Source organism: Bradyrhizobium canariense (genome assembly GCF_018130465.1).
Classification (GTDB): Bacteria; Pseudomonadota; Alphaproteobacteria; order Rhizobiales; family Xanthobacteraceae; genus Bradyrhizobium; species Bradyrhizobium canariense_C.
In genome coordinates this window covers 113874-229216 of the sequence record NZ_JAFCKJ010000005.1, presented here as the reverse complement: position 1 = coordinate 229216, position 115343 = coordinate 113874, and the positions used below count along the sequence as shown (strand labels likewise).

Genomic DNA, 115343 nt, shown 5'->3' with positions numbered 1-115343 from the left:
AGCCTTTCGCGCCGCAATTGACGATGACGGCCGTAGGCGCCGCTCATCTCGTCAGTGACACGCGGGCATGTGCGCTTCAGCCGTTCTATTGTCCGACACCGGTCGAGATCGCGGTGCTCGATTGGCTGCGCAATCCCTCGACCCGGCCGAACGTCGTCGCGCAGCTCGCGGGTCGTTTCGATGCCGCATCGATCGAGGCCGCCATGGATGCGCTCCTGACGCGGCGGTTCGCGATCGAGATCGACGGCAGGATGTTGTCGCTCGTCACCGAGGCCGGTCGAGAGGTCTTTGATGCCGAGGCCCGAGCCGAGTTTCCGCTCGGCTTCGTGCTGCCGCGCGGACGTGTGGCGGCTCAGCATGAAGAACATGCAAGCTTGACGGAGGTCCGCGAGGAACCGGTTGGCCTCGAACGGGTGCAGCCATGACCGTCGAAGTCCGGCCGCTCGGCGACAAGTGCAACATCAAGTGCCGCTACTGTTATCAGGAGGGCATCCGCACCGCCGGCAACGTGCCGACGCGTTACGATCTCGATGCGATCGTCGCGACGCTGGACAAATTGGCGGAACCATTCAGCCTGTTCGGCGGCGAGATCATGCTGACGCGCCGACCCGATCTCGAACGCTTGATGCGGCTTGGATTCGACCGCCACGGCGGCGTCGGCATGCAGACCAACGGCACGCTGATTGAGGAGCGCGACATCGAGCTGTTCAGGAAGTACCACGTACGCGTCGGCATCTCGATCGACGGGCCAGGCCCGCTCAACGACGCCCGCTGGGCCGGCAGCCTGCCGGCGACGCGGCGTGCGACCGCGCGCATCGAGGCGGCGATCGAGACGCTGTGCCGCGAGGGCATGCCGCCGAACGTGATCGTGACGTTGAACCGGATGAATGCCGCGCCGGATCGATTGAACGTGTTGTGCGCGTGGATCGGGTTTCTCGGCGGCCTCGGTGTCCGCAAGCTGCGCTTGCACTTGCTGGAGCAGGACGAAACCGAAGCCGGCGAGGGTCTCGCGCTCACCGCGCAGGAGAACCTTGCGGCTCTGCGTCGGTTGCGCCGGCTCGAACAAGAACTGCCGTCAGTCCAGTTCGACATCTTCGCCGAGATGGCCGCGATGCTCGGGGGAGATGATGCCCAGACCTCGTGCGTGTTCCATGCCTGCGATCCCTACGCGACACGCGCCGTGGTGGGCGTCGAGAGCGACGGCCGGCTCGGCAATTGCGGCCGTACCAACAAGGACGGCGTGACCCATCTGCGTGCCGGCCGCGAGGCGTTCGATCGCCAGCTCTCGCTTTATCGCACGCCGCAAGCCGATGGTGGATGTCAGGACTGCCGGTTCTTCCTCGCCTGCAAGGGCAATTGTCCGGGCACCGCGATCGGCGGCGACTGGCGAATGCGCTCGATCGATTGTCCGGTGTGGTTCGGCCTGTTCGAAGACATCGAGACCGAACGTCTTGCAAACGGGCAAACCGCGATCAGCCGGTCGGAGCACCGGTCCGAGCTCGAAGCGAAGATGATCGCAGCGTGGTCGATCGGCGACAATCCGACCCTGCATTCACTGCTGCAACAGGCGGAAGCAACATGAATTCCGCGGGGCCGACATGCTGGTTGACCTGGCCCCGTCCTCCGCTCGCGGCCACACCGCGCGAGCCCGATGCCGCCAAGGCGACCGCGCAGCGCATCAGCTTCAGCGGCCCGCAGGCGCGCGCGCTCTGGCAGCCGCGTCTGGAACCTCTCAGGCATGCGGCGCTTGCGATCGAGCTGGAGATGGTGCGTCGGAAGCGGATTCCGGCGACGGTGCTGTGGACCAGCTATGATGACATCGGCGCGCTGACCGAGCGGGCGCGCTCGATCGGCCTCGACGCCAAGCCAATCAAGGCGTCACTCGGTTATGCCGCCGACTGGTCGCTTGAGGCGTCGATCGACGACCCGAAACGATTGCTCGATTATGCCTTCCTGATCGGCGCTGCGCCGCTCGATACGTCGATCGCCGAGCCGGCGGCGGATGGCTTCGAACAGACAGCGATACGGTTCGGCTATCCGGCGTGCTGTGCAAAGTCCTGGGCAGACCACCTTCGGCGCGGCGGAAGCGATCCGTTGGCCGGCTTGCTTACGTGTGGTGACAAAACGCCCGTGCATGCCCACGTCGCGCTGGCGGTACTGGGATTGGGGCCGGTGAGACACGCGCCGTGTTCATCGAGTTGCCCAGCGACGCGCGAGCGTTCACACGAGTTCATCGATCTCGGCCGCGAGCTTGGGTTCGCCGAAGAAATGAATTGGCTCGACGAGATCGCGGATTGGGCGGTCGATGCATCGCTGGTCAACGGCATCGCCGAGGTCACGACGGCTGCGTATCGCTGCACATGGCTGTCCGACGAGGGCATGCCGCCTCGTCATGGCGCAGCGGCGACACGCCCGGCAAAACGAGAGCGCGCGGCGGCCGCGATTGCGAAGCCCGCGGATAGCGCCGACATCCTTACCGAAATCGGCATTGGATTTGAAGCGGCCGGCTTCGACAATCCCTTCGCCATGCGCTCGCGCTTCAGCACCGTGGTCTGGGAGCAGACCGCTGCGCTGCGCCGCGCTGCATCGGTCGTGCACGTCGGTTGCGGCGAGGGATTGTTGCTGGAGCTGGTCTCACAGACAAAGCCAAGGCTAAAATTGTACGGCATCGAGCAAGATGCCGCGGCAGCGGAGGCCGCGCGCCGGCGCGTCGGTGCGTCACGGCCAATTCTCGGCGGATCCAGCATTGAGGCGCTTGCGGCGTTGTCGCGTCTTGCGCCCGAAGGCATCGATCTCGCCTTCGTCGATCCGGAGCGCCTTGGCGACCGCGAAGCTCTTGCTGCCGTCTGCGCGATCGCAAAATCGGTGATCGTGATCGGCACCGACCGCTCGCTGTACCGGCACAACGACATCGATACGCTTGCGGCAACGATGGGGCTTGCCTTGCTGCCGGGACGCGCAGGGCGCGTGTCCGCAGCGCTCTCGGCGACCAGTGGTCGCCCGCATTGACCGGTTCGAAGGAGATCTCGCCATGGATGCGACGTCGATTGACTGGGAACGCACGGCACGACCGCAAGCCGACGGCTACGACACCGCCGTCGCGCTCGGCCTGATCGAAACCGAACCGACACCGTGGCGGCCGCTGCCGCCGCGGCGGCCTCCGGTGAATGGTGCGCCGGCGATTGCGGAGGGGAGGGTTGCCCTGCACACCGAGGATCCGCTGCTGCCCGCGCCGCGGTTTGTCCCGGATGCGCAAGCTGTCGCGGCAATGGAACAGGCGCTTCGCTACGTCCGCCGCTGGCCGCTCGCTGCGAAGCAATGGCCTGATATCGTGCACACCATCCAGTGCTATCTCGACACCGAGCAGCCGGCCGATGGCCCCGGCCGCCTGGGCTCGGCCAGCCATTCGGTCGACGCGCGTTTCGGCGTCATCGGCCTCACGGTCAATTGCCCGCTCGCGACCGCGCAGGCGATCGTCCATGAGATGGCCCATCACAAGCTGAGGGCTTTTGGCGTCGCCAACGAGAATGCGATCCGGATCATCAGCAATCCGCAGGACGAGCTCTATCCCAGCCCGATCGTGGTCGACCGGCCGCGTCCGATGACGGCCGTCCTGCACGCGCAATATTCGTTCATCCACGTCACCCAGCTCGACGTGCACATGCTCGAGCAGGAAGACGACCCGCAAGTCCGCAGCGACATCCGCGTACTGCTGGCACGCAATGCCTCGCGGATGGAGTCGGGGTTCGAGACGTTGCGGCAGCACGCCCGCACTGATGCGCCCGGCCGCGAGTTTCTCGGCGCGTTCTTCGCCTGGTGCAGCGACGTGCTGGCAAGCAGCCGGAAGATGCTGGCGACCGAGCGCTGCTGATTGATTCGCCTGCACCGCGTGCCGGGTTCCCGGCTGGCCGCGGCGCGCAGGCGTCTCTGAACGCCAATTCGCGGCTTGGGACGACGTCCGGCGGTGAATGGCGGGTTCCCGGCTCGATTACCGCTGCGCCGCAGCGACAGTTTGTCCTTTTTGCCGGGATGCAAGTCGATGACGCTTTGCTACAGTGGGACCAAGCCAAAAGGGGTTCCATGAACGCACCGCAGCCTTGCAACGTCCTGATGCTCTATCCGCTATTCTCGGCAGAGTCCTTCTGGAGCTTTGGCGAATCCTGCAAAGTGTTGGGCGTGAAGCGCCCCGCCGCCCCCTTGGGCCTGATCACCGTTGCCGCGATGTTGCCCGAGAGCTGGACGGTCCGGCTGATCGATTGCAACACGGAGTCCTTCGGGGACGAGGATCTTTCCTGGGCCGACGTCGTCTTCACCGGCGGAATGATGCCGCAGCAGGCCGACACGCTGCGCCTGATCGAAACGTGCCGTGCCGCGGGCAAGCCGGTGGTCGTCGGCGGTCCCGATCCCACCTCGAGCCCTCACATCTATGAGAGGGCCGACTTCCAGGTGCTCGGCGAGGCCGAAAGCGTTCTCCACGAATTCGTCGCGGCCTGGGACAGTGGCGCACGGTCCGGCGTCTTCATCGCGCCGAAATTCCAGGCCGACGTCACCAAGACGCCGGTGCCACGCTTCGACCTGCTGAAGTTCGAGGATTACCTTTATCTCGGTGTGCAGTATTCCCGCGGCTGTCCGTTTACCTGCGAGTTCTGCGACATCATCGAGCTCTACGGACGCGTGCCGCGAACCAAGACGAGCGCGCAGATCCTGATCGAGCTCGATACGCTCTACGCCATGGGTTACCGCGGCCATCTCGACTTCGTCGACGACAACTTCATCGGCAACAAAAAGTCGCTGCGGCTGTTCCTGCCCCAGCTCGCCGAATGGCAGCGGGCTCACGGCTATCCGTTCGAACTGTCGACTGAAGCCTCGGTCAATCTGGCCGACGATCCCGAGCTATTGGACCTGATGGGGCAGGCGAATTTCTTCGCCATCTTCGTCGGTATCGAAAGTCCGGATCCGGCGACGCTGGTCGCGATGCGGAAGAAGCAGAACACGCGGCGCAACATCGCCGAGAGCATCCACAAGATCTACGCCGCGGGCATGCTCGTGACCGCCGGCTTCATCGTCGGCTTCGACAACGAGAAGCTCTCGATGGCGGATGCCATGATCGACTTCATCGAGGAGGCCGCCATCCCGGTCGCGATGGTCGGCCTGCTCTATGCGTTGCCGAACACGCAACTCACGCGCCGCCTGGAGCGCGAAGGCCGGCTGCACCCGGGCCACGACCTGGCGCCGACCATCGGCGCCGATCAGTGTACCGCCGGCATCAACTTCGATCCGGTGCGCCCGTTGCGCGACATCCTGACGGACTACAAACGCGTGCTGGAGCACATCTACAGCCCGGCTGCCTATGCAAGACGCGTCGATCGCCTGATGACGCTGCTCGACCGTTCCAGGCAGCGGCAGGAACTCGCCGAAGGCGATATTCGCGCGGGGCTCGGGGCGATGGAAACGGTGCACAAGGTCGTCACAGCCCTTCCCGAGGCGCGTGGGCCGCTCTGGCAGACCTTCATGAACTGCGCCAAGCGCGACACGTCATCGGCGCGAATTGCGGTGCAGATGATCGCGGCCTATGCGCATCTCGGGCCGTTCTCGCGCAAGGTCATCGATGCGATCGACGTGCGCCTCGCTGCGCTTGACGAGGAGACGGTCATTCCGGTCGCAACGGTCGACGTGACGGCGGCCCGACATCTGGCTTGACGGTCTACCTCACCGCCAGCCGCAAGAAGCTCATCACGCTGCCGAGCGCGGCAAAGCCGGCGCCGAGTGCCAGCGCTACGGTCGCGCCGTCGTGATCGGCGAGCGAGAAGCAGGCTGCGGCGAGCGCGGCCCCCGTCGTTTGTCCGGTCAGGCGCGCGGTGGCGACGATGCCCGAGGCGCTGCCGCTGCGATGCGGCGGCGCGCTCGACATCACCGCCTTCATGTTCGGCGCCTGGAAAAAGCCGAACCCCATGCCGCAGATCACCATCCGCCAGATAATGTCGGGGATCGCAGGATTGGCCGGCAGCATCGCGAGCAGCGCCATGCCGAGGCCGAGCAGCACGAGCCCGATGCCGCCCAGCAATCCGACCGCGTGCCGGTCGGAGAGGCGCCCGGCGATCGGCGCCATGATGCCGACCACCAGCGGCCACGGCGTCATGAAGAAGCCGGTCTCGACCTGCGAACGGCCCAGCACATCCTCGAAATAGAACGGCAGCGAGACGAAGGCGAGACCCTGCACGGCAAAGGAGCACACCGCCGTCGCCGCCGACAGTGCGAACATCGGCCGGCTGAACAGGTCGATCGGCAGCATCGGCGCCGGATGGTCGGCATGGCGGCGCGTCAAGACAACGCCTAGCACCAGAGCCGTGACCAGCTCGATGCCCACGACCACCGGTGACAGATTATGCGCGGCGCTGCCGATGCCCGTGATGAACAACCCGAGACAGGCCGACGCCAGGATCGCGCCGAGAAAGTCAAAGCCGTGATCGGCACGCGGCGTCTTCGGCAGCATCGCAAATCCGATGCCGATCGCGACGAGGCCGAACGGGATGTTGACTGCGAACAGCCATGGCCAGGGGCCGATCGCGAGGATGGCGGAGGCGATCGAGGGGCCGAAGGTGAAGGCAGTCGCGACCACCAGCGCGTTGTGGCCGAAGCCGCGGCCGAGCATCCTTCCGGGATAGACGAAGCGCACCAGCGCCGTGTTGACGCTCATGATGCCGCTCGCACCTAACCCTTGCAGCGTGCGCGCAACGAGCAGGCTCTCCAGCGACCAGGCCACCGCGCAGAACAGCGAGGCGATGGTGAACAGGATCAGGCCGCCGAGATAGATGCGCTGGTGCCCGACGATCTCGCCGAGCGCCCCCAACGGCAGCAGCGTCGCCACCAGCGCGATCTGGTAGACGTTGACCACCCAGACCGATTGCTCCGGGCTGACATGCAGGTCGCCGGCAATGGCGGGCAGCGCGATGTTGGCGATCGCGGTGTCGAGCGAGGCCATCGCCAGCGCCGTGAAGATCGCGGCGATGGCCCAACGCCGCTGTGCGGCCGGAAGGCCGTCGGCAATGGAGTGGTCGGGCTCGCGCGCGGCGGCAGGTAACGTGATTGTCATTGCGTTAGCGCGTTGCTCCGGCGGCGTGGCTGAGGGGACTTTTGGCATGTACTACGGCGCGGCGGCCTTCCACAGGCATATGCTTGCATGCTGTGTATGCGCGAAGGCTGGGCGATGATTCCGGGCGTTGGCGTATCATCGCGCGAACTGCTGCAATTTCAGGGGATCGCCATGCACATCGTCGTTCTGCCCGGTGACGGCATCGGGCCCGAGATCACGACCGCGACATCGGGCGTGCTGCGCGCGGCCTCCGAGCGTTTCCAGCTCAATCTGCGCCTGGAGGAGCACGCAGTCGGCCATGCGAGTCTCAAGCAGTTCGGTACGACCGTGCGCCCCGAGCTGCTCGACATCGTCCGCGCCGCCGACGGCCTGATCCTCGGGCCGACCGCGACCTTCGATTTCAAGGACGAGGCGCATGGCGAGATCAATCCATCGCGGCATTTTCGCAAGAACCTCGACCTCTACGCCAATGTCAGGCCCGCACGCACCTATGCGGGGCGGTCCGGCCGGGTCGGCGATTTCGACCTCCTCGTGGTGCGCGAGAACACGGAAGGGTTTTACGCCGACCGCAACATGGAGCAGGGCAATGGCGAGATGCTGGTCACGCCCGATGTCGTGATCTCGCTGCGCCGGATCACGCGCCTGTGCTGCGAGCGCATCGCGCACGCCGCCTGCCGTCTCGCGATGAAGCGGCGTCAGCATCTCACCATCGTGCACAAGGCCAATGTGCTCAAGCTCGGCGACGGGATGTTTCTCGACATCTGTCGCGAGGCGGCGAACGCCTATCCCGGCCTCGGGGTCGACGACATCCTCGTCGACGCCATGATGGCGCATGTGGTGCGCAACCCCGCCCGCTTCGACGTCATCGTCGCCACCAACATGTTCGGCGATATCCTGTCCGATCTCACGGCCGAGCTTTCAGGCAGCCTCGGCCTTGGCGGCTCGCTCAATGTCGGTAACAACCACGCCATGGCGCAGGCCGCGCATGGCTCGGCGCCCGACATCGCCGGGCAGGACGTCGCCAATCCGGTCTCGCTGATCCTCTCGACCGCGCTGCTGCTCGGCTGGCATGGCGAGGACAGCGGCGCGGTGCGATACGAGGAAGCCGCACGTGCGATCGAGGCGGCGGTGGCGAAAGCGATCGGCGAGGGCAGGGCGACGCGCGACGTCGGCGGCAAGCTCGGCACGATCGCAGCGGGGGCCGCGATCGCGGAGATCTTGCAGGAGGGGTGAGGTGGTCCTGCGGGCCTTGCGTGTTTTTCTGGGGCCCGAAACAAAAAAACGCGAAAACAACCCCATGCACAGTAGAAGGCCCCTTGATTAATAAGGGATTTCCGAATCGCGCAACGACGACATTCGCCGCTGCCATGACGTTGACCCGTCGGGCAAAACACTGGCAGGATGCTAGAGTGGTGGGGATCGGGAGCTGGGCCACACGCCAGCCGCAAGCCGCTCCCGGCTTTTCAGGATGATGCTCTAAGCCTGCAGCCGGGGAACGAGACGTATCGCATTCTCATGGCCAATCGCATCGAGATCCCCTGTCGAGAGGCCGAGCTTCTGCAGCTGCGCGAACTGGCCAAGGCCGAAATAGGGATAGTCGGTGCCGTAGGTGATCTGGGAGGCGGGGACCAGCTTGAGCAGCGCTGCCATGGACGGCGCGAAGGTCGCGTTCGCGGTGTCGTAGTGAAGCCGGCGCAGCTCTCCCTCAATCCCCTCCGGCGCAAATTCCTTGAGGTCGGGCCGCGCCCCGTAGAACGAATTGATCCGCCCCGCCATCATCGGGATCGTGCCGCCGGCGTGCGAGAACAGCCATTTGATGTCGCGGTGGCGGGCAAATGAGCCGCTGAGCAGAAGGCTCGTCACCGTGCGCGTGGTGTCATGCGGGACTTCGATCACCGCCGGAAACGTGCCGACGCTGAGCGCACTACAGCAACTCGCGACCAGCGGATGCACATAAACCACCGCGTTGCGACGATTCAGCTCGTCGAACACCGGCCTGTAGGCTGCGTTGCCGAGCCATTTGTCGCCGTAGCTGCTTTGCAGCCCGATTCCGTCCGCCTTCAGCGTGTCGAACGCATATTCGATCTCCTTGAGCGTGGCGTCGATGTCCAGCATCGACAAGGTCGCGAACAAGCCGAAGCGGCCCGGATGATCGCGCATCATCTCCGCCGCGTACTCGTTGCAGGCGCGCGCTAGCCGGCCAGCTTCAGCCGGCCCAAGGTCGAACCACACGCCAGGCGTGGAGGCGACCGACAGGATGCCTGTGCGAATGCCATTGCGGTCCATGTCCTCGACGAGCTTCTCGCGGGTCCATGCGACCTGGCCGGGAAAGTGCGGCAGCTTGCGTGCGTCTTCGTAGCCAAGCCAGAGCTTCTGATATTCGGGCGGATAGAAATGGAGGTGGGTATCGATCAGCGCCGGCCTGGTCTGTCCGTGCACCGCGACGGCGGGGATGGCCGAGGCAAGGCCAAGTGCGCCTACTCCAGCGAGAAAGCCGCGGCGCGACGACGACGGGCCGCAACAGTTCGGGCAGGGCTGATGCCCTCGCGATGTCCGATCCCACATGTTCATGTTGCACGTCTCCCGTGACGAATGGGCAATGGCATGGCCCGTGGTGCTTTCACAGGCAGCAGTCTTGTCTGCAATCCGCTGGGCATGGACCGTGATTGTAGGGGATTGGAATGTGCCGATTTTTCGTCGCCGCGCTCGTCACGCCTTCGCATCGCGGCAGCAACTTTATGTGAACGCGCCCCCGATTGTACTGCGAGAGCCTCCGTGACGTCGCAACATTGACCCGTAGGGCAAAACATTGGCAAAATGCGATCGTGGCGGAGATCGCGGCGTGTATGCATTGGTGGTGGCGGCGGATGAGCTGACCTATGAAGTCTGAGAGGGATGGCATCAATCTCGCGGCCAAGCCAAGCGGAACGGGGTGCGTGGAATGCTCGGCTGCGGGCGGGTGGTGGTTTCACCTTCGCAGATGTGTCGAATGCGGTCACATCGGCTGCTGTGATGCGTCACCAAATCAGCACGCAACGAAACACAGCGCGGCGACAGGTCATCCGATCATCACGAGCTTCGAGCCGGGCGAACGATGGTTTTACGACTATCGCACGGGAGAGGCTTTCGCCGGCCCGAAGCTTCAAGGTCCTCACGCGCATCCGTTGGATCAGCCGGTGCCCGGACCGGACGGCGCGGTGCCTCCAGACTGGCAAACGCTGCTGCATGAGTAAGGCGGTAGACCGTAGGATGGGTAGAGCACTTGCGAAACCCATCAGGTTTCACGTCGTATGCTGTCGATGGGTTTCGCTGCGCTCTACCCATCCTACGAAGTCCAATCGGTTCTAGAACTGATACCTCCGCAGTCCCCCATCCACCGGGATCACCGTCCCCGTGATGTACCGTGCCACGGGTGACGCCAGAAACACCGCGAGCGCGGCGAGGTCTTCCGGCTCGCCCCAATAGCCGACGGGAATTTCCTCCTCGGCAAAGCGCTCGCGATAATCCGGCGCGTAGTTGCGGCGGATCTGTTCGCTCATGATGCGGCCGGGCGGGATGCAGTTGATAGTGATGCCATGCTCGCCGATCTCGCGCGACAGGCCCTTGGCCCAGGCGTGCACGGCGGCTTTGGCGGCGAACGCGGCGTTGAGGCCTTCCGGTTCGGACTTGCCGGTGATGTTGACGATGCGGCCCCATTTGCGTTCGATCATCTGCGGCAGCAGCGCATGCGCGATGCGGCGATAGCTGGTGAAGTTCAGCGCGATCGCCTCGTCCCATTTGCTGTCGGGCGCATCGACGGGGAGGGGGCGGCTGCCGCCGGCGTTGTTGATGAGGATGTCGACATGGCCGAGCTCTTTGAGCGCGAAGGCCGAAATGTTCTCCGCCGCGTCCTTGGCCATCACGTCCTGCTCGAACGGCGTGATCAGGCCGGCGCCGACTTCTTTCACGAGCTCGGCGAGCAGGTCGGTGCGCCGTGCCACGCCGACGACACGCACGCCTTCGGCAGCCAAGCCCTTGGCGATGGCGCGGCCGATGCCGACGCTCGCTCCGGTGACGACAGCGGTTTTCGATTTGAGCCCCAGATCCATGGTGAGACGCCCTCTTGTCTGCTTTTTTGCTTGTTGCTGTTGGTTTTGCCGTTCGGTTTGTTTGTTCGTTTCCTGCCTGTCCCGTCAGCCTGATTTGCCCGACCGGGACGAGCAGTGGTAACCAAGAGCCGCGTTGAAGGAAACACGAAAAAGAAAAGGCGCTGAGCGATGGTCTGGGACCCGCAGCAATATCTGAAATTCTCCGGCCACCGGCTCCGGCCCGCCGTCGATCTCCTGATGCGGATTCCGGATTCTGGTCCGCGTGCGGTCGCCGATCTCGGCGCCGGCGCCGGCAACGTCACCAAGCTGATCAAGGAGCGTTGGCCGGACGCAACGGTGACCGGTGTCGAGGGCTCAGCCGAGATGGTTGCCGCCGGCCGCAAGGCGGCGCCGGATGTCGAATGGTCACACGAGGACCTCGGCCACTGGCGTCCGACGAAGCAATATGACGTGGTCTATTCCAATGCCGCACTGCACTGGCTGCCCAATCATGCGGCACTGTTTCCGTCGATCATGGAGAAGGTGACGCCCGGCGGGATGCTCGCTGTGCAGATGCCGCGCAACTTTCTGGCTCCCTCACATGTGCTGATCGGCGAGACCGCGCTGAACGGTCCCTGGCGGTCCAAGGTCGAGCATCTCGTCACGCCGCCGCCGGTCGAAGGGCCGGCCTACTATCACGGTCTTCTTGCTCCGATGTCGGCCAATATCGACATCTGGGAGACCGAATATCTGCAAGTGCTGGAAGGCGAGAACCCCGTGAAGGAGTGGACCAAGGGGACCTGGCTGACGCGCTATCTCGACATCCTGCAAGGCGACGAGAAGACCGCGTTCGAAGTCGCCTATGGCGAGCGGGTGGCAAAGGCCTATCCGAAGAACGCCGCGGGACAGACGCTGTTTCCGTTCCGGCGTCTGTTCATGGTCGCCCAGCGCAAGGGCTGATCGCACTGCCGCAATGCGACATAAGCGCTCGCTTCCGGGAACGGCAGCGGGTGCCGGGTTGCGCATTCAGCAGCCGTCAAGATAGCTTGGCTGCGGCAAATTGGGCTTAGGTCTAGTTGTTCGGGTGGCGGATTGCTGTCACTACTGAAATCGGAAAATAAAAAAGACCCGGTTTTAGAGGTTGTTGGGAGGTTTCTTCATGCGCAAGCTGCTTCTTGCGGTCGCCGCCGCAGCTATTCTCGTGGCGCCTGCCGTTGTCCAGGCCCAGAGCCCGATCGTCATCAAATTCAGCCACGTCGTCGCCAACGACACCCCCAAGGGCAAGGGCGCCCTGAAGTTCAAGGAACTCGCGGAGAAGTACACCGACGGCAAGGTCAAGGTCGAAATCTATCCGAACTCCACCCTCTACAAGGACAAGGAGGAGATCGAAGCGCTTCAGCTCGGCTCGGTGCACATGCTCGCGCCCTCGACCGCGAAATTCGCACCGCTCGGTATCAAGGAGTTCGAGGCGCTCGACCTGCCCTGGCTGTTCAAGGACGACCAAACCTATTCCAACGCGATGAAGGGCACGGTCGGCAAGTGGCTGTTCCAGAAGCTCGAGACCAAAGGCATCACCGGGCTCGCTTATTGGGACAACGGCTTCCACATGCTCTCCGCCAATCGTCCCTTGGCGAAGCCGACCGATTTCCAGGGTCTCAAATTCCGCATCTCCGGATCGAAGGTCGCCGACCAATATCTCCGCATCATGGGCTCGATCCCCCAGATCATGGCGTTCTCCGAAGTCTACCAGGCCTTGCAGACGGGCGTGGTCGACGGCTGCGAGAACACCGCGTCCAACTACCTGACGCAGAAGTTCTACGAGGTGCAGAAGGACATCACCGTGTCCTATCACGCGCACCTGCAATATGCCGTCATCGTCAACTCGAAATTCTGGTCGGGCCTGCCGCCTGATATCCGGACCCAACTCGAAAAGGCGATGGCGGAGGCGTCCGACTACACCAACTCGATCGCGCGTCAGGAGAACGAGGATGCGCTGGCCGAGATCAAGAAGACGGGCAAGACCACGCTGCATTATCTGACTGACGCCGACCGCAAGGCATGGCAAGAGGCGATGCAGCCGACCTACAAATGGGCGAAGGGGCGGGTCGGGCAGGAGGTGCTCGATCTCGTCGCCAAGGAACTCGACGTCAAGATGAACTGACGTCGCACCGACATAAGAACAACCATGAACGGTCGGGGGTGATCGCACTCCCGGCCGTTGCTCTTGAATGATGAGCCAAGCTGAGGGGACCAAGTTGCTGCGTGCATTGAATCGTGTGCTCAATCATCTCGAGGAATGGCTGATCGCGACGATGATCGCGGCTGCGACATCGCTCATCTTCGTTGCCGTGCTGCACCGTTATGGCGCCGGGCTGTCGATCGACATCGCCAAATGGGCGGAGGCGCGCAACCTGGCCTTCCTGGCCGTCCCCGCGCGAGCCGCGTTCGTCTGGCTTGCCGCTCTCGACCTGTCCTGGGCGCAGGAACTCTGCATCTACATGTTCATCTGGATGGCGAAGTTCGGTGCGGCCTACGGGGTGCGGACCGGCATCCATGTCGGCGTCGACGTCCTGGTCAATGTCCTTCCCGGCGGATCGCGCCGCCGCGTCATCACTTTCGGCCTGATGTGCGGCGCCCTTTTCACTGCCATCGTGTGCTATTTCGGAGCCGCGTTCGTCGGCCAGATGTGGCAGACCGGCCAGCAATCCAACGATCTCGAAGCGCCGATGTGGCTGGTGTATCTCACCATCCCGCTCGGCTCCGGGCTGATGTGCTTCCGCTTCCTGCAAGTCGCCTGGACGTTCTATCACACCGGCGAGTTGCCGCATCACGACATGGCCGGCGTCGAGGGCGTCGAGGTGGACCCGGTTCATCCGGCCCCGGTCACGCGCAGTCAGGTCGTCCGCGACGAACGCAGCCCGCTCGGCTGGGTCCTGATGTTGTTGCCGGTCCTGATCGTCGCCGTGTGCTTCGCCCATTCGGCGCACGTGATCACGCTGCCGCAGGGCCTGCGTGTCGCCGTGGTTTTCGGCCTTCTGCTGTCGTTGATGCTCACGGGCATGCCGATCTCGATCGCACTCGGTCTGACCGTGCTCAGCTTCATGTTCACGCTGACCGACGTGCGGACGGAATCGGTGGCGCTGAAGCTGTTCACCGGCATCGAGAGCTTCGAGATCATGGCGATCCCGTTCTTCATCCTTGCCGGCAACTTCCTGACCCATGGCGGCGTGGCGCGCCGGATGATCACGTTCGCGACTTCGCTGGTCGGTCATTGGTACGGCGGCCTTGCGCTCTCGGGCGTGGTCGCCTGCGCGCTGTTCGCCGCGATTTCCGGCTCGTCGCCGGCCACCGTGGTGGCAATCGGATCGGTGATCCTGCCCGCGATGGTCGCGCAGGGATTTCCGAAGAGGTTCGGGGCGGGCGTGATCACGACCTCCGGCTCGCTGGGAATTCTCATTCCACCCTCGATTCCGATGGTTCTTTTTGCCGTCTCCACCAACACCTCCGTCGGCAAGCTGTTCATCGCCGGCATCGTGCCTGGGCTCGTGCTCGCCATGCTGCTCGGCGCCACGACGTTCTATCGGGCCTGGCGTAACGACTATCCGAGGATGCCGAAAGCAACCCTCTACGAGCGCTTCGATGCGTTCCGCAAGTCGATCTGGGGTATCCTGCTGATCGTGATCGTGATCGGCGGCATCTACAGCGGCCTGTTCACCCCGACCGAAGCTGCCGCCGTCAGCGCGGTGTACGCCTTCATCGTCGCAGTCTTCATCTACAAGGATTTGAAGCTGCGAGACGTACCGCGCGTGCTGCTGTCATCGGCAAATCTTTCGGCGATGCTGCTCTACATCATCACCAACGCCGTCTTGTTCTCGTTCCTGATGACTTACGAGAACGTGCCGCAAGCGCTCGCGCAATGGATGATCGACCAGGGCCTCGGTTGGATCGGCTTCCTCCTCGTCGTCAATCTCCTGCTGCTGCTGGCGGGCAACGTGATGGAGCCGTCCTCGATCATCCTGATCATGGCGCCGATCCTGTTTCCGGTTGCGATCAAGCTCGGCATCGATCCGATCCATTTCGGGATCCTGATGACGGTCAACATGGAGGTGGGGCTGTGCCATCCGCCGGTCGGCCTCAATCTCTACGTCGCCTCAGGCATCGCCAAGATGGGTATCACCGAGCTCACGGTCGCGGTGTGGCCATGGCTCCTGACCATGCTGGCGTTCCTCGTGGTCGTGACCTATTGGCCGGGCCTGTCGCTGTGGCTGCCGCGGCTGCTGGGCATGTAGCCGTGCGAAGGACCAGGCATGGCTAACGCACGGTTAACCCGCGCGCTCAAATGCCAGCGTGGTGCGACGCACGCATTTTTACGGATGTGAGGTAGGACCATGCCAGCGGATGGGGGCTGGCATGTTTTTCGACAGAATGGAATCCGGGCGGGCGTCGATTTCGGACGCCGTCTATGTGGAAGTCATCACGGGCCTTCACGGCACGACGATGCCGACCATTCTTGCGGCCGCCTGCCAGGCGATGGTCGGCGCCATCACGACCTACGAGACCGGCGACATGGCGACGGCAGCCCTGGCGGTTGCCGGTGTCGTGGTGGCCATTGTCCGCCTGTTCGAAATCGTCGCATTCCGTCGCCGTCTCGCGTGTCCGCCGCAACTCGCCCCGGCCGAGGCCGCGCGCTGGGAGCGGCGTTACATTGCCGGCACCGTCGTGACGGCCCTGGTGCTTGGCGTGTTTGCCGCGCGCAGCATCGTGCTGGGCGACGCGCTCTGCTCCGTGATGGCGATCGGCATCGGATTCGGCTTCGGCGCCGGCGTGGTGGCGCGGCTGGCGCTACGTCCCGTCGCGGCGCTGCTCGATCTCGTTGCGATCGCCTCGCCGGCAGCAATCGTGATCTTCATGCAGCCGGATCTCCGCCATATCGGGCTCGGGCTCCTCATCCTGATGTATGTGGTCGCGAGCTTTGAGATGGTGCGGCTGAGCTTCAACGCCTCGATCAGCCAGATGACGCTGAAGCGGCAGTTCGAGCAGCTGTCGCGCATCGACCCGATGACCGGCGTCTCCAATCGCTCGGTGCTGGCGACGGACCTGCCGCCGATGCTGGCGACCGGGATGGTTGCCGTCCATACGCTCGATCTCGACCGCTTCAAGGAAGCCAACGACCGGTTCGGTCATCCCGTCGGCGACGCGCTGCTCAAGCAGGTCGCCGGCCGGCTCAAGGTGCTCACCGCGGCCGACGACCTCGTGGTCCGGATGGGTGGCGACGAGTTCGTGCTGGTGCAGCGGATGGCCGCTGATGCGGAAGCGATGGCCCAGCGCATCGTGCAGTCAATCAGCGCGCCCTATGAGGTCGACGGGCAGGTGATCGAGCTCGGCGTCAGCGTCGGCGTTGCCGTCGCGCCGGACGACGGGCGCACCGCCGAAGCGCTGCTGTCGCGCTCGGACAAGGCGCTCTACCGCGCCAAGCAGGAACGCGGCGGCTATGTGCTGGCGCGGGACTTGCGGACGCCGGACATTCGCGCCTCCGGCAAGCCGCTGGTCGGAGGCTTGGCCGCGTAAGGACCAGTTGGAACCGCAATCAAGATGCGGTTACATGCCTCCCCAATCAAGACGAGCCGGGGAGGCCTTATGAGCAGCATTGGAGCAGCCGACACGCCGAAGGACGCAACGCCGTCCGTCATCGCGCAGCAAACGGCGATGCTGAATGCGCTGCCGTTTTCCGACACGCGGGATTTCGACGACGCCGCGCGCGGCTTCCTCGGCACGATCGAGGACGCGCAGATCACCAATCCGCAAGGGCGGACGGTCTGGAGCCTCGAGCCGTACGGCTTTCTCTCCGCCGAGCAGGCGCCGACCACGGTCAATCCGAGCCTGTGGCGGCAGTCGCGGCTCAACATGCAGCACGGCCTGTTCGAGGTGGTGCCCGGCGTCTACCAGGTGCGTGGGCTCGACATCGCCAACATGACGCTGATCGAGGGCGACAGCGGTGTCATTGTCGTCGACACCCTGACTTCGATCGAGGGGGCGCGCGCGGCGCTCGATCTTTACTACAAGCATCGCGGCCAGCGGCCGGTCGCCGCCGTGATCTTCACCCATACCCACACCGACCATTGGGGCGGCGCGCGCGGCGTGCTGGAGGAGGATGTGCTCGCCACCGGCCGCGTGCCGATCATCGCGCCCAATTTGTTCATGGAGCATGCCGTCTCCGAGAATATCATCGCGGGACCAGCGATGCTGCGCCGGGCGCAGTACCAGTTCGGGCCTCTCCTCGCCAAGGGCGCGCGCGGGCAGGTCGATTGCGGTCTCGGCAAGTCGATGGCGGCAGGTTCAGTGGCGCTGCTGCGGCCGACCGACCTGATCATGGCGACCGGCGACAGGCGCGTGATCGACGGCGTCGAATTCGAATTCCAGATGGCGCCGAACAGCGAAGCGCCGGCGGAGATGCATTTCTTCATCCCGCGCTACAAGCTGTTGAACCTCGCCGAGAACTGCACCCACAATTTCCACAATCTGTTGCCGTTCCGCGGCGCCGACGTGCGCGACGCGCTGGCCTGGTCGAAATATTTGGGCGAGGCCTTGCAGCTCTGGGACGGCAAGGCGGAGGCGATGTGCGGTCAGCATCACTGGCCGGTATGGGGACGCGAACGCATCGGCACGATGATCAGGCAGCAGCGCGACCTCTATAAATTCGCGCATGACCAGACCATCCGCCTGATGAACCACGGCCTCACCGCGGCCGAGATCGCCGAAACGATCCAGCTGCCCACGAGCCTGGAGGGCGCCTGGCACGGCCGCGGCTATTACGGCCACATCCGGCATAACGTGAAAGCGATCTATCAAAAGTACCTGGGCTGGTACGACGCCAATCCGGTCAATCTCGATCCGCTGCCGCCGGTGGCGTCGGGCAAGAAATATGTCGAGTACATGGGCGGCGCCGATGCCATCCTCGCGCGGGCGCGTGTCGATTTCGACAAGGGTGAATTCCGCTTCGTGGCACAGGCGCTCGGCCATCTCGTCTTTGCCGAGCCGGACAATGCGGCGGCGCGTGCATTGCTGGCGGATACGCTGGAGCAGCTCGGCTACGCCGCTGAAAGCGCGACCTGGCGCAATGCCTATCTGTTCGGCGCGCAGGAATTGCGCCAGGGCATGCCCAAGGTGCCGGCACGCCCGCCGATGCCGCGCGAGACGCTGGCGGCGCTGCGCACCTCACAGCTCTGGGACGTGCTCGGTATCCGCCTCAACGGACCGAAGGCGGAAGGAAAGCACATCGTGCTGAACTGGAGCTTTTCCGACACCGGCGAGACCTTCGTGCTCAATCTGGAGAACTGCGCGCTCACTTACACAGAGGGCATGCAGGCTGAAAGCGCCGATGCCAGCTTCACGCTGGCGCGGTCGACGCTCGATGGGGTGATTGCAAAACTGACCAGCTTCCCGGAGGCCGTGGCCGCCGGCAAGGTCAAATTCGCCGGCAACCCGATGCGCCTCGCCGAACTGATGGGCCTGATGGACGAATTCCCGCGCATGTTCGAGATCGTGGAGCCGAAGCGGGCGGCGGTGAGGTAATATTCTCCTGCCCCGGACGCAGCGCAGCGCTTCTTTAGCGGTGCGCTGCAGAGCCGGGGCCCATGTTTTCGAGAGCATACCCTGCCGCGTGGGTCCCGGCTCTGCGCCGCAACGCTAAGGGCGTTGTAGCGCGTCCGGGACACGAGAGCGGGCGGGTGCCCGCTATTCCGCGCTGCTCACCAGCTTGATCCGCGGCGCCTTCTCCTCGGCCAGGCTGCGATAGGCCGCGAGATAGTCCAGCGCCATGCGCCGCGCGGTGAAGCGCGTCTCGAACTGCTTGCGGATCGCGGCGCGGTCCAGTTGCGGCAGGCGCTTGACGACGCCGGCTGCACTGATGATGTCCTCGACGACGAAGCCGGTGAGGCCCTCGTCGATGATCTCCGGCACCGAGCCGCGATTGAAGGCGACGACCGGCGTTCCGCAGGCCATGGCTTCGATCATCACCAGGCCAAACGGCTCCGGCCAGTCGATCGGCAGCAAAAGGCCGAGCGCGCCGCTCAAGAAGTCCGACTTCTCGTGATCGCTGATCTCGCCGATGAATTCCACCAGCGGATTGTTCTCGATCATCGGCCGGATCAGCTCGTCATAGTAATCCTGGTCGGCGCGATCGACCTTGGCCGCGATCTTCAGCGGAATGCCGCAATGCGTCGCGATCTTGATGGCGCGGTCGACGCCTTTCTCCGGCGCGATGCGGCCGAGCACGGCGAGATATTCCTGTTTCGCCGGCTTCGGCGTCAGCAGGTTCTCGGGCAGGCCGTGGTGGATCGTCTTCACCCAATTCGCCTGCGGCACCGGCCGGCGCTGCGCGTTCGAGATCGAGACGACGGGGACCTTCGAGAAGGTGTTGAAGACCGGTTGATGCTCCGGCAGGTCGAGCCGGCCGTGCAGCGTGGTCAGGAACGGCGTCGGCTGCCGGTAGAACAGCGACCACGGATAATAATCGAGATGGAAGTGGAGGAAGTCGAACTCCTCGTCGTCACATTTCTGCCGCACCCGCTCCAGCATCACCATGTGCAGCGCATTGGGATCGCGCACGGAACCGTCGAGGCGGAGCGCCCGCGGCCATAACGCATCCAGCTTTGCCGAGGTTTGCGAGTCGCCGCTGGCGAACAGCGTCACGTCGTGCCCAAGGGCCACCAGCTCTTCCGTCAACCAATGCACCACCCGCTCGGTGCCGCCATACAGCTTGGGTGGAACAGCCTCCGTCAACGGAGCAACCTGCGCAATGCGCATCTCACCATCTCCTTTGTGCGATCATGGTCGTAAAAGCCCCCGTCCGTACAGCACCGGCATGCCAATCAGGGAACGTTTCCGCACCTGCGAAGTTCCCCCCTCCAGACGTTACTTATTCGACATGCCAGGTGCTCGTCGCGATGATGCCATCACATCTTCGCAGAACGTCCGCATCCGCATGTCGTGATGACGTTGCCCGGGAACCGAGGCGAACTGGTCGATGTTCAATCGACCAGTAAGAAAACTGGAATCATCACGACGGGGTCGGTAGTCACATGGATCATCTTTCTGGATATGCGCACCGGCCATTTGCCTTTGTTTTGCGCTATCTCCGGCGTCGCCTCATGTCGCATCTCGTGATCCTGACCGCTGTGGCTGCGGCCGTTGCCTGCTCCGTAGGCACGCAATACGGCGTCAAATCCCTCGTCGACAGCTTGTCGGCCGGCGCTTCGCATGGTGGGAGCGTATGGCTGGCATTCATTTTCCTCATGACGCTGATCGCCGCCGACAATTTCCTTTGGCGGATCGCGAGCTGGACGGCGAGCTTCACCTTCGTTCGCGTCACGGGTGATTTGCGCCGTGACATATTTCGTCATCTGACCGGCCACGCGCCGAGCTACTTCTCCGATCGCATGCCCGGCATGCTGACGAGCCGCATCACGGCGACGTCGAACGCGGTGTTTACCGTCGAGAACATGTTCGTCTGGAATGTGTTGCCGCCGTGCATCGCGACAGTTGCGGCAATCGCGCTGATTGGAACCGTCAGTCCCTATATGGCACTCGGCCTGATGGTGGTTGCCGGGGGCATGGTGCTTGCGATGTTCCGCCTCGCTGCCGCGGGAAAGCCGCTGCATGACGATTTCGCCGACAAGGCCGCCGTCGTCGACGGCGAGATGATCGACGTCATCAGCAACATGCCACTGGTGCGCGCTTTCTGCGGCATCGGGCACGAGCACGAGCGGTTCGACGCGACCGTGAACCGGGAACTCACTGCACGCGGCCGCAGCCTGCGGTATCTGGAGAAGCTGCGGCTTATCCATGCCGGCATCACTGTCGTGCTCACGATCGCCCTGATGGCCTGGGCGATCATGCTTTGGCAGGATGGCGAGGCGACCACCGGCGACGTCGTGCTGGTTTGCACCCTCGGTCTGTCCATCTTGAACGCGACGCGCGATCTCGCGGTGGCGCTGGTCGACGTCACCCAGCACGTTGCGCGGCTGACCGAAGCGATCGCAACGCTGCTGGTGCCGCATGAATTGCGCGACCACCCCGAGGCCGAGCCGCTGGTCAAGAGCGGCGCCGCGATCGCGTACAACAATGTCAGCTTCGGCTATCCCGGCGGCGAGACGCTCTTCGAGCGCTTCAGCCTGCGCCTGCAACCCGGCCAGCGTGTCGGCCTGGTCGGCCAGTCCGGCGGCGGCAAGTCGACCCTGTTCACGCTGCTCCAGCGCTTCTATGATACCGACGAGGGCAGCATCACCATCGACGGCCAGGACATTTCCAAGGTGACGCAGCAGAGCCTGCGCGAGGCGATCTCCGTGGTGCCGCAGGACATCTCCCTGTTCCACCGCTCGATTCGCGAGAACATCCGCTATGGTCGCCCGAACGCGACCGACGACGAGGTGCTGCGTGCGGCCATTGCGGCGCGCTGCGATTTCGTGGAGAGTCTGCCGGGCGGTCTCGACACCATGGTCGGCGACCGCGGCGTCAAGATGTCCGGCGGCCAGCGCCAGCGCATCGCGATTGCGCGCGCCTTCCTCAAGGACGCGCCGATCCTGTTGCTGGACGAGGCGACCGCCGCGCTCGACAGCGAATCCGAGGAGGCGATCCGCGAGGCGCTGTCGCGGCTGATGCGCGGCCGCACGGTCATCGCGATCGCGCATCGCCTCGCTACCCTGCGTAATTTCGACCGCGTGGTCGTGTTGAGGGGTGGTAAGATCATCGAGGACGGGTCACCCGAGCGTCTGATGCAAGGCCACGGGCCCTATCGTGAGCTGGTCACGCAGGAAATGAGCCGGCTCGCCCAAGCCGCCGCGTAAGCCAACAGTCGCGTTCGAGTCGGTTGCGTGTCGAAACAAGCGCAGGGGAGCTGCTGATGTCGGCTGAAGCCGTTACCCAATTCGTCTCCGTGACGCGGACCCTGGACCAGGTCGCGGAGCAGCCTTTCTATATTCCAATGACCGGACCGTCGGCGCGGCCGCGGCGTTCGCTCAAGCACGACGACACCTTCATCGTGCTCGACAGCCATGGCGACATCGGCGCTTCGGCCGGCGGGCCCGATGGCCTGTTTCATCACGATACGCGTTACCTTGCGAGGCTCGAGCTCGTGCTCGACGATCTCCAGCCGTTGCTGCTGGGCTCGAACCTGCGCGACGACAATTCAGCCCTGACGGTCGATCTCACCAATCCGGACATCTACCGGCAGGGCAGCCTCGTGCTGCAAAAGGACCTGCTGCACATCGTGCGCACGATCTTCCTGTGGCGCGGCACCGCCTATCAGCGGATCGGCGTGCAGAATCACGGCGACCGCCCGGCCGGCTTCGCGCTGACGTTGCTGTTCGACAACGATTTCGCCGATCTGTTCGAGGTCCGCGGCGAGCGGCGCCCGCGCCGCGGCATCGGCTCGAGCCGGCTGTTGGGACCGACCGACGTGCTGTTCGACTACCGCGGTCTTGACGACGCCAAGCGCACCACGGGACTGCATTTCGACCCGCGCCCGACGAAGTTGTCGGTGAATGCCGCGACATGGCAACTCGAACTCGACCCTCATGAGTCGAAATCCCTGTTCGTGGCCGTGTCCTGCAATCGGCCGATCGCGGAGAAGCCGGCGCGCTTTTTCAGGAGCCTGCTCGCCCACCGCCGCGAGATGCGGCAATCGACGATGGGGGCGGCCAGCATCGAGACCTCCAACAACATCTTCAACGAGGTGCTGTGCCAGGCCATGGCCGACCTCAACATGCTGATGACGGAGACGCCGCAGGGCCGCTATCCCTATGCGGGGATTCCCTGGTACTCGACGACGTTCGGCCGCGACGGGCTGATTACCGCGCTGCAGATGCTGTGGATCGACCCGCGGATCGCCAAGGGCGTGCTGCGGCGGCTCGCCCATTTCCAGGCCAAGGCGATCGACCCGCTCGCCGATGCTGCGCCGGGCAAGATCCTGCATGAGATGCGCGGCGGCGAGATGGCGGCGCTGCGTGAGGTGCCGTTCGCGCAATATTACGGCAGCGTCGATTCCACGGCCTTGTTCGTCCTTCTCGCAGGAAGCTATTTCGAGCGCACCGGCGACGAGAAGACGTTGACCGAGCTGTGGCCGGCAATCGAGGCGGGGCTGGCCTGGATCGACGGCCCCGGCGACCCCGACAGCGACGGCTTCGTCGAATACCAGCGCGCCACCGAAAAGGGCCTCGCCAACCAGGGCTGGAAGGATTCCTACGACGCGATCTTCCATGCCGATGGCCAGCTCGCGGAAGGCAATCTCGCGCTGGCCGAGGTGCAAGGTTACGTCTTTGCCGCCAAGCGGCTCGCCGCGCGCTGCGCGCTGCGGCTGGGCAAGCCCGATCTCGCCAAGAAGCTCGAGGCCGAGGCCAAGGCGCTGGCCGAGCGTTTCGAGACCGCGTTCTGGTGCGAGGAGCTCGGCACTTATGCGCTTGCGCTCGACGGCAAGAAGCGGCCCTGCAAGGTGCGGACCTCGAACGCCGGACAGATCCTGTTCAGCGGCATGATCCGCGAGGACCGCGCGCGCCTCGTCGCCGCCGATTTGATGCGGCCGCATTTCTTCTCGGGCTGGGGCATCCGCACCGTCGCTGTCGGCGAGGTACGCTACAACCCGATGTCCTATCATGACGGGTCGATCTGGCCGCACGACAATGCGCTGATCGCGCTCGGGCTCGCGCGCTACGGGCTCAAGCATTCGGTCGCGCATGTCTTCAAGGGACTGTTCGACGCCGCGACCTACATGGACCTGCGCCGGTTGCCCGAGTTGTTCTGCGGTTTCCGGCGCGAAAAGCGGCGCGGCCCGACGCTCTATCCGGTCGCCTGCGCGCCGCAGGCCTGGGCCAGCGCAACGGCGTTCACGCTGCTGGAGGCGGCGCTGGGCATCGAGTTCGACGTGGCGCGCGGCGAGATCCGGCTGCGCAATCCGCATCTGCCGGCATTCCTGCATGAGGTGATTTTGCGCGATCTGCGTCTGGGTGAGTCCAGCGTCGACCTGCGCGTCAGCCGCCATGGCGACGACGTGGCGCTGGAGGTGTTGCGCACGCGTGGCCAGATCCAGGTCTCGATCGTGCTGGCGCGCTAGCGGCGCGCCGGGAGGAGGGTGCATGCGTACCGCCGGATGGTTGGCCCTAGGCGTCGTGGTCGTCGGGGCAATGACGCTTGCCGTATCACGCGCCGCGGAGGAGTTGCCCGCACCCTCGACTGAGGCGAATGCGCCGCCGACAGTGCAGCCGCCGGCGTCGTCGGTCCCCGTCACGCCAAAGGGTGCCGCGCCACCGCCGTCGGTCACGATCATTGGCGCGAGCGATGCGCACGGCGTGCTTGGCCGTGACGTGCTCAGCGCGGCGAACGAGGACATGGGCCGCATCGTCGACGTCATCGTCGATCGGAGCGGGCACGTGCGCGCTGCCGTGATCGATTTCGGCGGCTTCCTCGGCGTCGGCAGTCGCAAGATCGTGGTGGACTGGAATGCGATGCGGTTCGGCAAGATCGTCAACAAGAAGGACAGCATCACGCTGGAATTGACCAAGGCGCAGGTCGCGGCCGCGCCGGAATACAAGGAGGACACGCCGATGGTGGTGCTTGGCGCGTCCGGCAGCCTGCAGCCGCTGCAAGCTGTTCAGTGAGGCGCGGGGAGGGATGGCGGTCGGTGCTGTTGTCGAGGAAGCCGAATTATGCGGATCGCGAGGGCCGCGTTGAGCAGGACAACGTTTCGGCGCCGTCGCCTGCGGGCATCCCGGCGCCGTCGCGCCAGAGCCTGCGCGGCCTCGACTGGTTCATCTTCTTCCTCGCCGACGTGCAGACCGGATTCGGGCCGTTCATCGCGGTCTATCTTACGACCCAGAAATGGACCCAGGTCGAGATCGGCCTCGTGCTGTCGATCGGCGGCATCGTTGCCCTGATCGGCCAGATGCCGGGCGGCGCCATCATCGATGCCGCGAAATCCGAGCGGCTGGTCGCAGGCCTCGCCATCGTCACCATCGGCTGCTGCGCGCTCGCCTATGCGGCGATGCCGATCTTCCCCGTGGTGGTGGCTGCGGCCACCTTGCACGCGGCAGCGAGCTGCGTGCTCGGACCGGCGATCGCGGCGATCAGCCTCGGTCTGGTCGGTCCGCTCGCGATCGGCGAGCGTCTCGGCCGCAACGCGCGCTTTGCTTCGCTTGGTAACGGCGTTGCGGCCGCGGTGATGGGTACGGCCGGCTATCTCCTGTCGAGCCGCTCGGTGTTCCTGGTCACCTTCCTGCTCGCAATCCCGACTTTGATCGCACTCTCTCGCATCCGCGAGCATGAGGTCGACATCGCGCGCTGTCACGGCGCGATGCCGCGCGAGGCGGAGGATCGCGGCGACACCAATATCTGGCATTTGATCCGGCAGCGGCCGCTGATTGTCTTTGCGTTCAGCGTGCTCTTGTTGCAGCTCGCGAACGCCTCGATGATGCCGCTGATGGCAAGCGCGGTGACGGCGCGATCGAGCCAGTGGGCGACGGTGCTCGTCGCCTTTTGCATCGTCGTGCCGCAGGCGATCGTGGCGCTGCTGTCGCCGACCGTCGGGCGCAAGGCGCAGGCATGGGGCCGCAGGCCGCTGCTGCTGATTGGATTCGCGGCACTGACGATTCGCGGCCTGCTGTTCGCAACCGTGCGCGATCCGTATCTGCTGGTGCTCGTGCAGGTGTTCGACGGCCTCACCGCGGCGGTGTTCGCGGTGATGATCCCGCTGATCGTGGCCGACGTCGCCTTTGGCAGCGGCCATTTCAACCTCGCGCAGGGCGTCGTCGGCACGGCAACGGGGATCGGCGCGTCGCTGAGCACGGCGCTTGGCGGCTATGTCAGCGACAAGTTCGGCAATGCCACGGCGTTCATCGGGCTGTCTGGCGTCGCCGCGACGGGACTTCTGCTTATTCTGTTCGTGATGCCGGAGACGCGGCGCAAGGGCATGATCGCGGCAAAAGAAATGGCCGGCTGAACGAATTCAGCCGGCCATGAGTGGGGGGAGAGAGGAGATCAGGCGTCGAGATTGTGCAGGCGTGCGCGGTTGCGCAGCACGATCTGGCGAGCGCCGGAGAAGCCGAGAATGCCCTGGGCGTGAAGCTGCGACAGCGCGCGCGACACGGTCTCGAGGGTGAGACCGAGATAGTCGCCGATGTCGCGGCGGCACATCGGCAGCGCCATCATGCCGGCGACGGCGAGGCGGCGGTCCATTTCGAGCAGGAAGGTCGCAACGCGCTCCATCGCGGTCTTGCGGCCCAGCAGCAGCATGTGGTCTTCGGCGTGACGAAGCTCGCCAGCGGTCATCGTCCAGAGCTTACGGGCGACCTGGACGTCGGTGCCTGCGGCCTTCTCGAGGCTCACGCGCTTCACGAGGCGCACAGTGGTGTCGATGATGGCTTCGGCGGCAAGGCGGTGAGTGGGGCCGGATTCGAGGCCGAAGACGTCGCCGGAAAGATGGAAGGCGCCGATCTGGCGGCGGCCGTCAGAAAGCAGCTTGTAGCTGCGCACGGCGCCGGTGACGACCTGATAGACATATTCGGCCGGCTCGTCCTCACCATAGATCTCCTCTTCCTTGCGGTAGGAGAACTCGGTGGCGACGAGGCCGACATGGCCCGTGATCGCACCGAACTGGTCGGAGACGGGATGAGCCGGAGCGATCTTGCTGCCGTTGATCTGGGTCTTGATCGCCTGGGTATTGATCGTCTGGGTCAGCATCTGCGCCATCTCCGTTGTGATGACGCATTGGTACGCGCTATCTGGTGCCTGGAAAATTTCGCGAGATATCTTAAGGAGGTTGCCTTACGTAGAATCCCGTAGGTCATAAAGGGCTACGAGGGCTGAATTTCCAGCATCATTTCCCCGATGACCGGTTGCCTTGGATGGCGTGACGGATGCGCTTGACCAGGTTTTCGTCGAGAAGCGGCTTCAGAATCACGTCTTTAACGCCTGCGGCCGCCGCCCGGGTCGAGATATTTGCGTCGGGATAGCCGGTGATCAGGATGACCGGGGTATCGCCGTCGGACTGGCGCAGTCGCCCGGCCAGCTCGAGGCCGTTGATGTCGGGCATCTTGTAGTCGATCACGTAGCAGTCGGCGCCGGGCTGGCTGGTCGCATTGAGCAGCGCCGTGGCGTTCCTGAAGGTTCGCACGGCAAAACCATCGGTTTCCAGCAGGAACCGCAGCGAGCCGAGCACAGCGGCATCGTCGTCGACCACATAGACGGTTGGCTTTGCAGGTGACGACATCGCGAGCCGCTCAGGATGGGAGCTGATCTCAATCATCCTGATCTGCTAGCACAGGGCGGACAGAGCGTCTTGACTTGCCTCAACTCCTGTTTACGTCAATCGTTGAGCATTCCGGCCCGCATGGCCAGCCGCACCAGCTCCGACAGGCTGTTGGCCTGCATCTTGGTCATCACGTTAGCCCGGTAGACCTCGATGGTGCGCGGGCTGATGTCGTACTCGCGGGCGATCAGCTTGTTGGAGAGACCCGCGACCAGCCCTTCCATGACCTGGCGTTCCCTAGGGCTCAGGGAAGCGACGCGAGCGGCGACGTCCTGGACTATGGCCTCGTTCCTGGCCGCCGGCTCGCCCTCGCGGATCGCGGATTCGATCATGGTGATGAGGCGTTCATCCTCGAACGGCTTTTCCAGGAAATCCATCGCACCGAGCTTCATCGCCTCGACCGCGAGCGGCACGTCGCCATGGCCGGTCATGATCAGGATTGGAAACCGGCTGCGCTGCGCCTTCAGGCGCTTCAGAAGCTCGATCCCGTCAAGCCCCGGCATGCGCACGTCGGAGACGACGCAGCCGAAGGCGAGGCCGGGCAGGGCGTCGAGAAAACTCTGCGCGTTGTCGAACAGTGTGACGCCGAAGCCGGATGAATCCAGCAGGAAGTTCAGCGAATCTCGCATCGCCTCGTCGTCGTCAATGACGTAGATGATTCCCTTGGTCGTCATGGATCAGTTCTCGTCGGCTGCCGGCAAGGTGAAGCGGAATGTCGCGCCACCCGATGCGTTGCTCTCGGCCCACATCCGGCCGCCGTGAGCCTCGATGATCGAGCGGCTGATGGACAGTCCCACGCCCATGCCGGTGTCTTTGGTGGTGAAAAAGGTCTGAAACAGGTTTGGCATGATGTCGTCCTGGAAGCCGGAGCCGGTGTCGGAGACCTCGATCTCGATCATGTCGTCGGCGACGCGGGTGTTGGTGATGAGGAGCTCGCGCCGCGGCGACTGCGCCATCGCTTCCAGCGCGTTGCGGAAGAGGTTGACCAGCACCTGCTGGATTTGCACGCGGTCGGCGAGCACGAGATCGGCGTTGGGATTGAGGCTGAACCGAAGGTGCACGCCCTGCTCGCGCGCGCCTGCCAGCCCGAGGGCGCCGGCCTCTTCGATCAGTCTGGAGAGGCTCTCGACCCGCTTCTCCGATTCGCCGCGGGAGACGAAGTCGCGCAAACGCCGGATGATCTGGCCGGCGCGCAGCGCCTGCTCGGCGGCGCGGTCCAGCGCGCTTTCGATCTTCGGCGCATTCGGATCGTGGCTTCCGGCGAGCAACCGCCGCGACCCTTTCATGTAGTTGCTGATCGCTGCCAGCGGCTGGTTGAGCTCGTGGGCGAGCGCGGACGCCATTTCGCCCATCGCGCTCAACCGCGAGACGTGGACGAGTTCGGACTGCAATTCCCGGAGCCGTGTCTGGGTTTGCTGATGCTCGGTAAGATCGCGGACGAAGCCGGTGAAATAGGGCTCGCCGCCCGACTGCATCTCGCCGATCGACAGGTGCATCGGAAAGGTCGTGCCGTCGCGGCGCTTGCCGGTCACGATGCGGCCGATGCCGATGATGTGCGGGTCGCTGGTGGTGCGGTAGCGCGCGATGTAGCCGTCGTGACGTGAGCTGTCGGGCTCCGGCATCAGGATGCGGACGTTCTGGCCGATCGCCTCCGACTCGGCCCAGCCGAACAGGCGTTCGGCCGCCGTGCTGAAGAGCTGGATGATGGCGCGGCCGTCGATGACGATCATGGCGTCGGGAATCGTCTGGAGGATCGAGCGGAGGTGACTCTCGCGGGTGCGCAGGGCTTCCTCGACCTGCTTCTCCTCATCGACGTCAAGAAAGATGCCGCTGAGATGTCGGGCGGCTCCGGCTTCGTCCCGAATCAGCCCCGCGCGGGCGCGGATCCACTGCCCTCTGCCCGACGCCCCCGTGACCTTGAACGACACGTCGAAGCTGCCGCCCCGTTCGGAGACGCGCCGGATCGCGATCTCGATCCGCTCGCGGTCGGTCGGCTCCAGCCGAGACAGGAACAGCGCGTAACTCACCGATTGGTCAGTTTCGATTCCGAACAGAATCCTGGCCGTTTCCGACCACTCCAATTCGAGTGTCTTGAGGTCGAGATCCCAGGTCCCGACGCCAAATCCTTCGATCCGGACGCGGAAATGCTCGCCCAGACCGTCATCTTGCGGATGAATCACTCGGGTCGGCGCCAAGCGATCACTCCCATGCTCATGCGGGGGGGCCGCATACCGTTACCGTTGAGGCAATGTCGCCCAAGGACGGGCCGGAGGCAAGTTCCGATATCTCACACCATCGGCAGATTTCCACTGGCGTGGCGCTCCGTGGCTTTGATCTATCTCATCCTGCCAGGCGGCGACGGGCTTACGATCGAATAAAAGCTCATTGCCCCGGAGAATCCGATGACATACGCAACCGTGATGGTCAGCCTGGCGCTCGATCAGCCCAACGAGGCGCGTCTTCAGGTCGCGGGCGAGCTTGCCGAGCGATTTGAAGCGTCCATCATCGGCGTTGCTGCGGCGCAGTTCGCCCCGCCGCTCTATTTCAGCGATGGCGCCGCAGCGCAGGGACTGATCGATGAGGGGGAAGCCTCGGTCAAGCGACGCCTGGGCGAACTCGAGGCGCAATTTCGCGCCGCGATCAGGAATCGCGGCGGACATGTGGAATGGCGCAGCGCGATGGATTTCCCGGCGCGCTTTACGTTCACCCAGGCGCGCTGCGCCGACATCGTCGTCGCCGGCGGGCAGAGCCCGGCCTTCTCCGACGCCTTCGCGCTCGCGAGCCCCAAGGATCTGGTGATGCAAGCCGGCCGGCCGATCCTGGTCGTGCCTGACGGCGTCAACTGGCTCGATCTGCGCAGCGTCCTCGTGGCGTGGAAGGATACCCCGGAAGCCCGGCGGGCGCTGGCCGATGCACTGCCGATACTGCGCAAGGCCAGGGACGTCGTCGTTGTCGCGATTCCCGAGGGCGACGACGACCGCCCTGCCGCGGTCGCTGGCGTGACCGACGTGACGGCGTGGCTTGCCCGCCACGGCGTTACCGCGATCGCGCGCGTTTCCGAAGCGGCCCGCAACGAAACCGTCGCAGGGCAATTGGAGAAAGTTGCCGGCGATGTCGGCGCCAGCCTGGTCGTCGCCGGTGCCTACGGTCATTCGCGCTTCCGCGAGCTGATCCTCGGCGGCGTCACCCAGTATCTGGTCACTCAATCTGTCCGCTGCGTGCTGCTGTCGCACTGACGCCGGAGCGATGCAAGTCGAATCAAAAAGGACGCGCCGTGTACAGATTTCTTGAACAGACCGTCGATGGCTACATGACGCACAACGTCAGGACGGTGAGGCGTGACCTCGACCTGCTCGCGCTCAGCGAGATGTTCGAACGCGACGATTTCAATTCCTATCCCGTCGAGGACGACGGACAGGTCGTCGGCATCGTCACCAAGTTCGACATCCTGAAGTGCTTCGCCTTCACGCCGAGCCAGATGCTGCCGCGCTATCACGACCTGATGAGCCGCAAGATCGGCGACGTCATGACGCCCGACTTCATCTATGTCAGCCCCGACACGCGGCTGACGCGCGTGCTCCAGATCATGGTCGAGCACCGCATCAGGAGCATCATCGTGCTCGACGGCGCGCAGAAGCTGGTCGGAATCGTCGCCCGCGAGGACGTCATCAAGGCGCTCAAGGCGACGTCGCGCGATTGACGGGCTGCTCTGGTCGGAATTCCCGTGATTTCACGGTGAGTTTCTTTTTCTCCCCTTCTCCACAAGGGGAGAGGGCACTGCGACTGGCGCCCCACATTAACAGAAATCCACCTAGCTTGATTTCAATCAATTCCTCGCGAGGGTGAATGTGGTTTCTGGCCCTGTGTTCTTTCAGAGAGAATCCGCATGAGCCAGCCCTCCATCTCCAAGTCCATGACGTCAGGTGAAAGCGGCCTGGCTGTCGTGTTCGCGGTCACCGCCTTCCTCTGCGTGATTGCCTCGGCCAAGGCGCTCGATGCGCCCTTCGCCTTCCACGCCGCGCTGAGCGCGGCGGCGAGCCTGGCCGCGGTCTTCTGCATCATCAACCGCTACCTCGACCGGCCGGCGGCGCTGCCGCCTGCGGAGATCAACGGCCGCCCGAATTACAACATGGGCCCCATCAAGTTCTCCTCCGTCATGGCGATGTTCTGGGGCATTGCCGGCTTTCTCGTCGGCCTCATCATCGCCTCGCAACTGGCGTGGCCGGCGCTGAACCTCGATCTGCCCTGGACCAGCTTCGGCCGCCTGCGTCCGCTGCACACTTCCGCGGTGATCTTCGCCTTCGGTGGCAACGTACTGATTGCGACGTCCTTCTACGTCGTCCAGAAGAGCTGCCGCGTGCGCCTTGCAGGCGATCTCGCGCCCTGGTTCGTCGTCGTAGGCTACAACTTCTTCATCCTGATCGCCGGCACCGGCTATCTGCTCGGCGTCACCCAGTCGAAGGAATATGCCGAGCCGGAATGGTACGCCGACCTGTGGCTGACCATCGTCTGGGTCACCTATCTGCTGGTCTTCCTTGCCACGATCATCAAGCGCAAGGAGCCGCACATCTTCGTCGCGAACTGGTTCTATCTCGCCTTCATCGTGACGATTGCGGTCCTGCATCTCGGCAACAACCCCGCGCTGCCGGTCTCGGTGTTCGGCTCGAAATCCTACGTCGCCTGGGGCGGCATCCAGGACGCCATGTTCCAGTGGTGGTACGGCCACAACGCGGTCGGCTTCTTCCTGACCGCCGGCTTCCTCGCCATCATGTACTATTTCATCCCCAAGCGCGCCGAGCGGCCGATCTACTCCTACCGTCTCTCGATCATCCACTTCTGGGCGCTGATCTTCCTCTACATCTGGGCCGGCCCGCACCATCTGCACTACACGGCGCTGCCGGACTGGACCCAGACGCTCGGCATGACCTTCTCGATCATGCTATGGATGCCATCCTGGGGCGGCATGATCAACGGCCTGATGACGCTGTCGGGCGCCTGGGACAAGCTGCGCACCGATCCCGTGCTGCGCATGCTCGTCGTCTCCGTCGCCTTCTACGGCATGTCGACCTTCGAAGGCCCGATGATGTCGATCAAGGTGGTCAACTCGCTCAGCCACTACACCGACTGGACCATCGGCCACGTGCACTCCGGTGCGCTCGGCTGGGTCGGCTTCGTCTCCTTCGGCGCGCTCTACTGCATGGTGCCGTGGATCTGGAATCGGAAGGGCCTCTACAGCCTCAAGCTCGTCAACTGGCACTTCTGGATCGCGACGCTGGGCATCGTCCTCTACATCTCGGCGATGTGGGTGTCCGGCATCCTCCAGGGCCTGATGTGGCGCGCCTACACCTCGCTCGGCTTCCTCGAATATTCCTTCATCGAGACCGTCGAGGCGATGCATCCCTTCTACATCATCCGCGCTGCCGGTGGCGGGCTGTTCCTGATCGGCGCGCTGATCATGGCCTATAATCTCTGGATGACCGTTCGCGTTGGCGAACAGGAAGTCCAGATGCCCGTCGCTCTTCAGCCGGCGGAATGAGGAGTTTTCCATGTCGTTCTGGACACGCCACCAAATCTTCGAAAAGAACTCGATCATCCTGGTCGTCGGCATTCTGCTGGTGATCGCGATCGGCGGTCTCGTCGAGATCACCCCGCTGTTCTACCTCAAGAGCACGATCGAGGCGGTCGACGGGATCAGGCCGTATACGCCGCTGGAGCTCGCCGGGCGCAACGTCTACATCCGCGAAGGCTGCTATCTCTGCCATTCGCAGATGATCCGGCCCTTGCGCGACGAGGTCGAGCGCTACGGCCATTTCTCGCTGGCCGCCGAGAGCATGTACGATCACCCGTTCCAGTGGGGCTCGAAGCGCACCGGTCCCGATCTTGCCCGCGTCGGCGCCAAATATTCCGACGACTGGCACGTCACCCATCTGACCAACCCGCGCGCAATCGTGCCGCAGTCGGTGATGCCCGGCTATCCGTTCCTCCGCGAAAGCGAGGTCGATACGGACACGATCGCCGACCACATGCGCACGCTGAGGACGGTTGGCGTACCCTATACCGACGACCAGATCGCCAACGCCGGCGCCGACATGAAGGCCCAGGCCGATCCTGACAATGCCGGCTCCGACGCTTTCACCAAGCGCTACGCCAAGGCCGTGGTGCGCAATTTCGACGGCAAGGCCGGCACGCCGACCGAGATGGACGCGCTGATCGCCTATCTCCAGATGCTCGGCACGCTGGTCGACTTCAAGATCTACAACGAGAAAGCCAATCTTCGCTGAGAAGGCACCAACGATGAAAGCCATCCTGACCCTCGACAATCTCGCGTCCGGTCTCGTGACCACGATCTGGACGCCGGTGTTCGTCGCGATCTTTCTCGCGATCGTCGCCTACGCATTGTGGCCCCGTAACAAGGCAGCTTTCGACGAAGCGGCACACCTGCCGTTGCGGGAGGAGTAAGAGATCATGACCGATCATCATAGCGACATCGATCCCGTCTCCGGCAGGTCCACGACTGGACATGAGTGGGACGGCATCAAGGAACTCAACACGCCGCTGCCGCGCTGGTGGGTAATCACCTTCTACCTCACCATCGTCTGGGCGATTGGCTACTGGATCGTGTATCCGGCCTGGCCGCTGATCTCCAGCAACACCACGGGCCTGTTCGGCTACTCGACGCGCGCCGACGTCGCGGTCGAGCTCGCCAACCTCGAGAAGATCCGCGGAGCCAAGATGGTTGCGCTGGGCGCGGCCTCGCTCGCCGACATCGAGAAGGATCCGGCGTTGCTCGCGCTCGCGCGCGCCAAGGGCAAGACCGTGTTCGGCGACAATTGCGCGCCATGTCACGGCTCAGGCGGCGCCGGTGCCAAGGGCTATCCGAACCTGAACGACGACGACTGGCTGTGGGGCGGATCGCTCGACCAGATCATGCAGACCATCCAGTTCGGCGCACGTTCCGGCCACGCCAAGACGCATGAAGGCCAGATGCTCGCATTCGGCAAGGACGGCGTGCTGAAGCAGGACGAGATCGTCACGGTCGCCAACCATGTCCGAGCACTGTCGGGCCTTCCGACCCGCAAGGGCTATGACGCGGCCAAGGGCGAGAAGATCTTCGCGGAGAATTGCGTCGCCTGCCATGGCGACGGCGGCAAGGGCAACCCGGAGATGGGCGCCCCCAATCTGACCGACAAGATCTGGCTCTATGGTTCGGACGAGGCGACGCTGATCGAGACCATCAGCCAGGGCCGCGCAGGCGTGATGCCGGCCTGGGAAGGGCGGCTCGATCCCGCCACCATCAAGGCGATGGCCGTTTACGTCCACTCGCTGGGCGGCGGAAAATAGCCAATCCGGGACAGGCGGGGGCGAATAAAAACGCCCCCGCTTGCGCTGGATCAACTGACGCGGCGGTGTCCGGTCTAGGTTTTATCGCACCTCTCGAAAGCGCCAGGCGATGAACAGGACCGTGAACCCGAAAGAGCTCCCATTAGACGATGACAACGGGCCGCTCTATGTGGCCCAGAAGAAAGTCTATCCCCAGAGCATCTCCGGCACCTTCCGTCGGATCAAATGGGGCCTGATGGCGTTCTGCCTCGGCGTCTATTACTTCCTGCCGTTCGTGCGCTGGAACCGCGGCCTCGGTGCTCCCAGCCAGGCGGTGCTGATCGATCTTCCCAACAGCCGGTTCTATTTCTTCTTCATCGAGCTGTGGCCGCAGGAGGTCTACTACTTCACCGGCCTGCTGATCGTGGCAGCGGTGGCGCTATTCCTGATGAACTCGGTCGGCGGCCGCATCTGGTGCGGCTATCTCTGTCCGCAGACGGTGTGGACCGACCTGTTCTATGCGGTCGAACGGCTGATCGAGGGCGATCGGCGCGAGCGGATGAAGAAGGACAAATCGTCCGATCCGATGAAGCTGGAGCGCATCTCCGAGATCGTGCTCAAGCATTCGATCTGGCTCTTGATCGGGTGGTGGACCGGCGGCGCCTGGGTGCTCTATTTCAACGACGCACCGACGCTGGTCAAGGAACTCGTCACCTTCCAGGCGCCGATGATCGCCTATATCTGGATCGGCATCCTGACTGCTACGACCTACGTGCTCGCCGGCTTCATGCGCGAGCAGGTCTGCACCTATATGTGTCCGTGGCCGCGGATCCAGGCCGCGCTCACCGACGAATGGGCGCTCAACGTTACCTATCGTTACGATCGCGGCGAGAAGCGTACTTCGGTCAAGAAGGCGATCGAGCTGCGCGCGCTCGGCGAGCAAGTCGGCGACTGCGTCGACTGCTATCAATGCGTCGCCGTTTGTCCGACCGGCATCGACATCCGCAATGGACCGCAGCTCGAATGCATCCAGTGCGGGCTCTGCATCGACGCTTGCGACAACGTGATGACGAAGATCGGCCGGCCGAAGCGGCTGATCGGCTATGACAACGACGTCAACATCCAGCGCCGCCAGGAAGGCAAGGCGCCGATCTACCGCATCGTCCGGGCCCGCACCGTCGCCTACAGCGCGATCATCGCGGCGGTCGGCGGCATCATGATCTATACGCTGGCGACCCGCAGCCTGCTCGACGTCAACGTGTTGCACGACCGCAACCCGGTCGCGGTCAGGCTCAGCGACGGCTCGATCCGCAACGCCTACACCGTGCGGCTGCTCAACAAGAGCGGTTACGACCGCGTCATTGCGATCGACGCGAACGGTCCGGTCAATGCGACGATCCATGTCATCGGTATCGATTCCGTGACGCCGGACCGGCCGATGATCGTGGTTCCGCGCGACTCCACCAGCGAGCTCCGGCTGCTCGTGACCGCGCCGGCGGAGGGCAATCCGGAAAAGTCGATCCCGGTTCGCTTTCACGTCACCGATATCGGCCTCGGCGAAGTCGCCAGCGCCACCGACAATTTCGTCGCGCCCTAGGATCAGGAGCCTGCCATGGCAACCAAGCCGCTGACCGGAACCAAGGTGTTTCTGATGCTGGTCGCCTTCTTCGGCGTCGTGATCGGCGTCAACGTGACCATGATGAAGCTCGCGATCGCGACGCTGCCAGGCACGGACGTCGACAGTCCCTATGCCGCAGGGCTCGCCTATGACCGCGAGATCTCGGCGGCGCTGGACCAGACCGCGCGCAAATGGAAGGTCAACGCCCATATCGAGCGCCGCGCCGATGGCGGCGCCGTGCTTCAGGTCGAGGCGCGCGACGCGAGCGGCCAGCCGATCGCCGGACTGAAGTTCGCCGGCCGCCTGGAGCGGCCGACCGACAAGCGCGCCGATCTCGCCGTCGAGCTCTCGGAGGCCGGCATCGGCCTCTATCGCGGCGATGCCGCATCGGTCGCGCCGGGCCAGTGGGATCTGGTGATCGAGGGCGAGGCGCGGGGAACGCGCGTGTTCATGTCGCGCAACCGAGTGATCCTGAACTGAAGGATTTTGTCATGCACGTCACGCGGGACTTTTCGCATTACGTCCGGACTGCGGGCGAGGGCGTCCAGCACATCGATCTCGCGGTCGAGGGCGTTCACTGCGCCGGCTGCATGGCCAAGATCGAGCGCGGGCTGTCCGCGCTTCCCGACGTCACGCTGGCGCGCGTGAACCTCACCGATCGGCGCGTTGCGCTGGAATGGAAGGCGGGCACGCTCGATCCGGCCCGCTTCATCGATCGCCTCGAAGAGCTCGGCTACAAGGCCTATCCTTACGAGACCGAGAGCGCGGAGGCGACCGAGGTCGCGGAATCGCGCTTCCTGTTGCGCTGCCTCGGCGTCGCCGCGTTCGCCACCATGAACGTGATGATGCTGTCGATCCCGGTGTGGTCCGGCAACGTCTCGGACATGCTGCCGGAGCAGCGCGATTTCTTCCACTGGCTGTCGGCGCTGATCGCGCTGCCGGCGGCGGCCTATGCCGGCCAGCCGTTCTTCCGCTCGGCCTGGCGCGCGCTGTCGGCCAGGACCACCAACATGGACGTCCCGATCTCGATCGGGGTGTGCCTTGCGCTGGGCATGTCCGTGGTCGAGACCATCAACCACGCCGAGCACGCCTATTTCGACGCGGCGATCATGCTGCTCACTTTCCTCCTGGTCGGGCGCGTCCTCGACCAGAACATGCGGCGGAGGACCCGTGCGGTCGCGGGCAATCTCGCCGCGCTCAAAGCAGAGACCGCGGCCAAGTTCGTCGGGCCTGACGAGATATCCCAGGTGCCGGTGGCCGCGATCCATCCCGGCGACATCGTGCTGCTCAGGCCCGGCGAGCGCTGCGCCGTCGACGGCACCGTGATCGAGGGCCGATCCGAGATCGACCAGAGCCTGATCACCGGCGAGACGCTCTACGTCACGGCCGGGCAGGGCACGCCGGTCTATGCGGGATCGATGAACATCTCGGGCACCTTGCGGGTGCGGGTCTCGGCGGCGTCCGAGGCGACGCTGCTCGCCGAGATCACGCGGCTGCTCGACAATGCGCTGCAGGCGCGCTCGCGCTACATGCGGCTCGCCGACCGCGCCTCGCGACTCTACGCGCCGGTGGTGCATGCCACCGCGCTCGTCACCATCCTCGGCTGGGTCATCGCGGGCGCGGGCTGGCATGATGCGATCGTGACCGGCGTCGCGGTGCTGATCATCACCTGTCCCTGCGCGCTCGGGCTCGCCATTCCGACGGTGCAGACAGTGGCCTCGGGCGCGATGTTCAAGGCGGGCGTCCTGCTTAATTCCGGCGATGCCATCGAGCGTCTGGCGGAAGCCGATCACGTCATCTTCGACAAGACCGGCACGCTGACGCTGCCTGATCTCGAAGTGATGAATGCGGCCGATATCCCCGCTGATGTCTTCGAGCTTGCCGGGCGGCTCGCGCTGTCGAGCCATCATCCGGTCGCCGCCGCGGTCGCGCAGGCCTCCGACGCCAGGTCGCCGATCGTTGGCGCGGTCGAGGAGGCCGGCCAGGGCGTGCGCGCTGTGGTCGATGGCGTCGAGATTCGCCTCGGCCGTCCGTCTTTCTGCGGCGCCGAGACGCTGGTCTCGGACGTGACAAATCTCGATCCCGAAGCCTCCGTCGTGGCTTTCAGCAAGGGCAGTGAAAAATTCATCCTCTCTGTGCGCCAGGGCCTCCGTCCCGATGCGCAGGCTGTGATCGCGGCGCTCAAGGCGCGCAATATCGGCATCGAGATTCTCTCCGGCGACCGTGAACCGGCGGTGATAGCAGCGGCCCACGCGCTGGGTATCTCCGAATGGCGCGCCGGGGTGACGCCGGCCGACAAGATCGCGCGGATCGAGGTATTGAAGCAGCGGGGCATGAAGGTCCTGATGGTCGGCGACGGCATGAACGATGCGCCCTCACTGGCGGCGGCCCATGTCTCGATGTCGCCGATCTCGGCCGCGCATTTGAGCCAGGCGACCGCCGATCTCGTCTTCCTCGGCCGACCGCTGGCCCCGGTCGTTGCCGCAATCGACGCTTCGCGCAAGGCGCTGCGCTTGATGCGGCAAAATCTCTGGCTTGCGATCGGCTACAACGTCCTCGCGGTGCCGGTCGCGATCAGCGGCGTCGTGACGCCCCTGATCGCGGCTGCCGCCATGAGCGGATCGTCGATCCTGGTGATGCTGAATTCGCTGCGGGCGCGCAGCGCCTCGCGGGAGATAGAGTGATGGAAATCCTGGTCATCCTGGTGCCGCTGGCGCTGATGCTCGGTCTCGCCGGTCTCGTCGCCTTCCTCTGGTCGCTCCGGAGCGGCCAGTACGACGATCTCGACGGCGCCGCCTGGCGCGCCATCGCCGACGACGAGCCGCCGCGGGAGGCGCCGGCCAAGCGCTAGCGCTTCAAGGCGAGCGTCAGCAGGGCCGCAGCCGCGAGCGCCAGGCCCACCCCGGCCACGCAGGCATGCCAGCCATATGCGTCGAACAGCCGGCCGAGGACGGCCGTGCCGATGAGCCCGCCGCAGAAATAGCAGGCGAGATAGGTGCCGCTGGCGATGCCGCGGTTTTCAGGCGCAGCCTGTCCTACGAATCCTGTCGCGGCGGCTTGCGCGGAAAAGGTGCCGACGCCGACCAGAACCATCCCAGCGAGGACCTCGCCCAGGTGTGGGGCCAGCATCAGCGGCAAGCCGATCCCGGCGATGGCGAGCGAGCCCCAGATCGTCGGACGCGTTCCGAGGCGCGATGCCACCTTGCCGGCCAGCAACGTCGTGACCACCGACGGCAGGAAGACGAAGTAAACGAAGCCGAGCTCCATCATGCCCAGCGACACCGGTGGCCGAACCAGAACGAAATTGACAAATGTGAAGGTGCCGATAAATGCGAACAGGATGCAGAAGCCGATGCCGTAGGCGGCACGCAGCCGTGGATCCTGCCACTGTGCGATCGTGGCGGCAAACGCCGATGCCGTCGGCGTCATTGCACCTATCGGCTGTACGCGCGCGAGGGTGAAATAGACCAGCGCGGCGCCGGCCAGATTGAGGGCTGCGAAGAAATAGAAATTCCATGCCAGGCCCAGGCCGTCGGCGATCGCGGCCGAGACCAGCCGGCCGACGAGATTGCTGGCGACGTTTCCCGTGATGTAGGCGGCAAAAGCGCCGCCGGCGTCCATTGCGCTGCATTGCTCGCCGAGATGAGCCAATGTCAACGCGAAGGCAGATGCCATGCAGAGGCCTTGCACGACCCGCAGGCCGGTGAAGACGGCAAGATTGGGCGCAGTCGCCAGCAGGCTCGTCGGAATCGCGAGAAGGGTCAGGCTGAGCAGGATGCCGGTCCGCCTGTCGATGTGCGGGCTGAAAAAGCCGACGACGAGGCCTGCGACGGCCATGCCGAACGTGCTGGCGTTGACGGCCAAGCTCATCGCTGCTGGTGTGACGCCGTAGTGACGTGTCAGCGAGGGCAGGATCGCCTGTGTCGCGAACAGGTCGACGACGGTCAGGAAGGCGGTCAAGCCGATGACGAGAGAGCGAAGCATGAGCCCCGGGGAATGCCCACTCATCGTCATCGCGCTCTGCTTGATGGGCGCGGACAGGCCGGTCATGGCATGGCGTCTCCTGTGATGGAAGCGGCGCCCGGCACGCCTGATGGCACGGGGGATTCCGGTCGCCGTCCGGTAACGAGTGCGCTGAGGTGGGGCGCGCTCGTTACATGTTGTGGTCGTGCGGGTCCTGGCGGACGTCGCCGACATAGAGAATGACCGTTTCCTTGCCGAGGTTCTTCCACCAGTGCGAGGTGCCGTAGACCTCGGGGCGGATATCGCCGGCCTTGTGCACGATCGGATCGACACAGTTGGAGGCGTGTTCGACAATCTCGCCTTGCTGCACGAAGATCAGGGCAGGGCGGTCGTCATGGCTGTGCCAGGGCACGATGCCGCCGGGCTCGATGGTCAGCTTGCGGAAGCGCAACTCGCGGCCCTCGATGTGTGCCGGCTGCTTGCCAAGGTCGATGGCACCGAGCGTGACGTCGGTGACGCCGACCGGCTTGTAGTCGACCATCTGCTGCGCGTTCGGCTTGATCTTATCGGCCGGGCATTCGCCGGCAGAGACTGGCTGCGTCGAGAGCGCCAGCGCACCGAGGATGGCAAGGCCGGGCCGGACCATGCACGACAATGTGTGATGCTTGAACATCGGGACGTCTCCTGTGTTGGCCGCAACCGCGATGGTCGCCGGCTATGTCGGGACTTTCGTCGAGAGGGCGCTCGTTCTGAAATGCCCTTTCGCTCTCGCTGCGATAGCCCGGCGCTATCGGGCCCGATACGCGCTTGCTATCGAACCGATTGGGGATCGGCATTTCCGCTTCCCCAGCTCTCGGCGTTCGATGGCAAGGCGCCCGATTGGCGGGCGTTCACATCAATCCGGAGGAGCGTCTCATGACGAAATTGTCCAAGACCTTGATTGCCACCGCTGCATTCGCCGTCATCGCCACATCGGCCTTCTCGGAGGCCACATGGGACTTCAAGGCCGGCATGGCCTACATGTATGGTGGACCCGGCAAGATGTCGGCGATGGCCATGGCTCCGGCCGAGAAGAACCACGAGGCCATGATGAAGAGCGCCAAGAAGGTGCCCGACAATACTGTCTTCTTCATGGACAACGGATCGCTGTATTCCACCTCCGGGCGGCTGGACCCGACGGGCAATTTCTACGTGAACTGAACTGGTCCTGGCATCGCGGCCGCCCCTTGCGGGCGGCCGAACCGGGAAACTAATATCCGCCTCACGAATGCCGGAGCCGAAGATGACGTCTCTCTCGCCAGCCGACGCCGAACAGCTCAGGCTTGCTTTCCAGCGCTGCCGCGACATGGACGGCACGCTGAACGAACAGCTCCGCGCCTACGCCGATGCCAGTCGCGATGTCTTCCCGGCCTATGGCGAGGCGGTCGATCGTCTGGTGGCGCGATTGGGCGGGAACGGCGGCGGCGAGACCGCGCCGCATCCTGGGGACGCGATGCCGCCGTTCATGCTGCCGGACGACAGCGGGCGTCTTGTCGCGCTGTCCTCTCTGCTAGAGAGCGGCCCGGTCGCGGTGATGTTCTTCCGCGGCCATTGGTGCCCCTATTGCCGGCTCAATGTCCGCGCCGTGGTCCAGACGCTCGATCGCGTCAGAGCCATGGGGGCGCAGATCGTTGCGATCATGCCGGAGACGCAGGAGTATACTAGGCAGCTCAAGGCCGAATCAGGCGCGCCCTTTCCGATCCTGACCGATCTCGACAATGGCTATGCGCTGTCGCTCAATCTCGCGATCTGGCTTGGCGCCGAGATCCAGCGCCTGTTGTCCTACCAGGACATGGCGAAATTCCACGGCAATGATGGCTGGATGCTGCCGATCCCGGCCGTGTTCGTCGTCGGTAGCGACGGTCTCGTGAAAGCCCGCTTCGTCGATCCGGACTTCCGCAAGCGCATGGAAATCGACGATCTGCTCGAGGCGTTGGAAGGCGCGAGCAGGGAGTCCTAAGGTAAGCAGCGAGCGTTGCCGCTACCCCGCAATCTGGCGCCAATCCGCACCGCGCAGCATGCTCATCACGGCATTGGCCACTGCCGTGCGTTGCCGGCCGGCCACCCCGTAAAGGCTGACGGTGCGACGGGCGTCCAGCCCGGCGACGGCAGTGCGCGTCAGCCTCTCCGGCACAGGCGAGGTGTGCGGCACCATGGCGACGCCGATGTCGGCTTCGACCAGCTCGATCAGGTCGTGCTCGTTCGAAACTTCGTGGCTATGTTCGACATCGATACCGTGCTCGCGCAGGCTCGCAGAGATACGGGCGGAATGCTCACAGAATGCCCGGCTCAGCAGCTGCTCTGCGCGCAAATCGTCCAATCCGATGCTGCTGCGGCCTGCCAGCCGGTGTCCGTCGCTGACGACTAGCTCGAAGCTCTCGGTGAACAGCGGCCAGACGTCGATCCGATCCCAGGCCTCGTCGATCTCGGCAGCGATGCCGAGCTCGGCCTCGCCTTTCTTCAGGAATTCGCCGACCTCGCGGCTCGTCCCGCGCAGGAAGCGAAATTCGAGCCGGTTAAACTGCCGCCTGATCTGGTTGAGATGAGGAATGAGCAGCGACAGGTCGATCGAATGCGTCAGTGCGATGCGGAGCGCTCCGATCTCCCCGCTTCGGAACGAGGACGCGAGCGAGCGTGCGCCGATGGCCGCGTCAAAACACTGCTTCAGCAGCGGATGCATGCGCTGGCCAAGCTCGGTCAATTGCGCTGCGGGCCGTTCGCGGCGAAACAGATCGCCGCCGAGCTCGGCCTCGAGCTGCTTGATCGCGCGCGTCAGCGAAGGCTGCGTCACGTTGCATTCCTCCGCGGCACGCGTGAAGTTCAAGAGCTGCGCCACCGCGAGGAAATAGCGGACCTGGTGCATTTCCATGGATCGGCTCCCCAGCAGGATCGGCCGGAAATCTAACCGATCGGCGCCGGGAATGATATCCTCGCCGCAATAGCGCGTGCGTATGGTTTCGGAAGCCAGCCGGCATTTCCAAAAGGCCCGACAAATCGCCGAGAAGGGCAGGACGTAACAATAGCCATACGCCTGGCGAATGATAACCATCGGCTCGAGGGGAGCGAGACATGAACGGCATGCAGGAAAACGGACGACGAAAGAGCATGGACCTGCCGGGTCAGGTCGTGCTCGTGCTTCAGGGCGGCGGCGCGCTCGGCTCGTACCAGGCCGGAGTCTACCAGGCGCTGCATGAGGCCGCCATCGAGCCGGACTGGATCATCGGCACCTCGATCGGCGCCATCAATGCGAGCCTCATTGCGGGTAACGCGCCGGAGCATCGGCTTGCGCGCCTGAGAGAGTTCTGGAAGCGGATGGAGCAGAAGCCAGTCTGGCACTGGGGCACTGCATTTCCCGGCTTCAACGAGAAGCTGGCCTATTGGTCGGCCGTGACCCACGGCATTCCAGGCTTCTTCCGGCCCAATCCGCCGGCGCATGCCGGCGATTCCTATCCGCTCGGCGCCGATCACGCCGGATTCTATTCCACTGCACCTCTGGAGGAGACGCTGCGCGAGCTGGTCGATTTCGATCTGGCCAATCGCTGCGCGCCGCGGCTGACGGTCGGTGCGGCTCATGTCGGCACCAGCCAGATGCGTTATTTCGACAGCCGCGACGGTGAGCTGACGGTGAAGCATGTCATGGCTTCGGGCGCGTTGCCGCCGGCATTCCCGGCAGTGCGGATCGATGGCGAACTCTATTGGGACGGGGGCATCCTCTCGAATACGCCGACGGAAGCGGTGTTCGACGACAATCCGCGCAAGAATTCGCTGATCTTCTCCGTGCATCTGTGGAATCCCGTCGGCGCCGAGCCGACCACGATGGCGGAGGTGCTGAACCGGCACAAGGATGTGATGTATTCGAGTCGGATCGCGAGCCAGATCGAACGCCAGCAGCAGGCCCATCGCCTGCGCCATGTCATCAACCAGCTTGCGGAACGACTGCCTGAGAGCGAGCGCAGCGATGCCGCGGTGAGGGAGCTGATGAGCTACGGCTGTCCGACCCGTATGCACGTCGTGCGGCTGCTGGCGCCGCAGCTCGATCGCGAGACCCATACCAAGGATATCGACTTCAGCCCGTCGGGGATCACGCGGCGCTGGCATGCTGGCTATGCTCACACGAGGTCTATGCTCGCGCGAAAACCGTGGATCGGCGAATTTGATCCGCTCGCCGGTGTGGTCTTGCACGAGCATATGGACGAGATGCCGATTGCGGCGGAGTGAGGGCGTTGTCGGTGATTGTTTCGCGCGGCGACGATTTCACGAGGGCGCCGTCCGGGTTATTCTGGCCGCGTCTTCATCGCGAGGCTTGCAATTGGTCGTTGAGAACGATCTTGAATCTGCCCTCGATATCGTCCGCGGCAACGCGGCGGGACCGGTTGCCGGCGTGTTCGGTCCTGACACGGTGACCTGGCAGATCGACCGGGAGGCCGTCATCTTTCTCGGTGCCGGTCGTGCGCTGTTGCTGCAGCTGGCGCATCCCTGGGTCGCTGCCGCCATCGCCGAGCATTCGCGGACCTTCGCCGATCCGATCGGACGATTTCACCGCACCTTCGACATCGTCTTTGCCATGGTGTTCGGCTCGCTCGACCGCGCGCTGTTGTCGTCGCGGCAATTGCACCGGCGCCACAGCATGATCGTCGGCGAGATGCCCGAGACCGTCGGCCCGTTCACGGCCGGCTCGCGCTACTGTGCCAACGACATCCCGTCGCTGCGCTGGGTTCACGCCACGCTGGTCGAGACCGCGCTGATGGCGCATGATCTGGTTTTGCCGCCGCTCTCGGCGGAGGAACGCGAACGCTACTGGACCGAGAGCCGGGTGTTCGGCGCCTTGTTCGGATTGACGGCGCATGATCTGCCTGCGGACTGGTCGGGCTTTGCGGCCTACACCGCGGCAATGACGCAGTCGGACACGCTGACCGTCAGTCCGGCCGCGCGCGAGATTGCGAGACAGATTTTTGGCGGCGCCCGTCCGTGGTTGCGGACACCGCGATGGTATCGCTCACTCACGACCAGCCTGCTGCCGGAGCCTTTGCGCGCTGGTTTTGGTCTCGAGCTCGACGAGCGCGACGCCAGGTCAGCCGACAACGCGCTCCGATGGATACGGCGCGTCTATCCGAAACTGCCGGATCGGTTGCGCTATGTCGGTCCCTACCAGGAAGCGCAAGCGCGGATGCGCGGCGAGCCGCAACCGGACTGGATGACCCGATGCCTCAACAGGGCTTGGATCGGACGGTCGCAAATGGATCAGGGCGGGAAGGAGCGAAGTGCTCCGCCCATAACCCCGTCATCCTGATGAGGTGCTCCCTTGCGATGCGATTGCATCGCAAGGGAGCCTCGAAGGATGCACGGCCCCGCTGCTGCAGCCGGGCCGTCGCCCTTCGAGGGCCGCTGAAGAAGCGGCCACCTCAGGGTGACGGGAGATAGCGTGGCGCTCGCAATGTCGGAGTGCGAGGAAACGCCGTCGCCGCGCCTCACACCGCCGCCAGCTTCCGGTAAAGCGCGTTGTAGGTGCCGGCCGAGATGCTCCAGGAGAACGACCGTCCCATCGCGCTGCGACGCATGGTGTCGAGCTGGTCCTGCGCCATGAAGGCGGAGAACGCCCGGCGGACGCCGCCGAGGAAGGATTCGTGCGAAGGTTTTGAGAACAGGAAGCCGGTTTCGCCGTCGGTGATGGTCTCGGCGAGGCCACCGGTCTGGTGGCCGATCGGCAGCGAGCCGAAGCGCTGGGCGTACATCTGGCTGAGCCCGCAGGGCTCGAAGCGTGACGGCATCAATGTGAAATCGCTGCCGGCGAAGATGCGGCGCGCCTGGGCGTCGTTGAAGCCGATCACGACCCCGATCGCGTCAGGCCGCCGGCGATGCGCGTCGATCAGCGCCTGCTCGAGCGCCGGCTCGCCGGAGCCGGTGACCACGATCTGCCCGCCGGCATCGACGATCTCGTCGGCCGCCGCCAGCACGAGGTCGATGCCCTTCTGGTGCACGAGCCGGGCGACGATGCCGAACATCGGGCCGCGCGACACCGCAAGCCCGAACTGCTTGCGCACATAGTCCGCATTGGCCTTCTTGCCGATCCAGTCGCCGGCGCCGAACTGCTGGGCAAGCTGGGCGCAGGAACGCGGGTCCCAGCTCTCGTCGATGCCGTTGAGGATGCCGGTGAGCTCGGCCGCGTCCGAGCGGACTCGAAGCAGGCCTTCGAGACCGCAGCCGAATTCATCCGTGGTGATCTCCCGCGCGTAGGTGCCGCTGACGGTGGTGAGATGCGAGGCGTAGACCAGCCCGGCCTTGAGGAAGGAGAGCTGGTCGTAGAACTCGACGCCGTCAATGTGGAAGGAGCTCTCCGGTGCGCCGATCCGCCGCAGCGAGTCCTTCGGGAAGAGGCCCTGATAGGCGAGGTTGTGAATGGTCAGGATCGACGGCAGCTTGGAGCCGCGCCAGGCGAGGTAGGCCGGCACGAGCGAAGCCTGCCAGTCGTTGGCATGGATCAGGTCTGCTGCCCAATCCTTGTCCAGCGTGCCCATGGCCAGCTCAGCGGCTGCCGAGGCAAAGCGCGCGAAACGGATGTCGTTGTCGGGCCAGTCGCGCCCGGCCTCGTCGCCGTAGGGGTTGCCGGGCCGGTCGTAGAGTTGCGAGCACAGCAGCACATAGACCGGCAGGCCGTCCTTGGTCGCGGCCCGGCCGAGCGAGCAGGCCGGCATCTCCGCGAACGCCGGACAGCGGCCAACGATCTGAATATGCGTGAGTTGTTCGATGATGTCGCGATAGCCGGGCAACATGACCCGGATGTCGGCGAAAGGACGAAGGGCTCGGGGGAGTGCAGCAGAAACGGCTCCGAGTCCGCCAACGCGGACGAAGTCGTCCATCTCCGTTGTAACGAACAAGACCCTCAAGAACAGCTGCCCTCATCCGATCCCGTTGTTGCTATGCAAGAACGGGTCCAGTTGCCCTGGAATTCCCAAGCCCGCCCGCGAGACGCGTCTGTTCGGTAAAGACTTTCCTACCCAGCCGCCGCCCTCTAGGGTCGGCGCACCAACAACAGAGAATTTCGATAGTTCCTAAGTGACCCGAGGACGCAAGCAGGCATGCAGCTATCAGATAAGCATGAGGGGACGACGACAAAGGCCTTCGCCGGCCTCAGGGTCCTGGATTTTTCGACCACCATCGCCGGTCCCCATTGTGCGCGGATGCTCGCCGACATGGGCGCCGAGGTCATCAAGATCGAGAGCGACGGCGGCGAGACGATGCGGACCCGGCCGCCGCTGCGCAAGGGCTGCAGCACCGTGTTCGGCCAGCTCAATGTCGGCAAGAAGAGCGTCGTGCTTGACCTCAAGTCCGAGGACGGCAGGGAGGCAGTCCGCCGGCTGGCCGCGACTGCCGACATCCTGGTCGAGAACTTCCGCCCCGGCGTGATGCACCGGCTGCGGCTCGACTATGACAGAATGCGCACCGTCAACCCGAAGCTGATCTACTGCTCGATCTCGGGCTACGGCCAGACCGGTCCGTCCGCGGAGCTGCCGGCCTATGCGCCGGTGATCCACGCGGCCTCCGGCTACGATATGGCACACCTCGCCTACCAGCCCGGCCGCAGCCGCCCGGATTATTGCGGCATCTACCATGCCGACGTCGTCACCGGCACCTACGGCTTCGGCGCGATTGCGTCTGCGCTCTATCAACGCACGGTCACCGGCCTCGGCCAGCACATCGACGTCTCCATGCTGGAGTCGATGCTGACGCTGACGGTGATCGAGTTGCAGAACTCGCAGTTCACCGTGAAGCCGCCGCCGCGCCCGATGTTCGGCCCGACCGAGACGGCGAGCGGTTATGTCATGATCACGGTTGCGAGCGAGAAGACGTTTCAGGGGCTGATGGGGGTGATCGGCCGCCCCGAATGGATCTCCGATCCACGCTTCTCCACCTACGCCGCCCGCCGCGACCATTGGGCCGACATGATGGACGGCGTCGAAGCCTGGTCCCGGCAGCTCTCGACCGAGGCATGCCTCGTTGCACTTGGCGCGGCCGGCGTGCCGGCCTCGGCCTATCGCAGTGTGTCCGAGGCGCTGGCCGATCCGCAGCTCGCGCACCGGCGGGCGCTCTCGTCCGTGGAGGACGAGGGCGGCTCGTTCCAGGTCCTCAATCTGCCGTTCCGGATGTCCGGTGCCGACACGGCGCCGGCCAAGACGATGGCCGTGCTTGGCGAGCACACGGACCGATTGCGCGCGGAGATCGGGCTCACCGACGGCGCGCCAATTCCGTCAGGCAAAACAGCCGTGCAAGGCTAACGGCAAGGCTGACGGCAAGGCTGACGGGAAAGGCTGACAGACAGCTTCGTGCAGCAAGCAATGCGGCTTTGCGCGTGGCCGGCTTGCCATCGTCCGCCAGCCTAAACTAGACAGGTCCGAGTTTGTCTCGTCCTGCCGCCCATGCCATGGTGGCGGCGACAAGAAAAGTATCCGGGAGGACGCCGATGAAAAGTTTCAAGGTCGCCGATTTCAAGGCGCCGCTGCAGGAGTTCGACGAGGCGACGCCGCAGCCGTCCGGCACGCAGGTGCTGATCAAGGTGAAGGCCGCCGGCGTCTGCCACAGCGACCTCCACATCTGGGAAGGCGGCTACGATCTCGGCCACGGCCGCAAGCCGCTGTCGCTGAAGGACCGCGGCATCAACCTGCCGCTGACCATGGGGCACGAGACGGTCGGCGAGGTCCTGGCGTTCGGCCCCGACGTGAAGCCGTCGGACCAGGGCGATGTGAAGATCGGCGATGTCGGCCTCGTCTATCCCTGGATCGGCTGCGGCAAATGCGCGACGTGCCTCGCCGGCGACGAGAACATGTGCCTGACGCCGCGCTCGCTCGGCGTCTATTGCGACGGTGGTTATTCCGACCACATGCTGGTGCCGCATCCGCGCTATCTGCTCAATCTCAAGGGCCTCGATCCGGCGTCGGCTGCACCCTACGCCTGCTCGGGCGTCACGACCTACAGCGCGCTGAAGAAGCTCGAGCAGCACTTCGACACGCCGATCGTGATGTTCGGTGCCGGCGGACTTGGCCTGATGGCACTGTCGCTGCTGAAGGCGATGGGCGGCAAGGGCGCGATCATGGTCGACATCGACGCGAAGAAACGCGAAGCCGCCGAGAAGGCCGGCGCGCTCGCGACCGTCGATCCCAAGGCGCCCGACGCGCTGGAGCAGCTTGCCAGGAAAGCCGGTGGCCCCATCCGCGCCGTGCTCGACCTCGTCGGCAACGCCGCCACCACGCAACTCGGTTTCGACTGCCTGACCAAGGGCGGCAAGCTCGTCATCGTCGGCCTGTTCGGCGGCGGCGCGACCTGGGCGCTGCCGCTGATTCCGATCAAGGCGGTGACGATCCAGGGCAGCTACGTCGGCAATTTGCGCGAGACGCAGGAGCTGCTCGACCTCGTGCGAGCGAAGAACATAGCGCCAATCCCGGTGACGCGGCAGCCGCTCGCCAAGGCCAACGACGCGCTGGTGCAGTTGCAGCAGGGCGCGGTGGTTGGCCGCACGGTGCTGACGCCGTAGCATCCGCTCTATCCTCCGTCATTGCGAGGAGCGAAGCGACGAAGCAATCCAGAGTGTCTCCGCAGATGCAGTTCTGGATTGCTTCGCTTCGCTCGCAATGACGACTTAGCTAGCTCTTTCCCGAGGCTTCCCATGTCCGCAAATAACGCCTTCCACATTGCCGTGCTCGCCGGTGACGGCATCGGTCCCGAAGTCATGGCGCCGGCCATCGAAGTCCTGCGCAAGATCGAGACCAAATCCGGCTTGAGCTTCCGCTTCACCGAGGCCCCGGCGGGCGCCAATAATTATCTCGCCACCGGCAAGTCGATGCCCGATACCACCATCAAGCTGTGCGAGGAGGCGGACGCGATCCTGCTCGGGGCCTGCGGTCTGCCGTCGGTGCGCTATCCCGATAACACCGAGATCGCGCCGCAGATCGAGCTGCGCTTCATCTTCGATCTCTATGCCGGTGTGCGCCCGGCGCGGCTCATTCCGGGCGTGCCGAGCCCGATCGTCGGCGCCGACCAGCGCGGCATCGATCTCGTCGTGATCAGGGAGTCCACCGAGGGCCTGTTCGCCTCGATGGGCAAGGGCGTCGTCACCCATGAGGACGCGCGCGAGACCATGGTGATCACGCGCAGAACGTCCGAGCGCCTGTTCGAGTTCTCGTTTCGCCTCGCCGAGCGGCGCAAGGCGCGCGGCAAGCCGGGGATGCTGACCTGCGTCGACAAGGCGAACGTGTTCAAGGCCTTCGCCTTCTTCCGCGGTATCTTCGACGAGATCGAGAAACGTCACCCCGAGGTGAAGACCGACCGGCTCTATGTCGATGCCTGCGCGGCGATGCTGGTGAAGCGTCCCTGGGATTTCGACGTGATGGTGATGGAGAACATGTTCGGCGATATCGTCTCCGACATCACCGCGAGCCTGATCGGCGGCCTCGGCATGGCGCCATCGGCCGACATCGGCGACAAGTACGCCGTGTTCCAGCCCTGCCACGGCACCGCGCCCGACATCATGGGGCAGGGCAAGGCCAATCCCACCGGCATGATCCTGTCGACCGCGCTGATGCTGGACTGGCTCGCCGACAAGCACGGCGTCGAGGGCGCAGCCGAGGCCGGTGAAAAGATCGAGCGCGCGGTGGATCAGGTCTATGCCGCCGGCCTCAAGCCGATGGAGTTCGGCGGCAGCAACGGCACGGCGGATATCACGAGGGCGGTGCTCGCGGCACTCTGAAAACGGACGGCGGGGTTGCGTCACCTCGCTCCGCTTGCGGGGAGAGGTCGAATTCGAGCGAAGCCCGAATTCGGGTGAGGCGACTCTCCGCGAGTCGAACTCTTATCGTGATCGGGGAAGCAGCCCCTCACCCCGACTCTCTCAGCGAGCCTGACTTACGCGCCGCTTTTGAGGCTTCACCTCCGAACGACCTGGCTGCCTGTCTTGTCGATGGTCGCCTCAAACTCCGCGGGTCGCCTTTGCGGTCCACATTCGCTCCCGAACCACGCTGCAAATCTGGAACTTGAATTCGCTGAAGAAGGCCTCGACCCCACGCCGCTTCGCCTTGGCGTGCTCGGGATCGATCCGCCAACGATGAAGTGCTTCCTCGGTCTCGAATTCGACGATCGTCACTCGCTCTCCATCGTCCGCAACAAAACCCTTGTGCGAGATGTAGCCGGGTATTGTTCGCGCAAGTTCGCTCATGCGTTTTGCCATCGGCCCATATTCATCCTGCATGCCGGGATTCATCCGCGTGCGAAAGACAGTGACGATCATCAGACTAGCTCCTGTGTGGGACGAACCTTGTTCACCGCTCTTGCGGCGGTAGTCGCCCAATCGGCAGCGCTGTCGTCCCTGCTACGACTTTACGCGAGGTGTATCATCACATATAATGAATAATTGTGATTTAGTTGATCTCAGTGAGAGATGTATGGATCTGTCGGATCTGCGGATATTCGTTGCTGTCGTGCGCGAAGGCGGCGTGACCCGCGCGGCCGAGCGGCTGCACCGCGTTCAGTCCAATGTCACAACCCGTATCCGGCAGTTGGAAGAAGATCTCGGCGTCGCCCTCTTTATTCGGGAGGGTAAACGCCTTCATCTGGCGCCCCAGGGGCAAGTGCTGTTTGGCTACGCCAATCGCCTGCTCGCGCTGGCGGATGAAGCGCGCGATGCTCTGCAAGATGCAAAACCCCGCGGTACGTTCCGCCTCGGGGCGATGGAAAGCACGGCGGCTGTCAGGCTGCCAGGACTGCTCAGCGATTACCACCGACGGCATCCAGGGGTCGTTCTGGAGCTTCGCACCGGCAATCCGCAGGTTCTCGCGAGCGCCATTCTCGCCGGCGATCTCGACGCAGCGCTTGTTGCCGAACCCATAGCCGATGAGCCGTTTGAGAAGGCGCCCGCCTTCGAGGAGGAGTTGGTGATTATCGCGGCCGCCAATCATCCGCCGATGGTCAAGAAAGGCAGCAAGCTGCCACGTACCGTCATCGTCTTCGAACACGGATGCCCGCATCGCAAGCGGCTTGAAGACTGGTACGCAAAGCGAAAGGAAATGCCCGAACGTATGATCGAACTGGCGTCGTATCACGCCATGCTGGGTTGCGTCGTTGCGGGCATGGGCGTAGCCCTGATCCCTAAGAGCGTTCTCACCACTTTTCCAGACAGAAGACTCTTGAGCGTCCACCCATTGGGAAGAACGGAGAATCGAGCGTCGACTGTGCTCATCTGGCGCAGGGAGGCAGGCTCCGCGAACGTTCAGGCCTTGAGGGAGATATTGCAGAGCCTCCGGTTCGCAAGTCACGGGCAAGTGCGGACCGCTCGGGCTGTGTGAGGCGCTACTTTCCCGAAAACTGCGGCTTGCGCTTCTCCATGAAGGCCTGCCGGCCCTCGCGAAAATCGGCACTGTCCATGCAGGCCGTGCCGACTGCCTTGATCGCCTCCATGTCGCGGCCGCTTTCGTCCTTCAGCACCTGTGCGATGGTGAGCTTGGCGGCCTTGATCGCGAGCGGTGCATTTTGCGAGATCGTCTCGGCGATGCCCATGGTCTCGCCCCAGAGCTGATCGTCGGGAAAGACGCGCTCGATCAACCCGATACGCAACGCTTCGGTGGAATCGATGCGCATGCCTGTGTACATCAGGAGCCGCGCCCAGGACGGGCCGACCAGCGACACCAGGTGCTTCAATCCGTCATAACCGTAGGCGATGCCGAGTTTCGCCGCGGGAATGCCGAACTGGCTGCCATGGGAGGCGATGCGGATGTCGGCGAGCATCGCGACCTGCATGCCGCCGCCGAGGCAGAAGCCCTGGATGCAGGCGATGGTCGGCTTGGGATAGTCGGCGAGCAGCGCGCGCTGGGCGGCGCTGCGTTTAGCGTATTCCTCGGAAGCGGCGGCGTTATGGCGCGTCTTCTCGAACTGGCTGATGTCGGCGCCCGACACGAATGCCTTGCCACCGGCGCCGCGCAGGATCACGACGCGCACGGTGTCGTCGTCGCGTAAGGCTGTCAGCGCCTCGCCAAATCCCTCCCACATCTCCAGCGACATCGCATTGCGCTTGTCGGGATTGTTGAAGGTGATCACGCCGACGCCACTGGCTGTGTGCTTGAGGACCTTGCCGCTGGCGTAAGGTGTTTCGGTCGTGCTGGAAATGTCGGGCATCGCGCGCTCGCTTGTCGTAGGCCGGGCGCAATGTGCGGCCGGGGCAAGGCCCGGGTCAACCGCGGCAGGGGATGCGGCTTTGCATCCGCCCGTGCCGCGATTGCATGGCGCGATCTATCGCGTCATGTGCGCGGTCAGCGGATGGCTGCCGGCATTGCTGAAGAACGCCGCCTCCTCGGCGGTCGCCTCCAGGAGCTGCTCGTCCTGGTTATAGACGTCGTTGCGGAACTGGACGGTCTGGTCCTTGGTCATCCATGCCGTGAGATAGATCCAGGCCACCGGCACTTTCTTCGCCATGGCGACCTCAAGATGCTGGCCGGTGGCGATTTCCGCGTCGATCGCGGCGCGGCTCCATTTCGGCTGGTCCTTCAAGAGCCAGGCAGCGAGATCGCGCACATTGTCGACGCGCGAGCAGCCATGGGAATCGAAGCGGTAGTCATCGCCGAACAGATTGCGCTGGTTGGTGTCATGCATGTAGACCGAATAGGAATTCGGCATGTCGATCTTGACCGCGCCGAGCGCGTTGAACGTGCCGTTCTGCTGGCGCACGGTGAAATTCGGCGTGTGCGTGCCCGACCAGTCGACCGAATGCGGGTCGATCGGATTGTCGTGGGCGTCGAGCACCTCCATGTGCATGCGCGACAGGTAGGTGGGATCCTTGCGCATATGCGCGGAGATCTCGGTCTTGGCGATCGAGGAGGGCACCGTCCAGGTCGGATTGAGGACGACGCTGCTGATCTGGGCCGTCAGGGTCGGCGAGGGCTTTTCGGTCTTGCCGACGATCACGCGATAGCGCCGCACGACGACGTCGTTCTCGACCGCTTCGGCGAAGGCGGCGGGGATGTTGACCACGACATAGCGCGGGCCGAAGCCGAAATTCATGTTCTCGAGCCGCTGGAGCGAAGCCTCCAGCTGCCGGATGCGCTTCTGCACCGACACGTTCATCGCCGCGATCGTGCGCGGCGTCACCGTTCCGGTCGGCGCGAGGCCGTGGCGGGCCTGGAAGCGTTTCACGGCGTCGGCGAGATCCTGGTCGAAGGCGCCGCTCGCCTTGTCGGCGGAAAGATCGCCGGAGACGATCAGCCGCTTGCGCAAGAGATCGTCATTGGCGCCCTGGGCGCCGGGCGCGAATTTGGCGTCTGCCGGGATCGCCGGCCAGCCGCCGCGCACCGCGAGATCGGAATAGCTCAGCGCCGCATCCTTGATGCGCTGGGCGGAGCCCTCGTCATAGGTCGGCTCGTGCGTCAGCGCGAGCGCCGCCGCCGAACGGCTCTCTGCCGTCGAAGCGGACGCCGGCGCGGCAGTTTTCGGTGCGGCTGCGTGGGCCGGATTGGCGGTGGCCGGCACCGTGCCAGCCGCAGTCGCCGGCTTGGGCCCGGCCTGTCCAATGGTCTCGGTCTGTGCAAGCGCGGAGGCGCTGGCGAGTACGCCGACGGCAATGATCATCGCATGGCGTTTCGACATGTGTCCCCATCTTCCCCATGAGAACGAGGCCCGGACGGGCGCTCGCATCGGCAATTCCGGTGGTCGTGCTGATTCGAGAAGCCGGCGGGAGGCTAGCGCCTCCCGGTTGCGGTCCCCTTAAGCACGGCGCGTCGCGAGCCCCGTGCGCAAGGCACGCGGTCTCTGGATTGGGTCGCGACAGGGCCGGAACGGGTTCGCGAAAACCGCGGGCGGCGGCGGGAAAAATGGTCAACAAAAAGGGGCGGTCATGCCGCCCCGAGAAGTCCGCGCAAGCGCGCGGGCCGGATACATCTCGTCCGGGTCTCGTCCAATCCGGCCGCGTCCCCGTGACGCGGCGGATTGAACATCGGCCGGAAAGGCGCGAACGCCGATCGGCTCAGGCTTCGTTCGCTGCGATCGATTCCATCAGCGAGACGAGCTGACGCTGCACCGTCTGGTCCTTGATCTTGCTGTAGGCGCGCAGCAGGCGGAGGCTGAAGGCCGAGTCCAGGAAGAGCAGGCTCTCGACTTCGCGCGCCTTGTTGTCGCCGTCATAGAAGAAGGTCACGGGCACGTCGAGGGAAGTGGCGATCTGCTGAAGCCGAGCCGCGCCGACGCGATTGACGCCCTTCTCGTATTTCTGAACCTGCTGGAAGCTGACGCCGAGCTTCTCGCCGAGCTCGGCCTGCGAGATCTTCATCTCGACGCGCCGCAGACGGATCCGTTTGCCCAGCTCAATGTCCGGCTTGCCGGCACTGCGCTGCTTCATTCTCTTCGCCGCTGTCTTCATCTTTTTTCTCATCGGTCTTCGGTTGAAAACCCCCCGAAGAGCTGGGTCAGGGGTTCGCCCATATACTCGTCCTTGAATTCATGCGGGTGCACGAACTCTTCCTTAAACCACGGGAAACGCGCTGGATTGAAGGCTTCGATCAGCCAGTCAATCATGTGCCGCACTCTCGGAATCCGGCCGCTACCAGGATGGTAGGACAACCAGATATCCAGCGGTCTGTTCAGCTCGACCTCCAGTGGAATCAACTTCCCGCCAAGCGCAATGGCGTAGCTCGGGAATACGCCGATTCCGGCGCCATTCGCGACCGCCCAGTAGTTGGCGCTTGAGACGTTGGTCTTCATGACCAGAAGGTCACGCTCCGGAACGCCGGGGAAGAAGCTCTCGAAAGTTTGCTTGGCGGCGAGTTGGTCGGCGAACTGCAGCACCAGGCGGTGCTTGATCAATTCCATCGCCGAGCGCGGCGCGCCATGTTTTGAAATGTATTTCTCGGAGGCCCAGAACATCAGATGCATGCGGCCGAGCCGCACCAGCTTGACGTCGAGCGCCGAAGGCCGCGACAGGTGAATGGCGACGTCGGCCTCGTGGCGGGAGACGTCGGCCGAGCGCATCGCGCAATGCAGATCGACCAGGATCTTCGGATAGGCCTGCTGGAATTCGACCAGCCGCGGGGCGAGCCAGAATGTGCCCAGTCCCTCGGTCACGGCGACGCGGACCTCGCCGGACAGGGCATTCGCCGTCGAATCGCTGGTGCGCAGCACGTCGAAGGCAGCCGCCTCCATTTGCTCGACGGCGGAGACCACGAGCGCGCCTTCGTCGGTCAGACGGGTGCCGTGGACGTCGCGGGTGAACAGGGTGGTGCCGGTCTGGCGTTCGAAATCATCGATCCGGCGGCGGACGGCGTTGATCGACAGCGACAGGCGCTCGGCTGCCGAGCGGAAACTTCCGCATCGGACGACTTCCAGGAAAATGCGCGCCGCATCCCAGTCCGAGAGGCCGCTGATGTTTGTCTTTGGGCGTTCCTCCAGTGGAACGCCCCTTTCCGCCAAGGAGTGCATACAAGTCCCTTCGGGTCGCTAAACTGGCAGAATCTGGGGCAAACCACAACCACGGCGGGTTGGGGAATGACGAGTTTTGAACGTCATCCTTACTACGCTGCGGGTGGTATCCGGGTGCTGCCAGGGCTTGGAACAAGGGCTGGGAATCGGGCAAACCATCGCCCGTATGAGGGGTGTGGCGTGAGTTCCGTTGTGAGCCGTGACATGGCTGCGGGATCGTCGGCGCTGTCCGCAATGAACGTCCTTGCGCGAGAGAACGTCCTTGCGCGAGAGCCGGTGCCGCCTCCCGCGATGGATCAATTGCAGCACGCTAGGCGTTCTAAGAATGAGCGTTTCAACGATAGCCGGCAGCGCGACGCGATACTCGCTGGAACCGCGTTTTCAACGCGAAAACACACTGAAATCATGTTCGGGGGCGCAGTGGCCTCGTGTTATCCTCGATGCCTCATGGGGGCCAAAGAGGTCGTCACAACCACGTCTCACAGGCCGAATTAACGGAAAGAACGCCGGTGTCGCATTCAGACGAACAGTTGCAGTCGGTGCTGGAAACGCTCGAAGAGTGCCGCAGGGTGCTCAACGAGTGCAACAGCCGTGAGTCGGCCGAGCTGCTGTCCATTGTCATCTTGGACGTGCGGATGAAACTCAAAGGAATTGACAGTGCCGATCTCAAGGCACTGTGCGACGAAATGCTGCGGAGCGCTTCCAGCGAACCGCAGCCCCCCTCCAAGCAGACGCAGGACCAGCCCCGGCGTCCGCTGCTCCGCGTGGTGAAGTAGCCACGCCGCCGAGTTTCGCTTTTTGGCGAGATTTGTGTGTGTCCCGATGCCGCATCTGTGATCACAGACGGCATCGGGAGGAGCCCTGGTTTTGTGCGCCTCTGTTGCGCATTCGCTAGCATCGGCTACACCAGAGCCGGTTCGGCTCCGGGCCGCGCGCATTCCCCGCGCGCCGCGCCGGCGCCTGAGATGGCTCCGACTGCATCATGCAAAATGTCTCGATCCCGGCGGCGCTGATTGCCGGCCTCGTCAGCTTCCTCTCCCCTTGCGTCCTGCCGCTGGTCCCGCCCTACCTGATCTATCTGACGGGCGCGACGATCGAGCATGTCGAAAGCGACGAGCCCACTTCGGCCTCCAAACGCGCGATCATGATGTCGGCGCTCCTGTTCGTGCTCGGCTTCTCCACGGTGTTCGTGGCGCTCGGCGCCAGCGCCTCGCTGATCGGCGGGCTGATCCGCGCCTGGTCGGCCGAGCTCTCGATCCTCGCCGGCATCGTCATCATCGTCATGGGCCTGCACTTCCTGGGCCTGACGCGCATCGGCCTGTTGATGCGCGAGGGACGCTTGACTGCGCCCAAGCCGGTCGGCCTCTGGGGCGCTTATGTGATGGGGCTCGCCTTTGCCTTTGGCTGGACGCCCTGCATCGGCCCGATCCTCGCCGCGATCCTCTCGGTCGCCGCGGCCGAAGCGACGGTGACGAAGGGCGCCGGCCTGCTCGCGGTCTATTCGGCCGGCCTCGGCATTCCCTTCCTGATCGCCGCCCTGATGATCGAGCAGTTTTCCACCCTGTTCGCGCGCATGAAGGGCCATCTCGTCAATGTCGAGCGCGCCATGGGCGTCCTGATGGTGATCACCGGCATCGGCTTCCTCACCGGCGCGGTCTCGAATGTGAGCATCTGGCTGCTGGAGACGTTTCCGGCGTTGCAGACGATCGGTTAAGGCGCAGCCGCAAAGCGCGCCAGTGCCTCGCGGTCGATCTCGATGCCGAGGCCTGGCCCCTCGGGCACCTGCACGACGCCCTTCGCGTGCTCGATCGGCTCCTTCAAAATCGCCTGCCGGATCGGATGTTCGGTGCGGTCGAATTCGAGAATCGGCTCGAGCGGTGACAGCGAAGTCGGCGTGTGCGAGGGCAGCACGGCGAGGAGTTGGAGCGAGGCAGCGATCGCAATCCCGGTGCCCCAGACGTGCGGATTGTAGCGGATGCCGAAGGCCTCGCTCATGTCGGCGATCTTCTTGCATTCGCTCAAACCACCTGCCGCGCAGGTGTCGGGTTGCACGATGTCGAGCGCATGCGCGGTGAACAAATCGCGGAAACCGAAGCGCGTGAACTCGCACTCGCCGCCGGCGACCGGAATCGTGAGCGCGGATTTCACCGCGCGATAGCCCGCGACGTCCTCCGGCGGCACCGGCTCCTCGAACCATCCGATGTCATGGCGCTCGATCAGGCGGCCGAGCCGGATCGCCGCGACCGCGTCATAGGCGTGGTTCGCGTCGACCATCAGCGCGACATCGGGGCCGATCGCCTCGCGCACCGCGCGGGTGACTGCGGCGTCCTCGGCGACTCCGAAACCGACCTTCAGCTTCACGGCGCAGAATCCCTCGGCGGCATAACCGGCCGCTTCTTCCGGCAGATATTTGAGCGGATCGCCTGATTTGCGCCGATAGAGACCGGTCGCATAGGCCGCAACCTCCTTGCGTGCCGCGCCACCGAGAAGCTGATGCACGGGCACGCCAAAATGCTTGCCTTTGATGTCCCATAACGCGATGTCGATGCCGCTCATCCCCTGGATCACGACGCCCTTCTGGCCGTGATCGCGCAAGCGAGCGTAGACCATCTGCCATAGTACGTCGGTGCGCAACGGATCCTCGCCGATCAGCCACGGCGCGATACTCTGCACCACCGCCGCCGTCATCCGCGCCGGGCCGTAGCATTCACCCCAGCCGACAAGGCCGTCATCGGTCTCGATCTCGAGCAGCATCGCGGTGCGTGTGTCGTACCAGGCGCGCGAGTAAGCGAAGGGCTGCGAGAGCTTTGCTTCAAGAATGTGCGTGCGCACATTGGTGATCTTCATCGCCGATGTCTCCGTTCACCGCGCCTCGTCCAGCGTGCAAATCACCGTGCAGACCACGCCGCGCGGCAGGAAGTCGACGGTTGCCTCGCCGCCGAGCTGGTCGCGCGCGCTGCGCTCGATCAGGCGTGAGCCGAAGCCGCGCCGCACCGGCGCCGTCACCGGCGGTCCGCCGATCTCGGTCCAGATCAGGCGTAGTCGCGGCTTCGGCGCATCGGCGATGACCTCCCACTCCAGCGTCACCCGACCGGTCTCGTTGGACAGCGCGCCGTACTTGGCCGCGTTGGTGGCGATCTCGTGCACGATCATTGACAGCACCACGGCGAGCCGTGGCGACAGTGGCGCGGCGGGGCCGTCCATCCGGATGCGTTCGGGATTGTTCAGCAGGAACGGCTGTAGCGCGCGGGCGATCACGTCCCGCAGCTCGGAGCCCGCCCACTTTTCCTGGCTCAGCAAATTATGCGCTTCGGCCAGCGCACCGAGTCGGCCCTCGAACTTCGTCCGCTCGTCCCGACTGGCGCTGCGGAAGGTCTGCACCGCGATGGCCTGCATCAAGGCCAGCGTGTTCTTGACGCGATGGTTGAGTTCGTCGATCAGGAGATCGTGCAGCATCTCGCCACGCGCGATCGTGGTCGCCATCCTGACCGCGAAGGCCAGACCGGTCAGCAGCAGGATGCCGCCGATCAGGCTGGTGATCGCAATGTTGCGCCAGAGCGGCGCGATGAGCGAACTCTCGGCGACGCCGGCGGCGACCGCCCATCCGGTCAGCTGCGACCGTGTGTAGGCTGCGGCCAAGGCGACGCCGTCGAGCGACACCGTCGGAAGCGATGCTTCGTTGCTGCGGAACATCTCGGCATAGAGAGAGGGCGAAGCGCGCTTGCCGAACGTTTCGCTGGGGTTCGGCGTGCGCGCGAATACGATCCCCTTGTTGTCGAGCAGCGACACCGTCCAAAGCTTGTCGGGCTGCTGCTTCTCCACCAGATCCTGGAAGATGCTGATCGGCGGGCTGAAGCAGAGGTCGTAGATCACCTCGCCGTTGCGGAGCACCGGAACCTCGACGGTGAGCACCTGTCGCCCATTGATCGCGCCGGTGAACAGGTCGGAATATTGCGGCGCCCTGGTCGCAAACACCTTCTCGATGATCCCGAGATGACCGCGTGGCGGCAGGCTCGCGGTGTCCTCCGTTGCAGAGGAAAACAACAGCCGACCGCTGCGATCGGAGATCAGAACGAGGCCGCCCTTGCCGTACTGGTCGACGAATCCGAGCGCGATGCGGCGGAAGTTCTGGAAGTCGTCGTTGCGCAGCGAATTCGTCAGCGCAAGGACCTGCAAGCCTCCGGTCATCCGCTGCACCTCGGAGTCCAGCACGAGGCGCATGCTGCGCACGTTCTCCAGCACGCGGCGCGTCGCGTCGTTGCGGTCCTGCTTGTAATTGTAGACGGCAATGCCGACCGCGAAGACGATCAGCGGCAACATCGTTCCCGTGACCAGAAGGGCGAGCCGGACCGGCAGGGTGAGCTTTGACAAACGCAGGCGTCCCGGTTCCAGCGCAACTGCGCCGGATTATGATTTTGGGGAGACCATACGGGCGGGACTCACGCTGCGCCACGATTTTCGCGTCCGGCGAGCCGTCAAGACAAGATGTTGCAGCGCAGCCGGGCGCTGGCGCCTCAGCTCATGCTGATGGCGGTCAGCAGCAGACACATGGCGTAGACAGCCGCCAAGCTGATCCCGGCGATCCGGGCTTCCCGATGCGATGTCATGCGGTGAACTCCGGGGAGGGTGGCGGCCGCCTCCAGGCGGCCGCCGTGCATCTCGCCTTGATCAGTCGATTTCCTGAACGACCGTGCGCGAACCGGGATCGACCAGCATCACGCGATCGCCTGAATAGACATAGCGGTACTTGGTGAGCGAGGGACCCCAATCCGTCGGAACCGCCTCGAGCTCGACCTCGCTCGGTACCCTCGCGCCGACGATGATCTTTTCCTTCGTGGTAACCGGGCGAACGCGGTGCTCGGTGACGTAGGATTGGATCCTGGTTCGATATTGCGGCTCGATCTGAATCGCTGCTGCGTGACCGGTTCCTGTGGTGGTCACCACGGTGGATTGCGCGAAAGCGCCGGTCGTCATCAGGATGGCCGCGGCCGATAGCAGGAAAAGCTTCTTCATATCGTCCTCCTCGTAAAGCTAAGCGCCGCACCAACCTCCCACCGCAGGCCCCGTTCCTCGAAGTCAGGAACAAAATGCGACTTTTTCCCGTTAGCGAATGGACCGGACTGAAATGCCCGGCAACTGGAGGAGGAGATAATGAAGATGAAGCTTGCGACTGCTGCGGTGATGATTGCCGCATTTTCCCTACCGGCGTTCGCGGCCGACGAGTTCTACGTCGTGCAGGACGTCAAGACCAAGAAGTGCACCATCGTCGACAAGAAGCCGATGGATACGACGATGACCGTCGTCAGCCCGTCGGGCACGATCTACAAGTCGCGCACCGAGGCTGAAAGCGGCATGAAGACCGTCAAGGTCTGCACGTCCAACTGAGGAGGATGACACAATGCCCGTTCTGATTCTGTGGGCCGTGCCGGCCGTGCTGGTGATCGGCGGCGGCATCTATCTGATCGGTCACATGCACTAACCCCGCAGTGGAAGGCGAGCGGGTCTGTGCGTGCCGCGCACAGACCCGCAAGCCTTCTCCTACGGGCAGGTCTTCCGTCTGCCGCGAGCAAGTCTTCCGTCCAATGCGAGACTGGGAGGGTCGCCCATGCGGCCTGCCGCGCGCCAGCAGGAGCACGAGTTGCAGTGCAACAGGTCGTCCAGGAGGTGCCCTGCGACGAAGAGTACCTCCAGCGCACCCGAAATGACTTCCGTCCCGCCGACGTTTTCCATACGCTTCCCTCTCGCAAGCCGCATGCCGGCTGCGCTCACGGCCCGGCTACAGGGCCGGAGCATCAAAGGGAGGGGAGACGATGAAGCGAAGATCATTTCTCGCTGGGCTCGGTGCGACCACTGCGGCGGCTGCGATTGGAATGCCGTCGATCCTCAGGGCGCAAGCGCCCGTCACGCTGAACGGCGCGGTCCAGTTCAACGACGACCACGCCTTCAATCGGGCACTGCTCCGGTTCGAAGAGCTGGTGAAGAAGTATTACGGCAAGCCGGTCAACTTCACGCTGCACAGGAATTCTTCGCTCGGCCTCGAAAAGCAGTATTTCGAGTACATGTCGCAGGGCAAGGCCGTCGATTACGGCATCGTCTCGCCGGCTCACATGTCGACCTTTGCCAAGGCGGCCCCGTTCATCGACGCGCCCTTCGTGTTCAAGGGCATCGAACACATGAACAAGGTCGTTGAAGCCAATATCCTGGCACCGATCGCCGACGAGGTCGCGGCCAAGGCCGAGGTCGTTCTGATCGGCTATTCCGGCGGTGGCATCCGCAACATTTTCGCCAACAAGCCGCTCAAGAATCTCGCCGACCTCAAGGGCCTAAAGGTGCGCGTACAAGGCGCGCCGATCTGGTCGAAGACCTTTGCGGCCGTCGGCATGAGCCCGACGGTGATCGCCTACAACGAAATCTACAACGCGATCCAGAACGGCGTGATATCGGCCGGCGAGAACGAGGCGGCCGGCGTCGAGGCGATGAAGTTCTACGAAGTGGCCCCGCATCTCAACCTGACCCAGCACGCCGTGTCGATCCGGCCGATCTGCTTCTCGGTGAAGACGCTGAAGACCTTGCCCAAGGACTTGCAGGACGCGATCATGAAAGCCGGCAAGGAGGCCGGCGACTATGGCCGTCAACTGGAGTCGAGCGAGGAGGTCGTCAAGCTCGACACGCTCGAGAAGGCCGGCAAGCTCAAGCGCGTTCCCTTCGAGGAGCGGGACGCCATGAAGAAACTCGCCGACCCAGTGATGGCCACCTACGCCAAGGAAATCGGCGCGGAAGGCATTTTCGAGAAGATCAACGTCGTCTGAGAATTGTCACTGTCCACGCGACGGGAAGTCGGGGCAAGCCGGACGGCTTGCCCCATTCCGTGATTGTGATCCCCTGGAGTCGTGATGACTGAGATGTCGATGCCAACGAATCCGTCGCTATGGCGCCGAGCAACGGCGGCCTATGCAAAACTGCTGGAAATCCTGCTCGCAGCCTGTGTCGGCATTCTGGTCATTCCGGTCACGTTGCAGATCGTTTCGCGCTACACGCCTTTGATACCGTCCTACATCTGGACCGAGGAGATGGCGCGATTCCTGTTCATCTGGACGATCATGATCGGCGCCATGGTCGGCATAAGAGAATCGCAGCATTTTGAAGTCGACGTCTGGCCTGACCTGTCACGCCGAAGCGAAGCCATGGTGCGGATTCTCGCGCGGCTCGGCGTGCTGGCGCTGGCGCTGGTGTTCGTATCCGCCGGCATCGAGTTCACCCGCTTTGCCTGGAACAGAACTTCGGAGCTGGCGGATCTGCCGCTTTGGCTGATCCACGTCGCCTGGCCGGTTGCCGGCCTGACGTGGATCGTGTTTGCCGGCGAGCAGATTGTCGACGAGATGCGGATTCTGGTTGGGGCAAATCGATGAGCGGTAATGTTCTTTCTGCCGGACAGGCCGCGATGGTCCTGTTCGGTACTTTCGTCGGCCTGCTCATCATACGCGTGCCGGTCGCCTTCGCGCTTGGCCTTGCCTGCGTGCCGATCCTGCTGATCGAACCGCATCTGTCGCTGATGACGCTCGCGCAGGAAACCTTCAACGCCTACAATTCATTCATCCTGCTGGCGGTGCCGTTCTTCCTGCTCACCGCGAATCTGATGAGCATCGGCGGCATCACCGACCGGCTGGTCGCGCTGTCCCGCTCGATGGTCGGGCACTGGCCGGGATCGCTGGCGCAGATCAACGTCGTGCTGTCGGTGTTCTTTGCCGGCATCTCCGGCTCCTCCACCGCGGACGCGGCGAGCCAGTCCAAGATATTCATCGATGCCCAGACCAAGGAGGGTTACGACCTCTCGTTCTCCATTGCCATCACCGCGGTCTCGGCCGTGCTCGCCGTCATCATCCCGCCCTCGATCCTGATGATCGTGTGGGGCGGATTGATCTCGACCTCGATCGCCGCGATGTATCTCGCCGGCATCGTACCCGGCCTGCTGATCGCGGGAGCACAGATGGCGACAGTGCATGTCTATGCCGTGCGCAGGGGCTATCCGACCTATCCGAAGGACACCTGGAGGGAGATGTGCTGCGCTATCTGGCGCTCGATACCGGCGCTGATGACGCCCTTCATCATCGTCGGCGGCATCCTGCTGGGGTGGTTCACCGCGACCGAGTCCGCCTGCGTCGCGGTGCTTTATTCCGTGGCGCTGTCGACGTTCTTCTACCGTGAAACCGGCGCGCGCGAGCTCTACAAGGCTTTGCTCGACACCGGGCGTCTAGCCGGGGTCGCGCTGTTCTGCGTGGGCACCGCAAGCGCGTTCGGCTGGTTGCTGGCCTACTACAAGATTCCGCAGGAACTGCTGGCCAACGTCTCGACCTGGGGCATGGGCGCCATCGGGGCCGGCTTCTTCATCGCGTTCTGCTTTCTGGTGGTGGGCTGCTTCCTCGACGCCATTCCCGCGATCATCATCGTCGGTACCGTTCTCGAACCGCTGGCGAAATCAGTCGACCTTCATCCGGTGCAGTTCGCGATCATCTCGATCGTCTCGCTGGCCTTCGGGTTGGTGACGCCGCCCTATGGCCTGTGCCTGATGATCGCCTGCTCGATCGCAGGGGTGCGGTTGCGCTATGCGCTCAAGGACACGGCCATCATGCTGATCCCGATGCTGCTGGTGCTGGCGGCGCTGATCATCTGGCCCCAGGTCTCGCTGTTCCTGCCGCGCCTGATCGTGCCGGAGATGCTGAAATGAGCGGAGCGTGATCCCGCGGCTTTGATGCCGCGGGATCGGTCCATTTTGCCTAAAGCGCGATGAGATTGGGATGAGTCGTCATCGCGCTTTAGGTCATTGTTTGAGCATGATCTTTTCGGAAAACCGCTTCGCACTTTTCCGGATCATGCTTCAGAGATTGCTCTCGGTGATCGCGGCGTAGACCATGCTACGCAGCTCGCGCCGGAGCGGGTAGGCGCTCGACGGCAGCACCTGCGTCATGAAGATCGCAATCAGCTCTTCGGCCGGATCGATCCAGAACGACGTCGTGGCTGCGCCGCCCCAATTGTATTCGCCGGGGCTGCCTGCGATCAGCGTCTCGGCCGGGCGCATGGTCACGGCGAAGCCGAGGCCGAAGCCGATGCCGTTGTAGGCGGCTTCCGCAAACAGCGAGCGCGACACTTCCGGCAGCGCGCGTCCGCCCGGAATGTGGTTGGCTGTCATCAGTGCCAGCGTCTTCGGCCCGATCAGCCTGACGCCGCCGAGCTCGCCGCCATTGAGCAGCGCACGGCAGAAGGTGAGATAGTCGGCCGTCGTCGAGCACAGCCCGCCGCCGCCCGAGATCAAGGACGGCGGCGACAGGAATGAGCTCGTCGTGGGGTCGTCCTGCAATGTCAGTCCCTCGCGCCGCTGGCCGGCATGGAAGGTCATGCCGCCACCCGGGTCGGCCGAGTAGCAGGCGGCGAACCGGTGGGCCTTGGACGCCGGCACGTGGAAATCAGTGTCGGTCATCCCGAGTGGATCGAGGATGCGTTGTTTCAGGAACTGCTCGAAGGGAATCCCGGAGATCTTGCCGACGAGGTAGCCGAGCACGTCGGTCGCGACGGAGTAGTTCCAGGCCTCGCCCGGCGAGAACTCCAGCGGGATTTTCGCGAGGCTCTCGATCATGGTCTGGAGCGTGCCTGATTTCTCGACCTCGCCGATCCTTTCAGCGCGGTAGGCGGCATCGACGTTCGAGCGCTGCTGGAAGCCATAGGTCAGCCCGGAGGTGTGGCGCAGGAGGTCGACGATCAGCATCGGGCGCGACGGCGGCCGGGTCAGGAAGGAAGGCGCGGTGCCGGCAACGAACACGCCGAGATCCTTCCATTCCGGAATGTACTTGGCGACGGGCTCGTCGATCGCGACGAGGCCTTGCTCGACCAGCATCATGAAGGCGACGCTGGTGAGCGGCTTGGTCATGGAATAGATGCGGTAGATGGTGTCGTCCTTGACCGGCAGCTTGCGCTCGACGTCAGCAAAACCCTGCACCGAGCTGTGGGCGATCTTGCCGCGGCGATAGACCAGGAGATGCGTGCCCGGAAAGCGACCGGCATCGATGTACCGGCTCTTCAGATGCGCATCGACACGGTCGAGCGCGACCTTGGACATACCGACGGATTCAGGCGAGGCGGGGGTAGGGGCGAGCATCAGTTCCTCCGGGCAGTTCTGTCCGACGTTGATAGCCGAAATGGCGGTCTCATTCCAAGCCGGTCGCGCTTAACGCCGGCCGGCTGTTTGGTGTAGGCTTCACCTTGGAACGCCTCCAAGCAGCCCCAAAAGATCCCCAACGGGCCAATGAGAAAACGCAGGCAAACGCACCATGACCCAGTTCAACGAAACCGAACTCACCGAAGCCGTCGTCCGGAGCTTTGACCAGACACCCGACCCGCGCGCGAAATTCCTGCTCCAGGAATTGGTGAAGACGCTGCACGATTACGTGAGCAAGACCGGTCTCACTTTCGAGGAATGGGAATACGCCATCGATTTTCTGACCCGCACCGGCCAGAAATGCACGGACACCCGCCAGGAGTTCATCCTGTTGTCCGACGTGCTCGGCGTCTCCATGCTGGTCGACGCGGTCAATCACCGCGAGCGCGAGGGCGCCACCCAGACCACCGTGCTCGGGCCGTTCTATGTCGGCGAGCACAAGGTGACGGCGCACGGCACCGACATCTCTCCGAACAATCAAACCGGCGAACGGATGTTCGTGCAGAGCCGCGTCACGGATCTCCAGGGCAAGCCGCTCGCCAATGTCCCCGTCGACGTCTGGCATGCCGACGATGACGGCTTCTACGATTCACAGAAGCCGAACTATGACGAGGTCGGCGCCTCCGCGCGGGCGCGCTTCATCACGGACAGCGACGGCCGCTTCTTCTTCCGCACCATCCTGCCGTGCAGCTACCCGATCCCGACCGATGGGCCCGTCGGCGAGATGATCGTGCAGACCAAGCGTCATCCGATGCGTCCGGCGCATGTGCACTTCCTGGTGAATGCGAAGGGCTACGAGCCGCTGATCACCCATGTCTTCATGGACGGCGACAAGTATCTGGATTCCGACGTGGTGTTCGGGGTCAAGGACGACCTCGTCGCCAAGGTCGAGCCGCGCAACGATCCGGCGATGCCTGATGGCACCAAGGCAAGCGGGCAGTGGCACCTCATGACCTACGAATTCCACCTCAAGCCCGGTGGTGGCATGGCGCCGAAGCCGCTCGGCATGAAGGCGGCAGAGCCCGCCTGACGGCGATCCGCTGGGGGCGCGCCCCTTCTTATTTCCCGATAAAGGCCGCCAGCTCGTCAGGCGTCCCCATCGGAAAGGCTTCTTTCATATAGTCGAGGAAGGCGGATACGCGCGCGCTCAGAAGCCGGCGAGATGGATAGAGCGTCCACAACGCGATCTCTGGTCCGTCGATGTCTCCCCAATGCACCAGCGTGCCGGCAGCCAGGTCGTGACTGACCAGTGACAGCGGGAGCCGGGCAGCGCCGACGCCGGCCCGGACCGCATCGCGAACCATGACGAGCGATGACAGGCGAAGGACCGGATCAACCGCGATGCGCGATCTTCCGCTTGGTACCGTCACTTCCCAGCTTGTCAGCTGGTCGCCCGGTCCGCGCATGACGGCCGGCACGGTGAGATTGTCACTCGGTCGTTTCAGGTCCGGGCTCGCCACGACCACCAGCCGATCGCGCAGAAAGACTCGTCCGACAAGGCTTTCGTCTGGATCGGGATTGACCCGGATCACCAAATCATACCCTTCCTCCACCATGTCGACGGACCGGTCTTCCGTCGTGACCTCAAGACGGACCTCCGGATATCTGAGCGCGAACCCGGCCGCGAGGTTCCCCATTGCAGTCTGCGAGAACAGCAAAGGCGCGCTGATCCGCAAGCCGCCCCGCGGCCTGTCCCCACCCGAAGCGATTGCTGCCGCCGTCTCGTCGAGCTCGGTCAGCAGTGCCCCCGTCCGCTCGTAAAGCGCGCGTCCTTCCTGCGTGAGTTTCAGGGTCCGCGCGCCGCGCTCGAACAGGCGCAAGTCGAGCGCAGCTTCCAGCTCCGCGACCCGCCGGGACAGGGTGGCTTTCGGGCGCCCAGCGGCCCGTGCGGCCCGTCCGAACCCGCCGTGCCGGGCGACGAGATTGAAATCGGCGAGTGCGAGCAGGTCCATCGTTCCACCAGTGAGACAGTCTGTCTATTTATACCGTCTATCGGTCCGAGTGTGGATCACTAATTTGGGGATGTCTTCTAACCCCAACCGGAGTGATCCTCATGAACATCCTCGTTACCGGCGCAACCGGCACCATCGGCCGCAACGTCGTCGAACAGCTCGTCAAGCGCGGCGCCGATGTCCGCGCTCTCGCTCGCGATCCCGCAAAGGCAAACTTGCCGGCTGGCGTCACCGTCGTGCAGGGCGATTTGCTCGACGTCGACTCAGTCCGCAGTGCGTTCACGGGCGTCTCGACCCTGTTCCTGCTCAACGCAGTCGTGCCAGATGAATTCACGCAGGCACTGATCGCGCTCAACGTGGCCCGCGAGGCGGGCATCGAGCGGGTCGTCTACCTCTCCGTGATCCACAGCGATCGCTACGTCAACGTGCCGCACTTTGCGGGCAAGTTCGGCGTCGAGCGGATGATCGAGCAGATGGGCTTCAACGCCACCATCCTGCGCCCCGCCTACTTCATGAACAACGATCTCACGATCAAGGACGTGGTGACCGGATATGGCATCTACCCGATGCCGATCGGGAGCAGGGGGCTTGCCATGATCGATGTACGCGACATCGGCGAGATCGCGGCCCTCGAGCTCATCCGTCGTGAGCGCGCCGCAACACCGCTTCCGCTCACGCGCGTCAATCTCGTCGGTCCCGAAATGCTGACCGGCGCGAAAGCCGCCGCCGTCTGGTCGGAGGTGCTGGGTCGCACGATCGCCTATCCCGGTGACGATACCGCCGGCTTCGAGAAGAACCTCAGGCAGTTCATGCCGAACTGGATGGCTTTCGATATGCGGCTGATGAGCGAGCGTTTCCTCACCGAGGGCATGATCCCCGAGGCCGGCGACGTCGAGCGTCTGACCGCGCTCTTGGGCCGTCCCCTGCGCTCCTATCGCGACTTCGTCTCCGAGATCGCGGCCACTGCCTGACGGCGGGGGCACGTCCCAATCACGACACGAGGAATTCTACCATGATCTCTTCAACCGCTACCGTTCGGGCGGATCCGGAAGGCGCAACGAAGATATTGCTGCTTGGAGCGACCGGTGCCACCGGTCGCCTGATCGTCAACCAGGCGGTGGCGCGAGGGTACGACGTCACCGTGCTGGTGCGCTCCGCCGAGAAGGCAAGTGACATCACGGGGGCGAAGCTCATCGTCGGAGACGCCCGCGATGAAAGAGTCTTGCGCGAAGCCCTCAAAGGCCGTGACGCCGTCGTCAGTGCGCTGGGTACACCGGTAAGTCCGTTCCGCGAGGTGACGCTTCTCTCGACCGCGACGCGCGCGCTCGTGAACGCGATGAAGGCCGAGCAGGTCTCGCGGCTGGTTTGCATCACGGGAATGGGCGCTGGCGACAGTGCCGGGCACGGCGGCTTTGTCGCCGACAATGTGATCTTTCCGCTTCTCCTCAAGAAGGTGTACGCCGACAAGAACCGGCAGGAAGCGATCGTCAGAGACAGCGGGCTGGACTGGGTCCTGGTTCGCCCCTCGATCCTGAATAACAAGCCCGGCCGCGGCTCGGTCCGGGCCCTGACGGATCTCTCGAGCTTCCATGGCGGCAGCATAGCGCGCGAAGATGTTGCGAAATTCGTGCTGGATCAGGTGCGCGCCGATACCTGGCTGCATCGTTCTCCGCTGATCACGTGGTGACCCTTGCGGGCCACCCCCCTGATCAGCGTGCGTGCAACATCGCAAGCAGGACCACGACAACGCAGGCGAGCGCCGCCGTGGTCAATTTCCAGAACATCAGAGGGCTGCGCTCCAGCAGGGGCGTGATCCGCGTGTCGAGATAGGCCGGATTGGGCGTGCGAAGCTCGAAGACGAATTCGGACAGATCCTCGTGCCGCTTGTAGGGATCCGGATGGAGCGCACGTCTGAGCGCGCCGTCGACCCACGCAGGCACGTTGCTGTCGTCGTCGGCCGGGCGATATTTGAGCCTCCGCACGTCCGCCTTGCGCCGGATCCTCGCGATTTGGGTGCCGTAGGGAAGCTTTCCCGTCAGCATCTGGTAGCAGATCACGGCCAGCGAAAACATGTCGGAGCGCGGCGAGCCGCCTTGTCCAAGAAAATATTCCGGCGCCGTGTACTGGACCGTTCCCAGAATTTCGTCGGTCTCGTCCTGCGGCGCGGCCTCCGCGACGCCTGCCACCTTGACCGATCCGAAGTCGATGATCTTCGCGGTGCCGGTCTTGTCGATCAGGATGTTGTCGGGCCTGAGGTCCTGATGCAGCATTTCCATGCGGTGAAAGGCGCGCAGGCCCGCGGCGATTTGCTCGACCAGTCCGCGGACGGTTTCGAGATCGGGGCGCGGATTGTCCGTCATCCACTGTCGCAATGTCTGACCTTCGACGAATTCGGTCGCGACGTAGAGGTAGCTGCGCCGTTTCGACTGCGACAACGGCTTCAGCACGTGCGGGCTGTCGATCCGGCGCGCGATCCACTCCTCCATCAGAAAGCGCTTCAGGTAGGCGGCATTGTCGCGCAAATCGATCGACGGAAGCTTCAGCGCGACCGGCTCCTCGGTCACTGCGTCGACGGCAAGGTAGATGTGACTGCGGCTGCTGCCGTGGATTTCGCGGACGATCCTGTAGCCGTCGAAGATTGCCCGCGGCTCCGGCAGCGGGGGAAGTGGCAGTTGGGAAGTCTGGTTGAAGATGCCGGCCGGTTCGCGCTGCGGCACCGCATCGATGCGGAGGATCTGGACCGTGATGTTGTCGTCGCTGCCACGCCGGTAGGCTTCCTCGACGATCGCCTTCGCCGCGCCGTCGAGCTCGGTTGCATGCTCGCTGAGCGCGCTCGTGATGAAGCGCGCGTCCACGAATTCATAGGCGCCGTCGGTCGCCAGCAGGAAAGTGTCGCCAGTCTCGATCTCGAAACTCTGGTAGTCGATCTCGAGCTGCGGATTGATGCCGAGCGCACGGCCGAGATAGGTCTGCTCCGAGGACACGATGATCCGGTGATCGTCGGTCAGCTGCTCGAGCGCCTTGCCCGCCACGCGGTAGACGCGACAGTCGCCGACGTGGAAGATGTGCGCGGTGGTCGCCTTGATGACCATGGCGCTCAGCGTGCAGACATAGCCCTTGTCGCGGTCATAGGCATATTGGCTCTTGCGCGTCTGCGCGTGCAGCCAGGAATTGGTCGCATCCAGCACGCGGCGGGCGGAGGTCTTCACCGTCCAGGATTCCGACGTGCAGTAATAGTCCATCAGGAAGCTCTTGACCGCCGACTCGCTGGCGATCTGGCTCACCGTGCTGCTCGAGATGCCGTCGGCGAGGGCGGCCGCAATGCCCTTCAGGCTGAGCATCGGTTCGTCCGGAACGAGGACGCCGTGAAAATCCTGGTTGACGGGCTTGCGACCCTTGTCGGAGTGCTGGCCGACCGAAATCTGAAGTCCGCGGGTCATCGTCATCACCGGCAAAGGAGAGCCTCACCCTGATCGGGCGAGGCCCTCCTGTCGAGACGTATCAGGCCGCGACGCGGGGCGACGTGGCCTTGCCGGCCTGGCGCTTCGGCTTGGTCATGACGTGCGTGGCGTAGAGGGTCAATCCGGTGAACGCGAGGCCGCCGACGAGGTTGCCGAGCACGGTCGGGATCTCGTTCCAGATCAGATAATCCATGATCGAGAATTTTGCGTGCAGCATCAGGCCCGACGGGAACAGGAACATGTTCACGACGGAATGTTCGAACACCATGTAGAAGAACACCAGGATGGGCATCCACATCGCGATGACCTTGCCGGGGACCGAGGTCGAGATCATGGCGCCGACCACGCCGGTCGAGACCATCCAGTTGCAGAGCATGCCGCGCAGGAACAGTGTCGCCATGCCGGCCGCACCATGCGCAGCGTAGCCCAGCGTTCGGCCTTCGCCGATATTGCCGATGGCGGCGCCGACCTTGTCGGGATCTTGCGTGAAGCCGAAGGTCGTGACGAAGGCCATCATGAAGGCCACGGTGAAGGCGCCGGCGAAGTTGCCGACGAAGACAAGGCCCCAGTTGCGCAGCACGCCGCCGAACGTGACGCCGGGGCGCTTGTCGATCAGGGCGAGCGGAGAGAGCACGAACACGCCGGTCAGGAGGTCGAAGCCCAGCAGATAGAGCATGACGAAGCCGACCGGGAACAGCAGCGCGCCGACCAGCGGCTGCCCCGTGTTCACGTTGATCGTGACGGCGAACCATGCCGCGAGCGCCAGGATAGCGCCGGCCATGTAGGCCCGGATGATGGTATCCCGGGTGGACATGAAGATCTTGGACTCGCCCGCATCCACCATCTTGGTGACGAATTCCGAAGGCGCGAGATACGACATCAATGGTTCCTTTTGCTTCGTAAGAGAGATCACGCCCTCCTGTGAGAGCGATTGAACGTTTCACTGGCCGTGCGGGCTGGCCTGCCGCGCACGAGGAGTTGGAAGCTTTGGGAATCGCGTCACGACGACGGAGCCGAAGAGGGCCGCGAAGCAGTTGAGCTTCCGGGATGCAGCCGCCAGCGCCTGCATCAGTGCGGCAAGCCGCAGTCTTCGTTGACCCAAACAGAAATGCAAGTTGCGTGCCGTCCAGAGGGGTTTTAAAAATCAAGCAAAATCAAGTGGATGACACTCTCTCAGCCCTGAGTTTTGCGAGCTTCGCGGCCCTTTGCTTAGGCGGCTGCATAAGATTTGTGCGGCGCACAAGAAATGAGCAGAGCGCGAATTTGGCGTGCGCAGCGCGCCTGCGACAGACTGGCGCGGTAGCTGTAACTCATTGAATATGTGACATTTTGATCGATGGCTGGCTTGGCATGAAGCTTGAATAGTTCCAAGTCGACGCCATTGAAGCCGTCCCGCGAGACTTCTCATCCGAATTGCCGACGCCACCAGGCGGGGGTCTCCCCGTCGCGCGTTCGCATGCGCTGCTTCAGGCGTCGCCGGACGGACGGGCTGCTCGTGTGCACTGACGCAATCATTCTGCAACGACGCAAAGGACGATACCGCCTATGACCAAGCGCACCCGCCGGCCGTCGGACACTGGCCTCAGCCGCCGTCAATTGTTGAAGGTCGCCGGCTCGACCGCCGCACTCCTGGCCGCCGTAAAACTGAATTTCCCCGCCGGCGCCTTCGCGCAGGACGCCGGCCCGGAGGTCAAGGGCGCCAAGCTCGGCTTCATCGCGCTGAGCGATGCCGGCCCCTTGTTCGTCGCCAAGGACAAGGGCCTGTTCGCCAAATACGGCATGCCCGACACCGACGTGCAGAAGCAGGCCTCCTGGGGCACCACGCGGGACAATCTCGTGCTCGGCTCCGAAGGCAATGGCATCGACGGTGCACATATCCTGACCCCGATGCCGTATCTGATCTCGGCCGGCAAGGTGACGCAGAACAACCAGCCGACGCCGATGTACATCCTGGCGCGGCTCAATCTCGACAGCCAGTGCATTTCGGTGTCGAACGAATATGCCGACCTCAAGCTCGGCGTCGATGCTGCGCCGTTCAAGGCGGCGCTCGAGAAGAAGAAGGCCTCCGGCAAGTCGGTGAAGGCCGCCATGACCTTCCCCGGCGGCACGCATGACCTCTGGATCCGCTACTGGCTCGCCGCCGGCGGCATCGACCCCGACAAGGACATCGAGACCATCGTTGTGCCGCCGCCGCAGATGGTGGCCAACATGAAGGTCGGCACCATGGATTGCTTCTGCGTCGGCGAGCCCTGGAACCTGCAGCTGATCCACCAGAACATCGGCTACACCGCCATCACCACCGGCGAGCTCTGGAACAAGCATCCCGAAAAATCCTTCGGCATGCGCGCGGCTTTCGTCGACAAATATCCGAAAGCTTCCAAGGCGCTGCTGATGGCGGTGATGGAAGCCCAGCAATGGGCCGACAAGGCCGAGAACAAGGCCGAGCTCGCCGCCATCATGGGCAAGCGGCAGTGGATGAACTGCCCCGTTGAGGACGTGCTCGACCGCACCGCCGGCAAGTTCGACTACGGCATCCCCGGCAAGGTGGTCGAGAATTCGCCGCACGTCATGAAGTACTGGCGCGACTTCGCGTCATATCCGTTCCAGAGCCACGACCTCTGGTTCCTCACCGAGGACATCCGCTGGGGCAAGTACGAGGCGAATTTCGACACCAAGGCGCTGATCGCCAAGGTCAACCGCGAGGACATGTGGCGCGATGCGGCCAAGACGCTGGGCGTCGCAAGCGCGGAGATCCCGACCTCTACCTCGCGCGGCAAGGAGACGTTCTTCGACGGCAAGGTGTTCGATCCGGAAAATCCGGCCGCCTATCTGAAGTCGCTCGCGATCAAGCGGGTCGAAGTCTGATGGAGCCTGCGGCCGCCGTGAGGCGGCCGCATCGTCCTTGCGCCGGAGAGATAGCGATGAACATGCCTGCCACGAAGATGGACATTGAGACCGCGACCCCCACGGGCACCGCCGCGCCGGTCGTCGCGATGACGCCGAAGCGTCCGCCGCGCCGCGAGACCTACGCGCGGATGGCGCGGGAGACCGCCGTGCGCGTCATCCCGCCACTCGTCGTGGTGGCGCTGCTGATGTTGATATGGGAGCTGGTCTGCCGTCGCGCCGGCTCGGCGCTGCCGCCGCCGTCAAAAGTCTTCAAGGACACCAAGGAGCTGATCCTCGATCCGTTCTTCGATCATGGCGGCATCGACAAGGGTCTGTTCTGGCATCTCTCCGCCAGTCTCCAGCGCGTCGCGCTCGGCTACTCGCTCTCCGCCATCGCGGGCATTGCCCTCGGCGTCCTGGTCGGCCAGTCGGTCTGGGCCATGCGCGGGCTCGATCCGCTGTTCCAGGTCTTGCGCACGATTCCGCCGCTCGCCTGGCTGCCGCTGTCGCTCGCGGCGTTCCGCGACGGCCAGCCCTCGGCGATCTTCGTCATCTTCATCACCTCGATCTGGCCTATCATCATCAACACCGCGGTCGGCGTCCGCAACATCCCGCAGGATTACCGCAACGTCGCGGCGGTGGTGCAGCTCAATCCGCTCGAGTTCTTCACCAAGATCATGATCCCGGCCGCCGCGCCCTACATCTTCACGGGGCTTCGCATCGGCATCGGGCTGTCCTGGCTCGCCATCGTTGCGGCCGAGATGCTGATCGGCGGCGTCGGCATCGGCTTCTTCATCTGGGACGCCTGGAACTCCTCGCATATCAGCGAGATCATCCTGGCGCTGTTCTATGTCGGCATCATCGGCTTCGTGCTCGACCGCCTGATCGCGGGCGTCGGCAAGATCGTCACCCGCGGCACCGCGCTGAACTAAAGGGGGAGCACATGACCGCTTATCTGAAGCTCGACCACATCGACAAGATCTTTACCCGCGGCGCCGCCTCCACGGAGGTGCTGAAGGATATCAATCTCACCATCGAGAAGGGCGAATACGTCTCGATCATCGGCCATTCCGGTTGCGGCAAGTCGACCCTGCTCAACATCATCGCGGGATTGACCGTCGCCACCACCGGCGGCGTGCTCCTGGAGAACCGCGAGGTGAACTCGCCGGGGCCGGATCGCGCGGTGGTGTTCCAGAACCACAGCCTGTTGCCGTGGCTGACCGTGTACGAGAACGTCCGGCTCGGCGTCGACAAGGTCTTCGCCAAGACCAAGAAGCGCGCCGAACGCGACGCCTGGGTGATGCACAATCTCAACCTCGTGCAGATGGCCCATGCCAAGGACAAGCGGCCCTCGGAAATCTCCGGCGGCATGAAGCAGCGTGTCGGCATTGCCCGCGCGCTCGCCATGGAGCCGAAGGTGTTGCTGCTCGACGAGCCTTTCGGCGCGCTCGACGCACTGACCCGCGCGCATTTGCAGGATTCGGTGATGGCGCTGCATCAGAAGCTCGGCAACACCATCTTGATGATCACCCACGACGTCGACGAGGCGGTGCTGCTGTCCGATCGCATCGTCATGATGACGAACGGGCCGAGCGCGCGTATCGGCGAGGTGCTGGAGGTGCCGCTGGCGCGCCCGCGCAAGCGGCTCGAGCTCGCGACCAACGCCACTTATCTGAAGTGCCGGCAGCGCGTGCTCGAATTCCTCTATGAGCGTCACCGCTTCGTCGAGGCCGCGTAAACGAAAAGTTAACGCGAGAGTTGGCTGCGCCCAAATAAACGACATCCCGCTCAATCCTTGTGCGTCGCACAAGGATTGAGCGAATCGCAAATTTAGCGTGCGAGAAAACCCTGCTAAAGTTTCGGGCAATACGAATAACGTCCTGGAATCCCTGTATTTCCAGCGTGCGCGCACTTGGCACGGAAATTGAAACGTATTTGCGCGACGCCAACGACGACGTCCCTCAACATCATCAATCAGCATCGTGAACTCGCCACCGGGGCGTGGCCTCGGCGCGCGCCTCCTTGCCTGGAGGCTGAGCCTGCAACGACGCAGCGGTGAGCCTAGAAGGGATACTCAATGACGAAGAATCCAACCTGGATTTCAGACTGGCGCCCCGAAGATGAGGCGTTCTGGAATGCGACTGGCAAGACTATCGCGCGACGCAACCTGATCTGGTCGATCGTGGCCGAACATATCGGCTTCTCGGTCTGGCTGATCTGGAGCATCGTCACCACCAAGCTGCCGCAGGCGGGCTTCCACTACACCACCGACCAGCTGTTCCAGCTCGTCGCGGTGCCCGGGCTGATCGGCGCGTTGATGCGCTTTCCCTACACCTTCGCGGTGACGACCTTCGGCGGCCGCAACTGGACCATCTTCAGTGCAGCGATCCTGTTCATTCCGACGCTCTCGCTCGCCTATTTCGTCGGCCAACCCGACACGCCGTTCTGGCTGATGCTGCTGATTGCCTCGACCGCCGGTCTCGGCGGCGGCAATTTTGCCTCCAGCATGACCAACATCTCCTTCTTCTTTCCCGACCGGATGAAGGGATGGGCGCTCGGCCTCAACGCCGCCGGCGGCAATATCGGCGTCTCAAGCGTGCAGCTCCTGACCCCGATCCTGATGACGCTCGCCGTCATCAACCTGTTCCAGGCATCGCCCGTCGACGGCGTCTTCCTCCAGAATGCCGGCCTGATGTGGGTGCTGCCGATCGCGATCGCGGTATTCGGCGCCGTGTTCTTCATGAACAACCTGACCACGGCCAAGTCGTCGATCAAGAACCAGCTCGCCGTGGTCAAGCGCAAGCACACCTGGATCATGGCGTACCTCTATATCGGCACGTTCGGCTCCTTCATCGGCTACTCGGCTGCATTTCCGCTGTTGATCAAGACCCAGTTCCCGCAAGTCACGATTGCGATCGCGTTCCTGGGGCCGCTGGTCGGCTCGCTGTCGCGGCCGCTCGGCGGCTGGCTTGCCGACAGGATCGGCGGCTCGGTCATCACGTTCTGGAATTTCATCGTGATGGCGGGCGCCACGGTCGGCGTGCTCTACTTCGTCGGGCACAAGGATTTCATCGGCTTCCTGTCGATGTTCCTGGTCCTGTTCGTGACGACGGGCATCGGCAACGGTTCGACCTACCGCATGATCCCCTCGATCTTCCGCGAGCAGAACTTGTTCAGGGTGCGCGGCAAGGGCGATGCGGAGCGCGCGGTCGCCTTGAAGACGGCGAGCATCGAGAGCGGTGCTGCGGTTGGCTTCATCGGCGCAGTGGGTGCCGTCGGCGGCTATCTGATCCCGACCGGGTTCGGCAAGTCGATCGCGCTGACCGGCGGACCGCAGCTCGCGCTCGCGATCTATCTCGGCTTCTACGCCTCCTGCCTCGCGCTGACCTGGTGGTTCTATCTGCGTCGCAGCCCGCAGGGTGAAGGCGCGTCAAGCCTCGCCGGAGCGCGCGTTTAACACTTGGTACGAATCTCGCTTCTCCCCGTACGCGGGGAGAAGCATTGCCCGACAGTTTGACCATGAACCTGGTTCGCAATGGCGCGCACCAAGGCAAACCCAACAGGCAGGAGAACATCATGACGCCAGAACAGATCACCCTCGTCCAGCAGAGCTTCGCCAAGGTCGCGCCGATTTCCGCGCAGGCCGCGGTGCTGTTCTACGATCGCCTGTTCGAGGTCGCGCCATCCGTGCGCGCGATGTTTCCCGAGGACATGACCGAGCAGCGCAAGAAGCTGATGGGCATGCTCGCCGCCGTCGTCGGCGGTTTGTCGAACCTGGACTCGATTTTGCCCGCGGCATCGGCGCTTGCGAAGCGTCACGTCGCCTACGGAGCCAAGGCCGAGCACTACCCCGTGGTCGGTGCGACCTTGCTGTGGACCCTGGAGAAGGGGCTCGGCGAGGCCTGGACGCCCGAACTCGCTACCGCCTGGACTGACGCCTACGGCGTGTTGTCCGGCTACATGATTTCCGAGGCCTACGGCGCACAGTCGCAGGCCGCTGAATAGGAGATGCGTTGTGAGTGAACCGCTGGTCATCGTCGGTAACGGTATGGCGGCCGCGCGTCTGGTCGACGAGCTCGCCAAGACGGCGCTCGGCCGCTACGCGGTCGCCGTGATCGGCGAGGAGCCGCGGCTCGCTTACAACCGCGTTCTGCTCTCCTCGGTGCTGGCCGGCGAGACCGGCTCGCACGAGATCGAGCTCCGGCCGGCCGACTGGTGGCGCCATCGCGGCGTCACGGTGCGCTACGGCTATCGCGTCAGCGAGATCGACACCGGCCGACGCGAGCTCAAGATCGAAGGCGAAGAGAGCATGGAATATTCCAAGCTCGTGCTCGCCGTCGGCTCGACCCCGCTGCGGCTCAACGTGCCGGGCGCCGATCTCGCCGGCGTGCACACCTTCCGCGACACCCGCGACGTCGACCTGCTGCTGACGCTCGCCGCCGCCAAGAAGCGCGTCGTCGTCGTCGGCGGCGGTCTGCTCGGACTCGAAGCGGCTTACGGCCTCGCCAAGGCCGGAGCGCCGGTGACGCTGCTGCACCTGATGGACCGGCTGATGGAGCGTCAGCTCGATGCGCCCGCCGCCGACCTGCTCAAGACGCTGGTCGAGCGCAAGGGCATTCGCATCCTGCTCAATGCATCCACAGCCCGCATCCATGGCGAGGGCCATGTCGAAGGGGTCGAGCTTGCCGACGGCAGCCGCATCGAGGCAGATGCCGTGATCTTCGCCGCCGGCATCAGGCCCAACATCACGCTCGCCAAGGACGCCGGCATCGCTGTCAACCGCGGCATCGTCGTCAACGACGAGATGCAGACGGCGTCACCCGATATCTACGCGCTCGGCGAATGCGCCGAGCATCGCGGCACCTGCTACGGCCTCGTCGAGCCTGCCTACGAGCAGGCGCGCGTGCTGGCGCGGCATCTCGCCGGCCGTCCCGGGGCCTATCAGGGCAGCGTGGTCTCGACCAATCTGAAGGTGTCGGGCGTCAGCGTGTTCTCCGCCGGCGACTTCGTGGGCGGGGAGGGCAGCGAGAGTCTCGTGCTCACCGATCGCAGGCGCGGCACGTATAAGAAGCTCGTCGTCGCCGAGGGCCGGCTCACCGGCGCCCTGCTGATCGGCGATACCGTCGATGCGCTCTGGTATCTCGAACTGATCCGCAACCGCGAAAAGGTGGCGGCGATCCGCACCGACATGATGTTCGGCCGCGCGCTCGCGGGTCCCTCCAAAGCGGCTTGAGAGGCAGCTTGATATGACGGCGATCGATCCCACGCTCCGCGCCACCAAGACGACCTGTCCGTATTGTGGCGTCGGCTGCGGCGTACTGGCGACGTCCGACGGCAAGGGCGGTGCGGCGATCGCGGGCGATCCCGATCATCCCGCCAATTTCGGCCGGCTGTGCTCCAAGGGCTCCGCGCTCGGCGAGACCGTCGGGCTCGAAAGCCGGCTGCTCTATCCGATGATCCGCTGCAAGGGCGTGCTCGAACGCGTCGCCTGGAGCGATGCGCTCGATCACGTCGCCCACCGCATGCAGCACATCGTCGCGCGCGACGGCGCCGACGCGGTCGCGTTCTATCTCTCCGGTCAGTTGCTGACCGAGGACTATTACGTCGCCAACAAGCTGATGAAGGGCTTTGTCGGCACGGCAAACGTCGACACCAACTCGCGGCTCTGCATGTCGTCCTCGGTCGCCGGTCACCGCCGCGCCTTCGGCGCCGACACCGTGCCCGGCTGCTACGAGGATCTCGACCAGGCCGATCTGCTGGTGTTCGTCGGCTCGAATGCCGCCTGGTGCCATCCCGTGCTGTTCCAGCGCATGTTGAAGAACCGCCAGGAGCGCGGTGCCCGCATGATCGTGATCGATCCGCGCCGCACCGACACCGCGACCGACGTTGATCTGTTCCTCGGCCTCAAGCCCGGCACCGACACGACGCTGTTCTCCGGCCTGTTCGTTCACCTCGCCGACAATGGTGCCCTGGATCAGGACTACATCGCGCAAAACACGTCGGGCTTCGACGACGCACTGGCGCGCGCACGCAGCATCGCCGGCAGCGTCACCGCGACCGCACTGGCGACCGGCCTTTCCGAGCAGGACGTTGCCACCTTCTTCAAGATGTTCCGTGACACACCCCGCGTCGTCACGCTGTACTCGCAAGGTGTCAATCAGTCGGCGCAGGGCACCGACAAGGTCAACGCGATCCTGAACTGCCATCTTGCGACGGGGCGCATCGGCAAGCCAGGCGCCTCGCCATTCTCGCTCACCGGCCAGCCCAACGCGATGGGCGGCCGCGAGGTCGGCGGCCTCGCCAACCAGCTCGCCGCACACATGAACTTCACGCCGCCGGACATCGATCGCGTGCGGCGGTTCTGGAAGGCGCCACGCATCGCTACCCATGAAGGGCTGAAGGCGGTGCAGCTGTTCGAAGCCATCAACCGCGGCGAGGTCAAGGCCCTGTGGGTGATGGGCACCAACCCCGCAGTGTCGCTGCCCGACGCGGACTTCGTGCGCGAGGCGCTGAAGAAGCTCGAGCTGTTCGTGGTCTCCGAGAACGTGCTGTCCAACGACACGGTCGATGCCGGCCCGCACGTGCTGCTGCCTGCGCTCGCCTGGGGCGAGAAGTCGGGCACCGTGACCAATTCCGAACGCCGCATCTCGCGCCAGCGCTCGTTCCTGCCGGCGCCCGGCGAGGCGCGGCCGGACTGGTGGATCCTGAGCGAGACCGCAAAACGCCTCGGCTTCGGCGATAGTTTCAACTACAAATCCGCCGCCGACATCTTTCGCGAGCACGCCGCGCTCTCGGCGTTCGAGAACGATGGCAGCCGCGACTTCGATATCGGCGCGCTGACCTCGCTGTCCGACGAGGCCTTCGACACCTTGAAGCCCGTGCAGTGGCCCGCACGTGAAGGCGAGGCGTCCGGCGAGCGCTTCTTCGCGGCCGGCGGGTTCTTCACCAATGACGGCAAGGGCCGCTTCGTCGCGCCGGAGGTGCCGGCGCTGCGTGGCGAGACCGGGCCGTCGCGGCCGCTGCGGCTCAATACCGGACGTATCCGCGACCAGTGGCACACCATGACGCGCACGGGCCTCAGCCAGCGGCTCGGCGCGCATCTGCCCGAGCCGTTCGTCGAGATTCATCCCGATGACGCCGGCAGATACGGGGTCGCCCATGACGGCTATGCCCGCATCACCACCGACTACGGCCAGTGCACCCTCAAGGTCGTCGTCAGTGACCGCCAGCAGCGCGGCACGCTGTTCGCGCCGATCCACTGGAGTGCGATGAACGCCTCGCACGGTCGCGTCGGGGCGCTGGTCGCACCGTTCACCGATCCATTCTCGGGGCAGCCGGAGTCCAAGGCGACACCGGCCGCGATTTCGCCCTATGAATACGTCTTCCGCGGCTTTGCGTTGTCGCGCAAGCAGCTGGAGTTGCCGCCGAACCTGATGTGGACCCGCGTCACTGTTACCGGCGGCTTCGGCTATCTCTTCGCCGACAATGCGGATCTGTCGCGCTGGCCGGCCTGGCTCGGTGGCGTTGCCGGCGAGGACGTCGCCGACTATCGCGACTTTGGTGGCGGCGTCTACCGCGCGGCGTCGTTTGTGGGCGACCGCATCGAAACCTGCCTGTTCGTCGGCCCGGCGCATGATGCCGGCGACTGGGAGGTGGTGAAGAGCCTGTTCGTGGCCGACCATGTCACCGACGAGCAGCGCCGCATGCTGCTGTCCGGCAAGTCCAGCGAGGGCGCGGCTTCGACCGGTCCTGTCGTCTGTGCCTGCTTCGGCGTCGGCCGCGGCACCATCTGCGACACCATCGTCGCAGGCGCGCGCACGGCCGCCGAGATCGGCGCAAAGCTCAAGGCCGGCACCAATTGCGGCTCCTGCATCCCCGAGCTGAAGCGCCTGATCGCAACGACCGAGCTCGCGCCGGCGAAGCAGGCCAAGCGCGCGGGCGCGGCGGGGTAGGGGCGGGCGAGGTCTCGTGCCCCGGACGCTGCGCAGCACGAAGTGGTGCGCTGCCGAGCCGGGGCCCATCTAACAGCGAAGTTTTTGGCCTTTCTGGGTCCCGGCTCTGCGCAGCAACGCTGACGCGTTGCAGCGCGTCCGGGACACGAGAGTGGTATAGGCCGGTACGCAGCCATGCCGCCCGCACCAATCGACGCGCCGTCGATTGTGCCTTATGTTGCCGCGCTCTCCCCATCAACAACCACAAAAACAACAATGATGTACCTGGAAACGCCGCCGCGCCTGATCGAGACCAGGATATTCTCGGCCATGCCCGACAAATTCCGCCGCAAGGGCGAGCGGACGGATTGGGCCGATGCCAACCGGCCGGGTGTGCCGACGGACTCCTTCATCGAAGGGCCGTCGTTCGACAAGGATGGCAATCTCTACATCGTCGACATTCCCTTCGGCCGCATCTTCCGCATTGCGCCCGACGGCGAATGGTCGCTGGCGATCGAATATCAGGGCTGGCCGAACGGGCTGAAGATTGCGGCCGACGGCCGCATCCTGGTCGCCGACTACAGGCACGGCATCATGGAGTTCGACGCCAAAGCAGGGCGCATTGCGCCGGTGCTGACCTCGCGCAACTCGGAGTCGTTCCGCGGCTGCAACGACCTGCATCTCGCTTCCAACGGCGACATCTATTTCACCGACCAGGGTCAGACCGGCCTGCATGACCCCAGCGGCCGTGTCTATCGCCTGACGTCAAGCGGGCGGCTGGATTGCCTGCTCGACACCGGTATCAGCCCGAATGGTCTGGTGCTCGATCCAAACGAGACCGTGCTGTTCGTCGCGATGACGCGCGACAACGCGGTGTGGCGGTTGCCATTCATGAAGGACGGCAGCGTGTCGAAGGTCGGCCGCTTCTGCTCGCTGTTCGGTACCAGCGGCCCCGATGGCATGACCATGGATGCCAGGGGCCGTCTGTTCGTTGGTCACGCCTCGCTCGGCCATGTCTTCGTGTTCGCGCCCAACGGCGAATTGATTGCGCGGGTCAAGTCGTGTGCAGGGCCGAATTGCACCAATGTCGCGATCGGTGGCGCGAAGAAAGATCGGCTCTATGTCACGGAGTCGGCAACCGGCAGCGTATTGGTCGCCGACATCGGCGTATTGAACTCTTGAGCTTGACGGCGGTTGCCTGAGCGAAAGAGCGATATTGGAGACAAATATGAACACAAACCCCTTCGGCAAAACGGGCGCCAGCGTCTCCGTCATCGGGCAAGGCACCTGGTATCTCGACCATGGCGATCGCGAGCGCGCGATCGCGGCGCTTCAGCGCGGGCTCGATCTCGGCATGACCCACGTCGACACCGCCGAGATGTATGGCGATGCCGAGCTCGTCATTGCCGATGCGATCGCGGGACGACGCGACGAGGTGTTCCTCGTGTCAAAGGTGCTGCCGAGCAATGCCTCGCGCCGCGGAACCGTCATCGCCTGTGAGCGCTCGCTGAAGCGGCTGAAGACTGATCGGCTCGACTGCTATCTGCTGCATTGGCGCGGCTCGTATCCGCTGGAGGACACCGTCGCCGCGTTCGAGGATCTGGTGAAGGCCGGCAAGATCAAATCCTGGGGTGTCTCCAATTTCGACACCGATGATCTCGACGAGATGCGCGACGTTGCCGGCGAAGACCGCATCGCCTGCAATCAGGTGCTCTATCATCTGAGGGAACGCGCGATCGAGCACGCAGTGATCCCGTGGTGCGAGCAGCATGGTGTCGCTGTGGTCGCCTATTCGCCGTTCGGCCACGACGATTTCCCTGCGAGCAACAGCAAGGGCGGCGCGGTGCTGGCGCGCATCGCGGAGGCGCGTCGCGCGACGCCGCGCCAGGTCGCGCTGAGCTTCCTCACCCGTGCGACTACGGTGTTCGCGATTCCGAAGGCGTCGTCCGCGGAACATGCCGGCGAAAATGCAGCGGCCGGCGATCTCGTGCTGACGAAAGACGAGATTGCGGCGCTCGATGCGGCGTTTCCGCGCGGTCCGAAGCCGCGCGGCCTGCCCATGCTGTAGTGCACAAACGCCTATTATTAATGGAGTCTTGACGCGCGCGGACGTGAGCGCATATCGGCATCCTGTTTTCGGAAGTTGTGAAAGCGGCGCAATTATCGTTTTTAACGACTATTCCCGATTCGCATTTCCTGGGTTCCAGCCGTGACACCGCCGCCCGCCGCAGCCGCAAGGCTCGACAGTATTCCCATGCCCGTGCCGGAGAAGAAGGAAGAGGCTCGCCGCGCGCCTGCGCGCGTCGATCATCCCTTCAAGGGCATCGCGCTGGTGCTGCTGTCAACGGTGTTCCTCGGTTGCTCCGATGTCACCGCAAAATATCTGTCGTCGAGCCTGCCGTCGATCGAGATCACCTGGATCCGCTTCGTGACGTTCGCGCTGATGTTCACGCCGGTGATGCTGCCGGGCTCGCCGCTCCATGCAATGCGCACCGAGCGCCTCGGCCTGCAACTGATGCGCGGCGCGGCATTGCTCGGCTCTTCGCTGTTCTTCATCACCGGCCTGAGCTTCCTGCCGATCGCAGAAGCGTCCGCTACCGGATTCGTCTCGCCGCTGTTCGTCACCGCACTCTCAATCGTCTTCCTGAGCGAGAAGGTCGGCATGCGCCGCTGGATCGCGACCGCGATCGGCTTGACGGGCGTGATGATTATCCTGCGTCCGGGCTCCAGCGCTTTTCACGCCGCCGCGTTCTTCCCGATCGTCTCGGCGTTCTGCTGGGCCACGGCGCTGATCCTGACGCGCATGATGAGCGGGCGTGAAGCCGTCCTCACCACAATGGCCTATTCGGCGCTGACGGGCGTTGCGATCCTCTCTCTGATGGTACCGTTCGTCTGGGTCACGCCGACCTGGACCGCGATCGGGCTTGGCATCGTGATCGGCGTCGCCTCCACCGTCGGCCAGTGGATCATCGTACTGGCCTATCGCTACGGCGATGCCTCGGTGCTGGCGCCGTTTTCCTACACGCAGCTGCTGTGGGTCAGCATTCTCGGCTTCTTCCTGTTCGGCGAAGTGCCTGATGTCTGGACCGTCACCGGCGCGGCCTTCATCGTCGCCAGCGGCCTCTACATCGCTCACCGCGAGCGCATCCGCCGCGCCCAGCTCCTGATAATGGAAGAGCGTTCCCCGAACCCCTGACGCAAGTTCGCGCGTCGCACTTTGTGCTATCAACGGCTCCAACAAGATGGGAGGAGCGGGATGCGCGCTGCGATTTTCAGGAACGGTGAGATTGTCGTCGACCGGATGGCGGAGCCAAGGCCGGGCCCCGGCCAGGTGCTGGTCAAGACACTCGCCTGCGGCATCTGCGGCTCCGACCTTCACGCCCGCCAGCACGCCCACCGCATGGTGGAGATGGCGCGGAAGACCGGGCGCAAGCCGATGGACCTCACCCGGGACGTCGTGTTCGGCCATGAGTTCTGCTGCGAGATCGTCGACTTCGGCCCCGGGACTGTGCGCAAGCTCAAGCCGGGCACGCACGTCTGCTCGCTGCCGGCCCTCGTGACGCCGCAGGGCATTGAGGGCATCGGCTATTCCAACGACAATGTCGGAGGCTATGCAGAGACGATGCTGCTGAGCGAAGCGCTGCTGCTCGAAGTACCCAACGGTCTCGCGCCGGAGCATGCCGCGCTCACCGAACCGCTCGCGGTCGGCGTTCACGCCGTAGCCAAGGCCAACATCCGAGGCGGCGAAGTGCCGCTCGTGATCGGCTGCGGACCGGTCGGGCTCGCGGTGGTTGCCGCGCTCAGGATGAAGGGCCTGCATCCGATCGTCGCGGCCGACTATTCGCCGGCGCGGCGCGCGCTTGCGGCCAAGCTCGGTGCCGACGTCGTCGTGGATCCCAGGGTGTCGCAGCCCTATGCGACCTGGGCCGAGCACGCGCAGATGTCGGACGCGGAGAAGGCGGCGCGGCCGCCGTTCCAGGCGATGCTGCCCGCGCTGAAGCCCGCGATCATCTTCGAATGCGTCGGCGTGCCCGGTCTGCTGCAGCAGGTGTTCGAAGGCGCGCCGCGCGATGCCAGGATCGTCGTGGTCGGCGTCTGCATGGAGACCGACAGAAGCGAGCCCATGCTCGGCATCATGAAGGAGCTCAACGTCCAGTATGTGCTCGGCTACACGCCGGACGAATTCGCGGCGTCACTGCGCCTGATCGCGGAGGGGCAGGTGGATGCCGCGGCGATGGTGACCGCGGAAGTCGGCATCGACGGCGTCGCAAAGGCCTTCGCCGACCTCGCCAACCCTGAAGCCCACACCAAGATCATGGTGCGGCCGTGGCGGTGAAGGCTAGTTGAACATCTCTCTGCGGCCATCCTTCGAGACGTCCGCTTCGCGGGCTCCTCAGGATGAGGTCCTGACATGCGGCGAAATGCTAGACCCTCATGGTGAGGAGCCCGCGAAGCGGGCGTCTCGAACCATGCAGGCCGCGCTCGTTCATCTTCGTCAATACTTCGACGGTACGTGCATCTCCGCCGGAATCGGTCCGCGGTGATAGTCGGGGTTGCGGACGCGCGGCGGCAGCAGCACAGGCGCGCGTGAGACCTCCTGGTAGGGGATCTGGCTGAGCAGATGCGAGATGCAGTTGAGCCGGGCGCGCTTCTTGTCCACGGCATCGACGATCCACCACGGCGAGTCCGGCAGGTGGGTGTGCTCCAGCATCGTTTCCTTGGCCTTGGTGTAGGCCTCCCAGCGGCTGCGGGCCTCGACGTCCATCGGGCTCAGCTTCCACTGCTTGAGCGGATCCCTGATGCGCATGCTGAAGCGGAACTGCTGCTCGTCGTCGGTGATCGAGAACCAGTATTTGACCAGGATGATGCCGGAGCGGATCAGCATCCGCTCGAACTCCGGCACGGTCTTGAAGAACTCCTGGTACTGCTCGTCGGTGCAGAAGCCCATCACGCGCTCGACGCCGGCGCGGTTGTACCAGCTGCGGTCGAACAGCACGATCTCGCCGCCGGCCGGCAGGTGCGTGACGTAACGCTGGAAATACCATTGCGTGCGCTCGCGCTCGCTCGGCGCGGGGAGTGCGGCGACGCGGCAGATGCGAGGATTGAGACGCTGGGTGATGCGCTTGATCACGCCGCCCTTGCCGGCGGAGTCGCGGCCCTCGAATAGCACCACGACCTTCTTCTTCTCGCTCTGCACCCAGTCCTGGAGCTTGACCAGCTCGCCCTGAAGGCGGAGCAGCTCACGGAAATAGAGCCTGCGATCCACCGTTGGTCGGAGCGCGTCGGTCTCGTCCAGCAGTTGGTCGAATCTGGAGTCGTCGAGCTCGAGTTCCAGCTCTTCGTCGAGATCGTCGGTCATTTCCCGGATGATGCGCTCGCGTTTGGCCATTTCAGGGGTGCGGTCGGATGCGGTCATGGGTCCTTCTTTCGGCAGGGTATCTGTCGCCCGTGACCATCGGCGGGGTTTATTGCGCCCATGTGACACCGGTTCCGAAATAGCCCGGCGGGGCGCTCAGACCGGCAGCGCGATCGAATATTTCACCTGGCTGAGCGCAAAGCTGGACTCGATCGAGGCGACGCCGTCGAGCCGGGTCAGCTTGGTCTTCAGGAAGGTTTCGTAGGAGGCGAGATCGGCCGCGACCACGCGCAGCAGATAGTCGCGGTTGCCGGTCATCAGATAGCACTCCAGCACCTCGTCCCATTTCGAGATCGCCCGCGCGAAGCGGTTGAGATCCTCCTCCTTCTGTCGCGCCAGCTTGATCGAGATGAAGACGCTGACATGCAGCCCCAGCGCCTTCTGGTCGACGGTTGCGATGTAGCGCGAGATCACGCCGCGTTCCTCCAGAAGCTTGACCCGGCGGTGGCAGGGCGACACCGACAGCCCGACCTGGTCGGCCAGTTCCTGCATGGTCAGCCGGCTGTCGGTCTGGAGCAGTGCGAGGATTTTTCGGTCGATGGCGTCGAGCGCTGGCATTGGGATGAAACCTCTGTTTGATGGCAGTCCATTGGGAAAATATCTCAATATCGGCGGGTATGGCGCGAAAAATTGAGAAGTTTGGCGCGGCCGGCAGGGGTATGATCGAGGCCTTGTTTCCGGGAGCATTGCCATGCCCGTTGATACCGCTCGCCTCGACACATTGACCGCGCTCGCCCGCAAGGCGTTGTGGCTGTCGTCATGGACCATCCATCACGCCAACCACATCCGCACCAGCTCGGACGGCCTGAAGGTCGGCGGCCACCAGGCATCGTCGGCCTCGCTCGCCACCATCATGTCGGCGCTGTATTTCCACGTGCTGAAACCCGAGGATCGCGTCGCGGTGAAGCCGCATGCGAGCCCGGTGTTCCACGCCATCCAGTATCTGTTCGGCCGGCAGAGCCGCGAGAAGCTGGAGAATTTTCGTGGCTTCAAGGGCGCGCAGTCCTATCCCTCGCGCACCAAGGACGTCGACGACGTCGATTTCTCCACCGGCTCGGTCGGCCTCGGCGTCGCGCAGACGCTGTTCGCCTCGCTGGTGCAGGACTACGTCAAGGCGCATGGCTGGATGAAGGATCGCCGCGAGGGGCGGATGATTGCCCTGGTCGGCGACGCCGAGATGGACGAGGGCAACATTTTCGAAGCGCTCGCGGAAGGCTGGAAGCACGGCCTGCGCAACACCTGGTGGGTGGTCGACTACAACCGCCAGTCGCTCGACGCGGTCGTCCGCGAAGGGCTCTGGGAAAAGTTCGAGACCATGTTCCGCAATTTCGGCTGGGACGTGGTGATCGTGAAATACGGCCGCCTGATGCGCGAGGCTTTTGCCGAGCCCGGCGGCGAGGCGTTGAAGCGCTGGATCGACAATTGCCCGAACGCACTCTACGCCGCATTGTGTTTTCAGGGCGGCGCGGCGTTCCGCAAGCATTTGCACGACGAGATCGGCGATCAGGGCCCGATCACCAAACTGATCGAAAAGCGCAGCGACGATGAATTGCTGGCGCTGATGTCGAACCTCGGCGGCCACGACATGGCGAGCATGCTGGAGGCGTTCGAACAGATCGACCACGATCGCCCGGTCTGCTTCATCGCCTACACCATCAAGGGCGTCGGCCTGCCGTTCCAGGGGCATAAGGACAATCACGCAGGCCTGATGACGGTCGCGCAGATGGAGAAATATCGCGACAGCCAGAACATCCGGCCCGGCCACGAATGGGACAGATATGAGGGCCTTACGCAAGACAGCGCCGAGCTTGACGCCTTCCTCGCGCACGTGCCGTTCAACCAGGACGGCCGTCGGCTCACCGCGCCGGTGGTCGAGGTGCCGTCGCAGCTCGCCTTCAAGCCGGCGCCGCAGATGTCGACCCAGCAGGGTTTTGGGCTGGTGCTGAACGAGATCGCGCGCGGCGACAGCGAGCTTGCAAAACGCATCGTCACGACATCGCCTGATGTCACCGTCTCGACCAATCTCGGTCCGTGGGTGAACAGGCGCGGCCTGTTCGCGCGCGGCGAGAAGGCGGACTTATTCCGCAGCGAGAAAATTCCATCCACCTTCAACTGGGACTTCTCGCCCAAGGGCCAGCATCTCGAGCTCGGCATTGCCGAGATGAACCTGTTCATCATGCTCTCGGCGCTCGGCCTGTCGCACCAGATCAACGGCGAGCGGCTGTTGCCGGTCGGCACGCTCTACGATCCCTTCATCGAGCGCGGCCTCGATGCGCTGAACTATGCCTGCTACCAGGATGCCCGCTTCATGGTGGCGGCGACGCCGTCGGGCATCACGCTCGCGCCCGAAGGCGGCGCGCACCAGTCGATTGCGACGCCGTTGATCGGCATGGCGCAGGACGGCCTTTCCTCGTTCGAGCCGGCCTTCGTCGACGAGCTCGCCGTGATCATGGGTTGGGGCTTCAATCACATGCAGCGTGATCCTGGCGAGGGCGGCTCGGTCTATTTGCGGCTCTCGACGCGCAGCGTCGAGCAGGCGCAGCGGATCATGACGCCCGAGCTTGCGCAGGGCATTACCGACGGCGCCTATTGGCTGCGCAAGCCGGGCCCCAATGCCGAACTCGTAATCGCCTATACCGGCGCCGTTGCGCCGGAAGCGATCGAAGCGACCGGTTTTATCGGCGAGAGCCGGCGCGACATCGGCCTGCTCGCGATCACTTCCGCAGATCGTCTGCATGCGGGTTGGACCGCCGCACGGAAATTGCGCCGTGATCGGAGAGGCGTGCAGCATCTCAGCCACATCGAAAAACTGCTGGCGCCGCTGCCGCGCGACTGCGGCGTGGTGACCGTGATCGACGGCCATCCGGCGGCGCTCGGCTGGCTTGGCAGCGTCCGCGGCCATCGCGTCGAGGCGCTCGGCGTCGAGCAGTTCGGCCAGACCGGCACGATCGCCGACCTCTACCGCCACTACGGCATCGACGCCAACGCCATCATCGATGCGGCCGAAAGCCTCACCACCGGCGCGCCGGTGCTGCATCGGAAAATGGCGGTGTGATTCTCCGTCGTCGTCCTGGCGAAAGCCAGGACCCATACGCCGCGGCGGCGATTGTAGGCGACGGGCGGTAGACGCCTGAGCAAACCAACCACGGTTGGTGGTAATGGGTCCTGGCTTTCGCCAGGACGACGGTGAGAGCCACCTTGCCACCCCTCCGCCATCGGCTCATATACCCTCCGTCCGCCGCAACGCTGGCCCCGCATATGGCGGGTTCAATTGCCGGCGCTTTCGTGCAAGGATGCCTGCCGAAACGCCCCCTCCAAGCCCCAAGAAGAGGTTCACAATGGTCAATCGCATGCAATTCTACATCGACGGCGCCTGGGTCGATCCCGCCGTCAAGAAGTCCACCGCCGTGGTCAATCCGGCGACGGAAGAGGCGATGTACGAGGTTGCCCTGGGCTCCAAGGCCGACGTCGACAAGGCCGTCGCCGCCGCCAAGCGCGCGTTCGTGACATTCTCCCAGACCAGCCGTGACGAGCGCGTCGCGCTGCTCACGAAAGTCATCGAGATCTACAAGGGCCGCCTCAAGGAGATCGGCGCCGCGGTCTCCGACGAGATGGGTGCGCCGCTGCCGATGGCGGAGAAGCTGCAGGCCGGCGCCGGTCTCGGCCATCTCATGACCACGCTCGACGTGCTCAAGAACTATCATTTCGAGGAGCCGGTCGGCACCGCCATGGTGCTGCGCGAGCCGGTCGGCGTGGTCGGCATGATCACGCCCTGGAACTGGCCGCTCAACCAGATCGCCTGCAAGGTCGCGCCAGCGCTCGCCGCCGGCTGCACCATGATCCTGAAGCCGTCGGAATTCACCCCGACCTCGGCGCTGATCTTCGCGGAAATCCTCCATGAAGCCGGCGTGCCGAAGGGCGTGTTCAACCTCGTCAACGGTCTCGGCCCCGAGGTCGGCGCCGCCATGAGCGAGCACCCCGATATCGACATGATCTCGTTCACCGGCTCGACCCGCGCCGGCATCGACGTCGCCAAGCGCGCGGCACCGACCGTGAAGCGCGTCAGCCAGGAGCTCGGCGGCAAGTCGCCGAACGTCATCCTCGAAGGTGCCGACCTGCAGAAGGCGGTGACCGGCGGCGTGATGCACATGTTCAACAACTCCGGCCAGTCCTGCAACGCGCCCTCGCGCATGATCGTGCCGCTGTCGAAGATGAAGGAAGTCGCCGCGATCGCGAAGGCTGTTGCCGACAAGACCAAGGCGGGCGATCCGCGCGCAGAAGGCACCACCATCGGCCCGGTCGTCAACCGCGGCCAGTGGGACAAGATCCAGGGGCTGATCAAGAAGGGCATCGACGAGGGCGCAACGCTCGTGTCCGGCGGCCCGGGCCTGCCCGAGGGCGTCAACAAGGGCTTCTATGTCCGCCCGACCATCTTCGCCGACGTCACCCCTGACATGACGATCGCCCGCGAAGAGATCTTCGGACCGGTGCTCACCATCATCGGCGCCAAGGACGAAGCCGAAGCGGTGCACATCGCCAACGACACGCCCTATGGGCTTGCCGGCTACGTCACGGGTGCTTCCGTCGAGGACGCCAAGCGCGTCGGTCGCCAGATCCGCGCCGGCAACGTCAACCTCCAGGGCGTGCCCAACGACCGCACCGCGCCGTTCGGCGGCTACAAGCAGTCGGGCAACGGCCGCGAGTGGGGCAAGTACGGCCTCGAGGATTTCCTCGAAGTGAAGGCCGTCGCCGGCTTCAACGCGGCGTAAGTTTTATTGCCTGAACAAACACGACGCCGGAGCGGGAAACCGCTCCGGCGCTTCTATTTGTTCGTCATTGCGAGCGAAGCGAAGCAATCCAGAAATCTTTCCGCGGAGACAGTCTGGATTGCTTCGTCGCAAGAGCTCCTCGCAATGACGAGGAGAGAGTTGGGAAGCTTATCCCCCGACCGCGCCCTGCGTGTTCACATACAGCGCGTAGATCGATTGGCTCGCCGCCATGAACAGGCGGTTGCGCTTGACGCCGCCGAAGCAGAGGTTGGCGCAGCGCTCGGGCAGCGCGATGCGGCCGATCATGACGCCGTCGGGCGCGAACACCACGACGCCGTCGAGCTCGGGATCGCCCATGCCCCAGCCGCACCAGAGATTGCCGTCGATGTCGCAGCGCATGCCGTCCGGCGTGCCCGGACCTGCATCGATGTGGACGCGCTTGTTGGATATCGTGGCGCCGTCAGGCGAGACGTCATAGGCGAGAATCTTGCGGTTCGGCACGCCGCGTGATTCCACGACGTAGAGGATTTTCTCGTCCGGCGAGAAGCACAGCCCGTTGGGGCCGAGCACGCCCTCGGCGACAATGGTCGCCTTGCCGGTTGCAGGATCGAGCCGATAGACGTTCGGCTCGATCTCGGGCTCGGCCTTGTAGCCCTCGTAATTGCCGAGCAGGCCGAAGGTCGGATCGGTGAACCAGACCGCGCCGTCGGATTTCACCACGACGTCGTTCGGCGAGTTGAGCTTCTTGCCGCCAAACGAATCCATCAGCACGGTGATGCTGCCGTCATATTCGGTGCGGGTGACCCGTCGCCCGCCATGCTCGCAGGTGACGAGCCGGCCCTGGCGATCCCTGGTGTTGCCGTTGGCGAAATTGGAGGGCTTGCGGAACACGCTGACTGCGCCGGTCTCCTCTTCCCATTTGACGATGCGCTGGTTCGGGATGTCGCTACAGAGCAGATAGCGACCATCGCCGAACCACACCGGACCCTCGGCCCAGCGCAGGCCGGTCGCCAGCCGCTCCACCGCCGACAGTTTCAGCCAGTATTTTTCGAAGCGGGGATCGAGTGCGTGAATGGCTGGATCGGGATAGTAGCCCGCCGGCCGCCAGCCTGACCGCTCCTGGGTGTGGGACGATGCCTCATTCATGTCGGTTCTCTCGTTTCGTTCCCTCTGGACAATGCTGCTATCATTAGAGACACGTGACGGCAAATCGGTCACGAACGGTGAGGAAAGACATGCCGCGCATCTTGATGACGGGAGCTTCGGGCGGGATTGGAACGCGCCTGCGAAAGCTGTTGCCGCCGATCTATCCGGACCTGCTGCTCAGCGATATCCGCCCGCCGGCCGATCTCGGCCCGAACGAGCAATTCAAGGCGGCGGATCTGTCCGACCTTGCGCAGTGCAAGGCGATCTGCGAGGGCGTCGACGGCATCATCCATTTCGGCGGCTATTCGGTCGAAGGTCCCTGGAACGACATCCTCCAGGCCAACATCATCGGCGGCTACAATCTGTTCGAGGCCGCGTATCGCAAGGGCGTCAAGCGCGTGGTGTTCGCCTCGTCCAATCACGTGGTCGGCTTTTATCCGCGTCACCACAAGATCGGCACCGACGTCACCGTGCGCCCCGACGGGCGTTACGGCGTCAGCAAGGTGTTCGGCGAAGCGGTGGGCGCGCTCTATGCCGACAAGCACGGGCTGAAGGTCACCTGCATCCGGATCGGCAATTGCGACGAGCGGCCGCTCGATCATCGCCGCATCTCGATGTGGCTGAAGCCGGAAGATCTGGTGCAGCTCTGCCAGATCGGGCTCGAGCATCCCGACATCCATTTCGAGGTGTTCTACGGCGTCTCCCTGAACGAGCGCGCCTGGTGGGACAACCACCGCGCCTACGAGTTCGGCTACCGCCCGACCGGCCGCTCCGAGGACCATGTGGCGCACGCGATGGCCGAGCAGGCCAAGCTGAAGCCGGACCCGATCGCCGATCACTACCAGGGCGGCTCGTTCGCCAGCGTGGAATTCGACGGTGATGCGAGCCGCATCATCGACTGGACCAAACGGTAAGAGTGCATTCGCAAATCCAGGGCGTCGGAATCGACGCCCTAGACAACGCGCTTGCCGGCCTGGGCCGCGATGGGCCTCTGCACGAAATACATCAGGATCAGGGAAATCACCGCCGTCGTCACGACGACGTATCCCAGCCGGTCGAAATGCCGGAGCGTACCGTCGGCATCCTGCGCGATGAGCGCGGCGGCGAGCACGGAGCCGAGCCCGCCGGAGAGTTGTTGCAGCGACGCGCCGACCGCGCTGAAGGAGCCGCGTTGCGCTGGCTCGGGGATTGCGGAAATCAACGCTTGCGACGGGATCATGCGCGAGAAGATGCCGACGAACATCAGGACGTTGACCAGGATCGCGACCGTCAGACTGACCTGACCGAGGTGCGTGTAGATCAGCACCATGACGATGGACATGGCGCTGCCGAAGACAAAGGTGGGGTATTTGCCGAAGGCATCGCTCGCGCGTCCCACCAAGGGGCCGATGACGATGCTGAACAGGCCGGAGACGAGATAGATCGTCGGCAGATGAACGATGTCGATGCCGAGATTATGCACGGTGTAGGCGCTGCCGAACGGCATCAGCATGTAGCCGCCGGTCGCCAGCAGGGTCGTCACCGCGAACGCCATCCAATAGCGTGGCTGTGCGACCGTTGCGATCAGATGCCGGAACGGGCTTCGATCCTGCTTCAGCGCGAGATGGCCGTTCACCGGCTCCATCAGGAACAGCACAGCGGCGATCCCGATCACCGACAGGCCGACCAAGGCGCCGAACGCGACGTGCCAGTTCCAATGGTTGGAGAGAAAAAGACCAGCCGGGATGCCCAGCACCTGGCTCGCGGCGAAGGCGGTTTGCACGAAACCCATGACGCGGCCACGCAACTGCAGCGCAAAGAGATCGGTGACGATGGCGAGCACGACGGAGCCGATCACTCCACCGAACAGGCCGGTCACGACCCGCCCAAGCAGCAGCACATGATAGTTGGGGGCAATCGCGCAAAGCGCCGTTCCCAGGGTAAAGCCGGCATAAAAAAACAACAGCAGCCGCTTGCGATCGAACCGATCGGCAAAGCCGGCCGCGAGGATGCCGGAAGTTCCCGCGCTGAATGCGTAGGCCGAGACCGCCACCCCGAACTGTGCGGCCGAAATATCGAGCGCCGGCATCATGATGGCGCCGAGCGGCGACATGATCATGAAATCGATGATGATCGTGAACTGGACCAGCGCCAGCAGCGCAACGAGGATCGCCTGGTAGCGCGAAAAGCCGCGAGATGGCGCTTGCCGCTCGTCGATCGGCTCGGTCAGGGTTTGTTCGGTCATGCCATTTCAGTCGGGAGGGAGAAGGGAAGGACGTGCGATGCACCTCCGGACGCCGGTCCTTATTTATTCTGACTCTGCGATATTTCGATAGCTTGACAAAACGGTTTTAACAGCTGCCTCGACACGGTGCGTTGGTTCAGCTTGGTCTGTCGACGTCATCACGCCTTTGTCGGCGTCGTGCCATCCGCGGAGGTCCGGCCGAGATCCGCGAAGTCGGCCTTTTTTTGACAAGCGGAAAAGATGATAGCCGTCATGAGCCGAAGGGCTGATTTGTCTCGGAGTTCTCAAGCCGCGGCGGTCGTGGATGTTTCCTGCGTGGAGGCTGCGGTGGACTGATGCGCCGTTGCCGTCGCCTCGATGCAAAGCTTTACGGCCTGCCCAAGGCTTGCTGCTACCAAATCGGCTTTCGCGTTGTCCCGCAGCATTTCCAGCGCGTCAGGATCGATGTCCTTAGCCCAGCAGCCCAGGATTATGATCGCCTTCGGGAGCTTGCGCCTGAGCCGCCGAACGGCATAGCGCATATGCGCGGGTCCGCTCGAGTCGAGATAGACCAGGCAGACAACCGCAACGCCGGTGGTCTCGAGCCGGAAAACATTTGTGCTGGAGAGGGAGTCGGCTCCCTCGACCCTTGCCGCGAGACCGTGTGCGGTCGACAGTTGAGCAAGCATGATCGCAGCCGCTTCATCTATGAGGCTGCGTCCAGCCAGGCAAAGAACGGGAAACTCACCGAGCCAATCGGGCGGCAGGTCTTCTTTGCTGATCACGGGCAAGTTTTCGTCCGCCGCGGTCACCGCGACACTTTCCACTGCCGACGAGGCTTCCGCATCGGTGGTCAATTGAATTCTCTCTGACGCCTTGTCATCTTGATCGGCGACGTCGCCGGAAAATTCCCTGACGGCATCTCGAATTTTGATGAGACGCTCAGGGTCGAGGGCTCCGCGCGCGGCATCGATCTGCGCCAACTGCAAACCCTTCAAGGCGACCTCGTCATAGTAGGACGCCAGCGAACGTTCCTTCAGGAACTCTTCGGCTTTTTCCGCAGCTTCTGCCGGGTCGCCCGCAAGCATGCGCTGGTAGAAGATTTCGGGCGGCGAAAGGGCGGGGCGGTCCCCGAACATGATGTCAAGAAACTCCAGGCGTTCGACATGGCGCCCGAGCACGACGAGGCATACCGTCAAGGGCGTCGCGAGGACGAGGCCAATCGGTCCCCAAAGTGCGGTCCAGAACGTCGCTGCCGCAACCACGGCAACGGGAGAAAGCCCGGTACTATGACCATAGACCATCGGCTCGATAACATGGCCGACGACCGGCTCGACGGTGAGAAAGAGCGCGAGCGTCCATAACAGCATCGACCAGCCCGGATCGACGGCGACTGCCAGAGCAAGCGGAAACGCGGCCGCGATGACGGCACCGATATACGGCACGAACCGAAGGACCGTCGCCAAAATTCCCCAAACGATCGCGCTCGGCGTACCTATGACCCAAAGGCCTAACCCGATCACCACGCCAAATGCACTGTTCAAGATGATCTGGGTCAGGAAAAGTCGACTGAGGCGTCTCGCCGCGTCGTCCAGCGCCGCCGTCGTTCGTTGCAGGTCGTAGGAGCCGGCCAGCCGAATGAGCCGATTACGGAGATCTTCGCGTTGAAGGAGTATGAAAACCACAAAGATGATGATGATGCCGGTTGTGGCGAGGGGGTGAACAAGCGGAGAGATCAGAGTCCGCAGGCTCTCCAGCGCACCGGGATCGGGCTGGCGTACTTCCACGGGAACCGGGACCGGCGATCCCGAGGCGCTCGGATTGACCATTGAGTGCGGGCCGCGCGCAGATCCGGAGTCCTTTGGCCGATCGATCTCCTTGCTGAGATCTTTCAACATGTCGGATGCGCGTTCGAGCGTCCCTCGACCTGCTCTCGTATCTCGGAAGGACTGGATCTTTTCGCTGATCGTCGATTGATAACGTGGGAGATCTTCGGCGAGCTGCGTCAATTGCGTTGCGAGGAGGCTTCCCATTGCGAAGATGAATGCGAAGGCAAGCAGAGCCACACTCACGACGGCCAATCCGCGCGGAACATGGATGCGCTGCAGGATGAGGACCGGAGGTGCCAGCACGAAGCTGAGCAGAATCGCCAATGCGATGGGCACGAAGATTTCACGGCCAAAGTAGAGCATCGCTACGATGATGACAGCCAGGATCGCCGTTGCCACCGTGCTGAGCAACGCCACAAGCTCCTCGGTCGTGCGTGCTTTAAACGGTTGCCTGATGACAGGCATTGTCTACTCGCCTGGTTTCGGTTGTCACGGAGTACTCCGGCAAAAATTCAACTCGGGTGCCGCATCGCACGGCCCGGCACATGAGCCGCGCCGCCCCGGGGAGATAGCTATCGACAAACGAAAAGGCCGTCTTGAAAGACGGCCTTGTTGCTATTCGACAATCTCGACGATCCGGCGTGTTCGCGGTTCGACTAATACTGTTCGACCATTCACCACCGTATAACGATATTCGCGGACGCCATACTCGGGCGGCACATCGTAGTAGGTAACGCCCTCTTCCGGAAGAACCGCTCCGATTCTTACATCTTCGCGATACTGGTAGGAGGGACGTCGCTGTTCGACGACATAGGTGTGAAAGCGAGGACGCTGATCGACACCGAGCACTCCCGCGACGCCGCCAACGACTCCGCCGACCACTCCACCCACGACTGCACCGACCGGGCCTGCTGCACGCTCGCCGTCCCGCGCACCGCGCTCGACGCCTCCGGGGACTCCCTGGGCCTGGGTGGTGACGGGGAGAAGAACCGCGACGGCAACGGCGGCGGCTCCGACCAAACGGCAGATCATGACAGCTCCTACGGTGGGGATTGGTGAGGGAACAAGTGCCAAGCCGACAATAGGTTCCAACGGATTGGCGATGCGGAGTTTGCCCAATTGTTCGCGGGCAGCCTGCAAACGCGGGCGAATGGCCCGAGCTCTCGCTTTGGGCGGCCGGCCGTTGATCCAGATCAACGTTGCCCTTGGTCGTCTAGCTCTCGATTTGCGAGACCGCAATTCGGCAATCGGTGCCTTGATCACGGCTCAACGGAGGCAGCGAAAGTCAGGACAATGAAAATCAAATTGCCAGCCGTCGCACTGCTCGCGCTGATCATGTCAGGATCGGCGCGAGCCGCGATGCTCAGCGACGCCGAGGCGACGTTCCTCGACCAGCTCGTCACCGCATCCGCGGTGCTCGAACAACGATGCGCTGGCTTCGAGGTCAATGGCGCGGGCAGCGTTCAACTCGGCGCCCGGCTTCTCGGGAGCCCTGGTGCCGCGATGGCGATGATCGACGCCTATTCGGCTGCCATCAAGGCCCGCGATGGCGAAACCTACGATCCCGGTAAATTCCGCCCGGAAGTGTTCGAGGTGGCTGGCAAGACCTTCAAGCGAGTTCGGGCAGAATTGATCAAGAACCCGACAAGGGCCTGCGCCGACTTCGGCGATGCCAGCGCGGAGCGCGGCCTGCTGAGACGATACTGAACGTGCGATCTGGCTTGCCATGGCCCGGCGAGCGCACGCGCTAGCGTTCGGCCTCGCTGGCAATCCGCGCCAGATAGTCCCTCTTGCTGAACTGCATGTGATCCACGCAAAGCTGGGCCAGCGCCCAGCTGTCGCGGCCCTTCAACAGCTCGATCATGAACTCGTGCTCGCGCCGTGACTGCGCCAGCCCGTCGCGGTCGGCGAGGTTCTTCGCGCGCATCGGCAAGGTCAGGCCCATGTAGTCCTGGAGCGAGCGCACCAGATACGGGTTTCCGCAGGCCGCGAAAAGCGCGACGTGGAAGGCGTCATTGGCTTCGTGAATGCCGCGCAGATCCTGCACCTCTGCCTTCGCGCAATAGTGCCGTTGCAGCGCGATCAACTCGTCGATCAGTCCTTGCGGCGCGGGCAGGGGGATCATCAGCGCGGCCTGCCGCGTCAGCATCTCCCGGACCTCGTAGATCTGCCGGACCTCCTGGGCCGAATAGAACCGCACGGTGGCGCCGACATTCTTTTCGCGTCGGACGATGCCGCGGCGCTCCGCGTCCACCAGCGCCTGGCGCACGAAGTGGCGCGAGGTGCCGTAGCGCGACATCAGCGCGTCTTCGGTGAGGCGCGCGCCTGGCGCGAGGCGGCCGAAGATGATGTCCTCCTCGAGCCGCGCGACGATGTCGTCCGGATCGTCGCGCCGGACCGTCATGGCGTCTGCGGTGTGAGTGTCGGACATGCCCTTGGCCTCCCGGCCCTTGGCCGGTCCGTCCTGTGGAGCAGGGAAGGCTCGGATTGTCAATAATTCGTGCGAGGAGCGGTGCCAGGAGCCAGAAATATCCGCTCTGAGCACCTACGTTATTGACAATCGAGAGGCAGGCTGTACGACATTAGCGATGCGGAATGGAGTGGCATGATGAGCAGTGGCTTGCGCAAAGGGCTGACGAGCTATGGCGATGCCGGCTTCTCGCTGTTCCTGCGCAAGGCGTTCATCAAGGCCATGGGCTATTCCGACGACGCGCTGGAGCGCCCGATCGTCGGCATCACCAACACCTACAGCGACTACAACCCCTGCCACGGCAACGTCCCGCAGATCATCGAGGCCGCCAAGCGCGGCGTGATGCTGTCGGGCGCGATGCCGTTCGTGTTCCCGACCATTTCGATCGCCGAAAGCTTTGCGCATCCGACCTCGATGTATCTGCGCAATCTGATGGCGATGGACACCGAGGAGATGATCCGGGCACAGCCGATGGATTCGGTGATCGTGATCGGCGGCTGCGACAAGACTCTCCCTGCGCAAGTGATGGCGGCGATCAGCGCCGACCTGCCGACCGTGGTTATTCCCGTCGGTCCGATGGTGGTGGGCCACCATAAGGGTGAGGTGTTAGGGGCCTGCACCGATTGCCGCCGCCTCTGGGGTAAGTACCGTGCCGGCGAAATGGATGATGCCGAGATCGAGGCGGTCAACGGCCGCCTTGCGCCGTCGGTCGGCACCTGCATGGTGATGGGCACGGCGTCGACCATGGCCTGCATGATCGAAGCGATGGGCCTGTCGCTGCCGATGAGTGCGACGATCCCCGCGCCGCATGCCGAGCGCTTCCGCCTCGCCGAGGCGAGCGGCAGGGTGGCCGCCGAGATGGCCAAGACCAAGGGACCGAAGCCGAGCGAGCTGTTGACGCCGGCCTCTTTCAAGAACGCCCAGGTCGTGCTCCAGGCGATCGGCGGCTCGACCAACGGCCTGATCCATTTGACCGCGATGGCGCACCGTTCGCCGCACCGGCTCCACCTCGGGGTGTTTGACCAGATCGGCCGCGAGGTGCCGGTGCTGATCGATCTGAAGCCGTCCGGCGAGCATTACATGGAGCATTTCCATCACGCCGGTGGTGTGCCGAAACTCTTGGCGCAGCTTGGCGACCTCGTCGATCTCGACGCGAAGACCATCACCGGCGAGAGCCTGCGCGATGTCGTCGCAAATGCGGAAGACGTGCCCGGCCAGGACGCGATCCGTCCGCGCGATAATCCGATCAAGAAGGAAGGCGGCCTCGCCGTTCTGCACGGTAACCTCGCCCCGCGCGGCGCGGTCATCAAGCAATCCGCCGCGAGTCCAAAACTGTTGCAGCATACGGGCCGTGCGGTGGTGTTCGAATCCGTCGAGGACATGACGCTGCGGGTTGACGATCCCGATCTCGACGTCACCGCCGATGACGTGCTGGTGCTGCGCAACGCCGGCCCGAAGGGCGCGCCCGGCATGCCCGAGGCGGGCTATCTGCCGATCCCGAAGAAGCTCGCGCGCACCGGCACCAAGGACATGGTGCGCATTTCGGACGCGCGCATGAGCGGCACCGCGTTCGGCACCATCGTGCTCCACATCACGCCGGAATCCGCCGTCGGCGGGCCGCTGGCGCTGGTGAAGAACGGCGACATGATCCGGCTTGACGTCGCCAAGCGCAGCATCGAGCTTCTAGTGGATGCTACCGAGCTGGAGCGGCGTCGTGCGGCCTTGAAGCCGACTGCGGCGCCGGATGAAGCGCGGCGTGGCTACGCCTGGCTGTTCAACGAGACCATCATGCAGGCCGACGAGGGCTGCGACTTCGACTTTATGCAGAGGACTGGGAAGCAAACTGAGACGGGGTGATCGACCACCCGAACGAACGCCCAGACCGCTAAAGCGGCGGGCGATAAAACAGGGGGAAACGATGATTGCACGATCCATGCGTGGGTTGGTGGCTATGGCCGCCATGCTGTTCGTCACGGGGGCCGGAGCACAGGAGGTGAAGCATTATCGCTTTGCCTACGACCAGCCGCGCAACACCGGTTATTCCATCGCGGGCGACCTCTTTGCCGAAAAGCTCAAGGAATTGAGCAAAGGCACCATGATCATCGACCAATATCCGGGCGCGCAGCTCGGGCAGGAGCCGCAGGTGCTCCAGCTCGTGAAAGCGGGCGACGTCGAATTTGCGATCATCTCCTCGGCGAACACCGCGACGATCTCGCCGCAGGCGGGCGTGATGTCGTTGCACTTCCTCTTCCGCGACGAGAACCACGTGGTCAAGGGCCTGGCCGATCCAAAAGTCTTCGAAGCCCTCAAGACCCTGATCGACGAGACCACGCAGGGCCTGCACGTCATCGCGACCGGCTCGCAGGGCGTGCGCCACATGTACTCCAAGAAGGAGATCCACAATGTCGGTGACATCAAGGGCCTGAAGATCCGGGTGCAGGCGACCGCGACCGAGGACACCATGTTCCCGGCCTACGGCGCCCAGACCGTGCACATGCCGTTCGGCAGCGTCTACACGAGCCTGCAGACCGGCGTCGTCGACGTCGCCGAGAACAGCATCAACGTCTACCTCGTCAACAAGCACTACGAGGTCGCCCCGGTCCTGAACATTACCGAGCACGAGGCCAACAACGCGCTGGTGTTCATCTCCGACAAGCTCTGGCAGAGCCTTTCGGCCGAGCAGAAAGGCTGGGTGCAGGCGGCGGGGAACGAGGTCAGCTCCAAGGAGCCGCAGAAGGCCTTCGACCTCGAACGCACGGCGGCCGAGAAGCTGAAGAAGATGGGCGTGAAGATCGTCGACAACGTCGACAAGAAGAGCTTCACGGCGATCGCCGACCCCTATCTGGACAAGCTCGCCAAGGAGCTCGGCCCGCACGCCGAGAAGATCAAGGATCTGATCCGCTCGATCAACTAGGTCGCGCTTGCCGTCATCTCCGCGTGTCGTCCCGGCGAAGGCCGGGACCCATACGCCGCGGCGGCGCTTTGGGCATGACGGCGGTCAGCTCGCTTTAATCATCACGGCCTGGGGTTATGGGTCCCGGCCCCCGTGCGCAATAGCGCACTAGGCAGGGACGACGGGAGCAACAATGGCCATCGCCGACAAACTGCTCGTGCAACGCCAACGTCATCTCAAATGGCGCGGGCTCGACTGGCTCGAGCTTGCGCTGATGATCCTGTGCGGCGTGCTCTGCTTCGGCTTCTCGCTGTCAGTGACCGCCGACATCGTCACCCGCACCATCGGCCATCCCTGGCTGTGGCTCCAGGAAGTGACCTCGACGCTGTTCATCTACGCGATCTTCGTCGGGACCGCGGCCGCGACCCGGCGCAATGACCACCTTTATCTCACCGCGATATCAGAGGCGTTGCACGGCACCTCACGGCTGATCGTGGAAGTGATCATCCGCCTCGTGGTGCTCGGCGTCGCCTTCTGCCTGATCTGGTACGGCTATCAGAACTATCTCCGAGGCTTCGGCAGTTTCCGCCTGCCGTCGGGCACGCCGATCGCCTCGCTCTACGCGATCATCCCGCTCTCGGGCGTGCTGATCGGCCTGTTCACCATCGAGCAGCTCGTCAACGGTCTGCGCAACGGCTTTGACCACCCCGAGCCGCCCGAGGAGGACGACGGGGCACCTGTCATCACCGACGTACAGATGAGGGCACAGCCGTGAGCGCACCCGTTGTTCTGGCGTTGATGACGGTCTGCTTCCTGTCCTTCGGCTATCTCGGCGTGCCCGTGCCGTTCTCGCTGATGGCCGGCGTCTTCATCGGCGCGCTCCTGTCGGACGTCTCGCTCGCCGCGATCATCCAGAAAGTCTTCGACGGCGTCGATTCCGAGGCGCTGCTGGCGATCCCCTTTTTCCTGCTGGTCGGCGAGCTCATGAGCTCGGCCAATGTGGTGGTTCGAATAGCCAACCTCTCGGTGTCGCTCGTTGGCCACATCAGAGGCGGCTTGTCGCAGGTCGTGGTCGTCTTCAGCATGTTCTTCTCGGAAATGTCGGGCTCGACCACCGCCGACGTCGCCGTGATGAGCCGCGCGCTGGGCGGCCCGATGAAGCGCGAGGGCTACGAGCCAGCCTTCATCGCCGCCATCATCGCTTCCGCCTCGACGATTGCGGCGCTGGTGCCGCCGAGCATCACCGCGGTGGTCTATGGCGCGGTCGGCAACGTCTCGATCGCCGGCCTGTTCATGGCAGGCGTCGTGCCGGGCCTGATGATCGGCTTCGGGCTGATGATCTATTGCTATTTCTTCGGCCCGTCCGGTCTGCGCAAGCCGCGCGCGCCGCTGCGGCAGGTGGTGTTCGCGGCCGGCGATGCGGCGCTACCGCTGATGATCCCGGTGATCCTGTTAGGGGGCATTCTGACCGGCTGGTTCACGCCGACGGAAGCCGGCGTCGTCGCCGTGGTCTGGATTGTCGTGGTCGTGATCCCCGCGCTCAACCGCGGGCATATCAGCAAAATCCCGTACGATTTCTGCCTTGCGGGCCTGATCTTCTCGCTGCCGCTGATCACGATCGGCGCCGCCAATGCGTTCGGCTGGATGCTCGCCTATTTGCGCGGTGCAAGTTACATCGCCGAAGTCATCACTTCGCTCGCCGGCAACGATCCGCATCTCATCATGCTGCTGATGGTGCTGCTGTTCACGGTGGTCGGCGATTTCATCGAGCCGGTGCCGACCATCATCATCTTCATGCCGCTGGTCAACACGCTGACGGAAGCCGGCGACATCAACGCCGTGCATATGGGCGTAGTGCTGATCGCGACGCTGGCCTTCGGCCTGATCACGCCGCCCTATGGGCTGGTGCTGCTGATGGCCTCGAAATTCGTCGGCGTCAGTTTCGCCAAGGCGCTACGCGCCGCATTGCCGATCTATCTGGTCTTCCTCGGGACGATCGCGTTCGCTATCTATTTTCCGAGCGTGGTGCTGTGGCTGCCGCGGCAGGTGCTCCCCGAGTCGGTCGGCTGCTTCAAGTCGCCCGCGGGCACCGGGTACATTTGTCCGCAGTGAACGCTACTTGCCCTTGCTGGTGAATTTCCTGACGGCGGCGCGAAACTCCTCCGTGTTCATCGCCATGATGATCTTGTGTTCCTCGGCGTCGAGCTGCTGCTTCACCGGCGTCGTGGTGGCCTGGTAGACCAGCGATTTGGTGCCGGCAATCGCCGCCGGCGGGTTCTGCGCCAGCCGCTCGGCGAGGGTTCGCGTTGCCGCCTTCAGCTCGGCCGCGGGAACGATCTTCGCGACCAAGCCCCATTCATGGGCCTGTTGCGCGGTAAAATTGTCCTCGGACAGGAAAATCTGCAGCGCGCGGCGGGCGCCGACCGTGCCGACGATGCCGACCGTAGAGCCGCCGTCGGGCGAGACGCCGATCTTGGCGTAGGCCGGCGTGAACTTGGCATCCTCGGCCGCGATGCAGAGATCGGTGACGAAAGCGAGGCCCATGCCGGCGCCAGCCGCCGAGCCGTGCACGCTGGACAGCGAGATCTTCGGCATGCGCCGGACGATCTCGATGAAGGCATGATAATGCTTCAACAGCTCGCCGACGACAGGCGTGACCGTATTGGCCTCAGCCGCGGCGCCGATCGTTTGCAGATCGCCGCCAGCCGAGAAGGCGCGGCCTTCGCCTTCGAGAACCACGACCCTGACATCGTCGGCGCCCTCGATGTAAGCCGCGATCTGTTCGAGCTTCTGTGCAATCGCCAGGTTGATCGAGTTGAACGCGGCGGGACGGTTGAGCGTGATGGTCGCGACCGGGCCGTCGATCCGCAGCAGGGCGGGATCATCGGGTTGGGAGACGGGAGCTGGCATCTGGAATATCCCCGGCATGAGGTTTGTTGCTGCAACTAAATCGCAGAAGGCAGGGGGTGACAATCCCCGCCTACGGCCCTTGCGCCGAGCGGAATGTTCAGCTCAAATGGGGCCGCTTTCGTCAGGGACGGACACGAGCGCCGGCTCCTCCTGGGCAAGCCAAGCCAATATCAGCGAGAGAGGAGACGACATGGGTGACGCTCGTGTCTTGCGGAAATGGGCTGTCCGATGACGGATGGTCCGGTGATCATTGTCGGTGCCGGCCATGGCGGCTACCAGGTCGCGGCATCCCTGCGTCAGGCTGGATTTTCCGCTCCCATCTGCCTGATCAATGACGAGGCCCATCTGCCCTATCAGCGGCCGCCGCTGTCCAAAGCCTACATCAAGGGTGCGGCCGGCCCGGAGAGCCTGATGTTCCGGCCGGAGAAATTCTACCAGGACCAGACCATCGAGCTCGTCGCGGGCCGCGCGGTGTCGATCGACCGCGCCGGGCGCAAGGTCCTGCTCGCCTCGGGCAAGACGCTGCCCTACGGCCACCTCGTGCTGGCGACGGGCGCCCGCAACCGGCTGCTCGATCTGCCCAATGCGAACCTTCCCGACGTCAAATATTTGCGCATCCTCGATGAGAGCGAGGCGCTGCGAAAAATCATCCCGTCGAAGACGCGGGTGGTGGTGATCGGCGCCGGCTTCATCGGCCTCGAATTCGCGTCCACCGCGCGCATCAAGGGCCTCGAGGTCGACGTGCTCGAGCTCGCCCCGCGCGTGATGGCGCGCGCGGTGACGGCGGAGGTCTCGGAGTATTTTCAGGCGCGGCATCGCGAGGCGGGCATCCGCATTCACCTCGGCGTGCAGGCAACCGCGATCGAGGCAGTGGACGGTAAGGTCACCGGCGTCTCCTTGAGCGACGGAAGGCATCTGCCGGCGGATCTCGTCGTGGTCGGCGTCGGCGTGCTGCCGAACATCGAGCTTGCGGCAGAGGCGGGGCTGCCGGTCGCGGCCGGTATCATCGTCGACGAATATCTCTCGACGGCCGATCCCGATATCTCCGCGATCGGCGATTGCGCCCTGTTCAAAAGCCCGCGCTTCGGCGGTTCGCTGCGGGTCGAATCGGTGCAGAACGCCACCGATCACGCGCGCTGCCTCGCGGCACGGCTGACCGGCGACCGGAAGGCCTATGACAGCCATCCCTGGTTCTGGAGCGACCAGGGCGAGGACAAGCTCCAGATCGCGGGCCTCACCACCGGCTACGACCGTGTCGTGCTGCGCGGCAGCCCGGCGAACAAGGCGTTCTCGGCGTTCTGCTACAAGGGCGACAGTCTGCTCGGCATCGAATCGATCAACCGCGCCGGCGACCACATGTTCGGCCGCCGCCTGTTCGGCCTGGATCGCTCGATCACGCCGGAGCAGGCCGCGGATGAAAGTTTTGACCTGAAGGGCGCGCTGGCTTAAGGCGAGCCGCCGCGCTCTGCCCGCAGCACCGCTGATACTTCCGCGATCGTCGGCATCGACGGTGCTGCGCCCATTCGTTGCACGCTGATCGATGCAGCCACGTTGGCGTATCCAAGCGCGCTCTGGATCGGCTGTCCGTCGGCAAGAAGCGCCGCAACGGCGCCGACGAAGCAGTCGCCTGCACCGGTCGTGTCCACGGCGGTGACGGCTCGGCCCGAGATATGGTGCGGTCTGCCGGCGATGAGCGCCAATACGCCACGCTTGCCCAGCGTGACGCAGATGATTTGATCGGTCTCGGCCTGAATTCGGCGAGCGGCGTCGGTGATGCGATCGTAAGGATCGCTGTCGGAGAGCTCGATGCCGGCCAACAGACCGAGTTCGGTCTCGTTGAGGACGAGGACGTCGACGAGGCCCAGCAGATCGCGGCTTACGTTCATCGCCGGGGCCGGATTGAGCAGCGTCGTAGCTCCAGCCGCGCGAGCCCGCTGGAAGAACGCGGCAATCGTCGGCAGCGGGATCTCGAACTGGCTCACCGCGACATCGCCCTTTGCCAGCGGGACGGTCGCGACGTCATCGACGCCGACGAGCGCATTGCTGCCGGGAATGACGACGATGGTGTTGTCGGCCGCCGCCACCGTGATGATGGCAGTGCCGGTGTGCGCCTCGGCGGTCTCGCGGACAAAATCCAGCGCGATGCCTTGCGCGTCGAGGAACGTCCTCAGCTCACCGCCGAACGAATCCTTGCCCAGCCGGCCGATCAGCGTGGTCCTCGCGCCAAGCCGTGACGCCGCGACCGCCTGGTTGGCGCCCTTGCCGCCCGGGAAATACAGCACCTGCTTGCCGGCGACGGTCTCGCCGACTTTCGGATGACGATCGGCTGTCGCCACGACATCCATGTTGATGCTGCCGGCGACGAAGACGCGCCCCATAACAGACCTCGGCGAACGCTAGACCCTGACCTCGAACTCGTGCCTGACCTTGGCGATGTCGACAAGTGTCGGCAGGCCGGCTTCGTTGCCCAGACGCTGGATCTTGAAGGTCGAGGCGGCGCGGGCAAAATCGAAATGCTCGCGCCAGCTTTTGCCGGGATGGGCGAGATAGGAATAGACATAGGCGCCGTGGAAGACGTCGCCGGCGCCGTTGGTGTCGATCACGCGCTCGCGCGGAATCGGCATCGCCGGCATGATCTCGATTGCGCCTGTTTCGTTGTACCAGAGCAGGCCCTTCTCGCCCATGGTGATGCCGCCGATCTTGCAGCCGCGGCTCTTGAGGTAGTCCAGCATCTTCTCCGGCGTCAGATCCATCTGCTCGCACAGGCGCTCGGCGACGATCGCCACATCGATGAATTCCAATAGCTCATGCGTGTTGGTGCGCAGGCCGCCACCGTCGAGCGAGGTCAAGATGCCGGCCTCGCGGCAGACTTTTGCGTAGTGGAGCGCGGCATCGGGCTGGTGGCCGTCGACATGCAGCGCGCGGCAGCCGCCGAGATTGAGCATCGGGAACGGATGGATGTGGTCGTCGTCGCGGCAGCGGACGATGGCGCGCTTGCCGTCCTTTGGCATGATGAAGGACAGCGAGGACTGGTTGACCTTCCGCCCATGGAGCGAGATCGCGTATTTCGCGCACATGTCCATGAACATGCGGCCAAGCCAGTCATTGGCAGCCGTGGCGATCAGATCGGGTACGATGCCGAGCTTGGCGCAGCAGAACGCCGCCGTCACCGCATTGCCGCCGAAGGAAACCGCGTAGTCGGAGGCCACGTGCTTCTCGTCGCCGGTCGGCATGTGGTCGGTGATGAAGACGACGTCGATATAGGTCTGTCCGATGAAGAGAGCCTGCATTGCTTGTCCGTGATGCGCTTGTGGTCCCGGCCGGCATGCTTACTGTAACACCGGTTCCGCCGAGGGGCCGCTGAAATTATTCGCAAAACCGTCGCTCGGAGTGCTTGAGGTCGGCATGCGACCGGAATACGACCATCACCGGGCAATGCCAAGCCCGGACAAACGCCGTCTCTCGGTCCACGGTTCCGGCCGATCAACAGGGGGAAACATGATCACCGGCCTCGATCACGTCGTCGCCCTGGTCAGGGATATCGGTGCGGCCAAGGCGGCCTATCAGACGCTGCTCGGGCGCGCGCCGGCCTGGCAGAACTCGGGCGAGGGCGCCGACCGAGTGCTGTTCACCCTGGACAACATGACGATCGAATTGATGGCGCCGAACGGTTTCAGCGTGACCGCCGATCGCATGCGCGCGCTGCTTGACGACCAGGAGGGCGTGCTCGCCAGCCTGTGCTTTCGTGTCGCGGACATGAGCAAAATGCACCGGCGGCTGGAGCGGGTGGCGCTCAAGCCGGATCCGGTTGCCGAGGTCGAAAGCAGCGACGTGGAGAGCGGCGCGATCCTGCACTGGAAGCGGACGCGTGCCGCCACGGAGCTCACGCGCGGCGTGCGCATGTTCTTCCTCGAACTGGCTGATGAGCGTCCGCTCTCGTCGGCGACCGATATCGCGCCGATCGATGCGCTCGATCACGTCGTGATCACCACCGAGGATTCCGATCGCGCCGCCGCGCTCTATGGCGCGCGGCTCGGGCTCGATCTGGCGCTCGACCGCTCGCACCATGATTGGGGCCAGCTGATGTTCTTCCGCTGCGGCGATCTCGTCGTCGAGGTGGTGCGCCGCCCCGTCGCGGGCGCCGATTCCCTGCATGACCGGCTCTGGGGCTTGAGCTGGCGGGTGGCCGACATCAACGCCACGCGCGCGCGCCTGATCGCCGCCGGCCTCGACGTCACCGAAGTGCGCAACGGCCGCAAGCCGGGCACGCGGATCATGACGGTCAGGACCGGCACCTGCGGCATCCAGACGGTGCTCTTGGAGCGCTCGCCGAAGCCGGTGGATTGAAAGGCCTAACTCTCGTTCGTGTCCCGGACGCGCTGCAACGCCCTTAGCGTTGCTGCGCAGAGCCGGGACCCAGGAAGCGGCCACCTCTCATTTGAGATATGGGCCCCGGCTCTGCAGCGCACCGCTGAAGAGCGCTGCGCTGCGTCCGGGGCACGAGATCGTTCTCAAACGCCCGCCCGCGTGTTACATGCGTCTTGAAGCACCCAGCGAGCAACCGGTTTGGCGAAGGCAAAGCGAACTCTGAAATGGCAGCGCGATCCCGAGGGAATGCGGCTGCGCATTCTCGAAGCCGCCAAGCAGGAATTCTCGGCCCATGGGCTTGCCGGCGCGCGCGTCGACCGCATTGCTGAAATGGCCGGCGCCAACAAGCGGATGCTCTACTATCACGTCGGCAACAAGGACGAGCTTTATCTCGCGGTGCTCGAAGGCGCCTATGACAAGATCCGCAGCGAGGAGCGCGGGCTCGATCTCGAACATCTCGACCCGCCCGAGGCCATCAGGCGCCTGATCGAGTTCACCTGGAATTATTTCCTGCGCAATCCCGAATTCCTGTCGCTGCTCCAGACCGAGAACCTCGCGCGCGCAAAGCACCTGAAGCGCTCGACCAAGGTCAAGTCGATGCATTCGCCCTTCGTCGAGATGATCCGCACCGTGGTGCGACGCGGTGTCGATGGCGGCGATTTCCAGGTCGCGGTCGATCCGGTGCAGCTCTACATCTCGATCGCGGGACTCTGCTTCTTCTATCTGTCGAACTCGGCGACACTGAGCGTGATCTTCGGTCGCGATTTGCTGGCCAAGGACGCCAAGGACGAGCGGCTGGACCACATGGTCGGCCTCGTGCTGGCAGCGCTGACGGGGCGGTCGGCCGCGCTGTTCGACGTGGTGAAGGCGCCGAAAAAGCGCGCGACGGCGGCGCAGACGGTTTAGCGGCAGTTCGTCGTTTCGCTGCTTGCGATAATGGAAATTGTGGAGTCGGACTGCTCCCCAACGTCGTCCTGGCGAAGGCCAGGACCCATACCGCGTGATCTATCGATCGGGCGTGGGGCTAACCCCGAACGACCAGCGTTCGCCAAAACTTTGCCCTGTGGCTATGGGTCCTGGCCTTCGCCAGGACGACACCGAATGTTTGGAGGACGGCACGCTCCACCGCGATCCTCCGCCAAACCTTGCCCGGAACCCCGGCGCAAAACGTCACAGGGAAAGCTCTGGACAGTATTTATCCAACGGGTTAATTTCTCTCCCAACGAACAAGACGACCGGGAGTGAGACGTGGCTGAGCTGAAGCCGCAGAGTGCGGTGTCCAAGATGCTGAACGCGGCCTGGATCCGGCCGTTTCTGTTCCTGGTGTTCATCGTTGTCGCCTGGGATCTCGCGATCCGGCTGTTCAAGATCCCCGCCTACCAGATCCCGTCGCCGGGCGATGTCATTGCGGTGCTGCGCACCGATTGGCCGGAACTGCTGCGCCAGTCCTGGCCGACGACCTATGCCACCGTCTGCGGCTTCCTGCTGTCGGCGCTGTTCGGCATTCCCGTCGCCATGCTGATCGCGGGGTCGAAGACGGTGGAGAGCTACGTCTATCCGCTGCTGGTGTTTTCCCAATCCGTGCCGAAGATAGCGATCGCGCCGCTGTTCGTGGTGTGGTTCGGCTTCGGCATCATTCCGAAGGTGATCTCGGCGTTTCTGCTTGGTTTTTTCCCGGTGGTGGTCTCCGCCGTGCAGGGCTTCAAATCGGTCGATCCAGATATGGTCGATCTCGCCCGCGCCATGCAGGGCAGCCGCTTCCAGGTGTTTTGCGCGGTGAACCTGCCGCATGCGCTGCCGGCGATCTTCTCGGGCCTCAAAGTGTCGGTGACGCTCGCCGTGGTCGGTGCTGTCGTTGGCGAATTCGTCGGCTCCAATTCCGGCATCGGCTATGTGATGCAACGCTCGATCGGAACCTTCGACCTGCCAACAATGTTCGCAGCGCTCGTGATCCTCGCGCTGCTCGGCGTCATCCTGTTCTGGGTCGTGGACCGCATCGAGAAGCTGGTCATCCCCTGGCATGTCAGCCAGCGCGAGGACGTGATTTTCGCCTCTTAATAACAACCAAAGCAACGAACGGCCGCTAACGGCCGACGCAACAACGACAAGGGAGAGTGACGATGATGCGGTGGATAGGAGCTGTCTCGACGGCGCTGATGGTGTTTGCGGCCATGCCGGCGCAGGCGGCCGACAAGGTCGTGCTGATGCTCAACTGGTACGTCTATGGCGAGCACGCGCCGTTCTATTACGGCAAGGCCAAGGGCATCTACGCGGCCGAGGGCATCGATCTCGAGATCCAGGAAGGCCGCGGCTCGGCTGCGACCACGCAGGCGGTGGCCGCCAAGACCGCCGATTTCGGCTATGTCGACGTGCCCACCATGATGCGCGCCGCGATCAAGGGCGCTCCGGTGGTCGCGACCGGCGTGCTGCTCCAGACCAGCCCGATGTCCGCCATGGGTTTCGTCGACAAGAACATCAAGAAGCCCGAGGATATCAAGGGCAAGACGGTCGCGATCACGCCGGCCGATTCCATGACCCAGATCTGGCCCCTGTTCCTGAAGAAGACCGGTCTGAAGGAAAGCGACTTCCAGACCGTTGCCGGCGACGGCCAGACCAAGCTCAACGCGGTCATCAACGGCCAGGCTGATCTCCTGCTCGGCTACGTCATGGACCAGTCGATGAAGATCAAGGACGCCACCGGCAAGGACGTCTATCCGATCAAGTTCGCGGACTACGGCATCAACATGGTCTCCTCGGGCATCATCGCCAACACTGATTATGTGAAAGCCAATGCCGACCTCGTCCGCCGCTTCATGTCGGCGACGACCAAGGCGGTCGAGGCCGCCGAGAAGGAGCCGAAGGCCGCGGCGCAGTCGATCCTCGATGCCAACCCCAAGGGCGGCAAGATCGATACGCTGACGCAGGGTTTTGAGCTGACCATTCCGCTCTATCGGACCGCGGAGACCAAGGGCAAGCGGCCATTCCAGGTCACCGACCAGAACATGACGGACTCCGTCAACCTGATGGTCGAATATGGCGGGCTCGACGCCAAGGCGAAGGACAACCCGAAAGCCTTCTACACCAACGACTACCTGCCGAAGAGCGGCTCGTGAAAGCAACAACACCGTCATTCCGGGGCGCCCGAAGGGCGAACCCTGAATCTCGAGATTCCGGGTCTGGTCCTGCGGACCATCCCGGAATGACGGTTCATGACGTCGAATGGACTTGATTGAATGAACCCAGCAACAAAGTCGGTCGCTGCCGTGCAGCCCGCCGCGCATCTGAGACTGGTGAGCGACCGGGCTGCGGGCGATGCGTCGGGCATCAAACTGTCCGGCGTGTCCAAAACCTATCGGACGCGCGATGGCGACGTGCCGTCGCTGCGGCCGCTCGACTTTCACATCAACGACGGCGAGTTCTTCGTCGTGGTCGGCCCGTCCGGCTGCGGCAAGTCCACGCTGCTCAAGCTGATCTCGGGATTGCTGCCGCCGACATCAGGCGAGATCCTGGTCGAGGGCGAGAAGGTGACGACGCCGCACGGCAATGTCGGCATCGTGTTCCAGAACGCGCTGCTGCTGCCCTGGCGCAACATCCTGTCCAACGTGATGCTGCCGATCGACATGAAGCGGCTGCCGCGCCAAACATATCTCGACCGCGCCAAGGCGCTGTTGAAGATGGTCGGGCTCGAAGGTTTCGAGAGGAAGCTGCCGTGGCAGCTCTCCGGCGGCATGCAGCAGCGCGCCTCGATCTGCCGCGCGCTGGTGCATGATCCCAGGATCATGCTGATGGACGAGCCGTTCGGCGCGCTCGATGCGCTGACGCGCGAGCGCATGAATGTCGAGTTGATGCGGATCCAGCGCGAGACCAGGAAGACCGTGCTGCTGATCACGCATTCGATCCCGGAGGCTGTGTTCCTCGCCGATCGTGTGCTGGTCATGACCGAGCGGCCCGGTACGATCGCCGCGATCTACGACGTGCCGCTGCCGCGCCCGCGCTCGCTCGACGTGATGGCCGACCCTGTCTTCACCGAGCTCGTGCAACGCATCCGCAAGCATTTCTTCT

102 protein-coding genes and 1 pseudogene (2 of these 103 cut by a window edge) are annotated in these 115343 nt (G+C 64.1%); 69 read left to right on the top strand and 34 right to left on the bottom strand.

The features are described from left to right. The 5 genes from JQ591_RS16665 to JQ591_RS16645 all read left to right on the top strand — a co-directional run. Positions 1–425, top strand: the end of a protein-coding gene (locus JQ591_RS16665) for a RiPP maturation radical SAM C-methyltransferase (protein WP_211397102.1). Its footprint begins 1534 nt before the window's first position; 425 of the gene's 1959 nt are visible here — the last part of the coding sequence; its start codon lies beyond the left edge, outside the window; the stop codon is at positions 423–425. Beyond that, the gene (locus tag JQ591_RS16660; protein WP_211397101.1) at positions 422–1582 is read left to right on the top strand and encodes a radical SAM protein; all 1161 of its coding nucleotides are present in this window, start codon (positions 422–424) and stop codon (positions 1580–1582) included. The genes JQ591_RS16665 and JQ591_RS16660 overlap by 4 nt, the downstream gene beginning before the upstream one ends. A gap of 23 nt (positions 1583–1605) precedes the next feature. Beyond that, a complete protein-coding gene (locus JQ591_RS16655) occupies positions 1606–3009 on the top strand; it encodes a hypothetical protein (protein ID WP_249137073.1) in 1404 nt (467 codons plus the stop codon). 22 nt (positions 3010–3031) lie between these two features. Next, positions 3032–3871 carry an aKG-HExxH-type peptide beta-hydroxylase gene (locus JQ591_RS16650; protein ID WP_211397099.1) on the top strand — a complete coding sequence of 280 codons (840 nt, stop codon included), beginning with the start codon at positions 3032–3034 and terminating at the stop codon, positions 3869–3871. 209 nt (positions 3872–4080) lie between these two features. Then, positions 4081–5700, top strand: coding sequence for a B12-binding domain-containing radical SAM protein (locus JQ591_RS16645; protein WP_211397098.1), 1620 nt, complete (start codon positions 4081–4083; stop codon positions 5698–5700). 4 nt (positions 5701–5704) lie between these two features. Here JQ591_RS16645 and JQ591_RS16640 read toward each other — a convergent pair whose 3' ends face one another. Further along, on the bottom strand, positions 5705–7093 hold the full coding sequence (locus tag JQ591_RS16640; RefSeq protein WP_211397097.1) for an MFS transporter: 1389 nt from the start codon (positions 7091–7093) through the stop codon (positions 5705–5707). Between the two features lie 171 nt (positions 7094–7264). Between JQ591_RS16640 and JQ591_RS16635 the strand changes: the two genes are divergently transcribed. Then, entirely contained in the window at positions 7265–8326 is a 1062-nt protein-coding gene (locus JQ591_RS16635; RefSeq protein WP_211397096.1) for an isocitrate/isopropylmalate dehydrogenase family protein, read from the top strand. Positions 8327–8569: 243 nt separating this feature from the next. Here the strand turns inward: JQ591_RS16635 and JQ591_RS16630 are convergent, their stop codons facing one another. Beyond that, positions 8570–9664: an amidohydrolase family protein gene (locus tag JQ591_RS16630; protein ID WP_211397095.1), complete on the bottom strand. Its 1095-nt coding sequence runs from the start codon at positions 9662–9664 to the stop codon at positions 8570–8572. A 308-nt stretch (positions 9665–9972) separates the two neighbouring features. Here JQ591_RS16630 and JQ591_RS16625 point away from each other — a divergent pair, with 308 nt between their 5' ends. Next, positions 9973–10326 carry a UBP-type zinc finger domain-containing protein gene (locus JQ591_RS16625; protein ID WP_211397094.1) on the top strand — a complete coding sequence of 118 codons (354 nt, stop codon included), beginning with the start codon at positions 9973–9975 and terminating at the stop codon, positions 10324–10326. 111 nt (positions 10327–10437) lie between these two features. Here the strand turns inward: JQ591_RS16625 and JQ591_RS16620 are convergent, their stop codons facing one another. Next, positions 10438–11181 (bottom strand): SDR family NAD(P)-dependent oxidoreductase, encoded by a 744-nt coding sequence (locus tag JQ591_RS16620; RefSeq protein ID WP_211397093.1) that lies wholly within the window; start codon positions 11179–11181, stop codon positions 10438–10440. Positions 11182–11349: 168 nt separating this feature from the next. Between JQ591_RS16620 and JQ591_RS16615 the strand changes: the two genes are divergently transcribed. From JQ591_RS16615 to JQ591_RS16595, 6 genes and pseudogenes are all read left to right on the top strand, one after another. After that, a complete protein-coding gene (locus JQ591_RS16615) occupies positions 11350–12120 on the top strand; it encodes a methyltransferase domain-containing protein (protein ID WP_211397092.1) in 771 nt (256 codons plus the stop codon). 199 nt (positions 12121–12319) lie between these two features. Then, the gene (locus JQ591_RS16610) at positions 12320–13321 is read left to right on the top strand and encodes a DctP family TRAP transporter solute-binding subunit (RefSeq protein ID WP_211397091.1); all 1002 of its coding nucleotides are present in this window, start codon (positions 12320–12322) and stop codon (positions 13319–13321) included. Positions 13322–13388: 67 nt separating this feature from the next. Further along, positions 13389–13946: pseudogene (locus JQ591_RS35675) on the top strand (TRAP transporter small permease); the annotation flags it as partial. A 222-nt stretch (positions 13947–14168) separates the two neighbouring features. Then, complete coding sequence (locus JQ591_RS35670) at positions 14169–15449, top strand: TRAP transporter large permease (protein ID WP_249137140.1); 1281 nt, start codon at positions 14169–14171, stop codon at positions 15447–15449. Between the two features lie 121 nt (positions 15450–15570). Beyond that, positions 15571–16728, top strand: a complete 1158-nt coding sequence (locus JQ591_RS16600) for a GGDEF domain-containing protein (RefSeq protein WP_211397089.1) — start codon at positions 15571–15573, stop codon at positions 16726–16728. Positions 16729–16797: 69 nt separating this feature from the next. After that, positions 16798–18732: an alkyl/aryl-sulfatase gene (locus JQ591_RS16595; RefSeq protein ID WP_211397088.1), complete on the top strand. Its 1935-nt coding sequence runs from the start codon at positions 16798–16800 to the stop codon at positions 18730–18732. A 162-nt stretch (positions 18733–18894) separates the two neighbouring features. Here the strand turns inward: JQ591_RS16595 and JQ591_RS16590 are convergent, their stop codons facing one another. After that, positions 18895–19965 (bottom strand): glycosyltransferase family 4 protein, encoded by a 1071-nt coding sequence (locus JQ591_RS16590; RefSeq protein WP_211397087.1) that lies wholly within the window; start codon positions 19963–19965, stop codon positions 18895–18897. A 275-nt stretch (positions 19966–20240) separates the two neighbouring features. On the opposite strand from JQ591_RS16590, the gene JQ591_RS16585 reads away from it, so the two are divergent. Genes JQ591_RS16585 through JQ591_RS16570 form a run of 4 tightly spaced genes read left to right on the top strand, consistent with a single transcriptional unit; the run spans position 20241 to position 26146 of the window. Beyond that, positions 20241–22004 carry an ABC transporter ATP-binding protein gene (locus JQ591_RS16585; protein ID WP_211397086.1) on the top strand — a complete coding sequence of 588 codons (1764 nt, stop codon included), beginning with the start codon at positions 20241–20243 and terminating at the stop codon, positions 22002–22004. Between the two features lie 56 nt (positions 22005–22060). Then, positions 22061–24265 carry an amylo-alpha-1,6-glucosidase gene (locus JQ591_RS16580; RefSeq protein ID WP_211397085.1) on the top strand — a complete coding sequence of 735 codons (2205 nt, stop codon included), beginning with the start codon at positions 22061–22063 and terminating at the stop codon, positions 24263–24265. 22 nt (positions 24266–24287) lie between these two features. Then, positions 24288–24809 (top strand): PRC-barrel domain-containing protein, encoded by a 522-nt coding sequence (locus tag JQ591_RS16575; protein ID WP_211397084.1) that lies wholly within the window; start codon positions 24288–24290, stop codon positions 24807–24809. Between the two features lie 23 nt (positions 24810–24832). Beyond that, a complete protein-coding gene (locus JQ591_RS16570) occupies positions 24833–26146 on the top strand; it encodes an MFS transporter (protein ID WP_211397083.1) in 1314 nt (437 codons plus the stop codon). 38 nt (positions 26147–26184) lie between these two features. Here JQ591_RS16570 and JQ591_RS16565 read toward each other — a convergent pair whose 3' ends face one another. The 4 genes from JQ591_RS16565 to fixL form a co-directional block, all read right to left on the bottom strand. Next, the gene (locus JQ591_RS16565; protein ID WP_211397082.1) at positions 26185–26886 is read right to left on the bottom strand and encodes a helix-turn-helix domain-containing protein; all 702 of its coding nucleotides are present in this window, start codon (positions 26884–26886) and stop codon (positions 26185–26187) included. 136 nt (positions 26887–27022) lie between these two features. Beyond that, positions 27023–27451, bottom strand: a complete 429-nt coding sequence (locus JQ591_RS16560) for a response regulator (protein WP_211397081.1) — start codon at positions 27449–27451, stop codon at positions 27023–27025. A gap of 59 nt (positions 27452–27510) precedes the next feature. Beyond that, entirely contained in the window at positions 27511–28128 is a 618-nt protein-coding gene (gene fixJ / locus JQ591_RS16555; RefSeq protein ID WP_211397080.1) for a response regulator FixJ, read from the bottom strand. Between the two features lie 3 nt (positions 28129–28131). Further along, positions 28132–29649 carry a sensor protein FixL gene (gene fixL / locus JQ591_RS16550; RefSeq protein WP_211397079.1) on the bottom strand — a complete coding sequence of 506 codons (1518 nt, stop codon included), beginning with the start codon at positions 29647–29649 and terminating at the stop codon, positions 28132–28134. A gap of 207 nt (positions 29650–29856) precedes the next feature. Here fixL and JQ591_RS16545 point away from each other — a divergent pair, with 207 nt between their 5' ends. The 10 genes from JQ591_RS16545 (at position 29857) to ccoS (ending at position 39243) form a co-directional block, all read left to right on the top strand. Beyond that, the gene (locus tag JQ591_RS16545) at positions 29857–30690 is read left to right on the top strand and encodes a universal stress protein (RefSeq protein WP_211397078.1); all 834 of its coding nucleotides are present in this window, start codon (positions 29857–29859) and stop codon (positions 30688–30690) included. A gap of 38 nt (positions 30691–30728) precedes the next feature. Further along, positions 30729–31154 carry a CBS domain-containing protein gene (locus JQ591_RS16540; protein ID WP_211397077.1) on the top strand — a complete coding sequence of 142 codons (426 nt, stop codon included), beginning with the start codon at positions 30729–30731 and terminating at the stop codon, positions 31152–31154. Between the two features lie 186 nt (positions 31155–31340). Further along, entirely contained in the window at positions 31341–32990 is a 1650-nt protein-coding gene (ccoN, locus tag JQ591_RS16535; protein WP_211397076.1) for a cytochrome-c oxidase, cbb3-type subunit I, read from the top strand. 10 nt (positions 32991–33000) lie between these two features. Then, on the top strand, positions 33001–33735 hold the full coding sequence (ccoO, locus tag JQ591_RS16530; protein WP_211397075.1) for a cytochrome-c oxidase, cbb3-type subunit II: 735 nt from the start codon (positions 33001–33003) through the stop codon (positions 33733–33735). A 13-nt stretch (positions 33736–33748) separates the two neighbouring features. Continuing rightward, on the top strand, positions 33749–33913 hold the full coding sequence (locus JQ591_RS16525) for a cbb3-type cytochrome oxidase subunit 3 (RefSeq protein WP_211397074.1): 165 nt from the start codon (positions 33749–33751) through the stop codon (positions 33911–33913). A 6-nt stretch (positions 33914–33919) separates the two neighbouring features. After that, entirely contained in the window at positions 33920–34795 is an 876-nt protein-coding gene (ccoP, locus tag JQ591_RS16520) for a cytochrome-c oxidase, cbb3-type subunit III (RefSeq protein WP_211397073.1), read from the top strand. A gap of 109 nt (positions 34796–34904) precedes the next feature. Then, the gene (gene ccoG, locus JQ591_RS16515; protein ID WP_211397072.1) at positions 34905–36371 is read left to right on the top strand and encodes a cytochrome c oxidase accessory protein CcoG; all 1467 of its coding nucleotides are present in this window, start codon (positions 34905–34907) and stop codon (positions 36369–36371) included. Positions 36372–36386: 15 nt separating this feature from the next. Beyond that, positions 36387–36872 carry a FixH family protein gene (locus JQ591_RS16510; RefSeq protein WP_211397071.1) on the top strand — a complete coding sequence of 162 codons (486 nt, stop codon included), beginning with the start codon at positions 36387–36389 and terminating at the stop codon, positions 36870–36872. Between the two features lie 11 nt (positions 36873–36883). Further along, positions 36884–39076: a cation-translocating P-type ATPase gene (locus JQ591_RS16505; protein ID WP_211397070.1), complete on the top strand. Its 2193-nt coding sequence runs from the start codon at positions 36884–36886 to the stop codon at positions 39074–39076. Beyond that, the gene (gene ccoS / locus JQ591_RS16500; protein WP_211397069.1) at positions 39076–39243 is read left to right on the top strand and encodes a cbb3-type cytochrome oxidase assembly protein CcoS; all 168 of its coding nucleotides are present in this window, start codon (positions 39076–39078) and stop codon (positions 39241–39243) included. The genes JQ591_RS16505 and ccoS overlap by 1 nt, the downstream gene beginning before the upstream one ends. On the opposite strand, the gene JQ591_RS16495 is transcribed toward ccoS, so the two are convergent. Together JQ591_RS16495 and JQ591_RS16490 are read right to left on the bottom strand one after the other, a co-directional pair. Further along, positions 39240–40442, bottom strand: coding sequence for an MFS transporter (locus JQ591_RS16495; RefSeq protein WP_211397068.1), 1203 nt, complete (start codon positions 40440–40442; stop codon positions 39240–39242). The genes ccoS and JQ591_RS16495 overlap by 4 nt on opposite strands. A 103-nt stretch (positions 40443–40545) precedes the next feature. Next, positions 40546–41028: a cupin domain-containing protein gene (locus tag JQ591_RS16490; RefSeq protein WP_211397067.1), complete on the bottom strand. Its 483-nt coding sequence runs from the start codon at positions 41026–41028 to the stop codon at positions 40546–40548. A 242-nt stretch (positions 41029–41270) separates the two neighbouring features. On the opposite strand from JQ591_RS16490, the gene JQ591_RS16485 reads away from it, so the two are divergent. Further along, entirely contained in the window at positions 41271–41555 is a 285-nt protein-coding gene (locus JQ591_RS16485) for a hypothetical protein (RefSeq protein WP_211397066.1), read from the top strand. A gap of 82 nt (positions 41556–41637) precedes the next feature. Beyond that, positions 41638–42354, top strand: coding sequence for a peroxiredoxin-like family protein (locus tag JQ591_RS16480; protein WP_211397065.1), 717 nt, complete (start codon positions 41638–41640; stop codon positions 42352–42354). 21 nt (positions 42355–42375) lie between these two features. Here JQ591_RS16480 and JQ591_RS16475 read toward each other — a convergent pair whose 3' ends face one another. After that, the gene (locus tag JQ591_RS16475; RefSeq protein ID WP_211397064.1) at positions 42376–43263 is read right to left on the bottom strand and encodes a LysR family transcriptional regulator; all 888 of its coding nucleotides are present in this window, start codon (positions 43261–43263) and stop codon (positions 42376–42378) included. A gap of 200 nt (positions 43264–43463) precedes the next feature. On the opposite strand from JQ591_RS16475, the gene JQ591_RS16470 reads away from it, so the two are divergent. Together JQ591_RS16470 and JQ591_RS16465 are read left to right on the top strand one after the other, a co-directional pair. Further along, positions 43464–44612, top strand: a complete 1149-nt coding sequence (locus JQ591_RS16470; RefSeq protein WP_211397063.1) for a patatin-like phospholipase family protein — start codon at positions 43464–43466, stop codon at positions 44610–44612. Positions 44613–44703: 91 nt separating this feature from the next. Then, the gene (locus JQ591_RS16465) at positions 44704–45684 is read left to right on the top strand and encodes an oxygenase MpaB family protein (protein WP_211397062.1); all 981 of its coding nucleotides are present in this window, start codon (positions 44704–44706) and stop codon (positions 45682–45684) included. Positions 45685–45862: 178 nt separating this feature from the next. Here the strand turns inward: JQ591_RS16465 and glgA are convergent, their stop codons facing one another. Then, positions 45863–47278 (bottom strand): glycogen synthase GlgA, encoded by a 1416-nt coding sequence (gene glgA, locus JQ591_RS16460; RefSeq protein WP_211397061.1) that lies wholly within the window; start codon positions 47276–47278, stop codon positions 45863–45865. A 192-nt stretch (positions 47279–47470) separates the two neighbouring features. Here glgA and JQ591_RS16455 point away from each other — a divergent pair, with 192 nt between their 5' ends. The 3 genes from JQ591_RS16455 to JQ591_RS16445 all read left to right on the top strand — a co-directional run bounded on the left by JQ591_RS16455 (position 47471) and on the right by JQ591_RS16445 (position 51132). After that, the gene (locus JQ591_RS16455; RefSeq protein WP_211397060.1) at positions 47471–48667 is read left to right on the top strand and encodes a CaiB/BaiF CoA transferase family protein; all 1197 of its coding nucleotides are present in this window, start codon (positions 47471–47473) and stop codon (positions 48665–48667) included. Between the two features lie 185 nt (positions 48668–48852). Further along, the gene (locus JQ591_RS16450; RefSeq protein WP_211397059.1) at positions 48853–49920 is read left to right on the top strand and encodes an alcohol dehydrogenase; all 1068 of its coding nucleotides are present in this window, start codon (positions 48853–48855) and stop codon (positions 49918–49920) included. Between the two features lie 132 nt (positions 49921–50052). Further along, the gene (locus tag JQ591_RS16445; protein ID WP_211397058.1) at positions 50053–51132 is read left to right on the top strand and encodes an isocitrate/isopropylmalate dehydrogenase family protein; all 1080 of its coding nucleotides are present in this window, start codon (positions 50053–50055) and stop codon (positions 51130–51132) included. A gap of 219 nt (positions 51133–51351) precedes the next feature. Here JQ591_RS16445 and JQ591_RS16440 read toward each other — a convergent pair whose 3' ends face one another. After that, a complete protein-coding gene (locus JQ591_RS16440) occupies positions 51352–51729 on the bottom strand; it encodes an antibiotic biosynthesis monooxygenase family protein (RefSeq protein WP_211397057.1) in 378 nt (125 codons plus the stop codon). Positions 51730–51823: 94 nt separating this feature from the next. On the opposite strand from JQ591_RS16440, the gene JQ591_RS16435 reads away from it, so the two are divergent. After that, entirely contained in the window at positions 51824–52723 is a 900-nt protein-coding gene (locus JQ591_RS16435; RefSeq protein ID WP_211397056.1) for a LysR family transcriptional regulator, read from the top strand. A gap of 4 nt (positions 52724–52727) precedes the next feature. Here the strand turns inward: JQ591_RS16435 and JQ591_RS16430 are convergent, their stop codons facing one another. The 4 genes from JQ591_RS16430 to JQ591_RS16415 form a co-directional block, all read right to left on the bottom strand. After that, the gene (locus JQ591_RS16430; protein ID WP_211397055.1) at positions 52728–53549 is read right to left on the bottom strand and encodes an enoyl-CoA hydratase; all 822 of its coding nucleotides are present in this window, start codon (positions 53547–53549) and stop codon (positions 52728–52730) included. Positions 53550–53663: 114 nt separating this feature from the next. Beyond that, positions 53664–55013 (bottom strand): L,D-transpeptidase family protein, encoded by a 1350-nt coding sequence (locus JQ591_RS16425; protein ID WP_211397054.1) that lies wholly within the window; start codon positions 55011–55013, stop codon positions 53664–53666. 376 nt (positions 55014–55389) lie between these two features. Further along, positions 55390–55761, bottom strand: a complete 372-nt coding sequence (locus tag JQ591_RS16420) for a helix-turn-helix domain-containing protein (RefSeq protein ID WP_211382658.1) — start codon at positions 55759–55761, stop codon at positions 55390–55392. A 29-nt stretch (positions 55762–55790) separates the two neighbouring features. Next, positions 55791–56837, bottom strand: coding sequence for a LysR family transcriptional regulator (locus tag JQ591_RS16415; protein WP_211397053.1), 1047 nt, complete (start codon positions 56835–56837; stop codon positions 55791–55793). A 509-nt stretch (positions 56838–57346) separates the two neighbouring features. On the opposite strand from JQ591_RS16415, the gene JQ591_RS16410 reads away from it, so the two are divergent. Continuing rightward, positions 57347–57613 (top strand): hypothetical protein, encoded by a 267-nt coding sequence (locus JQ591_RS16410; protein ID WP_211397052.1) that lies wholly within the window; start codon positions 57347–57349, stop codon positions 57611–57613. A 206-nt stretch (positions 57614–57819) separates the two neighbouring features. Further along, entirely contained in the window at positions 57820–58551 is a 732-nt protein-coding gene (locus JQ591_RS16405) for a cytochrome c biogenesis CcdA family protein (RefSeq protein WP_211397051.1), read from the top strand. On the opposite strand, the gene JQ591_RS16400 is transcribed toward JQ591_RS16405, so the two are convergent. The 3 genes from JQ591_RS16400 to JQ591_RS16390 form a co-directional block, all read right to left on the bottom strand. After that, entirely contained in the window at positions 58548–59684 is a 1137-nt protein-coding gene (locus JQ591_RS16400; RefSeq protein ID WP_211397050.1) for a mandelate racemase/muconate lactonizing enzyme family protein, read from the bottom strand. The two genes, JQ591_RS16405 and JQ591_RS16400, sit on opposite strands and share 4 nt — an antisense overlap. Before the next feature lie 15 nt (positions 59685–59699). Next, positions 59700–61157, bottom strand: a complete 1458-nt coding sequence (locus JQ591_RS16395; protein WP_211397257.1) for a sensor histidine kinase — start codon at positions 61155–61157, stop codon at positions 59700–59702. Positions 61158–61505: 348 nt separating this feature from the next. Next, complete coding sequence (locus tag JQ591_RS16390) at positions 61506–61850, bottom strand: DUF1236 domain-containing protein (RefSeq protein WP_211397049.1); 345 nt, start codon at positions 61848–61850, stop codon at positions 61506–61508. A gap of 138 nt (positions 61851–61988) precedes the next feature. On the opposite strand from JQ591_RS16390, the gene JQ591_RS16385 reads away from it, so the two are divergent. The 4 genes from JQ591_RS16385 to JQ591_RS16370 all read left to right on the top strand — a co-directional run bounded on the left by JQ591_RS16385 (position 61989) and on the right by JQ591_RS16370 (position 65562). After that, positions 61989–62222 (top strand): hypothetical protein, encoded by a 234-nt coding sequence (locus JQ591_RS16385; RefSeq protein ID WP_211397048.1) that lies wholly within the window; start codon positions 61989–61991, stop codon positions 62220–62222. Between the two features lie 425 nt (positions 62223–62647). Further along, positions 62648–63646 carry a TRAP transporter substrate-binding protein gene (locus tag JQ591_RS16380; protein WP_211397047.1) on the top strand — a complete coding sequence of 333 codons (999 nt, stop codon included), beginning with the start codon at positions 62648–62650 and terminating at the stop codon, positions 63644–63646. An 84-nt stretch (positions 63647–63730) separates the two neighbouring features. Continuing rightward, positions 63731–64246, top strand: a complete 516-nt coding sequence (locus JQ591_RS16375) for a TRAP transporter small permease (RefSeq protein ID WP_211397046.1) — start codon at positions 63731–63733, stop codon at positions 64244–64246. Continuing rightward, on the top strand, positions 64243–65562 hold the full coding sequence (locus JQ591_RS16370; protein ID WP_211397045.1) for a TRAP transporter large permease: 1320 nt from the start codon (positions 64243–64245) through the stop codon (positions 65560–65562). Before JQ591_RS16375 ends, JQ591_RS16370 begins: the two co-directional genes overlap by 4 nt. Positions 65563–65712: 150 nt before the next feature. Here JQ591_RS16370 and JQ591_RS16365 read toward each other — a convergent pair whose 3' ends face one another. Beyond that, on the bottom strand, positions 65713–66987 hold the full coding sequence (locus JQ591_RS16365; RefSeq protein WP_211397044.1) for a serine hydrolase domain-containing protein: 1275 nt from the start codon (positions 66985–66987) through the stop codon (positions 65713–65715). A gap of 172 nt (positions 66988–67159) precedes the next feature. Here JQ591_RS16365 and JQ591_RS16360 point away from each other — a divergent pair, with 172 nt between their 5' ends. After that, the gene (locus tag JQ591_RS16360; protein ID WP_211397043.1) at positions 67160–68077 is read left to right on the top strand and encodes an intradiol ring-cleavage dioxygenase; all 918 of its coding nucleotides are present in this window, start codon (positions 67160–67162) and stop codon (positions 68075–68077) included. A gap of 28 nt (positions 68078–68105) precedes the next feature. Here the strand turns inward: JQ591_RS16360 and JQ591_RS16355 are convergent, their stop codons facing one another. Beyond that, complete coding sequence (locus JQ591_RS16355) at positions 68106–68999, bottom strand: LysR family transcriptional regulator (protein WP_211397042.1); 894 nt, start codon at positions 68997–68999, stop codon at positions 68106–68108. A 101-nt stretch (positions 69000–69100) separates the two neighbouring features. On the opposite strand from JQ591_RS16355, the gene JQ591_RS16350 reads away from it, so the two are divergent. Continuing rightward, positions 69101–69970, top strand: coding sequence for an SDR family oxidoreductase (locus JQ591_RS16350; protein WP_211397041.1), 870 nt, complete (start codon positions 69101–69103; stop codon positions 69968–69970). Between the two features lie 41 nt (positions 69971–70011). After that, positions 70012–70686: an NAD(P)-dependent oxidoreductase gene (locus tag JQ591_RS16345; protein WP_211397040.1), complete on the top strand. Its 675-nt coding sequence runs from the start codon at positions 70012–70014 to the stop codon at positions 70684–70686. Between the two features lie 22 nt (positions 70687–70708). On the opposite strand, the gene JQ591_RS16340 is transcribed toward JQ591_RS16345, so the two are convergent. Beyond that, on the bottom strand, positions 70709–72445 hold the full coding sequence (locus JQ591_RS16340) for a bifunctional protein-serine/threonine kinase/phosphatase (RefSeq protein ID WP_211397039.1): 1737 nt from the start codon (positions 72443–72445) through the stop codon (positions 70709–70711). Between the two features lie 55 nt (positions 72446–72500). Continuing rightward, positions 72501–73340 (bottom strand): formate/nitrite transporter family protein, encoded by an 840-nt coding sequence (locus JQ591_RS16335; protein WP_211397038.1) that lies wholly within the window; start codon positions 73338–73340, stop codon positions 72501–72503. A 665-nt stretch (positions 73341–74005) separates the two neighbouring features. Between JQ591_RS16335 and JQ591_RS16330 the strand changes: the two genes are divergently transcribed. From JQ591_RS16330 to JQ591_RS16280, 11 genes are all read left to right on the top strand, one after another. After that, on the top strand, positions 74006–75325 hold the full coding sequence (locus JQ591_RS16330) for a CmpA/NrtA family ABC transporter substrate-binding protein (protein ID WP_211397037.1): 1320 nt from the start codon (positions 74006–74008) through the stop codon (positions 75323–75325). Between the two features lie 56 nt (positions 75326–75381). After that, positions 75382–76278: a nitrate ABC transporter permease gene (gene ntrB, locus JQ591_RS16325; protein ID WP_211397036.1), complete on the top strand. Its 897-nt coding sequence runs from the start codon at positions 75382–75384 to the stop codon at positions 76276–76278. 11 nt (positions 76279–76289) lie between these two features. Next, a complete protein-coding gene (locus tag JQ591_RS16320; protein ID WP_211397035.1) occupies positions 76290–77084 on the top strand; it encodes an ABC transporter ATP-binding protein in 795 nt (264 codons plus the stop codon). 339 nt (positions 77085–77423) lie between these two features. Continuing rightward, complete coding sequence (locus JQ591_RS16315; protein ID WP_211397034.1) at positions 77424–78803, top strand: MFS transporter; 1380 nt, start codon at positions 77424–77426, stop codon at positions 78801–78803. A gap of 119 nt (positions 78804–78922) precedes the next feature. After that, positions 78923–79351, top strand: coding sequence for a globin family protein (locus JQ591_RS16310; protein ID WP_106942933.1), 429 nt, complete (start codon positions 78923–78925; stop codon positions 79349–79351). Between the two features lie 10 nt (positions 79352–79361). Then, entirely contained in the window at positions 79362–80579 is a 1218-nt protein-coding gene (locus tag JQ591_RS16305; RefSeq protein WP_211397033.1) for an NAD(P)/FAD-dependent oxidoreductase, read from the top strand. Positions 80580–80592: 13 nt separating this feature from the next. Beyond that, positions 80593–83298: a nitrate reductase gene (locus tag JQ591_RS16300; protein WP_211397032.1), complete on the top strand. Its 2706-nt coding sequence runs from the start codon at positions 80593–80595 to the stop codon at positions 83296–83298. Between the two features lie 258 nt (positions 83299–83556). Continuing rightward, entirely contained in the window at positions 83557–84459 is a 903-nt protein-coding gene (locus tag JQ591_RS16295) for an SMP-30/gluconolactonase/LRE family protein (RefSeq protein WP_211397256.1), read from the top strand. 46 nt (positions 84460–84505) lie between these two features. Further along, positions 84506–85345 carry an aldo/keto reductase gene (locus JQ591_RS16290; RefSeq protein WP_211397031.1) on the top strand — a complete coding sequence of 280 codons (840 nt, stop codon included), beginning with the start codon at positions 84506–84508 and terminating at the stop codon, positions 85343–85345. 186 nt (positions 85346–85531) lie between these two features. After that, the gene (locus JQ591_RS16285) at positions 85532–86473 is read left to right on the top strand and encodes a DMT family transporter (protein WP_211397255.1); all 942 of its coding nucleotides are present in this window, start codon (positions 85532–85534) and stop codon (positions 86471–86473) included. Between the two features lie 60 nt (positions 86474–86533). Beyond that, the gene (locus tag JQ591_RS16280) at positions 86534–87613 is read left to right on the top strand and encodes a zinc-binding dehydrogenase (RefSeq protein WP_211397030.1); all 1080 of its coding nucleotides are present in this window, start codon (positions 86534–86536) and stop codon (positions 87611–87613) included. Between the two features lie 159 nt (positions 87614–87772). Here JQ591_RS16280 and ppk2 read toward each other — a convergent pair whose 3' ends face one another. Both ppk2 and JQ591_RS16270 read right to left on the bottom strand, forming a co-directional pair. After that, a complete protein-coding gene (gene ppk2, locus JQ591_RS16275; RefSeq protein ID WP_211397029.1) occupies positions 87773–88693 on the bottom strand; it encodes a polyphosphate kinase 2 in 921 nt (306 codons plus the stop codon). 96 nt (positions 88694–88789) lie between these two features. Further along, the gene (locus JQ591_RS16270; RefSeq protein WP_211397028.1) at positions 88790–89251 is read right to left on the bottom strand and encodes an Lrp/AsnC family transcriptional regulator; all 462 of its coding nucleotides are present in this window, start codon (positions 89249–89251) and stop codon (positions 88790–88792) included. 133 nt (positions 89252–89384) lie between these two features. Between JQ591_RS16270 and JQ591_RS16265 the strand changes: the two genes are divergently transcribed. Continuing rightward, positions 89385–91748, top strand: coding sequence for a transketolase (locus tag JQ591_RS16265; RefSeq protein ID WP_211397027.1), 2364 nt, complete (start codon positions 89385–89387; stop codon positions 91746–91748). Between the two features lie 283 nt (positions 91749–92031). Next, entirely contained in the window at positions 92032–93462 is a 1431-nt protein-coding gene (locus JQ591_RS16260; protein WP_211397026.1) for an aldehyde dehydrogenase family protein, read from the top strand. Positions 93463–93630: 168 nt separating this feature from the next. Here the strand turns inward: JQ591_RS16260 and JQ591_RS16255 are convergent, their stop codons facing one another. Continuing rightward, complete coding sequence (locus tag JQ591_RS16255; protein WP_211397025.1) at positions 93631–94608, bottom strand: SMP-30/gluconolactonase/LRE family protein; 978 nt, start codon at positions 94606–94608, stop codon at positions 93631–93633. A gap of 89 nt (positions 94609–94697) precedes the next feature. On the opposite strand from JQ591_RS16255, the gene JQ591_RS16250 reads away from it, so the two are divergent. Then, on the top strand, positions 94698–95522 hold the full coding sequence (locus JQ591_RS16250) for an NAD-dependent epimerase/dehydratase family protein (protein WP_211397024.1): 825 nt from the start codon (positions 94698–94700) through the stop codon (positions 95520–95522). A gap of 38 nt (positions 95523–95560) precedes the next feature. Here the strand turns inward: JQ591_RS16250 and JQ591_RS16245 are convergent, their stop codons facing one another. The 3 genes from JQ591_RS16245 to JQ591_RS16235 all read right to left on the bottom strand — a co-directional run bounded on the left by JQ591_RS16245 (position 95561) and on the right by JQ591_RS16235 (position 99672). Further along, positions 95561–96832 carry an MFS transporter gene (locus JQ591_RS16245; protein WP_211397023.1) on the bottom strand — a complete coding sequence of 424 codons (1272 nt, stop codon included), beginning with the start codon at positions 96830–96832 and terminating at the stop codon, positions 95561–95563. A gap of 284 nt (positions 96833–97116) precedes the next feature. Next, positions 97117–99105 carry an AI-2E family transporter gene (locus JQ591_RS16240; RefSeq protein ID WP_211397022.1) on the bottom strand — a complete coding sequence of 663 codons (1989 nt, stop codon included), beginning with the start codon at positions 99103–99105 and terminating at the stop codon, positions 97117–97119. A gap of 150 nt (positions 99106–99255) precedes the next feature. After that, entirely contained in the window at positions 99256–99672 is a 417-nt protein-coding gene (locus JQ591_RS16235) for a DUF1236 domain-containing protein (RefSeq protein WP_211397021.1), read from the bottom strand. Positions 99673–99933: 261 nt separating this feature from the next. Here JQ591_RS16235 and JQ591_RS16230 point away from each other — a divergent pair, with 261 nt between their 5' ends. Further along, positions 99934–100347 carry a hypothetical protein gene (locus tag JQ591_RS16230; protein WP_211397020.1) on the top strand — a complete coding sequence of 138 codons (414 nt, stop codon included), beginning with the start codon at positions 99934–99936 and terminating at the stop codon, positions 100345–100347. Between the two features lie 40 nt (positions 100348–100387). On the opposite strand, the gene JQ591_RS16225 is transcribed toward JQ591_RS16230, so the two are convergent. Further along, positions 100388–101071, bottom strand: coding sequence for a GntR family transcriptional regulator (locus tag JQ591_RS16225; RefSeq protein WP_211397019.1), 684 nt, complete (start codon positions 101069–101071; stop codon positions 100388–100390). A 177-nt stretch (positions 101072–101248) separates the two neighbouring features. Here JQ591_RS16225 and JQ591_RS16220 point away from each other — a divergent pair, with 177 nt between their 5' ends. The 4 genes from JQ591_RS16220 (at position 101249) to JQ591_RS16205 (ending at position 106115) form a co-directional block, all read left to right on the top strand. Beyond that, positions 101249–102967 carry an IlvD/Edd family dehydratase gene (locus JQ591_RS16220; RefSeq protein ID WP_211397254.1) on the top strand — a complete coding sequence of 573 codons (1719 nt, stop codon included), beginning with the start codon at positions 101249–101251 and terminating at the stop codon, positions 102965–102967. Positions 102968–103028: 61 nt separating this feature from the next. Then, positions 103029–104024, top strand: coding sequence for a TRAP transporter substrate-binding protein (locus tag JQ591_RS16215; RefSeq protein ID WP_211397018.1), 996 nt, complete (start codon positions 103029–103031; stop codon positions 104022–104024). Between the two features lie 172 nt (positions 104025–104196). Then, positions 104197–104778 carry a TRAP transporter small permease gene (locus JQ591_RS16210; RefSeq protein WP_211397017.1) on the top strand — a complete coding sequence of 194 codons (582 nt, stop codon included), beginning with the start codon at positions 104197–104199 and terminating at the stop codon, positions 104776–104778. Further along, the gene (locus JQ591_RS16205; RefSeq protein ID WP_211397016.1) at positions 104775–106115 is read left to right on the top strand and encodes a TRAP transporter large permease; all 1341 of its coding nucleotides are present in this window, start codon (positions 104775–104777) and stop codon (positions 106113–106115) included. The genes JQ591_RS16210 and JQ591_RS16205 overlap by 4 nt, the downstream gene beginning before the upstream one ends. 3 nt (positions 106116–106118) lie before the next feature. Here JQ591_RS16205 and JQ591_RS16200 read toward each other — a convergent pair whose 3' ends face one another. Then, positions 106119–106913 (bottom strand): enoyl-CoA hydratase/isomerase family protein, encoded by a 795-nt coding sequence (locus JQ591_RS16200; RefSeq protein ID WP_211397015.1) that lies wholly within the window; start codon positions 106911–106913, stop codon positions 106119–106121. A 228-nt stretch (positions 106914–107141) separates the two neighbouring features. Between JQ591_RS16200 and JQ591_RS16195 the strand changes: the two genes are divergently transcribed. Then, on the top strand, positions 107142–108362 hold the full coding sequence (locus JQ591_RS16195; RefSeq protein ID WP_211397014.1) for an NAD(P)/FAD-dependent oxidoreductase: 1221 nt from the start codon (positions 107142–107144) through the stop codon (positions 108360–108362). On the opposite strand, the gene JQ591_RS16190 is transcribed toward JQ591_RS16195, so the two are convergent. Further along, the gene (locus JQ591_RS16190) at positions 108359–109291 is read right to left on the bottom strand and encodes a ribokinase (protein WP_211397013.1); all 933 of its coding nucleotides are present in this window, start codon (positions 109289–109291) and stop codon (positions 108359–108361) included. The genes JQ591_RS16195 and JQ591_RS16190 overlap by 4 nt on opposite strands. An 18-nt stretch (positions 109292–109309) precedes the next feature. After that, positions 109310–110203, bottom strand: coding sequence for a sugar kinase (locus tag JQ591_RS16185; protein WP_211397012.1), 894 nt, complete (start codon positions 110201–110203; stop codon positions 109310–109312). Between the two features lie 208 nt (positions 110204–110411). Here JQ591_RS16185 and JQ591_RS16180 point away from each other — a divergent pair, with 208 nt between their 5' ends. The 5 genes from JQ591_RS16180 to JQ591_RS16160 all read left to right on the top strand — a co-directional run. Then, positions 110412–111260, top strand: coding sequence for a VOC family protein (locus JQ591_RS16180; protein ID WP_211397011.1), 849 nt, complete (start codon positions 110412–110414; stop codon positions 111258–111260). Between the two features lie 219 nt (positions 111261–111479). Then, positions 111480–112187, top strand: a complete 708-nt coding sequence (locus tag JQ591_RS16175; RefSeq protein WP_211397010.1) for a TetR/AcrR family transcriptional regulator — start codon at positions 111480–111482, stop codon at positions 112185–112187. 342 nt (positions 112188–112529) lie between these two features. Then, a complete protein-coding gene (locus JQ591_RS16170; RefSeq protein ID WP_211397009.1) occupies positions 112530–113339 on the top strand; it encodes an ABC transporter permease in 810 nt (269 codons plus the stop codon). Between the two features lie 62 nt (positions 113340–113401). Then, entirely contained in the window at positions 113402–114394 is a 993-nt protein-coding gene (locus JQ591_RS16165) for an ABC transporter substrate-binding protein (RefSeq protein WP_211397008.1), read from the top strand. Positions 114395–114514: 120 nt separating this feature from the next. Next, a protein-coding gene (locus tag JQ591_RS16160; protein WP_211397007.1) for an ABC transporter ATP-binding protein crosses the window boundary here: on the top strand, positions 114515–115343 show its 5' portion. Its footprint extends 20 nt past the window's final position; only the first 829 of its 849 coding nucleotides appear in the window; it begins with the start codon at positions 114515–114517; its stop codon lies beyond the right edge, outside the window.

What these genes read in the sequence shown, in the direction of transcription:
- JQ591_RS16185 (WP_211397012.1), bottom strand. Translation starts at nt 110,203, where the DNA reads ATGCAGGCTCTCTTCATCGGACAGACCTATATCGACGTCGTCTTCATC.
- JQ591_RS16390 (WP_211397049.1), bottom strand. Translation starts at nt 61,850, where the DNA reads ATGAAGAAGCTTTTCCTGCTATCGGCCGCGGCCATCCTGATGACGACC.
- JQ591_RS16425 (WP_211397054.1), bottom strand. Translation starts at nt 55,013, where the DNA reads ATGTCGAAACGCCATGCGATGATCATTGCCGTCGGCGTACTCGCCAGC.
- ntrB (WP_211397036.1), top strand. Translation starts at nt 75,382, where the DNA reads ATGAACATGCCTGCCACGAAGATGGACATTGAGACCGCGACCCCCACG.
- JQ591_RS16475 (WP_211397064.1), bottom strand. Translation starts at nt 43,263, where the DNA reads ATGGAAATGCACCAGGTCCGCTATTTCCTCGCGGTGGCGCAGCTCTTG.
- JQ591_RS16600 (WP_211397089.1), top strand. Translation starts at nt 15,571, where the DNA reads ATGTTTTTCGACAGAATGGAATCCGGGCGGGCGTCGATTTCGGACGCC.
- ccoG (WP_211397072.1), top strand. Translation starts at nt 34,905, where the DNA reads ATGAACAGGACCGTGAACCCGAAAGAGCTCCCATTAGACGATGACAAC.
- JQ591_RS16610 (WP_211397091.1), top strand. Translation starts at nt 12,320, where the DNA reads ATGCGCAAGCTGCTTCTTGCGGTCGCCGCCGCAGCTATTCTCGTGGCG.
- JQ591_RS16630 (WP_211397095.1), bottom strand. Translation starts at nt 9,664, where the DNA reads ATGAACATGTGGGATCGGACATCGCGAGGGCATCAGCCCTGCCCGAAC.
- JQ591_RS16455 (WP_211397060.1), top strand. Translation starts at nt 47,471, where the DNA reads ATGCAGCTATCAGATAAGCATGAGGGGACGACGACAAAGGCCTTCGCC.
- JQ591_RS16525 (WP_211397074.1), top strand. Translation starts at nt 33,749, where the DNA reads ATGAAAGCCATCCTGACCCTCGACAATCTCGCGTCCGGTCTCGTGACC.
- JQ591_RS16235 (WP_211397021.1), bottom strand. Translation starts at nt 99,672, where the DNA reads ATGATCTGCCGTTTGGTCGGAGCCGCCGCCGTTGCCGTCGCGGTTCTT.
- JQ591_RS16195 (WP_211397014.1), top strand. Translation starts at nt 107,142, where the DNA reads ATGACGGATGGTCCGGTGATCATTGTCGGTGCCGGCCATGGCGGCTAC.
- JQ591_RS16470 (WP_211397063.1), top strand. Translation starts at nt 43,464, where the DNA reads ATGAACGGCATGCAGGAAAACGGACGACGAAAGAGCATGGACCTGCCG.
- JQ591_RS16330 (WP_211397037.1), top strand. Translation starts at nt 74,006, where the DNA reads ATGACCAAGCGCACCCGCCGGCCGTCGGACACTGGCCTCAGCCGCCGT.
- JQ591_RS16430 (WP_211397055.1), bottom strand. Translation starts at nt 53,549, where the DNA reads ATGCCCGACATTTCCAGCACGACCGAAACACCTTACGCCAGCGGCAAG.
- JQ591_RS16375 (WP_211397046.1), top strand. Translation starts at nt 63,731, where the DNA reads ATGACTGAGATGTCGATGCCAACGAATCCGTCGCTATGGCGCCGAGCA.
- JQ591_RS16200 (WP_211397015.1), bottom strand. Translation starts at nt 106,913, where the DNA reads ATGCCAGCTCCCGTCTCCCAACCCGATGATCCCGCCCTGCTGCGGATC.
- JQ591_RS16435 (WP_211397056.1), top strand. Translation starts at nt 51,824, where the DNA reads ATGGATCTGTCGGATCTGCGGATATTCGTTGCTGTCGTGCGCGAAGGC.
- JQ591_RS16400 (WP_211397050.1), bottom strand. Translation starts at nt 59,684, where the DNA reads ATGAAGATCACCAATGTGCGCACGCACATTCTTGAAGCAAAGCTCTCG.
- fixJ (WP_211397080.1), bottom strand. Translation starts at nt 28,128, where the DNA reads ATGACGACCAAGGGAATCATCTACGTCATTGACGACGACGAGGCGATG.
- JQ591_RS16285 (WP_211397255.1), top strand. Translation starts at nt 85,532, where the DNA reads ATGCCCGTGCCGGAGAAGAAGGAAGAGGCTCGCCGCGCGCCTGCGCGC.
- JQ591_RS16210 (WP_211397017.1), top strand. Translation starts at nt 104,197, where the DNA reads ATGGCCATCGCCGACAAACTGCTCGTGCAACGCCAACGTCATCTCAAA.
- JQ591_RS16420 (WP_211382658.1), bottom strand. Translation starts at nt 55,761, where the DNA reads ATGAAGCAGCGCAGTGCCGGCAAGCCGGACATTGAGCTGGGCAAACGG.
- JQ591_RS16495 (WP_211397068.1), bottom strand. Translation starts at nt 40,442, where the DNA reads ATGACCGGCCTGTCCGCGCCCATCAAGCAGAGCGCGATGACGATGAGT.
- JQ591_RS16315 (WP_211397034.1), top strand. Translation starts at nt 77,424, where the DNA reads ATGACGAAGAATCCAACCTGGATTTCAGACTGGCGCCCCGAAGATGAG.
- ccoS (WP_211397069.1), top strand. Translation starts at nt 39,076, where the DNA reads ATGGAAATCCTGGTCATCCTGGTGCCGCTGGCGCTGATGCTCGGTCTC.
- JQ591_RS16385 (WP_211397048.1), top strand. Translation starts at nt 61,989, where the DNA reads ATGAAGATGAAGCTTGCGACTGCTGCGGTGATGATTGCCGCATTTTCC.
- ppk2 (WP_211397029.1), bottom strand. Translation starts at nt 88,693, where the DNA reads ATGACCGCATCCGACCGCACCCCTGAAATGGCCAAACGCGAGCGCATC.
- JQ591_RS16415 (WP_211397053.1), bottom strand. Translation starts at nt 56,837, where the DNA reads ATGCACTCCTTGGCGGAAAGGGGCGTTCCACTGGAGGAACGCCCAAAG.
- JQ591_RS16620 (WP_211397093.1), bottom strand. Translation starts at nt 11,181, where the DNA reads ATGGATCTGGGGCTCAAATCGAAAACCGCTGTCGTCACCGGAGCGAGC.
- JQ591_RS16480 (WP_211397065.1), top strand. Translation starts at nt 41,638, where the DNA reads ATGACGTCTCTCTCGCCAGCCGACGCCGAACAGCTCAGGCTTGCTTTC.
- JQ591_RS16180 (WP_211397011.1), top strand. Translation starts at nt 110,412, where the DNA reads ATGATCACCGGCCTCGATCACGTCGTCGCCCTGGTCAGGGATATCGGT.
- JQ591_RS16310 (WP_106942933.1), top strand. Translation starts at nt 78,923, where the DNA reads ATGACGCCAGAACAGATCACCCTCGTCCAGCAGAGCTTCGCCAAGGTC.
- JQ591_RS16595 (WP_211397088.1), top strand. Translation starts at nt 16,798, where the DNA reads ATGAGCAGCATTGGAGCAGCCGACACGCCGAAGGACGCAACGCCGTCC.
- JQ591_RS16395 (WP_211397257.1), bottom strand. Translation starts at nt 61,157, where the DNA reads ATGTTGCCGCTGATCGTCTTCGCGGTCGGCATTGCCGTCTACAATTAC.
- JQ591_RS16340 (WP_211397039.1), bottom strand. Translation starts at nt 72,445, where the DNA reads ATGACGATGACCCGCGGACTTCAGATTTCGGTCGGCCAGCACTCCGAC.
- JQ591_RS16545 (WP_211397078.1), top strand. Translation starts at nt 29,857, where the DNA reads ATGACATACGCAACCGTGATGGTCAGCCTGGCGCTCGATCAGCCCAAC.
- ccoN (WP_211397076.1), top strand. Translation starts at nt 31,341, where the DNA reads ATGAGCCAGCCCTCCATCTCCAAGTCCATGACGTCAGGTGAAAGCGGC.
- JQ591_RS16190 (WP_211397013.1), bottom strand. Translation starts at nt 109,291, where the DNA reads ATGGGGCGCGTCTTCGTCGCCGGCAGCATCAACATGGATGTCGTGGCG.
- JQ591_RS16650 (WP_211397099.1), top strand. Translation starts at nt 3,032, where the DNA reads ATGGATGCGACGTCGATTGACTGGGAACGCACGGCACGACCGCAAGCC.
- JQ591_RS16640 (WP_211397097.1), bottom strand. Translation starts at nt 7,093, where the DNA reads ATGACAATCACGTTACCTGCCGCCGCGCGCGAGCCCGACCACTCCATT.
- JQ591_RS16505 (WP_211397070.1), top strand. Translation starts at nt 36,884, where the DNA reads ATGCACGTCACGCGGGACTTTTCGCATTACGTCCGGACTGCGGGCGAG.
- JQ591_RS16220 (WP_211397254.1), top strand. Translation starts at nt 101,249, where the DNA reads ATGAGCAGTGGCTTGCGCAAAGGGCTGACGAGCTATGGCGATGCCGGC.
- JQ591_RS16635 (WP_211397096.1), top strand. Translation starts at nt 7,265, where the DNA reads ATGCACATCGTCGTTCTGCCCGGTGACGGCATCGGGCCCGAGATCACG.
- JQ591_RS16245 (WP_211397023.1), bottom strand. Translation starts at nt 96,832, where the DNA reads ATGACCGAACAAACCCTGACCGAGCCGATCGACGAGCGGCAAGCGCCA.
- JQ591_RS16215 (WP_211397018.1), top strand. Translation starts at nt 103,029, where the DNA reads ATGATTGCACGATCCATGCGTGGGTTGGTGGCTATGGCCGCCATGCTG.
- JQ591_RS16590 (WP_211397087.1), bottom strand. Translation starts at nt 19,965, where the DNA reads ATGCGCATTGCGCAGGTTGCTCCGTTGACGGAGGCTGTTCCACCCAAG.
- JQ591_RS16240 (WP_211397022.1), bottom strand. Translation starts at nt 99,105, where the DNA reads ATGCCTGTCATCAGGCAACCGTTTAAAGCACGCACGACCGAGGAGCTT.
- JQ591_RS16265 (WP_211397027.1), top strand. Translation starts at nt 89,385, where the DNA reads ATGCCCGTTGATACCGCTCGCCTCGACACATTGACCGCGCTCGCCCGC.
- JQ591_RS16295 (WP_211397256.1), top strand. Translation starts at nt 83,557, where the DNA reads ATGTACCTGGAAACGCCGCCGCGCCTGATCGAGACCAGGATATTCTCG.
- JQ591_RS16575 (WP_211397084.1), top strand. Translation starts at nt 24,288, where the DNA reads ATGCGTACCGCCGGATGGTTGGCCCTAGGCGTCGTGGTCGTCGGGGCA.
- JQ591_RS16225 (WP_211397019.1), bottom strand. Translation starts at nt 101,071, where the DNA reads ATGTCCGACACTCACACCGCAGACGCCATGACGGTCCGGCGCGACGAT.
- JQ591_RS16560 (WP_211397081.1), bottom strand. Translation starts at nt 27,451, where the DNA reads ATGATTGAGATCAGCTCCCATCCTGAGCGGCTCGCGATGTCGTCACCT.
- JQ591_RS16260 (WP_211397026.1), top strand. Translation starts at nt 92,032, where the DNA reads ATGGTCAATCGCATGCAATTCTACATCGACGGCGCCTGGGTCGATCCC.
- ccoP (WP_211397073.1), top strand. Translation starts at nt 33,920, where the DNA reads ATGACCGATCATCATAGCGACATCGATCCCGTCTCCGGCAGGTCCACG.
- JQ591_RS16445 (WP_211397058.1), top strand. Translation starts at nt 50,053, where the DNA reads ATGTCCGCAAATAACGCCTTCCACATTGCCGTGCTCGCCGGTGACGGC.
- ccoO (WP_211397075.1), top strand. Translation starts at nt 33,001, where the DNA reads ATGTCGTTCTGGACACGCCACCAAATCTTCGAAAAGAACTCGATCATC.
- JQ591_RS16645 (WP_211397098.1), top strand. Translation starts at nt 4,081, where the DNA reads ATGAACGCACCGCAGCCTTGCAACGTCCTGATGCTCTATCCGCTATTC.
- JQ591_RS16300 (WP_211397032.1), top strand. Translation starts at nt 80,593, where the DNA reads ATGACGGCGATCGATCCCACGCTCCGCGCCACCAAGACGACCTGTCCG.
- JQ591_RS16165 (WP_211397008.1), top strand. Translation starts at nt 113,402, where the DNA reads ATGATGCGGTGGATAGGAGCTGTCTCGACGGCGCTGATGGTGTTTGCG.
- JQ591_RS16370 (WP_211397045.1), top strand. Translation starts at nt 64,243, where the DNA reads ATGAGCGGTAATGTTCTTTCTGCCGGACAGGCCGCGATGGTCCTGTTC.
- JQ591_RS16280 (WP_211397030.1), top strand. Translation starts at nt 86,534, where the DNA reads ATGCGCGCTGCGATTTTCAGGAACGGTGAGATTGTCGTCGACCGGATG.
- JQ591_RS16585 (WP_211397086.1), top strand. Translation starts at nt 20,241, where the DNA reads ATGGATCATCTTTCTGGATATGCGCACCGGCCATTTGCCTTTGTTTTG.
- JQ591_RS16565 (WP_211397082.1), bottom strand. Translation starts at nt 26,886, where the DNA reads ATGCTGACCCAGACGATCAATACCCAGGCGATCAAGACCCAGATCAAC.
- JQ591_RS16625 (WP_211397094.1), top strand. Translation starts at nt 9,973, where the DNA reads ATGAAGTCTGAGAGGGATGGCATCAATCTCGCGGCCAAGCCAAGCGGA.
- JQ591_RS16510 (WP_211397071.1), top strand. Translation starts at nt 36,387, where the DNA reads ATGGCAACCAAGCCGCTGACCGGAACCAAGGTGTTTCTGATGCTGGTC.
- JQ591_RS16615 (WP_211397092.1), top strand. Translation starts at nt 11,350, where the DNA reads ATGGTCTGGGACCCGCAGCAATATCTGAAATTCTCCGGCCACCGGCTC.
- JQ591_RS16405 (WP_211397051.1), top strand. Translation starts at nt 57,820, where the DNA reads ATGCAAAATGTCTCGATCCCGGCGGCGCTGATTGCCGGCCTCGTCAGC.
- JQ591_RS16355 (WP_211397042.1), bottom strand. Translation starts at nt 68,999, where the DNA reads ATGGACCTGCTCGCACTCGCCGATTTCAATCTCGTCGCCCGGCACGGC.
- JQ591_RS16450 (WP_211397059.1), top strand. Translation starts at nt 48,853, where the DNA reads ATGAAAAGTTTCAAGGTCGCCGATTTCAAGGCGCCGCTGCAGGAGTTC.
- JQ591_RS16660 (WP_211397101.1), top strand. Translation starts at nt 422, where the DNA reads ATGACCGTCGAAGTCCGGCCGCTCGGCGACAAGTGCAACATCAAGTGC.
- JQ591_RS16365 (WP_211397044.1), bottom strand. Translation starts at nt 66,987, where the DNA reads ATGCTCGCCCCTACCCCCGCCTCGCCTGAATCCGTCGGTATGTCCAAG.
- JQ591_RS16360 (WP_211397043.1), top strand. Translation starts at nt 67,160, where the DNA reads ATGACCCAGTTCAACGAAACCGAACTCACCGAAGCCGTCGTCCGGAGC.
- JQ591_RS16580 (WP_211397085.1), top strand. Translation starts at nt 22,061, where the DNA reads ATGTCGGCTGAAGCCGTTACCCAATTCGTCTCCGTGACGCGGACCCTG.
- JQ591_RS16320 (WP_211397035.1), top strand. Translation starts at nt 76,290, where the DNA reads ATGACCGCTTATCTGAAGCTCGACCACATCGACAAGATCTTTACCCGC.
- JQ591_RS16255 (WP_211397025.1), bottom strand. Translation starts at nt 94,608, where the DNA reads ATGAATGAGGCATCGTCCCACACCCAGGAGCGGTCAGGCTGGCGGCCG.
- JQ591_RS16485 (WP_211397066.1), top strand. Translation starts at nt 41,271, where the DNA reads ATGACGAAATTGTCCAAGACCTTGATTGCCACCGCTGCATTCGCCGTC.
- JQ591_RS16290 (WP_211397031.1), top strand. Translation starts at nt 84,506, where the DNA reads ATGAACACAAACCCCTTCGGCAAAACGGGCGCCAGCGTCTCCGTCATC.
- JQ591_RS16380 (WP_211397047.1), top strand. Translation starts at nt 62,648, where the DNA reads ATGAAGCGAAGATCATTTCTCGCTGGGCTCGGTGCGACCACTGCGGCG.
- JQ591_RS16490 (WP_211397067.1), bottom strand. Translation starts at nt 41,028, where the DNA reads ATGTTCAAGCATCACACATTGTCGTGCATGGTCCGGCCCGGCCTTGCC.
- JQ591_RS16250 (WP_211397024.1), top strand. Translation starts at nt 94,698, where the DNA reads ATGCCGCGCATCTTGATGACGGGAGCTTCGGGCGGGATTGGAACGCGC.
- JQ591_RS16345 (WP_211397040.1), top strand. Translation starts at nt 70,012, where the DNA reads ATGATCTCTTCAACCGCTACCGTTCGGGCGGATCCGGAAGGCGCAACG.
- JQ591_RS16230 (WP_211397020.1), top strand. Translation starts at nt 99,934, where the DNA reads ATGAAAATCAAATTGCCAGCCGTCGCACTGCTCGCGCTGATCATGTCA.
- JQ591_RS16350 (WP_211397041.1), top strand. Translation starts at nt 69,101, where the DNA reads ATGAACATCCTCGTTACCGGCGCAACCGGCACCATCGGCCGCAACGTC.
- JQ591_RS16335 (WP_211397038.1), bottom strand. Translation starts at nt 73,340, where the DNA reads ATGTCGTATCTCGCGCCTTCGGAATTCGTCACCAAGATGGTGGATGCG.
- JQ591_RS16270 (WP_211397028.1), bottom strand. Translation starts at nt 89,251, where the DNA reads ATGCCAGCGCTCGACGCCATCGACCGAAAAATCCTCGCACTGCTCCAG.